General features: G+C 68.4%; 96 protein-coding genes (2 of these 96 running past the window's edge). 47 read left to right on the top strand and 49 right to left on the bottom strand.

All coding sequences use genetic code 11. The features are described from left to right. The 3 genes from NUG21_RS18745 to NUG21_RS18735 form a co-directional block, all read right to left on the bottom strand. On the bottom strand, positions 1-1,124 hold the 5' portion of the coding sequence (locus NUG21_RS18745) for a protein-disulfide reductase DsbD family protein (RefSeq protein WP_263391672.1). 1,171 nt of this gene lie to the left of the window's left edge; 1,124 of the gene's 2,295 nt are visible here — the first part of the coding sequence; the start codon lies at positions 1,122-1,124; the stop codon falls past the left edge of the window. Between the two features lie 4 nt (positions 1,125-1,128). Continuing rightward, on the bottom strand, positions 1,129-1,461 hold the full coding sequence (cutA, locus tag NUG21_RS18740; protein WP_263391671.1) for a divalent-cation tolerance protein CutA: 333 nt from the start codon (positions 1,459-1,461) through the stop codon (positions 1,129-1,131). A 160-nt stretch (positions 1,462-1,621) separates the two neighbouring features. Continuing rightward, positions 1,622-3,397, bottom strand: a complete 1,776-nt coding sequence (locus tag NUG21_RS18735; protein ID WP_263391670.1) for an endonuclease — start codon at positions 3,395-3,397, stop codon at positions 1,622-1,624. 279 nt (positions 3,398-3,676) lie between these two features. Between NUG21_RS18735 and NUG21_RS18730 the strand changes: the two genes are divergently transcribed. The 5 genes from NUG21_RS18730 to NUG21_RS18710 all read left to right on the top strand — a co-directional run bounded on the left by NUG21_RS18730 (position 3,677) and on the right by NUG21_RS18710 (position 11,966). Then, positions 3,677-3,964 carry a co-chaperone GroES gene (locus tag NUG21_RS18730; RefSeq protein ID WP_010340979.1) on the top strand — a complete coding sequence of 96 codons (288 nt, stop codon included), beginning with the start codon at positions 3,677-3,679 and terminating at the stop codon, positions 3,962-3,964. A 144-nt stretch (positions 3,965-4,108) separates the two neighbouring features. After that, the gene (gene groL / locus NUG21_RS18725; RefSeq protein WP_019796158.1) at positions 4,109-5,755 is read left to right on the top strand and encodes a chaperonin GroEL; all 1,647 of its coding nucleotides are present in this window, start codon (positions 4,109-4,111) and stop codon (positions 5,753-5,755) included. Between the two features lie 913 nt (positions 5,756-6,668). After that, complete coding sequence (locus NUG21_RS18720) at positions 6,669-9,557, top strand: TonB-dependent receptor plug domain-containing protein (protein ID WP_263391669.1); 2,889 nt, start codon at positions 6,669-6,671, stop codon at positions 9,555-9,557. 498 nt (positions 9,558-10,055) lie between these two features. Next, positions 10,056-11,129 carry a 3-deoxy-7-phosphoheptulonate synthase gene (locus NUG21_RS18715; protein WP_263391668.1) on the top strand — a complete coding sequence of 358 codons (1,074 nt, stop codon included), beginning with the start codon at positions 10,056-10,058 and terminating at the stop codon, positions 11,127-11,129. A gap of 525 nt (positions 11,130-11,654) precedes the next feature. After that, complete coding sequence (locus NUG21_RS18710; protein ID WP_263391667.1) at positions 11,655-11,966, top strand: GIY-YIG nuclease family protein; 312 nt, start codon at positions 11,655-11,657, stop codon at positions 11,964-11,966. A 1,121-nt stretch (positions 11,967-13,087) separates the two neighbouring features. Here the strand turns inward: NUG21_RS18710 and NUG21_RS18705 are convergent. Beyond that, the gene (locus tag NUG21_RS18705; protein ID WP_263391666.1) at positions 13,088-14,608 is read right to left on the bottom strand and encodes a succinyl-CoA:acetate CoA-transferase ScpC; all 1,521 of its coding nucleotides are present in this window, start codon (positions 14,606-14,608) and stop codon (positions 13,088-13,090) included. 324 nt (positions 14,609-14,932) lie between these two features. Here NUG21_RS18705 and NUG21_RS18700 point away from each other — a divergent pair, with 324 nt between their 5' ends. Next, positions 14,933-17,146, top strand: coding sequence for an AsmA-like C-terminal region-containing protein (locus NUG21_RS18700; RefSeq protein WP_263391665.1), 2,214 nt, complete (start codon positions 14,933-14,935; stop codon positions 17,144-17,146). A 401-nt stretch (positions 17,147-17,547) separates the two neighbouring features. Here NUG21_RS18700 and proP read toward each other — a convergent pair whose 3' ends face one another. Next, positions 17,548-19,029 carry a glycine betaine/L-proline transporter ProP gene (gene proP / locus NUG21_RS18695; RefSeq protein ID WP_263391664.1) on the bottom strand — a complete coding sequence of 494 codons (1,482 nt, stop codon included), beginning with the start codon at positions 19,027-19,029 and terminating at the stop codon, positions 17,548-17,550. A 632-nt stretch (positions 19,030-19,661) separates the two neighbouring features. On the opposite strand from proP, the gene glnE reads away from it, so the two are divergent. Beyond that, entirely contained in the window at positions 19,662-22,502 is a 2,841-nt protein-coding gene (glnE, locus tag NUG21_RS18690) for a bifunctional [glutamate--ammonia ligase]-adenylyl-L-tyrosine phosphorylase/[glutamate--ammonia-ligase] adenylyltransferase (protein WP_263391663.1), read from the top strand. Between the two features lie 541 nt (positions 22,503-23,043). On the opposite strand, the gene NUG21_RS18685 is transcribed toward glnE, so the two are convergent. The 3 genes from NUG21_RS18685 to NUG21_RS18675 all read right to left on the bottom strand — a co-directional run bounded on the left by NUG21_RS18685 (position 23,044) and on the right by NUG21_RS18675 (position 27,483). Continuing rightward, a complete protein-coding gene (locus NUG21_RS18685) occupies positions 23,044-23,601 on the bottom strand; it encodes a queuosine precursor transporter (RefSeq protein WP_263391662.1) in 558 nt (185 codons plus the stop codon). Positions 23,602-24,028: 427 nt separating this feature from the next. Next, on the bottom strand, positions 24,029-25,102 hold the full coding sequence (locus tag NUG21_RS18680; protein ID WP_263391661.1) for a glycerophosphodiester phosphodiesterase: 1,074 nt from the start codon (positions 25,100-25,102) through the stop codon (positions 24,029-24,031). A gap of 80 nt (positions 25,103-25,182) precedes the next feature. After that, positions 25,183-27,483, bottom strand: coding sequence for a TonB-dependent receptor (locus tag NUG21_RS18675; RefSeq protein ID WP_263391660.1), 2,301 nt, complete (start codon positions 27,481-27,483; stop codon positions 25,183-25,185). A 736-nt stretch (positions 27,484-28,219) separates the two neighbouring features. Here NUG21_RS18675 and NUG21_RS18670 point away from each other — a divergent pair. Then, entirely contained in the window at positions 28,220-30,094 is a 1,875-nt protein-coding gene (locus NUG21_RS18670) for a S53 family peptidase (protein WP_263391659.1), read from the top strand. A 73-nt stretch (positions 30,095-30,167) separates the two neighbouring features. On the opposite strand, the gene NUG21_RS18665 is transcribed toward NUG21_RS18670, so the two are convergent. Then, complete coding sequence (locus NUG21_RS18665) at positions 30,168-31,139, bottom strand: mitochondrial fission ELM1 family protein (RefSeq protein WP_263391658.1); 972 nt, start codon at positions 31,137-31,139, stop codon at positions 30,168-30,170. 127 nt (positions 31,140-31,266) lie between these two features. Here NUG21_RS18665 and NUG21_RS18660 point away from each other — a divergent pair, with 127 nt between their 5' ends. Next, positions 31,267-31,857 (top strand): malonic semialdehyde reductase, encoded by a 591-nt coding sequence (locus tag NUG21_RS18660; RefSeq protein ID WP_242160248.1) that lies wholly within the window; start codon positions 31,267-31,269, stop codon positions 31,855-31,857. Between the two features lie 83 nt (positions 31,858-31,940). Next, positions 31,941-32,579, top strand: coding sequence for a YceI family protein (locus NUG21_RS18655; protein ID WP_160946182.1), 639 nt, complete (start codon positions 31,941-31,943; stop codon positions 32,577-32,579). 257 nt (positions 32,580-32,836) lie between these two features. On the opposite strand, the gene NUG21_RS18650 is transcribed toward NUG21_RS18655, so the two are convergent. The 9 genes from NUG21_RS18650 to NUG21_RS18610 all read right to left on the bottom strand — a co-directional run bounded on the left by NUG21_RS18650 (position 32,837) and on the right by NUG21_RS18610 (position 39,625). After that, positions 32,837-33,283, bottom strand: a complete 447-nt coding sequence (locus NUG21_RS18650; RefSeq protein WP_263391657.1) for a hypothetical protein — start codon at positions 33,281-33,283, stop codon at positions 32,837-32,839. Positions 33,284-33,307: 24 nt separating this feature from the next. After that, on the bottom strand, positions 33,308-33,565 hold the full coding sequence (locus NUG21_RS18645) for a hypothetical protein (protein ID WP_263391656.1): 258 nt from the start codon (positions 33,563-33,565) through the stop codon (positions 33,308-33,310). An 11-nt stretch (positions 33,566-33,576) separates the two neighbouring features. After that, positions 33,577-34,560, bottom strand: coding sequence for a radical SAM protein (locus NUG21_RS18640; RefSeq protein WP_263391655.1), 984 nt, complete (start codon positions 34,558-34,560; stop codon positions 33,577-33,579). Between the two features lie 9 nt (positions 34,561-34,569). Continuing rightward, positions 34,570-34,839 (bottom strand): hypothetical protein, encoded by a 270-nt coding sequence (locus NUG21_RS18635; protein ID WP_160946186.1) that lies wholly within the window; start codon positions 34,837-34,839, stop codon positions 34,570-34,572. A 167-nt stretch (positions 34,840-35,006) separates the two neighbouring features. After that, positions 35,007-35,798, bottom strand: a complete 792-nt coding sequence (locus NUG21_RS18630) for a siderophore-interacting protein (protein WP_242160253.1) — start codon at positions 35,796-35,798, stop codon at positions 35,007-35,009. An 86-nt stretch (positions 35,799-35,884) separates the two neighbouring features. Then, positions 35,885-36,430 (bottom strand): PadR family transcriptional regulator, encoded by a 546-nt coding sequence (locus NUG21_RS18625; RefSeq protein WP_263391654.1) that lies wholly within the window; start codon positions 36,428-36,430, stop codon positions 35,885-35,887. Positions 36,431-36,828: 398 nt separating this feature from the next. After that, the gene (locus NUG21_RS18620) at positions 36,829-37,215 is read right to left on the bottom strand and encodes an STAS domain-containing protein (RefSeq protein ID WP_019797362.1); all 387 of its coding nucleotides are present in this window, start codon (positions 37,213-37,215) and stop codon (positions 36,829-36,831) included. Next, positions 37,212-37,652, bottom strand: coding sequence for an ATP-binding protein (locus tag NUG21_RS18615; protein WP_242159510.1), 441 nt, complete (start codon positions 37,650-37,652; stop codon positions 37,212-37,214). Before NUG21_RS18615 ends, NUG21_RS18620 begins: the two co-directional genes overlap by 4 nt. Next, complete coding sequence (locus tag NUG21_RS18610) at positions 37,649-39,625, bottom strand: SpoIIE family protein phosphatase (RefSeq protein ID WP_317852492.1); 1,977 nt, start codon at positions 39,623-39,625, stop codon at positions 37,649-37,651. The genes NUG21_RS18615 and NUG21_RS18610 overlap by 4 nt, the downstream gene beginning before the upstream one ends. 216 nt (positions 39,626-39,841) lie before the next feature. Here NUG21_RS18610 and aceE point away from each other — a divergent pair, with 216 nt between their 5' ends. The 11 genes from aceE (at position 39,842) to NUG21_RS18555 (ending at position 52,578) form a co-directional block, all read left to right on the top strand. Next, positions 39,842-42,532: a pyruvate dehydrogenase (acetyl-transferring), homodimeric type gene (gene aceE, locus NUG21_RS18605; protein ID WP_150409817.1), complete on the top strand. Its 2,691-nt coding sequence runs from the start codon at positions 39,842-39,844 to the stop codon at positions 42,530-42,532. A 93-nt stretch (positions 42,533-42,625) separates the two neighbouring features. After that, positions 42,626-43,618, top strand: coding sequence for a PD-(D/E)XK nuclease domain-containing protein (locus NUG21_RS18600; RefSeq protein WP_050946503.1), 993 nt, complete (start codon positions 42,626-42,628; stop codon positions 43,616-43,618). Further along, the gene (locus NUG21_RS18595) at positions 43,615-44,739 is read left to right on the top strand and encodes a hypothetical protein (RefSeq protein ID WP_263391652.1); all 1,125 of its coding nucleotides are present in this window, start codon (positions 43,615-43,617) and stop codon (positions 44,737-44,739) included. Before NUG21_RS18600 ends, NUG21_RS18595 begins: the two co-directional genes overlap by 4 nt. Then, positions 44,736-45,410 carry a hypothetical protein gene (locus NUG21_RS18590; protein WP_263391651.1) on the top strand — a complete coding sequence of 225 codons (675 nt, stop codon included), beginning with the start codon at positions 44,736-44,738 and terminating at the stop codon, positions 45,408-45,410. The genes NUG21_RS18595 and NUG21_RS18590 overlap by 4 nt, the downstream gene beginning before the upstream one ends. A 91-nt stretch (positions 45,411-45,501) precedes the next feature. Further along, positions 45,502-46,155, top strand: coding sequence for a hypothetical protein (locus NUG21_RS18585; protein WP_263391650.1), 654 nt, complete (start codon positions 45,502-45,504; stop codon positions 46,153-46,155). A 180-nt stretch (positions 46,156-46,335) separates the two neighbouring features. Beyond that, positions 46,336-47,307 (top strand): hypothetical protein, encoded by a 972-nt coding sequence (locus tag NUG21_RS18580; RefSeq protein ID WP_138985689.1) that lies wholly within the window; start codon positions 46,336-46,338, stop codon positions 47,305-47,307. A gap of 430 nt (positions 47,308-47,737) precedes the next feature. After that, on the top strand, positions 47,738-48,337 hold the full coding sequence (locus NUG21_RS18575; RefSeq protein WP_019795955.1) for an XAC0095 family protein: 600 nt from the start codon (positions 47,738-47,740) through the stop codon (positions 48,335-48,337). Between the two features lie 123 nt (positions 48,338-48,460). Then, positions 48,461-48,949: a hypothetical protein gene (locus NUG21_RS18570; protein ID WP_263393141.1), complete on the top strand. Its 489-nt coding sequence runs from the start codon at positions 48,461-48,463 to the stop codon at positions 48,947-48,949. Continuing rightward, a complete protein-coding gene (locus tag NUG21_RS18565) occupies positions 48,946-50,589 on the top strand; it encodes an XVIPCD domain-containing protein (RefSeq protein ID WP_263391649.1) in 1,644 nt (547 codons plus the stop codon). The genes NUG21_RS18570 and NUG21_RS18565 overlap by 4 nt, the downstream gene beginning before the upstream one ends. Positions 50,590-50,732: 143 nt before the next feature. After that, positions 50,733-51,512 carry an SPFH domain-containing protein gene (locus tag NUG21_RS18560; RefSeq protein WP_019797028.1) on the top strand — a complete coding sequence of 260 codons (780 nt, stop codon included), beginning with the start codon at positions 50,733-50,735 and terminating at the stop codon, positions 51,510-51,512. Positions 51,513-51,660: 148 nt separating this feature from the next. Further along, a complete protein-coding gene (locus tag NUG21_RS18555) occupies positions 51,661-52,578 on the top strand; it encodes a hypothetical protein (protein ID WP_263391648.1) in 918 nt (305 codons plus the stop codon). A gap of 181 nt (positions 52,579-52,759) precedes the next feature. Here the strand turns inward: NUG21_RS18555 and NUG21_RS18550 are convergent, their stop codons facing one another. Beyond that, complete coding sequence (locus tag NUG21_RS18550; RefSeq protein WP_263391647.1) at positions 52,760-53,728, bottom strand: alpha/beta hydrolase; 969 nt, start codon at positions 53,726-53,728, stop codon at positions 52,760-52,762. Positions 53,729-53,838: 110 nt separating this feature from the next. On the opposite strand from NUG21_RS18550, the gene NUG21_RS18545 reads away from it, so the two are divergent. Continuing rightward, positions 53,839-54,807 carry a polysaccharide deacetylase family protein gene (locus NUG21_RS18545; RefSeq protein ID WP_019797170.1) on the top strand — a complete coding sequence of 323 codons (969 nt, stop codon included), beginning with the start codon at positions 53,839-53,841 and terminating at the stop codon, positions 54,805-54,807. A 113-nt stretch (positions 54,808-54,920) separates the two neighbouring features. Here the strand turns inward: NUG21_RS18545 and NUG21_RS18540 are convergent, their stop codons facing one another. Next, a complete protein-coding gene (locus tag NUG21_RS18540) occupies positions 54,921-55,466 on the bottom strand; it encodes an RNA 2'-phosphotransferase (RefSeq protein ID WP_263391646.1) in 546 nt (181 codons plus the stop codon). A 344-nt stretch (positions 55,467-55,810) separates the two neighbouring features. Between NUG21_RS18540 and NUG21_RS18535 the strand changes: the two genes are divergently transcribed. The 4 genes from NUG21_RS18535 (at position 55,811) to NUG21_RS18520 (ending at position 59,378) form a co-directional block, all read left to right on the top strand. Continuing rightward, on the top strand, positions 55,811-56,014 hold the full coding sequence (locus NUG21_RS18535; protein ID WP_019798351.1) for a hypothetical protein: 204 nt from the start codon (positions 55,811-55,813) through the stop codon (positions 56,012-56,014). A 213-nt stretch (positions 56,015-56,227) separates the two neighbouring features. Further along, positions 56,228-56,863 (top strand): DUF2076 family protein, encoded by a 636-nt coding sequence (locus NUG21_RS18530; protein ID WP_263391645.1) that lies wholly within the window; start codon positions 56,228-56,230, stop codon positions 56,861-56,863. Between the two features lie 212 nt (positions 56,864-57,075). Then, positions 57,076-58,452, top strand: a complete 1,377-nt coding sequence (yjjJ, locus tag NUG21_RS18525; protein ID WP_019797510.1) for a type II toxin-antitoxin system HipA family toxin YjjJ — start codon at positions 57,076-57,078, stop codon at positions 58,450-58,452. Positions 58,453-58,553: 101 nt separating this feature from the next. Next, positions 58,554-59,378, top strand: a complete 825-nt coding sequence (locus NUG21_RS18520) for an alpha/beta fold hydrolase (RefSeq protein WP_263391644.1) — start codon at positions 58,554-58,556, stop codon at positions 59,376-59,378. Between the two features lie 147 nt (positions 59,379-59,525). Here the strand turns inward: NUG21_RS18520 and NUG21_RS18515 are convergent, their stop codons facing one another. Then, a complete protein-coding gene (locus NUG21_RS18515; RefSeq protein WP_263391643.1) occupies positions 59,526-60,743 on the bottom strand; it encodes a glycoside hydrolase family 30 beta sandwich domain-containing protein in 1,218 nt (405 codons plus the stop codon). A gap of 334 nt (positions 60,744-61,077) precedes the next feature. Here NUG21_RS18515 and NUG21_RS18510 point away from each other — a divergent pair, with 334 nt between their 5' ends. The 3 genes from NUG21_RS18510 (at position 61,078) to NUG21_RS18500 (ending at position 64,136) form a co-directional block, all read left to right on the top strand. Continuing rightward, the gene (locus NUG21_RS18510; protein ID WP_263391642.1) at positions 61,078-63,165 is read left to right on the top strand and encodes a beta-galactosidase; all 2,088 of its coding nucleotides are present in this window, start codon (positions 61,078-61,080) and stop codon (positions 63,163-63,165) included. A 206-nt stretch (positions 63,166-63,371) separates the two neighbouring features. Further along, a complete protein-coding gene (locus tag NUG21_RS18505; protein ID WP_019797727.1) occupies positions 63,372-63,692 on the top strand; it encodes a DUF3817 domain-containing protein in 321 nt (106 codons plus the stop codon). Between the two features lie 111 nt (positions 63,693-63,803). Beyond that, positions 63,804-64,136, top strand: a complete 333-nt coding sequence (locus NUG21_RS18500; RefSeq protein WP_263391641.1) for a hypothetical protein — start codon at positions 63,804-63,806, stop codon at positions 64,134-64,136. A 27-nt stretch (positions 64,137-64,163) separates the two neighbouring features. On the opposite strand, the gene NUG21_RS18495 is transcribed toward NUG21_RS18500, so the two are convergent. Together NUG21_RS18495 and NUG21_RS18490 are read right to left on the bottom strand one after the other, a co-directional pair. Further along, positions 64,164-65,255 carry a DUF1615 domain-containing protein gene (locus tag NUG21_RS18495; protein WP_263391640.1) on the bottom strand — a complete coding sequence of 364 codons (1,092 nt, stop codon included), beginning with the start codon at positions 65,253-65,255 and terminating at the stop codon, positions 64,164-64,166. Positions 65,256-65,319: 64 nt separating this feature from the next. Next, positions 65,320-66,147 (bottom strand): NAD(P)H-dependent oxidoreductase, encoded by an 828-nt coding sequence (locus tag NUG21_RS18490; protein ID WP_263391639.1) that lies wholly within the window; start codon positions 66,145-66,147, stop codon positions 65,320-65,322. A gap of 69 nt (positions 66,148-66,216) precedes the next feature. On the opposite strand from NUG21_RS18490, the gene NUG21_RS18485 reads away from it, so the two are divergent. Beyond that, entirely contained in the window at positions 66,217-67,125 is a 909-nt protein-coding gene (locus NUG21_RS18485; protein WP_263391638.1) for a LysR family transcriptional regulator, read from the top strand. A 23-nt stretch (positions 67,126-67,148) separates the two neighbouring features. On the opposite strand, the gene NUG21_RS18480 is transcribed toward NUG21_RS18485, so the two are convergent. After that, a complete protein-coding gene (locus tag NUG21_RS18480) occupies positions 67,149-67,985 on the bottom strand; it encodes a class I SAM-dependent methyltransferase (protein ID WP_263391637.1) in 837 nt (278 codons plus the stop codon). A gap of 61 nt (positions 67,986-68,046) precedes the next feature. On the opposite strand from NUG21_RS18480, the gene NUG21_RS18475 reads away from it, so the two are divergent. The 5 genes from NUG21_RS18475 to NUG21_RS18455 all read left to right on the top strand — a co-directional run bounded on the left by NUG21_RS18475 (position 68,047) and on the right by NUG21_RS18455 (position 72,242). Further along, entirely contained in the window at positions 68,047-68,265 is a 219-nt protein-coding gene (locus NUG21_RS18475) for a hypothetical protein (RefSeq protein ID WP_263391636.1), read from the top strand. 50 nt (positions 68,266-68,315) lie between these two features. Continuing rightward, the gene (locus NUG21_RS18470) at positions 68,316-69,191 is read left to right on the top strand and encodes a DMT family transporter (RefSeq protein WP_242084171.1); all 876 of its coding nucleotides are present in this window, start codon (positions 68,316-68,318) and stop codon (positions 69,189-69,191) included. Between the two features lie 185 nt (positions 69,192-69,376). Then, on the top strand, positions 69,377-69,733 hold the full coding sequence (locus NUG21_RS18465) for a hypothetical protein (RefSeq protein ID WP_242084170.1): 357 nt from the start codon (positions 69,377-69,379) through the stop codon (positions 69,731-69,733). Positions 69,734-69,872: 139 nt separating this feature from the next. Then, positions 69,873-71,243: a D-serine/D-alanine/glycine transporter gene (cycA, locus tag NUG21_RS18460; protein ID WP_242084168.1), complete on the top strand. Its 1,371-nt coding sequence runs from the start codon at positions 69,873-69,875 to the stop codon at positions 71,241-71,243. Positions 71,244-71,321: 78 nt separating this feature from the next. After that, positions 71,322-72,242: a CorA family divalent cation transporter gene (locus tag NUG21_RS18455; RefSeq protein ID WP_263391635.1), complete on the top strand. Its 921-nt coding sequence runs from the start codon at positions 71,322-71,324 to the stop codon at positions 72,240-72,242. A gap of 30 nt (positions 72,243-72,272) precedes the next feature. Here NUG21_RS18455 and NUG21_RS18450 read toward each other — a convergent pair whose 3' ends face one another. After that, positions 72,273-72,632: a hypothetical protein gene (locus NUG21_RS18450; RefSeq protein WP_242084164.1), complete on the bottom strand. Its 360-nt coding sequence runs from the start codon at positions 72,630-72,632 to the stop codon at positions 72,273-72,275. Positions 72,633-72,936: 304 nt separating this feature from the next. Between NUG21_RS18450 and NUG21_RS18445 the strand changes: the two genes are divergently transcribed. Continuing rightward, positions 72,937-73,836 (top strand): AraC family transcriptional regulator, encoded by a 900-nt coding sequence (locus NUG21_RS18445; RefSeq protein ID WP_019797847.1) that lies wholly within the window; start codon positions 72,937-72,939, stop codon positions 73,834-73,836. A gap of 287 nt (positions 73,837-74,123) precedes the next feature. Here the strand turns inward: NUG21_RS18445 and NUG21_RS18440 are convergent, their stop codons facing one another. Together NUG21_RS18440 and NUG21_RS18435 are read right to left on the bottom strand one after the other, a co-directional pair. After that, on the bottom strand, positions 74,124-74,597 hold the full coding sequence (locus NUG21_RS18440) for a DUF4410 domain-containing protein (RefSeq protein WP_019797506.1): 474 nt from the start codon (positions 74,595-74,597) through the stop codon (positions 74,124-74,126). A gap of 84 nt (positions 74,598-74,681) precedes the next feature. Next, a complete protein-coding gene (locus NUG21_RS18435) occupies positions 74,682-75,467 on the bottom strand; it encodes a transporter substrate-binding domain-containing protein (protein ID WP_263391634.1) in 786 nt (261 codons plus the stop codon). Positions 75,468-75,737: 270 nt separating this feature from the next. On the opposite strand from NUG21_RS18435, the gene NUG21_RS18430 reads away from it, so the two are divergent. Continuing rightward, positions 75,738-76,766 (top strand): hypothetical protein, encoded by a 1,029-nt coding sequence (locus tag NUG21_RS18430; RefSeq protein WP_263391633.1) that lies wholly within the window; start codon positions 75,738-75,740, stop codon positions 76,764-76,766. Positions 76,767-77,397: 631 nt separating this feature from the next. After that, the gene (locus tag NUG21_RS18425) at positions 77,398-78,171 is read left to right on the top strand and encodes a lytic transglycosylase domain-containing protein (RefSeq protein WP_263391632.1); all 774 of its coding nucleotides are present in this window, start codon (positions 77,398-77,400) and stop codon (positions 78,169-78,171) included. Positions 78,172-78,180: 9 nt separating this feature from the next. Here NUG21_RS18425 and NUG21_RS18420 read toward each other — a convergent pair whose 3' ends face one another. The 3 genes from NUG21_RS18420 to NUG21_RS18410 form a co-directional block, all read right to left on the bottom strand. Further along, positions 78,181-79,695: a hypothetical protein gene (locus NUG21_RS18420; RefSeq protein ID WP_263391631.1), complete on the bottom strand. Its 1,515-nt coding sequence runs from the start codon at positions 79,693-79,695 to the stop codon at positions 78,181-78,183. 100 nt (positions 79,696-79,795) lie between these two features. Beyond that, positions 79,796-81,487, bottom strand: coding sequence for an alpha,alpha-trehalase TreA (treA, locus tag NUG21_RS18415; RefSeq protein ID WP_263391630.1), 1,692 nt, complete (start codon positions 81,485-81,487; stop codon positions 79,796-79,798). Between the two features lie 357 nt (positions 81,488-81,844). Then, positions 81,845-82,771, bottom strand: a complete 927-nt coding sequence (locus NUG21_RS18410; protein ID WP_263391629.1) for a GAF domain-containing protein — start codon at positions 82,769-82,771, stop codon at positions 81,845-81,847. 324 nt (positions 82,772-83,095) lie between these two features. Here NUG21_RS18410 and NUG21_RS18405 point away from each other — a divergent pair, with 324 nt between their 5' ends. Further along, positions 83,096-83,452, top strand: coding sequence for a hypothetical protein (locus NUG21_RS18405; RefSeq protein ID WP_263391628.1), 357 nt, complete (start codon positions 83,096-83,098; stop codon positions 83,450-83,452). Between the two features lie 276 nt (positions 83,453-83,728). Here NUG21_RS18405 and NUG21_RS18400 read toward each other — a convergent pair whose 3' ends face one another. The 4 genes from NUG21_RS18400 to NUG21_RS18385 form a co-directional block, all read right to left on the bottom strand. Next, positions 83,729-84,517 carry a DUF72 domain-containing protein gene (locus NUG21_RS18400; protein ID WP_263391627.1) on the bottom strand — a complete coding sequence of 263 codons (789 nt, stop codon included), beginning with the start codon at positions 84,515-84,517 and terminating at the stop codon, positions 83,729-83,731. Positions 84,518-84,798: 281 nt separating this feature from the next. Further along, entirely contained in the window at positions 84,799-87,684 is a 2,886-nt protein-coding gene (locus NUG21_RS18395; RefSeq protein ID WP_263391626.1) for a M16 family metallopeptidase, read from the bottom strand. Positions 87,685-87,848: 164 nt separating this feature from the next. After that, positions 87,849-89,303: a cellulase family glycosylhydrolase gene (locus tag NUG21_RS18390; protein WP_263391625.1), complete on the bottom strand. Its 1,455-nt coding sequence runs from the start codon at positions 89,301-89,303 to the stop codon at positions 87,849-87,851. 258 nt (positions 89,304-89,561) lie between these two features. Continuing rightward, the gene (locus NUG21_RS18385; protein WP_263391624.1) at positions 89,562-91,001 is read right to left on the bottom strand and encodes a cellulase family glycosylhydrolase; all 1,440 of its coding nucleotides are present in this window, start codon (positions 90,999-91,001) and stop codon (positions 89,562-89,564) included. Positions 91,002-91,313: 312 nt separating this feature from the next. On the opposite strand from NUG21_RS18385, the gene NUG21_RS18380 reads away from it, so the two are divergent. Further along, positions 91,314-92,987: a M28 family metallopeptidase gene (locus NUG21_RS18380; RefSeq protein WP_263391623.1), complete on the top strand. Its 1,674-nt coding sequence runs from the start codon at positions 91,314-91,316 to the stop codon at positions 92,985-92,987. After that, entirely contained in the window at positions 92,984-93,514 is a 531-nt protein-coding gene (locus NUG21_RS18375) for a hypothetical protein (protein WP_263391622.1), read from the top strand. Before NUG21_RS18380 ends, NUG21_RS18375 begins: the two co-directional genes overlap by 4 nt. 13 nt (positions 93,515-93,527) lie before the next feature. On the opposite strand, the gene NUG21_RS18370 is transcribed toward NUG21_RS18375, so the two are convergent. Continuing rightward, a complete protein-coding gene (locus NUG21_RS18370) occupies positions 93,528-95,120 on the bottom strand; it encodes an APC family permease (RefSeq protein WP_263391621.1) in 1,593 nt (530 codons plus the stop codon). Positions 95,121-95,369: 249 nt separating this feature from the next. On the opposite strand from NUG21_RS18370, the gene NUG21_RS18365 reads away from it, so the two are divergent. From NUG21_RS18365 to NUG21_RS18350, 4 genes are all read left to right on the top strand, one after another. After that, entirely contained in the window at positions 95,370-95,792 is a 423-nt protein-coding gene (locus NUG21_RS18365; protein WP_160946232.1) for a hypothetical protein, read from the top strand. 10 nt (positions 95,793-95,802) lie between these two features. Continuing rightward, entirely contained in the window at positions 95,803-96,252 is a 450-nt protein-coding gene (locus tag NUG21_RS18360) for a type II 3-dehydroquinate dehydratase (protein WP_017908518.1), read from the top strand. Continuing rightward, positions 96,233-96,451 (top strand): hypothetical protein, encoded by a 219-nt coding sequence (locus tag NUG21_RS18355; RefSeq protein ID WP_152235729.1) that lies wholly within the window; start codon positions 96,233-96,235, stop codon positions 96,449-96,451. Before NUG21_RS18360 ends, NUG21_RS18355 begins: the two co-directional genes overlap by 20 nt. A gap of 306 nt (positions 96,452-96,757) precedes the next feature. After that, a complete protein-coding gene (locus NUG21_RS18350) occupies positions 96,758-97,060 on the top strand; it encodes a hypothetical protein (protein ID WP_263391620.1) in 303 nt (100 codons plus the stop codon). A gap of 537 nt (positions 97,061-97,597) precedes the next feature. On the opposite strand, the gene NUG21_RS18345 is transcribed toward NUG21_RS18350, so the two are convergent. Further along, positions 97,598-99,715 (bottom strand): TonB-dependent siderophore receptor, encoded by a 2,118-nt coding sequence (locus NUG21_RS18345; RefSeq protein WP_263391619.1) that lies wholly within the window; start codon positions 99,713-99,715, stop codon positions 97,598-97,600. Between the two features lie 351 nt (positions 99,716-100,066). Then, a complete protein-coding gene (locus tag NUG21_RS18340) occupies positions 100,067-100,684 on the bottom strand; it encodes a hypothetical protein (RefSeq protein WP_160946235.1) in 618 nt (205 codons plus the stop codon). Positions 100,685-100,858: 174 nt separating this feature from the next. On the opposite strand from NUG21_RS18340, the gene NUG21_RS18335 reads away from it, so the two are divergent. Both NUG21_RS18335 and NUG21_RS18330 read left to right on the top strand, forming a co-directional pair. Beyond that, entirely contained in the window at positions 100,859-101,785 is a 927-nt protein-coding gene (locus NUG21_RS18335; protein WP_263391618.1) for an oxygenase MpaB family protein, read from the top strand. A gap of 102 nt (positions 101,786-101,887) precedes the next feature. Further along, a complete protein-coding gene (locus NUG21_RS18330; RefSeq protein WP_263391617.1) occupies positions 101,888-104,863 on the top strand; it encodes a bifunctional diguanylate cyclase/phosphodiesterase in 2,976 nt (991 codons plus the stop codon). On the opposite strand, the gene NUG21_RS18325 is transcribed toward NUG21_RS18330, so the two are convergent. The 12 genes from NUG21_RS18325 to NUG21_RS18270 all read right to left on the bottom strand — a co-directional run. Next, entirely contained in the window at positions 104,853-105,866 is a 1,014-nt protein-coding gene (locus NUG21_RS18325) for a Rieske 2Fe-2S domain-containing protein (RefSeq protein ID WP_263391616.1), read from the bottom strand. The genes NUG21_RS18330 and NUG21_RS18325 overlap by 11 nt on opposite strands. A gap of 43 nt (positions 105,867-105,909) precedes the next feature. After that, entirely contained in the window at positions 105,910-107,097 is a 1,188-nt protein-coding gene (locus tag NUG21_RS18320; RefSeq protein ID WP_019797944.1) for a GGDEF domain-containing protein, read from the bottom strand. A gap of 141 nt (positions 107,098-107,238) precedes the next feature. Then, positions 107,239-108,354, bottom strand: coding sequence for a hypothetical protein (locus tag NUG21_RS18315; RefSeq protein ID WP_263391615.1), 1,116 nt, complete (start codon positions 108,352-108,354; stop codon positions 107,239-107,241). Then, entirely contained in the window at positions 108,351-109,532 is a 1,182-nt protein-coding gene (locus NUG21_RS18310; RefSeq protein ID WP_263391614.1) for an ATP-grasp domain-containing protein, read from the bottom strand. The genes NUG21_RS18315 and NUG21_RS18310 overlap by 4 nt, the downstream gene beginning before the upstream one ends. Next, positions 109,525-110,373, bottom strand: a complete 849-nt coding sequence (locus NUG21_RS18305) for an MBL fold metallo-hydrolase (RefSeq protein WP_263391613.1) — start codon at positions 110,371-110,373, stop codon at positions 109,525-109,527. Before NUG21_RS18305 ends, NUG21_RS18310 begins: the two co-directional genes overlap by 8 nt. Beyond that, positions 110,370-111,347, bottom strand: coding sequence for an NAD-dependent epimerase/dehydratase family protein (locus NUG21_RS18300; protein WP_263391612.1), 978 nt, complete (start codon positions 111,345-111,347; stop codon positions 110,370-110,372). Before NUG21_RS18300 ends, NUG21_RS18305 begins: the two co-directional genes overlap by 4 nt. Position 111,348: 1 nt before the next feature. Then, positions 111,349-112,365 carry a 3-oxoacyl-[acyl-carrier-protein] synthase III C-terminal domain-containing protein gene (locus tag NUG21_RS18295; protein WP_263391611.1) on the bottom strand — a complete coding sequence of 339 codons (1,017 nt, stop codon included), beginning with the start codon at positions 112,363-112,365 and terminating at the stop codon, positions 111,349-111,351. A gap of 112 nt (positions 112,366-112,477) precedes the next feature. After that, complete coding sequence (locus NUG21_RS18290) at positions 112,478-112,924, bottom strand: GNAT family N-acetyltransferase (RefSeq protein ID WP_263391610.1); 447 nt, start codon at positions 112,922-112,924, stop codon at positions 112,478-112,480. A gap of 81 nt (positions 112,925-113,005) precedes the next feature. Further along, positions 113,006-113,707 carry a glycosyltransferase gene (locus tag NUG21_RS18285; RefSeq protein ID WP_160946244.1) on the bottom strand — a complete coding sequence of 234 codons (702 nt, stop codon included), beginning with the start codon at positions 113,705-113,707 and terminating at the stop codon, positions 113,006-113,008. A 64-nt stretch (positions 113,708-113,771) separates the two neighbouring features. Then, positions 113,772-114,767 (bottom strand): aldo/keto reductase, encoded by a 996-nt coding sequence (locus NUG21_RS18280; protein ID WP_263391609.1) that lies wholly within the window; start codon positions 114,765-114,767, stop codon positions 113,772-113,774. Between the two features lie 53 nt (positions 114,768-114,820). Continuing rightward, the gene (locus tag NUG21_RS18275) at positions 114,821-115,240 is read right to left on the bottom strand and encodes a carboxymuconolactone decarboxylase family protein (RefSeq protein WP_263391608.1); all 420 of its coding nucleotides are present in this window, start codon (positions 115,238-115,240) and stop codon (positions 114,821-114,823) included. A 37-nt stretch (positions 115,241-115,277) separates the two neighbouring features. Then, positions 115,278-115,343, bottom strand: partial view of an aldo/keto reductase gene (locus tag NUG21_RS18270; protein WP_160946246.1) — the end only. 1,002 nt of this gene lie beyond the right edge of the window; the window shows 66 of its 1,068 coding nt (coding positions 1,003-1,068); the start codon falls outside the window, past its right edge; its stop codon occupies positions 115,278-115,280.

The following is a 115,343-nucleotide window of genomic DNA, read 5'->3' as shown; positions in this document are numbered from 1 at the left end:
CACAGCAGGTTCTGCGTGGCGGCCGGCGGTGCGGCGCTGCGCGCGGCGTTGTGCGCCGAGGCGTCCGGCGTCGCCGGCAGGGCGTCGGCGGCCGTGGCGGCGGCCGCGTCGTTGGCATCGGCCTGGCGGCTGTCCAGCGGGGTCACCAGCAGCGGACTCACCTCGGCCTGGTCGGCCGGGGTGACGGTGCCCTTGGGCAGCGCCAGCTTCACCCGCCGGGTCATCGGCGGGTAGCAGATGCCGTCGGTCTGGCAGCCCTGGAAGGTCGCCACCAGGGTCGCGGCGGCGGCGTCGGCGCGCTGGCGCTGCAGTGGCACGGTGACCTCGGTCTGGTCGAAGTACACCACCACCTTGCCGAAGTGTTCGTCCTGGTGCGAACTGCCCTTGGGCCAGCGCGGCATGCCGGTGCGGATGCCGGGCGCGCCTTCCAGCGCCAGCGCGGTGCGGTCGCGGTACAGGTAGTAGCCGGGCGCCGGGGTGAAGCGCAGCAGCAGGGTATTGCCGTCGCCGACGATGGCTTCGAAGTGGAAGGCCTGGTCCGAGGGCAGGGGCAGGCCCTGCACCGCGCCGGCGCCGGCGCCGAACAGCGGCTTGGCGCCAGTGCTCGCGCCCAGGCCACTGCCCGGCAGCCCGCCGATCGCGGCCGGCGCCGGCGTGGGATCGGCAGCGGCGGTGGCGGTGGCGGTGGCGGCCGGCAGGGTCACCTCGAGCAGGCGCTTCTGCGGCGGGTAGCACACGCCGGCATCGGCGCAGCCCTGGTAGCGCACCTCGACCTGTACGCGGTCGGTGCCGGGGTCGGCGATGCCGCTCTGCACCGCGTTCAGCGCGTCGCGGTAGGTCTCCACCTCGCCGAAGTACGGGTCGGTCTTCTTGTGGCCGGCCGGCAGCTGCAGGGTCGGGTTGGGCCTGAAGCCGCCGATCACCTTGACCGCGATGCGGTGCCGGTACAGGTAATAGCCCTTGGCGATGTCCCAGTGCAGCGCGATGCGGCCGCGTTCGGGCGCCTGCGCGCTGAGCGCGAAGGCCTGGTCCACCGGCAGCAAGTCCTTTTCGCTGATCGCCAGGGCGGGGAAGGCGGCCACGGCCAGCAGGCACAGGGCGGCGAGGCGGTGCAGCAGGGTCATCGGCTTACGGTTCCTCACGGGTTTCGGCATGCACCCACTGCAGGTAGGCCGGCAGGCCGCCGGCGACCTCGAGTTCGACCAGTTCGGGGACTTCGTAGGGATGCAACGCGCACAGCCGCTGCTGCAGGGCAGGCAGGCGGTCGGCGGCGGTCTTGATCAGCAGCAGCACTTCCTCGCCCTGTTCCACCGCGCCTTGCCAGCGGTAGGTGGACTGCACGCCGGGCAGGCGGCTGACGCAGGCGGCCAGGCGCTCGTCGACCAGCGCCTGGGCGACCCGCGCGGCGCTGGCCGCATCGGGGCAGGTGCTGAGCAGCAAGCGGAGGGCGGGCGCGGACATGCGGCCGACAGTATAGGGATGCCGGCCGCGCTTTGGCGGCGCCGGTCCATGGCCGGCCGCCGCGCATCCCCAATCCCAACTCGCACATCCCCGGCTTTTCAGTAGCCGAATGGCTGATCATCCCCGCCCGCTGCAGCCGCAGCGGGCGAGGCAACACGGCTCAGTTGAGCAACTGGCAACTGGCCGGCTTGGCCGAGGTGAACAGCGACGAGGTCGCCCACTCGGGGTGGTCGATGAACGGGTTGCGGTTGCCCTGGAAGCTGTAGATCACCTCGTTGCGGGCGCGCTCGGCGTCGTCCGGCGGATCCTGCTGGCTCCATGCGATCAGGGTCGACAGCAGGCCCATGTAGGCCGGCGAGGACGAGGTCTTGACGATCTTGCTGCGGTCGTCGGTCAGCTCCAGGTCCGGCTCGGACTGCCCGGTCTTGGCGTCGACCCCGCCTTCATAGCGGATCGCCATGTACATCACCGCACGCGCCATGTCGCCCTTGCGGTGGTCCCACACCTCGAAGGTGCCGCTGTTGCCGTCCGGGGTGCGCACCCAGTTGGAATTGCCCGGGTAGCGGCCGCTGCCGCCGCCGAAGCCGGCGTTGGCCTCGGTGGCGCGCTCGCCGCAGTTGCTGTCGCACTTGGCGTAGGGCTTGTTGCCGCGGTCGGCGTTCCAGGTGGCGTCGGTCAGGTACAGCATGTGGGTGTCGGTGTACGGCGCGTAGGGCAGGCCCTTGTTGCCGGTGGAGGTGCCGAAGCCCAGCGAGTTCGGCCAGCTGTGCTCGCGGTTGTACTTCAGGCCGCTGCCGCTGCCGGCACGGTCGGTGCCCTTGGCGTAGCTGCGGTTGCGGTAGGCGTCGAGGACGCGCTGGCTGTTGTTCGGATCCTCGTCGGCGATCTCCAGGATGGCCCAGGTATCGGTGCCGGAGCTGCTGCTGTACGGGTAGACGGTATGGCCCTTGATCGTCTCGTGCAGCGAGCAGCGCAGCTGGCTCGGGCTGGAGGTGTTGACGTGCGAATAATAGGTGCCGGCGCCGCTGCCGCCGCCGCCGGAACCGTTGGCGACGTTGAAGGCGACGCTGCGGTCCTGCGCCGGATGCGCGCCGTCGGCATCGCTCACACGTGCGGCGACGATGCTCAGGGTGCAGCTCTCGCCGGCCTTCAGCGCGGTGTTGGTGGACAGCGCGAACTGGGTGCCGCTGCTGGGATAGGTCAGCGCCACGCTGCCGGACTGCTGGCAACTCAGGCCGAACGCGCCGCTGGCCAGGCTCACCGCCTCGCTGAAGGTCACCGCCAGGTCGCCGGCGGCGGGGAAGTCGGTGGCGCCCTCGGTCGGGGTGGTGGCGGTCACCGTCGGCGCGGCATTGCTGCTGCCGCCGGCGAAGGTCTGGCCGTTGTTGCAGGCGCCGAAGGTGCTGGTGGCGCTGTCGCTCCAGCTGAAATCGGTCGCGGCGCTGCCGTTGCCGCGCAGCTGCAGCGAGGTGCCGGCCGGGGTTCTGTTGCTTTCGCTGACCGGCAGGTTCTGGCTGGTCATGCCCGCGGCGGGGCCGCCGCCGCCGGTGATGCTGCCTTCGTAGCTGAGGAACTGCACCACCTTGCCGTTGCCGTCGACCAGTGCCAGGCCGTCGTTGGGCCCGTTCTGGATGCCGTTGCTGGCATAGCTGACCGTGGCGATGCGCACCTGCCCGCCGCAGCTGACCAGGTTGCCGGCCGGTACCGCGCTGTTGGCGTAGGCGGTGGCCGAACTCGGGTTGCTGCCGTTGTACAGATAGACGCGGTAGCCGCTCAGGCTCTCCCCGGCGGTGGCGACGATCTCCACGCCTTCGCCGGTGTCGCCGGCGGCGGTGGCATCGTCATAATGCAATTCATTGATGAATACGGCGGCCTGGGCCGGCCCGGCAAGGGCGAGCAGGCAGGCCAGCGGCAGCGCAACGGCGGATGGCTTCATCGACAACTCCTTTTGGTGACGGATCCCCCCCGGGTCCGGGCCCAGCCTAGCCTGCCTCTGTGACACTGTGACGGGATTCGGTCACTGCTTGGCACGCGACGCACGTCTTCGGCAAAAATTTTTTGCCCGCAGCCCTTGAAAGCGCCGGCCACGGCACTACATCAGGCGCATCCCGGCGCTACCGGGTTTTTTCGCGAGCGTTGCTGGCAGTCGTCATGGGCGAGTGCTAACATCGCCGGCCTTTCCTAGACCAATCAATCACTTAAGAGGTCTCTCTCAATGAGCATCAAGCCGCTTCACGACCGCGTCGTAGTCAAGCCGATCGAAGCCGACGAAATCTCCGCCGGCGGCATCGTGATCCCGGATTCGGCCAAGGAAAAGTCCACCAAGGGCGAAGTCGTGGCCGTCGGCGCCGGCAAGCCGCTGGACAACGGCAGCGTGCGCGCCCCGGCGCTCAAGGTCGGCGACAAGGTCATCTACGGCCAGTACGCCGGTTCCAGCTACAAGGCCGAAGGCGTCGAGTACAAGGTGCTGCGCGAAGACGACGTGCTGGCGATCGTCGGCTGAAGCCGCCGATCGCGGGATTCGGGAATGGTGAATCGGGAATCGGTCAGGCGCCTTCTTCGCCCGCGATTTCCCTCTCGTCCCGACCGCCCGCTCTTGATCTGCCTATTCCCTGTTCTCCATTCCCTATTCCCGAGGTAACTCAACATGGCTGCCAAAGATATCCGTTTCGGTGAAGACGCCCGTTCGCGCATGGTGCGCGGCGTCAACATCCTCGCCAATGCCGTCAAGGCGACCCTGGGCCCGAAGGGCCGCAACGTCGTGCTCGAGAAGAGCTTCGGCGCCCCGACCATCACCAAGGACGGCGTCTCCGTCGCCAAGGAAATCGAACTGGCCGACAAGTTCGAGAACATGGGCGCGCAGATGGTGAAGGAAGTCGCCTCCAAGACCTCCGATAACGCCGGCGACGGCACCACCACCGCCACCGTGCTGGCGCAGGCGCTGATCCGCGAAGGTTCCAAGGCGGTCGCCGCCGGCATGAACCCGATGGACCTCAAGCGCGGCATCGACAAGGCCGTCGTGGCCGCCGTGGCCGAGCTGAAGAAGATCAGCAAGCCCACCGCCGACGACAAGGCCATCGCCCAGGTCGGCACCATCTCCGCCAACTCCGACGAGTCGATCGGCAACATCATCGCCGACGCGATGAAGAAGGTCGGCAAGGAAGGCGTGATCACGGTCGAGGAAGGCTCGGGCCTGGAGAACGAGCTGGACGTGGTCGAGGGCATGCAGTTCGACCGCGGCTACCTGTCGCCGTACTTCATCAACAACCAGCAGAGCCAGCAGGCCGACCTGGACGACCCGTTCGTGCTGCTGCACGACAAGAAGATCTCCAACGTGCGTGACCTGCTGCCGGTGCTGGAAGGCGTGGCCAAGGCCGGCAAGCCGCTGCTGATCGTCGCCGAGGAAGTGGAAGGCGAGGCGCTGGCGACCCTGGTGGTCAACACCATCCGCGGCATCGTCAAGGTCGTGGCGGTCAAGGCCCCGGGCTTCGGCGACCGTCGCAAGGCGATGCTGGAAGACATGGCCGTGCTGACCGGCGGCACCGTGATCTCCGAGGAAGTGGGCCTGGCGCTGGAAAAGGCGACCATCAAGGACCTGGGCCGCGCCAAGAAGGTGCAGGTCTCCAAGGAAAACACCACCATCATCGACGGCGCCGGCGACACCTCGGCGATCGAGTCGCGCATCAAGCAGATCAAGGCGCAGATCGAAGAGACCTCTTCGGACTACGACCGCGAGAAGCTGCAGGAGCGCGTGGCCAAGCTGGCCGGCGGCGTGGCGGTGATCAAGGTCGGTGCCTCGACCGAGATCGAGATGAAGGAAAAGAAGGCGCGCGTCGAAGACGCCCTGCACGCGACCCGTGCGGCGGTGGAAGAAGGCGTGGTCCCGGGCGGCGGCGTGGCGCTGGTGCGCGCGCTGAGCGCGATCGGTTCGCTGAAGGGCGCCAATGAAGATCAGACCCACGGCATCCAGATCGCGCTGCGCGCGATGGAAGCGCCGCTGCGCGAGATCGTCACCAACGCCGGCGAAGAGCCGTCCGTGATCCTCAACAAGGTCAAGGAAGGCAGCGGCAACTTCGGCTACAACGCCGCCAACGGCGAGTTCGGCGACATGGTCGAGTTCGGCATCCTGGATCCGACCAAGGTGACCCGTTCGGCGCTGCAGAACGCCGCCTCGATCGCCGGCCTGATGATCACCACCGAAGCGATGGTGGCCGAGGCCCCGAAGAAGGAAGAGCCGGCCGCGCCGGGCGGCATGGGTGGCGGCATGGGCGGCATGGGCGGCATGGATTTCTGATCCAGCCGGCTTCGGCCGACCTGTTCCACGCAATCGAAAGGAGCCCCGCAGCGATGCGGGGCTCTTTTTTTTGTGCGCGCCGGTGGCGGCCGTACCGCGTGACGGTCATCGCGGTGGCATGCCGATGCGCTCGTCCGCGCGTTCGCGCGCTTGGGTCAACGCCGCGGCGCATCCGCTTGCCGTGACGCCGCAGAACCTGCTTGGCGAGTGTCTGTAGGGCACTTCGGCAAAGACGAGGGAACCATGCTGTAGGAGCGGCTTCAGCCGCGATGAAGCGTTACCGGTAATGCCCGTCGCGGCTGAAGCCGCTCCTGCGAGGGCAACGGCGTGTCTCGCCGAGCCGCAGCAAGCAGCGAAGTGCATTCTGGAAGCTGCCTGCGCCGGGCTTATGCGATCTCCCCAACCGAGGCGCGGCACAGGCGCGCCAGGCGGCAATGCCCTACAGGCGGGATGAGAAATCTAGGCGTCCCGCCATGCGCCAAACAACGCGAGACGCCGCGCCGGACCCTCACCCCAACCCCTCCCCCAACGGGAGAGGGGCACGCGATCGCAATGCGCGTCAGCCCATCGTTGCCAGCAGCGTCTCCGCCAGCGTTGCGGCTGGCACTGCCCGCGACCGCAATGCGGCGGGAATCGGCGCGCTGCGCGGCGAATCGCGCACAACACGCAATCGTCTACACGCGTGATGCGGCCGCGTGTTGACAGCGTTTTCAGCGCCATGCAGGTTAGGGCGCACGGGCGTCCAGGGGGATCTGCACGCCCGCATGTTCGTCTTCTTCTGTGCGCCGTGGCCGGCGCAGGGTGGCGCGTGCCCGCGGCATGTGCGGCTCGGCCATGGGCGCGGCGCAGCGAAGAGGACGCCGCAGGTCGTGTTCGCACGGCGCTGCTTCCATCCGCCGCCGGGGGACATCGCATGCCACTTCGCTCATCCACCACGCTTGCGTTCGGCATCGTGCTGGCGCTGTACGGCGCCGTCGAGGCGCGCGCGCAGGACGCCGACACCGCCGCGCCCAAGGCCGCCGCCACCGACCTGGGCCAGGTCGTGGTGACCGGTTCGCGGATCAAGCGCTCGGAGGTGGAGGGCGCCGAGCCGGTGCTGACGATCAGCGCGCAGCAGATCCAGCAGGAAGGCTTCCTCACCGTCTACGACGTGCTCAGCACGCTCAACCAGCAGGGCAGCGTCGAGGCCGACACCAAGTACGGCTCGCACACGCCCAATGCCTCGCCGGTGAGCCTGCGTGACCTCGGCCCCGGGCGCACGCTGCTGCTGGTCAACGGCCATCGCGTCGCCGACTACCCGCAGCCCTACGCCGGCGAGAGCAACTTCGCCAACTACGCCAACATTCCCTCCGCCGCGGTGGAGCGTATCGAGATCCTTACCGGCGGCGCCTCGGCGATCTACGGCTCGGATGCGGTCGCCGGCGTCATCAACGTGATCCTCAAGCAGGGCTACGAAGGCAACCAGGTGCGCCTGCGCGGCGGCACCGCCACCGCCGGCGGGCGCGACGTGGTCGACCTGTCCTGGGTCGGCGGCCGCAGCGGCGACAAGTGGAACCTGACCTACGCACTGCAGTGGACCCGGCGCGATCCGCTCTCGGTCGGCGAGCGGCCGAAGATGGACGATCAGGACGACGAGTCCTACAGCAACTGGACCGCGCAGGCGCGCAAGTACGGCTTCAATCCGTTCACCGGCCTGAGCCTGGTCGATGCCGGCGACAACACGCGCCTGGCGCCGCCCAGCGGCACCTGCGCCCGCTTCGGCGGCCAGTTCATCGACGCGCAGCGGCTGAGCTACGACTACAACAGCGACACCGTGCGCAACCTCGGCGGCTACTGCGGCATGGCCCACGACTACGCCGACTGGCTGGCCGCCAGCGGCGGCGACAGCGGCTCGGCCTATCTGTACGGCACTTTCGATTTCGACAACGGCGTGCAGGCCTGGAGCACGCTGTCCACGACCAAGAGCCTCGGCTACTGGACCTACGACCCGCCCTACGTCTACCTCGGCCCGTTCCACGACACCGGCAGCGACCGCGACCTGTACGCGATCCGCCAGCTGACCCGCTTCGAGGCCGGTGGCTGGAAGAACCTGGCCAACATCACCAAGGAACTGTCCTGGGACCTGAGCGCCGGCCTCAAGGGCCGCCTTGCCGATCGCTTCGACTGGGAAGTGGCGGTGGGCCGCGCACGCTACACCGTCGACGAATACGTGCGCACCGTGGACACGCAGAAGGCCACGGCCTACTTCCTCGGCCCGCAGCTGGGCAGCACTGCCGACGGCACGCCGATCTACGATCTCGACGAGTCGCGCTGGTACCGGCCGCTGACCGGCGCGCAATACAACGAACTGGCGGTGAAGGCGCACAACCGCGCCGATTCCTGGGTCAACCAGGCCAGCGCCAACATCACCGGCGAACTGCTGCAGGGCTGGGCCGGGCCGATCAAGTTCGCCGCGGTTGGCGAGGTGGCCAAGCAGGGCTACCGGCTGGCGCCGGACCCGTGCGCCAACACCTGCTATCCGCTGGACGTGGTCGACTACGGCGGCGGCGAGCGCCTGCGCTATTCCGGCGGCATCGAGTTCGACGTGCCGCTGCTGTCCTCGCTCAACGCCAGCCTGGCCGCGCGCCACGACCGCTACGGCGACTACCGCGCCTACGGCAGCGACCTGGGCGCGGCGATCGGCACCCAGCGCGACACCACCTGGAGCGCCGGCCTGGAGTGGCGGCCGCTGAGCACGCTGCTGTTGCGCGGCAGCGTCGCCACCAGTTTCCGTGCCCCGGACATGCACTACGTGCTCGGCGAGCCCAGTTCCACCCAGCAGACCGTGATCGACCAGTACCGCTGCATCCAGAAGGGCTACTACCTCACCGGCGGCTGCAGTGCCGAGAACAGCGACGTGTTCTACCTGATGCAGGTCAACCGCCGCGGCACCCCCGACCTGGAATCGGAGCACGGCCGCTCGGTCACCGCCGGCTTCGTCTGGGACATCGCCGAAGGCCTGTCGTTGACCGCGGATTACTACCGGATCCGGCTGCAGGACGTGATCAAGGACCTCAACCGCGACGAGGTGCTCAGCGCCGAAGCCGGCTGCCGCACCGGCGTGACCACTGCCGGCGGCGTGTGGGTCAATCCCGGTGGTGCCGAATACTGCGCGCGCATCCTCTCGCGCGTGTCACGCGATGCCGCCGGCCGCGTCACCGGCATCGAGCAGGGGCCGATCAACATCGCGCAGATGCATGTGTCCGGCGTCGACGCCTCGCTGAAGTACCGCCTCAACACCGCGCGCTGGGGCAATTTCAGTTTCGCCCTGGATTACAACAACCTGATCGGCTACCACGAGCAGACCTACCGCACCGACGACGACAAGAACCTGCGCGACCAGAAGATCCGCAGCAAGCTGCGCGGCAGCGTGCACTGGGAGAACGGCGGCCCGCTGGACCTGACCGTGTACGCCAAGCGCTTCGGCTCCACCCAGGCGGTGAACTGGGGCACCTGCACCCGCTTCGACGACGGCTACCAGCCCAGTCCCTCCGACGCCTGCCGCGTCACCGACAGCGGCAACCGCCACTTCGGCGAGAGCACCACCCGCTATTTCGGCCGCGTCGGCCCGGCGCTGTACTGGAACCTCACCGCCGGCTACCGCATCGCCCCGAAGATGAAGGTCAACCTGTACATCAACAATGTGCTCAACACCGTCGGCTACGACAACAAGGAGCGCTACTACGGCTACCAGTTCTACAACACCACCCTGTACGACGCGATCGGACGCGAGGTGGCGGCGGAATATGTGCTGGATTTCTGAGGGGCCGGGATCGGGGAGTGGGGATTCGGGATTGGTTTGGTCGGCGCTGAAGTCGACGCGGCGCTACGCAACATGCGGCAACGCGCTTTAGCCCCTCTCCCACCGGGAGAGGGTTGCGGCGAGGGTCCGGAGCGCGCAGCGCCACGCAAGAACCCACGCGTCAAACGCTCCTACGCGATGACGGCGACCTCACGGCCCTGCCGCCGCATTGAACCGCTTTTCCGAATCCCCATTCCCGGTTCCCCTTTCCCGGCTCCACAAGTTGCTGATGCAACTGTGGCGCTGCCGCAAACCCTGTGTTATCACTACGTCCCATGAACGCTTCCTGCCGCAGCTTTTACTTTTGGTACTACGGTTTTCCGATGCCGCTGGCGGAGGAAGGATCGCGTTCACCCTGAAGGAAACTTCAGCCGCAATCCCGAAAGCCGCCAGCGAACCTGGCGGCTTTTTTCATGCCGCCGGATCTGGCCCCCACCCAGCCCCCGACGAGACACGCACATGGCCCCCCACACCGACGATCTGCGCATCCGCAAGATCGAACCGTTGACCCCGCCCTCCCAACTGCAGGCGCTGCTGCCCTGCGACGAAGAAGCCTCGCAGACCGTCACCGCCGCGCGCGCGGCGCTGCACGAGATCCTGCACGGCCGCGACGACCGCCTGGCGGTGGTGATCGGCCCCTGCTCGATCCACGACCCGGTCGCGGCGATGGAATACGCGCAGCGCTTGCGCCCGCTGCGCGAGACCTACGGCGACGCGCTGGAGATCGTGATGCGGGTGTACTTCGAGAAGCCGCGCACCACGGTGGGCTGGAAGGGCCTGATCAACGACCCCAACCTCGACGGCAGCTTCGACATCAACAAGGGTCTGCGCCTGGCCCGCGGCCTGCTGCGCGACATCAACCGCCTCGGTCTGCCGGCCGGCGTGGAGTTCCTCGACATCATCTCGCCGCAGTACATCGCCGACTTGGTGGCCTGGGGCGCGATCGGCGCGCGCACCACCGAGAGCCAGGTGCACCGCGAGATGGCCTCGGGCCTGTCGTGCCCGGTGGGCTTCAAGAACGGCACCAGCGGCGACGTCAAGATCGCGGTCGACGCGGTCGGTGCGGCCTCGCATCCGCACCATTTCCTGGCGGTGACCAAGGACGGGCAGACCGCAGTCGCAGCGACTGCCGGCAATCCCGACTGCCACGTGATCCTGCGCGGCGGCACCCAGCCCAACTACGACGCCGACAGCGTGGCCGCGGCGGCGCAGGTGCTGGAGAAGGCCGGCCTGCCGGCGCGGCTGATGGTCGACGCCAGCCACGCCAACAGCGGCAAGAACCCGGACAACCAACCCAAGGTGATCGAGGACATCGCCCGCCAGCTCGAGGCCGGGCAGACCCGCATCGTCGGCGCGATGGTCGAGAGCCACCTGCGCGGTGGCCGCCAGGACTTGGTCGCCGGCCAGCCGCTGGTCTACGGCCAGAGCATCACCGATGGCTGCATCGACTGGGACAACTCGGTGCAGGTGCTGGAGCGGCTGGCGCAGGCGGTGCGCGCGCGGCGCCAGGCGCGCGTGGCGCAGGCGGCCTGAGGGCGGTGGTTGGGGAAGCGCACGCAGCCTGACCGGCTGCGTGCGTGGAGGGCGATGGCGCTCCGAAGAGGGGCCGGACGCGCCGCCGAATGCGAAGGGAGAGAGCTTCGGTGTCGACGGCTGCGTGCCGGTGATGACGTTATCCGCCCATCCGGTGGCGGCGGTATGCCGGTGTGTGGCAGAAGCTGGCAAGGTGTTCGCAGCGCGTTAAAGCCGGTTGTCGCCGGTTCAGCGCGACGGCGCGGAATTGGCGCGTTGGGTTACGCGCTGCGAATTGATGGGCTTGGGGATAGCGGCGATCGCCTGCCGGACGCGCCAGGCCCTGCGCGGCGCCACGCGGTTCCAGCGCCAGCGCGTGGGGTCAAGCTGACCGCCGAAGGCCGGCACCTGACCGATGCCGCCAGCGCAGCGCTGGCCGACGCCGGGGGTCTGACCAACAGGTGATGCCGTAAGTCGCATGCGCGCATGTGCGCATGTGCGGACGCCGCTGCTGGCGAAACCGGCCACCGTGTCGATAATGCCTGCATGGCCGCCGACTCGCCCTGGTTCCTGTACCTGCTCGAATGCCGCAACGGCAGCTACTACGCGGGCATCACCCCGGACCTGCAGGCACGCTTCCAGGCGCACCTGCGCGGCACGGGCGCCAAGTACACCCGCGCCAACCCGCCGGTGCGCCTGCTGGCCAGCCGTGCCTACCCGGACCGCGCCGCCGCCTCGCGCGCCGAGTACGCGCTCAAACAGTTGCCACGCGGCCGCAAGCTGGCGTTCCTGTCCACGGCAGAACCCGCGCCAGCGCCCGACAGTCTGGAATCGGCCGCCGAACCCGCAATGCCGTAGGAGCGGCTTCAGCCGCGAGAGGCGTTACCGGGAAAGCCTGTCGCGGCTGAAGCCGCTCCTACGACGGCGCCGACATCGGTGCAGATGTCGGATGAAAGAGGACCGCCCTGTGGGAGGGACGTCAGTCCCGACGCGCGGTCCTGCAGTTGGTCGGTGAGCCTCCAACAGAACCACCGCCAACAGTTGTAGGAGCGCTTTCAAGCGCGACCCCGGGAAAGCCTGTCGCGGCTGAAGCCGCTCCTACGACGGCGCTCGATATCCGCGCAGATATCGGATGAAGAGGGCTGCACTGTGGAAGGGACTTCAGTCCCGACGCGCGGTCCTGCAGTTGGTCGATGAGCCTCCAACAGAACCACCGCCAACAGTTGTAGGAGCGCTTTCAAGCGCGACCCCGGGGCAGACGTGTCGCGGCTGAAGCCGCTCCTACGACGGCGCCGACATCGGTGCAGATGTCGGATGAAAGAGGGCCGCCCTGTGGGAGGGACTTCAGTCCCGACGCGCTGCCTGCAGTGGTCGGTGAGCCTCCAACAGAACCACCGCCAACAATTGTAGGAGCGCTTTCAAGCGCGACCTCGGGAAAGCCTGTCGCGGCTGAAGCCGCTCCTACAACGGCGCTCGATATCCACGCAGATATCGGATGAAAGAGGGCTGCACTGTGGGAGGGACTTCAGTCCCGACGCGCGGTCCTGCAGTTGGTCGGTGAGCCTCCAACAAAACCACCGCCAACAGTTGTGGAGCGCTTTCAAGCGCGACCTCGGAAAGCCTGTCGCGGCTGAAGCCGCTCCTACGAAGGCGCCGACATCGGTGCAGATATCGGATGAAAGAGGGCTGCACTGTGGGAGGGACTTCAGTCCCGACGCGCGGTCCTGCAGTTGGTCGATGAGCCTGCAACAGAACCATCGCCAACAATTGTAGGAGCGCTTTCAAGCGCGACCTCGGGAAAGCCTGTCGCGGCTGAAGCCGCTCCTACGACGGCGCCGACATCGGTGCAGATGTTGGATGAAAGAGAGCCGCACTGTGGGAGGGACTTCAGTCCCGACGCGCGGTCCTGCAGTTACGCACTGAGCCTCCACCGGAACCATCGCCAACCGTCGTAGGAGCGCTTTTCGCCGACGCGCCGCTCAGCCGCTGGCGTGCATCGTGCCGGTGTCCAGCCAGCGCTGGTGCCAGGACAGTGCCTCGGGCAGCAAGTGCGGGGTGTGCTTGCCGTAGCTGGCGTGCAGGGCGCGGTCGAAATAGTCCTGCAGCTGCGCGCGGTAGCTCGGGTCCACGCAGTGCGCGAGCAGCTGCTGCGCGCGCTGCCGCGGCGGCAGGCCGCGCAGGTCGGCCAGGCCGTGCTCGGTGACGATGATGGACACGTCGTGCTCGGTGTGGTCGACGTGGCTGACCATCGGCACGATCGAGGAGATGCTGCCGTTCTTCGCCGTGCTCGGGCTGAGGAAGATCGACAGGAAGCCGTTGCGCGCGAAGTCGCCGGAGCCGCCGATGCCGTTCATGATGCGGCTGCCCATCACGTGGGTGGAGTTGACGTTGCCGTACAGGTCGGCCTCGATCATGCCGTTCATGCCGATGCAGCCCAGCCGCCGCACCAGCTCAGGATGGTTGGAGATCTCCTGCGTGCGCAGGATGATGCGCTCGCGATAGAAGTCGATGTTGCGCTTGAACTCCTCGTTGGCCTCCGGGCTCAGTGCGAAGCCGGTGCACGAGGCGACCTTGAGCACGCCGCTGCGCAACAGGTCGAGCATGCCGTCCTGGATCACCTCGGTGAACGCGCTGAGATCGCGGAAGCCGCTGCTGGCCAGTCCGGCCAGCACGGCGTTGGGGATGTTGCCCACGCCGGACTGCAGCGGCAACAGGTTGGGCGGCAGCCGGCCCTTGCCGACCTCGTGCTGGAAGAACGCGATCAGGTGTTCGGCGATGCGCTGGCTGGTGGCGTCGGCCGGGGTGAACGGGCTGTTGCGGTCGGGGCCGTGGGTGCGCACCACCGCCACGATCTTGTCCGGGTCGCAGCGCAGCGACGGCTCGCCGATGCGGTCGTCGGCATGCACCAGCGGGATCGGCTTGCGGTGTGGTGGCAGCGCGGTGCCGTAGTACACGTCGTGCATGCCGTCGATGCCGGCCGGCTGCCAGTCGTTGACCTCGACGATCACCTTCTTCGCCAGGTCCAGCCAGGTCTTGTTGTTGCCGACCGAGGTCGACGGGATCAGGCTGCCGTCTTCGCGGATGCCGGCCACTTCCACCACCGCGGTGTCGATCTCGCCGTAGAAGCCGAACCACACGTGCTGGGCGACGTGGCTGAGGTGGATGTCGATGTAGTCCAGGCTGCCGGCGTTGATGCGCTGGCGCGCGTCCGGATCGGACTGGAACGGCATGCGCAGGGCGATGCCATCGGCCTTGGCCAGCGCGCCGTCCAGCTCCGGTGCGGTGGAGGCGCCGGTCATCAGCTGGATCTTGAAGGACTGGCCCTGCAGGTGCGCCGCCTCGATGCGCTGCGCCAGCGCCATCGGCACCGCCTTGGGATAGCCCGAGCCGGTGAAGCCGCTCATCGCCACCGTCTCGCCGGGCTGGATCAACGCCGCCGCGGCCTCGGCGCTGACGATGCGTTCGCGCAGGCGGGGATGGAGGATGCGTTCGGCGGACATGCGGCGACCATGGCGTGGGAAGGGGACGGCAATTATCGCGGATCGGGCCGGGGTCCGCGCTGGAGTGCGTCCCCACTTTCTGCGCCTGCCGCGCGGCCATGCACGTGGGCGCCGCGCAACGCACGCATGCCACGGTCTGCGCGATGTTTACGGCGCTTCGCGCGCCAGGCCCTCACCCCAACCCCTCTCCCGGCGGGGTGCAGCGCGCATGCAGTCGGCGCAACGGCGGCGATATGGCGGCCAGTGTGCATTGCCACACAACGCTGGGTGCGTGCCACGGCGGCTTTCACGCCTTCCACGCCACGCCGCGGCGATAGTGCGGCGGTGCCGCTCCTCGCCCGCCCCCTGACGGCTGTCAACGCACGCTACCGGCGTCTGCCGCGCGGCTGGCGCCTGCTCCTGCGCGGCCTGCTGATCGCCTACCTGCTGTACCTGCTGGCCGGCAACGTATTCCTCAATACGCCGCTGTTCGACCTGGCCACCAACCGCAAGCCGGAGAAGTTCCGCATGCACACCGGGCCGGCAGTCACCGTGCTGCCCGGCTTCATCACCGCCTGGAACGTGCGCATGCGCGGCCACGTGCAGCGCAACGTCTGGCAGGTGCGTGCCGACCGTGCCAGCGCGCGCATCGCGCTGCTGCCGCTGCTGCATCGCGAGGTACGCCTGCCGTGGATGGAGGCGGTGAACGTGGTCGGCGAGATGGACCGCGTCGACGAGATGATCCCGCCGCCGCCCCCCAGCGACCAGGGCTGGACCCTGCGCTTCGATGCGATCCACAGCGGCACGCTGCGCCGCGCCCGCTTCGGCGAACTGGCGATCGAGGGCAAGGGCCACGGCACCGTCGGCTTCCTCAAGCAGTTGCGCGGCGGCCCGTCGGAACTGTTCCGCTCGCAGATCGTGTTCGAGGACGCCAGCGTGCGCTACGGCAAACGCCAGATCGCCGACCAGGCCACGCTGGATGCGCGCTTCTCGTTCCCGCGCCACTACCGCGCGCAGGCGCCGGGGTTGCGCAAGCTGGACATCACCGACCTGGCGCTGCGCGTGCACGGGCGCAGTGTGGCCCTGCGCATCGACACCGCCGGCGACACCACCAAGCTGAGCACCGAACCTGGGCTCGGTCACATCCAGGCCGACCTGCACCTGCTGCGCGGCGCGCTGCAGCCCGGCAGCACGCTCAATTGGCGGGTACCGCTGCATGCGGGTGTCGGTGCCACCGATCGGGGCGTGCTGGCGCTGCTGCTGGGCGTAGAGGGCGACACCCTCCGCGCCCGCGCGCGCCTGCCCGGCCAGGTCGATCCACGCAGCATGCTCGATGCCGACCTGCGCATCGCCGGGCGCCAGATACCGTTCGCCGACCTGGCGGCGCTGCTGCCGCGTACCTCCGGCCGCGTGCAGGGGCGCTGGCATTTCGAATCGTTGAACTGGATCAGCGACCTGCTGGTGCGCAAGCCCTGGTTCCAGCTCGACGGCGGCGGCGACGTCGCCGCCGATCTGCAACTGCGGCAGGGCGCGCTGCAGCCGGGCAGCCGCCTCGACGTGCCCGACGCACGGGCGGTGGCGGAGATCATGCGCGTGCGCCTGAGCGGCAAGGCGCAGGCGGTCGGCCGCATCGTCGGCACTGCCGAACAGCCACGCACGCAACTGGACGTGCGCATGCGCCGCTTCGCGCTGGCGCCGCTGGACGATCCCAAGGCCAGCTTCGTCGAAGGCGAGAACCTGCAACTGGACTTGCAGGGCGATGGCGCGCTGGCCACCCTGCGCGATTCGTTGCAGGCGCGGTTGCGCTTCGCCGACGCGCGCGTGCCGGATCTGCGCGCCTACAACCGCTACCTGCCGGCGGCGCAGGTGCGCGTGCTCGGCGGCGATGGCCGGCTCAGCGGCGACCTGCAGCTGGATGCGTCCGGCCAGGTCGGCCAGGGCACAGTGCGCGTGCTCGGCCGTCAGGCGCGGCTGCAGACCGCAGGCCTGGAACTGGCCGGCAATCTCGACCTGGACGCGCGGCTGCGCCGCGCCGAGCTGCAAGACAAGCGCTTCGACCTGAGCGGCAGCACCCTACGCCTGCAGGGCGTGCGCTACGGCACCCAGCCTAAGCAGGGCGACTGGTGGGCGACGCTGCGCATTCCGCAGGGCCGCATCGCCGCCGCGGCGCCGGTGCAGGCAGACGCGCAGGTGCAGATGCAGATGCGCGACGCCGGCCCGGTACTGGCGGTGTTCGCGCAGCACAGCGATGCGCCGGCGTGGTTGCTGAAGCTGGCCGACGCCGGGCAACTGCAGGCCAGCGGACAGCTGCGCTGGCGCAAGGACGCACTGTGGCTGGATCGGGTCGCCGCCGAGAACGAACGGGTGGCGTTGCGCGCGCGCCTACGCGTCGGCGACGCCGGCACCCAGGGCGATCTGTACGCGCGCTGGGGCGTGCTCGGCGTGGGCGTGGCCTTGCGCGGCGAGCAACGGCAATGGCATCTGCTTGGCGCGCGCGAATGGTACGACCGGCAACCGGCGTGGCTGCCGGAGGCACCGGCGCCGGCGGCATCGCCCTGACGCCAGCGAACACGTCGCGCCATGCGCCGTGTTCGTGCGTAGGCGTAACGCGCACATCCGTCCGCTTTTCCCATTCCCGATTCCCATTTCCCCATTCCCGCCCACGCAGAATGTACTGCCCAGTATCGTTTTGCACTGCAGCGTGCAATGTCTCAAAAAAGCGCCCAAGATCGCCCTGCATCCCGACGTGGGGGAGGGAGCAAAGCCCGCTGGCAGTTCGCTGCAAGCGGGCTTTTTTATTGCCTGTTTCCCGGTCCTGGGAGAGCGTGGGACGCGGTGCGAGGGTGACTATGGGATGTCGATCCCACCATCCGGCGCAGTGGCGCCGAGGCGCCATGTTCAGGGGGTATCGGCGCTGGCCGTACCGTGGGGACGGCCAGCGTGCAGCTCTCGCGCTCGCGTCAGGTCGGCATGGCCTGCGACGGCGGTTCCGGCGACGGCGGCAGTTCCGGTCGGGTCGGATCCACGGTCAACGGCTCGTCGCTGCGCAGCAGCGCATGCGCCTCGGCTTCGCTGGCCACCGCCGGCGGCGAGCCGCGCAGCGGCAGGCCGGCGGTTTCGCGCACGAAGACCATGGTCGCGATGCCCACCACCGCCGCACCCATCAGGTAGTACGCCGGCACCAGCGGATCGCCGGTGCGTTCGACCAGCCACGCGGTGACCAGGGGCGTGGTGCCGCCGAACAGCGACACCGAGACGTTGAAGGCGATCGACAGCGCGCTGTAGCGCACCGGGGTGTAGAACAGCGCCGGCAAGGTCGACGGCATCGAGCTGGTGAAGCACACCAGGGCCACGCCCAGCAGCATCAGGCCGAGGAAGATCAGCCAGTCGTTGCCGGTGCCGACCAGCAGCAGGCACGGTACCGCCAGCACCAGCAGCGCGATGCACGCGCCGATCACCATCGGCCGGCGGCCCAGGCGATCGCTGAACAATCCGCCGAGCACGTTGAGCGGCATCATCACCAGCATCACGATGATGATCAGCAGCAGGCCCTTGCTCTCGGCATAGCCCATGGTGACGCTGAGGTAGCTGGGCATGTAGGTCAGCAGCATGTAGTCGGTGACGTTGAACACCAGCACCAGGCCCACGCACTTGAGCAGCTGCGGCCAGTGGACGCGGAACAGCGCGCCCAGGCCCGGCGCGTCGTGCTCGCGCTTCTCCGCTTCTTCGGCATAGGCCTGGAACGCTGGGGTTTCCTCGAGCTTCATGCGCATGTACAGGCCGAGCAGGCCCAGCGGGCCGGCGACCAGGAACGGCACGCGCCAGCCCCAGTCGAGCATCTGCGCGTCGCTCAACGCGAAGTGCAGCGCGGTCACCGTGGCCGCGCCGGCGATGTAGCCGCCCAGCGTGCCGAACTCCAGCCAGCTGCTCATGAAGCCGCGGTTGCGGTCGGTGGAGTACTCGGCGATGAAGGTGGCCGCGCCGCCGTATTCACCGCCGGTGGAAAAGCCCTGCACCAGTCGCGCCACCAGCAGCAGGATCGGTGCCCAGATGCCGATGCGCTCGTAGGAGGGAATCAGGCCGATCGAGAACGTACCCAGCGCCATCAGGATCATGGTCGCGGCCAGCACTTTCTGCCGGCCGTAGCGGTCGCCCAGCGGGCCGAACACCAGCCCGCCCAGCGGGCGCACCAGGAAGGCCACGGTGAAGGTCGCGAACGAGGCGATCAGCTGCGCGGTCGGGTTGGTGCTGGGGAAGAACACGTGGCCCAGGGTCACGGCGAGGTAGCCGTACACGCCGAAGTCGAACCATTCCATCGCGTTGCCCAGCGCCGCCGCGCCGACCGCCCGCTTGAGCATCGGTTTGTCGACGACGGTGACTTCTTCCACCCGCAGTTGGCGGCGGCGCTTGAACCATCCGAAATGGGCGTGGAACTCCGACATGTTTTCTCCTGTCCTGGAACGGTGAGGTCATGACCCCCGGCCCGCACAGCGCAGGGCAAAGCAAGACGGAATGGCGCGCAGGCGCCGCACTGGTCTGCGGGGGCACGATCCCGGATGGCCGCGTCAACACCACGACGCCGCGGGATCGAAGAGACGGAGCGGGCGGCGCGTCATGGCGCGGGGCTCCGTCGAGGGGCACATGATACACCATCGCCCGATTCGGCCGGCCGGCAGCTTCCACGAAACCCGGCGAACGTGATGTGAAACGCTGCGTATTGCGGCGATGTGCAGCGATGCGTAGCGCATGCGGCGTGGTGTTTGCGATGTCTCAACTGCGCGCGGCCCGCACGCGGCGGACATTGCCCGCAGACGCGCCTGGCGCGTGGGTCTGCGTGCGCGCAGATGGCGATGTGTGGCTTTTGCCGGATCGCAGCTGCAATGGGGAGCGAGGCCGAGCGTTTGCATGGCGAAAGGCAGGAGCTCCCCGTAGGAGCGGCTTCAGCCGCGACGGGCGTTCCCGGGAATGCCGTCGCGGCTGAAGCCGCTCCTACAACGCAACGGCGCTTCTGACGAGCCGCGAAAAGCATGCGCTATTGCATGTGCCTGAACGCCCGGGATGCCAGAATCGCCCGATGTCCAACGCTACCGCCGCCGTTCCCGATGCCCTGCAGCCCACGCTCGAGCGCAGCCTGACGCGTTTGCGCCAGGCCGTGGCCGCGCAGCCATGGCCGTCTTCCCCTGGTTTCGAGCCCGCGCTGGCGCACGCGTTGCTGGCCAGCGATTTCCTGCTCGACACGCTGTGCCGGCAGCCGGCCTTGCTCGCGCACCTGGCGCAGCCGGACCCGCCACCCCTGCCGCTGCCGCAACTGGATCCGGCGCAACCGGCGGCGTGGCCGGCGCAGTTGCGCCGCTACCGCGCCGCCGCCTCGGCGCGCCTGGTGTGGCGCGACGTGCTGGGCCTGGACGAGGTCGATGCGACTCTGGCCGGCAGCACCCAGTTGGCCGAGGACTGCCTGGCCCTGGCGCTGCAGGCGCTGGAAGTCGAGTTCGCTGCGCGCCATGGCGTGGTGCGTGCCGCCGACGGCAGCGTGCAGCGGCTGGTGGTGTTCGGCCTGGGCAAGCTCGGCGGCGGCGAACTGAATTTCTCCTCCGACGTGGACCTGGTCTACGCCTATCCGCAGGGCGGCGAGTCCGACGGCGCGCGGGCGCTGGCCGCCGAGGAATACTTCGCGCGGCTCGGCCAGCGCCTGGCGCGGCTGCTCGACGAAACCACCGCCGATGGCTTCGTGCACCGCGTGGATCTGCGCCTGCGCCCGTTCGGCACCGCCGGCCGGGTGGCGCTGTCGTTCGCCGGCATGGACCAGTACTTCCAGCGCGAAGGCCGCGACTGGGAACGCTACGCCTGGCTCAAGGCGCGCGCGGTGGCCGGCGACATCGCCGCTGGCGAGGCGTGGCTGCAGGCGCTGCGCCCGTTCGTGTACCGGCGCTATCTCGACTACACCGCGCTGGACGGCCTGCGCGAGATGAAGGCGGCGATCACCGCCGAAGTCGCGCGCCACGACCGCCTGGACGACATCAAGCGTGGCGCCGGCGGCATCCGCGAGATCGAGTTCCTGGTGCAGTCGCTGCAATTGATTCGTGGTGGCCGCGAAGCCGCCCTGCGCGAGCGCCGCCTGTTGCCGGCGCTGCGCGCGCTGGTCGCTGCCGGCCAGGTTGCCGCCGAGGACGGCGCGGCGCTGGCGCAGGCCTATCGCTTCCTGCGCCAGGTGGAGAATCGCCTGCAGATGCTGCGCGATGCGCAGACCCATGCGTTGCCGCAGGATCCGCTGGACCGCGCGCGCATCGCCTTCGGCCTCGGCTATGCCGACTGGGCCGCGCTGTACGCAGCGCTGCAGGTGCAGCGCGATCGCGTCGCCGTCGAGTTCGCCGAACTGCTGGCGCCGCGCGAGCGCGCGCTGGCGCCCGATGCGCTGGCCGACTACTGGCGCGGCCTGCCCGACGCCGGCCAGGCGCAGGTGCTGCGCGCCGCCGGCTTCGCCGACGCCGAGGGCGCCGACCAGGCCTTGCGCGGCTTCGTGCAGTCGCTGGGCGTGCGCAGCCTGTCCGATGCCGCGCGCGCGCGCCTGGACCGGGTGCTGCCGGCGCTCCTGCATGCCGCGGCGCGCTCGGCGCAGGCCGATGCCGCCTTGCACCGCGTGCTCGGCCTGCTGCAGGCGATCCTGCGCCGGGCCAGCTATCTGGCCCTGCTCGACGAACAGCCCAGCGCGCTGGCGCGGCTGGTCGACGTGCTGGCGCGCAGCGCGTTCCTGTCCGAGCGGCTGGCCGCGCACCCGCTGCTGCTGGACGAACTGCTCGACAGCCGCGTCGACGGCCCGATGCCGGACCAGGCGGCGATGCAGCGGCTGTGCGAGGCCGCGGTCGCCGCCGCTGGCGACGATCCGGAAGCGGCCTTGCGCGGCCTCAACGAAGCGCGCCAGGCGCTGAGTTTCCGTATCGCCCTGGCGACGCTGGACCGCCGCCAGCCCGCGCTCGACAGCGCCCGCCAACTCGCGCAATTGGCCGAGGCGGTGGTCGTGACGGTGCTGCGCCTGGCGCGTGCCGATCTGGTTGCCGCGCACGGCGAAGTGCCCGGCGGCAGTTTCGCCATCATCGGCTACGGCAGCCTCGGCGGCATGGAACTGGGCATCGGCTCGGACCTGGACCTGGTGTTCCTGTACGACCATCCGCCCGGCGTGGAGGCCTCGGCCGGGCCGCGGCCGCTGGAGAGTGGGCGCTGGTTCGCGCGGCTGGCGCAGAAGGTGATCGCCCTGCTCGGCGCGATCACCGGCGGCGGCCGCCTGTACGACATCGACGTGCGTCTGCGCCCGGACGGCGGCAAGGGCGCGCTGGTGTCCTCGCTGGCCAGCTACCGCGAGTACCAGCGCGAGCGCGCCTGGACCTGGGAGCACCAGGCCCTGGTGCGCGCGCGCGGCGTGGCCGGCGATGCGCCGCTGCTGCAGCAGTTCGAGCAGGTGCGTGCGCAGACCCTGGCGCGTCCGCGCGAGGCCGCGTCCCTGCGTGAGGAAGTGCGCAAGATGCGCGCGCGCATGCGTGCCGAACTGGACCGTAGCGATGCCGCGCGCTTCGACCTCAAGCAGGGCGCCGGCGGCTTGGTCGACCTGGAATTCCTGGTGCAGGCCGGCGTCCTGCTCGGCGCCGCGCAGCAGCCGGCGCTGCTGGTGCCGCGCGACACTGCGGCGCTGCTCGATGCGCTGGCGCACAGCGGCTGGCTGGCGCCCTCCATCGCGGCGGGCCTGCATGCCGCCCATGCCACGCTGGTGGAGGCCGGCCTGGCCTGCACGCTGGACCGGCGTCCGCGCCTGACCGCGCCCACGGCCGAGATCGCCGCGGCGCGTGCGGCGATTCGTGCCGCCGCGGCCGCGCTGGGCCTGGTGTTCGTGGAAGGGCGTGCAGGCGATGAGGCGGTGCACTGACGCGCGGCGGGAGCACTGGGTCGGGAGCGTGCTGTCGATGCTGTGCGGTGCATGGCATGTCCGGGGAGCCATGGCCGGGATCGCGACAGGAAGTGGAGACGCCGCCCTGCACTGCACGGGGCATGCGTTGCGACCGGCGCCGCGCACGGGATCGCGTTCGACATCGCGCGTCGGGACTGAAGTCCCTCCCATATTGCAGTGCCCGGCATTGCCGACGCTGCCACTGTAGGAGCGGCTTCAGCCGCGACGCGCAGAGGTCGGGGGCACGCCGTGCGAAGCGGATGCATCGTCGGGTCGGGACTGAAGTCCCTCCCACAACGCAGTGCCCGGCAGTGCCGACGCTGCTGTTGTAGGAGCGGCTTCAGCCGCGACGCGCGGAGGTCGGGGACACGCCGTGCGAAGCGGATGCATCGTCGGGTCGGGACTGAAGTCCCTCCCACACTGCAGTGCCCGACAGTGCCGACGCTGCTGTTGTAGGAGCGGCTTCAGCCGCGACGCGATGGAGCAGGAGAGTGCTGCATGTGGCGATGAGGCGACCCAGCTACCGTGTCGGCGCCATCCGCCACAGCAGTGCGCGGAACGGCGCCAGCAGGCACACGCCGATGCCCAGCTTCACCGCCAGGTCGCCGGCGGCCCAGCTCAGCCAGGGTAGCGTCGAGCCGGCGAAGGCGATCGACCAGAAGATCGTGGTGTCCAGGGTCGCGCTGCAGGCGGTGGCGACGATCGGCGCGCGCCACCAGCGCCCGCGGCGCAGCCGGTCGAACACGGTGATGTCCAGCAGCTGCGCAGCGATGAAGGCCAGGCACGAGGCCGCGGCGATGCGCGGGGTGGCGATCCAGATCGACAGCAGCACCGCCAGCGCGAAGCCGCACCAAGCCACCCGCCGCGCCGCGCGCGGGCCGAAGCGGCGATTGATCAGGTTGCTGACCAAGAACGCGACCGGGTAGCTGAAGGCGCCCCAGGTCAGCCAGTCGTTGATCGGGAACTGCACCAGCACGTTCGACAGCAGCACCACCGCGCCCATCGCCAGCACGGACAGCAGCAGCGCGCGCGGGGTCAGCGCGGCAAAGGTGGGTGAGGGGGCGACGACGGAAGGCACGGCGATTATGGGCAGGGGCGGTGGGCGCGCATTATCGCGGCCCGGTCGCGCCATGGCCAATGCCGGGGCGTGGCTGCCAGTTCGTAGGAGCGGCTTCAGCCGCGACGCGGCGTTCCCGGCAAAAGCGTCGCGGCTGAAGCCGCTCCTACAAGAGGAATCCCGCGATGGGAGCCGCTGTTGCGAATCCCGATTCCCTAATCCCCAATCCCGGCTTCCTTGCGGCTGAAGCCGCTCCCACTCTTGCGGCAGCGGCCCTGTCGGAAGCTGCACTGTGGGAGGGGCTTCAGTCCCGACCCGACGATGCCTCCGCTTCGCACGGCGTGTCCCCGACCTCCGCGCGTCGCGGCTGAAAGCCGCTCCTACAAGAGGAATCCCGCGATGGGAACCGCTGTTGCGCTTCCCCAATCCCTAATCCCCACTCGCGGCCTCATCGCACCGGCGGCGGTGTCCCATCCACCGCGGCACGGCCCACCGCCGGGTCGTCGGTGAAGAAGCCATCGATGCCGGCATCGAGCAGCGCGCGCATTTCCTTCATGCTGCCGGCGGCGTTCACCGCGGCCGGGCCGCGCGCGTCCTGCAGCTGCTTGGGCAGGAAATAGTTCTCGGGCCGGAACGTGTACGGAATCACCTGCAGGCCTGCCGCATGCGCGTCGGCCACGAAGGAGGTGGGCGCGGCCAGGGCGCCGTCGGCGCTCACCGGCACGATCGCGCGCAGGTTCGGGCTGACCAGCTGCGCGTATTTGGCGATCGCGCGCAGGCCCTGCGCGCTGCCCATCTGCGCGTAGGTCGGGCCGTCGCGCAACTGGTCGCCCGGGCGCTCCTTGGGATCGCCCAGCAACTGCACCAGGCGCACGTTCGGATGGGTGGCGCCAAGCTTGCCGTGCAGATATTCCAGTTTGCCGATCTCGAACGACTGGATCACCACCGGCGCCTTGCGCGTGTAGGCGTGCGCATCGAGGCTGGCGACCAGCTTGTCTTCCATCGCCAGGCCGAGTCCGCGGAAGTAGGTGCCGTGCTTGATCTCGGGAATCAACCCGATCGGGCGCCCGCGCGTGGCCGACTCGGCCGCGGTGAAGTCGATGATCTCGTCCAGGGTCGGCACCTGGAACTGCCCGTCGAAGGCAGTGCCGCGCAGTTGCGGCAGGCGTTCGCGCGCGCGCAGGGTCTTCAGCTCGGCCAGGGTGAAGTCTTCGGTGAACCAGCCTTCCACGCGCTGCCCGTCGATCTGCTTGACGGTCTTGCGCGCGGCGAACTCCGGGTGCGCGGCCACGTCGGTGGTGCCGCCGATCTCGTTCTCGTGGCGCGCCACCAGTACGCCATCCTTGGTCGAGACCAGGTCCGGCTCGATGAAGTCGGCACCGTCGGCGATGGCCTTGGCGTAGGAGGCCAGGGTGTGCTCGGGGCGCAGCGCACTGGCGCCGCGGTGGCCGATCACCAGCGGCTTGCTTTCGCCCGGTGCGGCGGCCGGTGCGGCCGCCGCGGTGGTCGCCAACACGGCCATCGCGCATCCCAACAACCAAGAGGTGGATCGGATCATCGCATGCGTTCCGGTTCGGGGGCGGGCGGACAGGATGGACGCGCTCAGAAGCGCGCGTCCAGGGTCAGGAACGCCTGCCGCGGTGCGCTGGCGTGGAAGGCCAGCGAGCGGCCGTTCGGGTCGCTGTTGCTGAAGGCGGTGAGGTTGGAGGCGTAGCGCTTGTCGGTGAGGTTGGTGACGTTCAACGACAGCTTCAGGTCCTGCAGGAACGACACCGCACCGAAGTCGTAGCCGGCGCCGGCATCGAAGGAGGTGTAGCCGCCGAAACCCTGGTCGTTGGTGTAGGTGTAGTAGCGCTGGCCGGTGTACTTGCCGCGCAGGTTGGCGTTCCAGCCGTTCCAGGTCCAGCTGAGTTCGCTGGCGAACATGCGCTTGGGCGTGTCCACGGTGTACTTGCCGGCGGTGGGGATGACCACGCCGTTCTGCACGTAGTTGTCGTCGTAGGTGGAGCGGTTGATCGAGGCCGAGTTGTACCACTGCAGGTGCGCGTTCGGCTTCCAGATGAAGGTCAGCTCGCCGCCGCGGCTGCTCACCGAGCCGACGTTGAAGAAGCGCGTCGTACACGCCGGGCTGGTCCCCTGCTGGATGCTCGGGCACGGATTGAGCGAGAGCAGGCGGTTGTCGAAGGTGACGTCGTAGCCGACCAGCGAGGCCTCGAACTGGTCGCGCACCAGGCGGTAGCCGGCTTCGAAGGTCTTGGACTTCTCCGGCTGCAGCGCGCCGACGCTGGCGTCGAACGAGGCCTGGGTCACCAGCAGCGGGCCGCCGGCGCCGCCGCCCTGGAACGCGGCGATGTTCTCGGCGTAGGAGGCGAACACTTCCTGGCCCTCGGCCAGGCGGTAGCGCACGCCGGCCTGCGGCAGCAGCGCCTTGCTGGCCTTGAGTTCGCCATTGGCCACCGGCGCTTCCACCGGGATCCCCGGGGTCTCGCGCGCGGTCATCGTGGTGTGCGGGCTCTTGGCGCCGATGTCCAGGGTCAGGCGATCGTCGAGCAGCTTGAACGTGCCCTGCACGTAAGCCTGCTTGGTGGTGATGACGTAGTCCTGCGAGAACAGCCGGCGGTTCGGGTTGCTCAGGAAGAGGTCGTCGTCGATCGGGCCGTCGATCCAGTAGAAGTTGCGCTCCACGTGATGCTTGTTGCGCTCGTACCACACGCCGGCTTCGAGGTGGTGCGGGCCGATGTCCCAACCCAGCGAGGCAATGCCGCCGGTGCGGTTGATGGTGTAGTTGGTGCTACGGATCGAGATCGGCAGCGCCTGCGGCGTGCCCGGGTAGGACGGCTGGCCCGGCGACCACCAGTGGCCCTGGCCTTCGTTCTCGTGGTGGTAGACCTGGGTGTGCACGCTCACCGTATCAGACGGCTGGAAGTCGCCGGCCAGGTAATACAGGTCGTCGTTGCGCAACGCGCGGCTCTGGTAGTACGCGTCGTCGATGTTGTCCACGCCGCCGCTGTAGCCGCAACGGCTGGGGTCGCGCGTGGCCGGCGCGCAGTAGGCCGCGGCCAGCGCGCGCTGCCAGTCCGGCGCATACAGGTTCCAGTCCCAGCCCAGGCCGCGGTGCAGGCCGTTCTTGGACAGGTAGGCGTAGTCGGCCTGCGAGGTGCGCGAGGTGTCGACGAAGGCGGTGATCTTGCCGCCCTCGAACTGGTAGACGCCCTTGCCGTTGAACTGCGCGGTGTGGGTCGGCGATTCCGGCTTGGCCCACATGTCGGCGTCGGCGTAGATGCCGGACAGGTAGGCGGAGAAGCCGTTGTGCTCGCCGGTGTCCAGGCGCAGATAGGTGCGGCGGTTGTTGTCCGAACCGACGGTCTGCGCCAGGCGCACGCCGACCTCGGTGGACGGATCGTCCGAGTAGTACTGCACCGTGCCGCCGAGGTTACTGGTGGAGGCGGTGCCCAGGCTGCCGATGCCCGAGGCCAGCTCCACGCCGCCGAAGTTCTCGGCGATCAGCGCGCGGCTGATGTTCAGGCCGTTGTAGTTGCCGTAGGCGTTGTCGCCAAGCGGCAGGCCGTCGAGGGTGTAGCCCAGGCGCACGCCGTTGAAGCCGCGCAGGCTGATGGTCTGCGATTCCTCGTTGGCGCCGAAGGCGTCGTTGGACTGCACGTTGACGCCGGGGATGCGGTTGAGCAGCTTCTGGATGCTGGTGCCCGGCGGCAGCACCGCCACGTCCTGGGGGGTGATGCGCTGCACCTGGCGGGTCTCGCCCTGGCCGATCACCGACACCGCATCGAGTTGCTGCACGTCGGACGCGGTGGCCTCGGCGGCGGCAGGCTCCGCGGCGGTGGCGGCGAAGGGCGACAACAGGGCGGCGAGGATGGCCGTGCTCAGCAGGGAATGGAGAGGCATGCGTAAGGGGATTCGTAAAGGAAGTGCGCACACGATGCGACAGCGACGTTGCAGGTTGGCGTCACCCGCGTTGCGATTGTCATGCAGCGGTCCTGCGGCGTGGCGTACGTGTCGCGGTCGCAGGGCGTGGCGTGGCGCCACGCAGGCCATCGGATGCCATGAAGAAAGACGTGGCGCGGCACCGCATGCATCGACATCAAGTCGATACAGAGTGTCGTCATTTGCCACGCATGGCGGGCGCTGAACACATGTAAGCGGATGTGTCGAAAACCCCGCGAAAACCGCTGTTTCCAAAGTCGAAAACGGAGTCGGCCGTCAAAGTTTTGTGGTGCATTCCTCTTCAATCATCACCGCTCGCCCAAGCCACGACGACGTGCCGATGCGTGTAGACATGAGCAGGAAGCGCAGCGCATTCGCGTCGATCGGAGCGTCGTTTGCGTGCTGTGTCGGGCCCTTGCAGTTGCATGTCGACGAACGTGTTGCGCACTCCCGCACCCTCACCCCAACCCCTCTCCCGGCGGGAGAGGGGCCAAGCGCTTCCCTTCTCCCCCCGGGAGAAGGTGCCCCGAAGGGGCGGATGAGGGTACGAGCGCAGCCTCGCGGCAACGAACCACGCGCGCGCTTCGCGCGCCACACCCTCATCCCAATCCCTCTCCCGAGGGGAGAGGGGCAACCGATTTCCCACCGCGAGGTCACCACGGCCTCGTCCACTCGCTCTACCCCCGGAGAGACGCCCATGCTTGATCGCATCCGCCGTCGGCCCTTGCTGGCTGCCGTGTTGTCCGCTTCCCTGCTGTGCGCGCTCGGCACCGCCAGCGCCGCGCCCGACGCCTCCATCGCGGCGATGACCGCCACGCTGCGCGCCGCGCCGGTCACCTTCGACGTGCACCTGCCGGTGCGCGATCAGGCCGGGCTGGATGCGCTGCTGGCCGACATCCAGGATCCGCTCTCGCCGAAGTACCACCACTGGCTGACCCCGGCCGAATGCCAGAGCCGCTTCGCGCCGACACCGGCGCAGATCGCGCAGGTGCGCGCCGCGTTGCAGGCCGCGCACATGAACGTCGTCGAGCAGGGCGCCACCTTGCATGTCAGCGCGAGCGCGGACAACGTCGAGCGGCTGTTCGCGGTGCCGCTGACCGCCGAGGTGCAACAGGGCAGCCAGGCCCGCCTCGCCGCGGCCGCGCCGTTGCAGCTGCCGGCCGCGCTGCGCGACACCGGGGCGACGGTCACCGGCCTGACCCGCGGCGCGCCGGCGATGCACGTCAACTGGCAGCGCTCGGCCGTCAAGAATCCCGCCAACCGCTACGGCGCCGGCGGCACCACGTATTGGTACAACGACCTCAAGCAGGCCTACGGCTATCCGTCCTACCAGGCCACGACCGGTGCGGCCGGGCAGCAGCGCCGCCTCGACGGTACCGGCAGCACCATCGCCATCCTGATCAGCAGCGACGTGCTGGATTCGGACATCAAGGCGATGTTCGACCACGAAAACTTCAGCCGCTACGCCGCCAACCACGCCACTCCGGCCCTGTACGCGCGCCATTACGTGGCCGGCGCCAAACCGGGCCTGCAGGACGGCAACGACGCCGCGGCAGGCGAGGCCGCACTCGACGTGGAGATGGCGCTCGGCGGCGCGCCCGGCGCGCACGTGCTGCTGTACGTGATCCCGGACCTGAGCGACGCCTCCGTGCTGGCCGGCTACCGGCAGATCGTGCAGGACAACCAGGCCGACGTGGTCAGCTCCTCGTTCGGCGTCTGCGAGCTGTACTACACCGCGGCCTACAACGGCGGCAAGGATTTCACTTCGCTGCTGCGTCCCTACGATGCGGTGTTCAAGCAGGGCAACGCGCAAGGCATCACCTTCGTCGCCTCCAGCGGCGACAACGCCGGCCTGGACTGCGCCGACACGCAGTACGCGGTCGATCACAAGGACGGCCGCTTCGTCGCCGGCGTGGAGCATCCGGCGGCCAGCCCGCACGTGACCGCGGTCGGCGGCGGCAACCTGCTCACCGCCTACAAGAAGGGCAGCCTGGAGTCGGGCTACAAGAGCGAAAGCGCCTACGGCGATCCGCTGCAGACCGCCGACTACTACGGCTTCGGCGCCAACCTGGCCGGCGGCTACTGGGGCGCCGGCGGCGGCGTCAGCACCCTGTTCCAGCGCCCGGCCTATCAGTTGCGTGCGCTCGGCGGGACGCGCACGTCCATGCGTACGCTGCCGGACATCGGCATGCTGGTCGGCGGCTGCCCGACGACCGCCACGCAGCCGTGCCGGGAGGGCGATAGCTCGGTGGCCACCTACTTCAAGGGCGGTATCGAGGCGGTGATCGGCACCAGCGTCGCCGCGCCGGAGTTCGCCAGCGCGGTCGCGCTGCTGGTGGAGAAGCAGGGCCGCCAGGGCAATCTCAACGACTACCTGTACCGCCTGGCCGCCAATGGCCCGGAGGCGCTGCATCGCGGCATCCCCGGCTACAACGGCGTGGTCGACAACAACCAGCCGATCAAGGGCAAGTACAACTACACCGTCGGCCTGGGGACGCCGGTGGTGCGGCTGCTGATCGGTGCGCTGGATGCGGCGCCGGCGGGCGTGCCGCGCTCGCCGAGCAACCCCTGACGCAGCGTGATGTAACGCGTTGGGCCCGGTTGCCGTGCCGGTGTCGTGGCAGCGACGCCGGTGCGGCAGCCGATCAGGCCAGTGCCAGGCGGTCGCGGATCAGCGCGGCCACCCGCGCGGTTTCGCGCAGCGGTGCGATGTCGGCGGCGTGCGCGTCGCCGGCATCCTCCGCCGGGAGCAGCCGGCCGCGTGCCTGCAGGGCGCGGTGGAAATCCAGGGCGCGGCCACGCGCCGTCTCCGGCAGCAGCACCTGCACCGGCACGCGCGTAGCGCAGGCTTCCGACAGCAGGTTCACCGAATCCGGCGTACACACCAGACGCTCGGCCCAGCCGAGCAGGCCGGCATAGGGATTGGCGCCATCGTCCGCGCCGCACCACACGATGCCCGGCACCTCGGCGAACGTGCGATGCAGGGCTGCGGCCACCGCGGGCGGCGTGCGCCGCGATGCGCTGGCGAGGAGGCTGCCGCCGTGCGCGCGCAACTGCGCGGCGATGTCGGCAAAGGCCGTGTGTGCCTGTGCTTCACTCCACGGCGCGAGTCCGGATGGGCCGCCCACCAACAGACCGACGCGCGGCGACGGCAGCGCGCCCAGTGCAGGAAACGCCGCGCGCCCGGCGGCCAGCCAGGCATCGTCGATCGGATGCAGGCTGCCGAGCAGGGTCAGCACGTTGGCGCCGCGCAGGCGGTCGTGTTCCGGCACCACCACCATGTCCCAGTGCCGCGGATCCAGCCGCGGGTCCAGGATCTGCACCACCTGGCTGCCGCGCGCGCGCAGCAGCCGCGTCGCCAGTGCCGCCTGGCGGCCGCAGCCCACGGCAAATCGTGGCGGCTGCCGGAGCGAATCGGCGAAGGCGGCGCCGTAGGCATGCTGCGCGCCGGGCAGCCAGCGCGGCGCCAGCCAGCGCCAGGGCATGTGCGGCTGCAGCAACTGCGGCTGGATCGGTGTTGTTGTCGGAAGCGCCAACGCGGCGGCCAGCGCCTCGGCCTGGCGGGCATTGCCGGCGCGGCCATCGCTAATCGCCCAGGTCGCGTTCGATCGTTTCACGTTTGGTAGTAATCCGTTGCATCGCGGCCGGGTGTTGCGGCAATCGTGCCACTCTACACTGGCCGCCTCGCATCGGGACGGCCCCACCGGCATCCTGGCGCTTCCCTCGATCAAGGAACTTCCCCGCATGTCCGACGCCTTGCACGACGCCGCCCTCGACCAATTGTTCCGCACCGCCCGCACCCAGAACGCGTTCCTGGACAAGCCGGTCGGCGAAGACACCCTGCGCGCGCTGTACGACCTGGTGAAGTGGGGCCCGACCGCGGCCAACGGCAGCCCGGCGCGCTTCGTCTTCGTGACCTCGCCCGAGGCCAAGGAAAAGCTCAAGCCAGCGCTGTCCGAGGGCAACCTGGCCAAGACCCTGGCCGCACCGGTCACGGTGATCGTCGCCCACGACGAGGACTTCCACGAGAAGCTGCCGTATCTGTTCCCGCACACCGATGCCAAGAGCTGGTTCGACGGCCCGCGCGAAGGCCGCAGCGAAGGCGCGTTCCGCAACGGCTCGCTGCAGGGCGCCTACCTGATCCTGGCCGCGCGTGCGCTGGGCCTGGATGCCGGTCCCATGTCCGGCTTCGACAACGCCAAGGTCGATGCCGCGTTCTTCGCAGGCACTGCGATCAAATCCAACTTCCTGGTCAACCTCGGCTACGGCGACCCCAGCGGCCTGTTCCCGCGCCTGCCGCGGCTGAGTTTCGACGAGGCCGCGCGCATCGAGTGAGCGCGCGCGTTTCGCTTCCCTGTCCCACCGCAGGCCCGCGCCTGCCGCAGTTTCGTCCCATCACCCCTCCAAGGAGTTCCACCATGACCAAGACCCGCAAACTGCTGCTCCCGCTCGCCATGGCCCTGGCCGTCGTCGTCGCCCAGCCCGCCACCAGCGCCTTCGCCGCGCCGGCCGCCGCCGCTGCCCCCGCCAAGGGCGTGTCCGGCACCTACACCCTCGACCCGGCCCACACCGACGTGCTGGTGCAGTGGAGCCACTTCGGCTTCTCCAACCCGTCCGCGCACTTCGGCGACGTCGACGGCACCCTGGTCTACAACGCCCAGGACGTGAGCAAGTCCAGCGTCAACGTGACCCTGCCGCTGTCCGGCCTCAACAGCTTCACCGCCAAGTTCGACGAGCACCTGAAGAGCGCCGACTTCTTCGACGCCGCCAAGTTCCCGACTGCCACCTTCAAGAGCACCAAGGTGACCTCGGCCGGCGCCAACAAGCTGACCGTCGCCGGCGACCTGACCATCAAGGGCACGACCAAGCCGGTGGTGCTGGCGGTGACCCTCAACGGTGCCGGTCCGCACCCGATGAAGAAGGTGCCGGCGCTGGGCTTCGACGCCACCACCACGATCAAGCGCAGCGACTTCGGCCTGGGCGCCTACGTGCCCAACGTCAGCGACGAGGTGAAGATCCGCATCACCACCGAAGCGACCTTGAACGCGGCCAAGTAAGCCGGCCTGCGCGTGCGGCGGTGGCGCTTCGCGCGCTACCGCCCGCTGCAATGCAAACGCCCGCCATTCGGCGGGCGTTTGTGTTTTCGGGGTCGCGCGGTGTGTCGCGAGCTTCAATCGCGACGAAACGCGCACGGTAGGAGCGGCTTCAGCCGCGACGCGTGGGGCCTACGTGCCTGTCGCGGCTGAAGCCGCTCCTACGACAGCACAACGGCAGGTCGCGCTGAGCCCCGGCAAAGCACGTATCTGACATGCTCCTACATCGCCTGTTCGATCGACAGCGCGTAGACCTGCACGCCATAACGGCTGAAGGTGGCGGTGGTGTCGCTGCCGATGTTCATTTCCTCCAGGGGCGTTCCCTGCGCATCGGCCAGGGTCAGCCGGTAGATCGGCCCGAAACGCGTGGTGATGTCGGTGGGGCTGATCTTCACCCGGTAGGTGCCGTTGCCCTTGAGCGCCAGCGGTTCGGAGAGCTGACCCGGGATCAGTTGCAGGTCGGTCGATGGCTGGCGCAGGTCGCCCAGGACTTGCACCGCGAAGGTCTGCGTCTCGGGGAAGGCGCGGCCGACGGGGGGCGCGGTCTGTGGAGCGCTGGCACCGGTTGCCGCGGCAGATGCCGCGGCGGCGGGAATCATCGCGGCAATTGCAGTCGCAGCGGTACCGAAGAGGAAGTTGCGGCGGCTATCGTTCGTATGCGTTGTCATGGCGATCCACCTGGTGGTTGCACGTCAGCCCTGGCCTGGGCCCGGGGTGGGGGTGATGCAGGAACCTTTGTTGGTGCAGTTGGTGTTGCTCCCTAACGAGCAGTCTTTCGTATTCGTGCACGCCGGGTTGGTGCCATTGCAGACTTCGTTGGTGGCGCGTGTGCCGAAGCGCCGCGTTGCCAATGCTTCCACTGCAGCAGCGGTGGAAGCTTCCGAGCCGTCGAACAGCACTTCGGCATTCTTGCCTAGGGATATCTTGTCTGGGTCTATGCGGATGGGCATCGGGATGCATCTCAGGTGCTTGCCAAGGTGGAAAGCGGGCAACCAAGCGTTTGCTCGGAGAGATCGGAGAATCCGCTCATCCAACGACGCAGCTTGTCGTTTTCGATGTCGATGGTGCCGTCAGCGTGGAGGCGCCCGAGATCGTTGCGATCATCGTTGAGCGCGACCGTGCATTTGCCGATTTTCCCGTTGGCGCGAATCATCAGCGAGTTCGGTTTTGCCGCGTAGCAGATATATCCATCCAGATGCTCTTCCGAAATCGGGCGTGCGTCCTTGGAGGGAAGGTCGGTAGCGGCGGTGATATGGGCAATGGCGTCCGGGTAGCGGTCTCGCGGCAGCACCTTTTCCCCTATCGTGCTGCCGGCGCTCAAGTTCGAGACTTTGTGGAAGTACACCGAGAACCGTGGGTCGTCGAGCAGCTCGCGACGCAGGCTTGCGTAGAGGCGCCGCACCGATTCAATGTTGTCCTGGTGCAGATGCAGCCGCAGCGAGATGGAAAAGCGCGCCGCGAGTGCGCGATAGGCGATGAGGTTGGACCAGATTTTCTCGAACGTCGCGCCTTTGCTGGCGGTGATGCGTGTTCTGTCGTGCCATTCTGCGTCGCCGTCCAGCGTGATCTGGAACTCGCGGTGCTGGAGTTCCGTAAAGCGCTGGAGCAGGGCGGGCTCCAGCAGATAGCCGTTGGTGGTAAAGCCGGCGCTGAAGGCGACGTCGTGTTGCGCGCAGACCGCATTGGCGTGTTGGCCGATCTCCAGGACGACATCGCGCGCCAGGAGGGGTTCCCCGCCGAACCAGGAGATATTCAGTCGATCCAGGTGGGGCGCGCGATTGGCGATCAATGCCTTGATGCCGCTGACCACGCTCGGGTGCATGCGTCCTATCGCAAAGTCTTCATAGCAATAGGTGCAGCGGAAATTACATTTTTCGGTCGGCAAAAGGATGAGAGACAGGATGCGCGGAGAAAGCGCCTCGGCGATGGTGGCTTCGCTCAGCATCGGCGTGCCTCAACCGTTTGGCGAGGGCTGGCCGCCGGCTCGACAAGAGCCCACATTGGACGCTTTGGAACAGTCACCTGTGTTGTTGCAGGTGTAATTCGTGGAGGAGCAGGTGCCGGAGTTGGTACACGTTCCGGCATTTTCGCTCATGGGGCGAATCGCTCCTGCCGTCGCTGAAGCGATCGCCGCGGCGCGCAATCGATGGTTGGCGAAGTTGATCGATCCGTCCGGGTTCAGCGTGATGCCGCGGGGATCGATCGCGTGAAATGCCTTGTCCATGTGCAAGCCGCCTCTCGAGATCCGTCGATGGGTAGGCGGCTTTGTAAAATGCAGGTCTCTGAAATATTGTGATTTATTTCGCAATTTCTTGGTGTGTCTACAGTGCGGATGAGTGCTGCCCGCCCCACCTGCAATTGCACTTCGCCGGCTGGCGGCATGCCGGCGTGCTACTCGTCCTGGTCCCCGCCCGCCTTCCAATACCCGGTCGCGCGAATCCACTCCTTGGGCACGCCCAAGTGGCCTTCGACGAACTTGCGCATCATCCGCGCGCGGGCCGATTCGCAGGCGATCCAGTAGAACGCATCGCCATCCGGCGGATCGAAGTCGCGCAGCGCGCCTTCCAGCAACTGGCTGCTGCGCGGGTCCACGCCGTTGCGCTCCAGCCAAGTGACGCGCAACTCGGCGTCGCAATCCAGCGTCTGCCGGTCGGCGTAGCCGGGGATCTCGATCAGTGCGTCCACTTCCGCGTCGGCCGGCAGGGTTTCCAGCCAGCGGCCGATCGCCGGCAGTGCGGTCTCGTCGCCGATCAGCACGTAGGCGTCGAAATCGTCGGCGGCCACGAACGAGCCGCGCGGTCCGCCGACCACCAGCGCATCGCCGGGGTCGGCCTGCGCCGCCCAGCGGCAGGCCGGACCGTCGCCGTGCAGCACGAAGTCCAGGGTCAGTTCCTGCGCGTCGGCATCGTAGTGGCGTGGGGTGTAGTCGCGGGCGGGCGAGGGCAGCGCGTCGGCCGGATACACCGGGCCGTGCTCGGTCATCGTCGGCAGCACGAACGCGCCTTCGGGATTGGGGAAGAACAGCTTGACGTGGTCGTCCGGCCCGGCGCTGACGAAGCCATCCAGCTCGGGGCCGCCGACGACGATGCGGCGCATGTGCGGGGTCAGCGGTTGCGTGCGCAGCACCTGGAGATGGCGCAGGCGCAGCGGGTGGCGCAGCAGGCGGTGTTCGTGAGTCGCCATGGGAATCCTCGAAAAGTGGGGGAGAGGGTTGGCGGGCGACGCGGACGCCGAAAGCGCTGATGTCCGCGTGCTGGCTGGAAGGGGAATCAGGGGGGCGTGCCATCCATGCCGTCGGCAGCGGAATTCAACAACGCGGCGACGCGCTCGATCTCGTCCGGGTCCCAGCGCCCGTGCCGCGCCAACAGGCCATGCTTGATGCGGCGCATCGCCTCGCGCACCGGCGCCGGCACGTTGGCGCGCACCAGCGCACGCGCGCTGTGCTGGGTGCGCTGCAGCGCCGCGTCCACCTGCGTGCGCTCGGCCCGCACAAAGGCCTGGCCGGCCTCGGTGATCGCATAGCGCTTGCGCGTGGCGTCGGCATCGGCCTGCACCAGGCCCTGCGCCTCCAACTGCGCCAGGGTCGGGTAAACCGTGCCGGCGCTGGGCGTGTACAGGCCATGGAACAGTTCGGCGACCGCGCGGATCAGCTCGTAGCCGTGGCGCGGCTGGGTCTCGATCATCGCCAGCAACAACAGGCGTAGGTCGCCGTGGCCGAGCGGGCGGGGGCCGCGTGCGCCACGGCTGCGGCCGGCCCGGTCGTCTTCGAACAGGCGGTGCGCGGGGTGCGGGCCGGGGGCGTGGGGTCGTGGCATTTCGATATGTCGAATTCGGTGCGGAAAAGATATATCGAAGTGGGGTGGCCGGCAAGCGCCTGGGAGGGCGGGCGTTGGCGCGCTGGGGGATTGGTTCAGTCAAGACGGCAGCGTGCGCGTGTGATCTCTGCAGGTGGGGATCGCCAGGTTGCCCCGGCCAGCGGTGGCCCTTGTGGGGAGTCACCTGTCATGCAGCCGGGACAAGCGAAGCCGAAAGTCGACGGACACCCTCCGCCGTCGGGACTGAAGTCCCTCCCACAAGGATGCCCAGCGCATCCCTGTAGGAGCGGCTTCAGCCGCGACGGGCGTTACCGGTGACGCCTGTCGCGGCTGAAGCCGCTCCTACGAGGAGCAACAAGGCAGCGGTTGCGGGCGTACCGCACAGGCGCCGCCTGGCCTCACCCCCCGCGCTCCTGCTCCAGCACCCGCCGCTGCATCTCGTCCAGGTAGTCGTCCAACTCCTGCACCGAGGTAAAGATCTCGTTCAACGGCACCGCCTTGACCACGTCGAACACCTTGCGGATCTGCGGCTGCGGGTTGACCACCAGCACCCGGCCCTCGCGCGCGGCCAGCACCTTGCGCGCCTTGAAGATCGAGCGGATGCCGGCGCTGCTGATGTAGTCCAGGTGCGACAGGTCCAGCACCAGGGTGGTGATCGGCGTGGCCAGCAGCGGCGCCAGTGCCTCGTCCAGCGCCTGGTAGGTGTGCGTGTCCAGCCGCCCGCTGAGGGTGAGGCGTTGGCGCTTGTCCTGCGCCGGGTCGATCTGCAGGCTCAACGTGGTCATGCGGGTGACTCCTGAAGGGAGGGATCGGCGGGCTGCAGCAGGACGATGCGCACGACGTTGCGGCCGCCGTCGTGGCGGTATTCCAGGCGATCGGCGAGTTGCTGCACCAGGTGCAGGCCGAGGCCGCCGATCGGGCGCTCGGCGATGTCCGCGTCCAGGTCCGGCACCGGCGCACTGCGCGGGTCGAAGGCCGGGCCGCTGTCGTGGAACTCCAGCACCAGCGCGTCGGGCTGCAGGTGCACGATCACGTCCACCGGCCGCGGGGCACGGCGCAGGTGGCCGTGCTCCAGGGTGTTGCAGGCCAGCTCCTCGACGATCAGCCGGGTGCGACTGACCTGCTCGCCGCTCACGCCATGGCGCAGCAGCGCCGCTTCCACGCTGTCGCTCAGTTGCGCCAGTGCGTCCAGTGCCGGTTCCATCTGCCATCGCAGCATCATCGTGTCGCCTCCCTTGCCGAATCCTGGCGTAGCCGGATCGCCAGCAGGGTAATGTCGTCGGACTGCGGTGCCGGCGCGGTGAACGCCTGCACGTCGGCCAGCACGGCGGCGCATTGCGCCTGCGCATCGGCGCCGGGCTGCAGCGCCGCCAGCAGGCGCGCCTCGCCGTAGGCCTGCTCCTGCGCGTCCATCGCCTCGGTGATGCCGTCGGTGTAGCTGAGCAAGGTGGCGCCGGCGGCCAGGCGCCCATGCACCACCGGGTAGCGCGACTGCGGCTCCAGCCCCAGCGGTGGACCCGATTCCAGCGGCAGCAGCGCGGCGTGGCCATCGGCGCCGAGCAGCAACGGCGGCTCGTGGCCGGCGCTGGACAGCCAGTAGTCGCCGCTGTGCACGTCGATCAGCCCGCACAGCACGGTGGCGAACATGCACGGCTCGTTGCCTTCCACCAGCCGCTGCGAGGCCGCGATCAGGATCGCGTCCGGGCGCGTGTGCCGGCGCGCGGCGATCTCCAGCACGGTCATCGCCCGCGCCATGAACAGCGCCGCCGGCACGCCCTTGTCGGACACGTCGCCCACCACGAACCACAGCAGCCCCGGCTCGGTCTCGAAGAACTGGTAGAAATCGCCGCCCACCATCTCCGCCGGTTCCAGCAGCGCATACGTCTCCAGATGCTTGTGGGCGCTGTCGAAGGTGCGCCCGCCCGGCAGCATCGCCTGCTGGATGTCGCGCGCGATCGACAATTCGCTCTGCATGCGCTGCCGCGCCTGCGCCAGCGTGGCGATCTCGTCCAGCTGCCGCTTGATCGAGCCGCGCGCGCTGTCGAAGGCACGCGCCATTACCCCCACCTCGTCCGCGCGTTCGACATGGCGCAGCGGGTAGTCGAACGCGCCTTGGCTGAAGTGCAGCGCCGAGTCGGTCAGGTCCTCGATCGGCCGTACCAGCCGCACCGTGTAGCGATGCAGCAGCCACAACCAAACCGCCAGCGCGGCGGCACCGGCCAGCGCGCCCCACAGCACGATGCGGTCCAGCCCGGCCAGGATGTAGTCCTCCGACACGCTCAGCGCGAAGGTCCAGCCGGTGTCGCCCACCGCCGCGCTCTGCGTGAGGTAGCGGGTGCCGTCCGGCGCGGTGTGCTCGAAGCGCACCGCGGTGTGGGTGTCGGCCGCCTGCGCCAGCGGCGACAGGTCCGGCCGCGCCCGCGCCACGTGTGCCTCCAGCGTGCGGCGGAAGCGCAGCGCCGGGTCCGGATGCAGCACGAACAGCCCGTCCGGCGACAGCAGCATCGGCTGCAGCCCGCTGTTGGCCGGCAGTTCGGCGACGATGGCCTGCAGGCGCTGCAGCGGCACGTCCACGCTCACCATGCCGATCGCCGGCGCCTGCGGGCCGTCGCCAGGCAGGCGCAGCGGCAGGTTGTAGGTGGTCAGGTAGGTGCCGCCACTGCTGGCGTCGCTGTATGGCTCGGACCACCAAGGCGCCGGCGCGGCCAGGGTGCGCCGGTACCACGGCATGCTGTGCAGGTCGAAGCCCATCGCCTCCGCCGATTGCTCCTGCACGCCGCCGGCGGTGCGCCGCAGGTGCCAGGCGAAGCCGCGGCCATCGTCCTTCAGCGCGCCGGGCTCGATCACCAGCAAGGCGCCGGCGATGTCCGGGTCGCCCTGCAGGGTGGCCTGCAGCAGGGTGCGCAGGTTGAACGGTTGCCGGCCCAAGCCCGCCGCGGTGGCGGCCAGGGTGCGCCCGCTCACCTGCACCGAGCCCAGCGTGGCATCCAGGCTGCGCGCGGTCTGCTGGGTCAGCCCGGCCACCTCCTCGCGGGCGTTGCGCACCATCACCTCGCGCGCGCCCAGGTAGAACAGCAGGGCCAGGCCCAGCAGCAGCGCCACCTGCAGCAGGCTGCCCCACAGCAGCAGCCGCGTGCGCAGGCTGTGCCGCCAGGCGACCGCGGAGGCGTCCTGCGCTGACGAGGCAAGGGCGATGGCGGCGCTCCACGGGGGCCTGGAGCCCGATCATAAGCGCAGCCGCGGCCGCCCGGCACAGCGGGCGCGGCGGCTGTCCCGCGGGGTGTCCCGGGCCAATGTGACAGTCCGTTCCATACGCTGGCGTACGAGGTCCTGCGGGGCGGTTGCGCTACACTTGCAGGCTTCGAGAAAACACATGCCATCGCGCGCGTGCGTGCGACCTACGGGAGCGTTATGAACTGGTTGAACGAGGTGCTGCAGAACGATCCGAACCCCACTGAGACCCAGGAGTGGATCGAATCGCTCAAGGCCGTCATCGATGTCGCAGGCCCCGAGCGCGCGCATCAGCTGCTGGAGGACATGGTCGAGCTGACCCGTCGTTCCGGCGCCTACCTGCCGTTCTCGCCGACCACCGAGTACGTCAACACCATCGCCCCCGCCAACGAGGCCAAGAGCCCGGGCGATGCGGCCATCGAGTGGAAGATCCGCTCGATCATCCGCTGGAACGCCATGGCCACCGTGGTCCGCGCCAACCGCAAGCCGGGCGACCTGGGCGGCCACATCGCCTCCTTCGCCTCCAGCGCCACCCTGTACGACGTGGGCTTCAACCACTTCTGGCGCGCGCCCTCGGACAAGCACCCCGGCGATCTGCTGTATATCCAGGGCCACAGCTCCCCCGGCATCTACGCCCGCGCCTTCCTGGAAGGCCGCATCAGCGAAGACCAGCTCAACAACTTCCGCATGGAAGTGGACGGGCAGGGCATCTCCTCCTATCCGCACCCGTGGCTGATGCCGGACTTCTGGCAGACCCCCACCGTGTCGATGGGCCTGGGCCCGCTCAGCGCCATCTACCAGGCGCAGTTCATGAAGTACCTCGAGCACCGCGGCCTGATCGAGAAGTCCGACCGCAAGGTGTGGTGCTTCATCGGCGACGGCGAGAGCGACGAGCCCGAGACCCTGGGCGCCATCGCGCTGGCCGGCCGCGAAGGCCTGGACAACCTCATCTTCGTGGTCAACTGCAACCTGCAGCGCCTGGACGGCCCGGTGCGCGGCAACGGCAAGATCATCCAGGAGCTGGAAGGCGTGTTCCGCGGCGGCGGCTGGAACGTCATCAAGCTGCTGTGGGGCGGCTACTGGGACGCCCTGCTGGCCAAGGACACCAACGGCGTCCTCAAGAAGCTGATGATGGAAACCGTCGACGGCGAGTACCAGAACTGCAAGGCCTTCGGCGGCGCCTATACCCGCGCCAACTTCTTCGGCAAGTACCCGGAGACCGCGGCCATGGTCGCCGGCCTGTCCGACGACGACATCTGGCGCCTGAACCGCGGCGGCCACGATCCGCACAAGGTCTACGCCGCCTACCACCAGGCGGTGAACACCAAGGGCATGCCCACCGTGATCCTGGCCAAGACCGTCAAGGGCTACGGCATGGGCTCGGCCGGCGAGGCGCTGAACCCCACCCACCAGACCAAGAAGCTGGACGACGACGCTGTGCGCGCGTTCCGCGACCGCTTCAACATCCCGCTCAGCGACAAGCAGTTGGCCGACGCCGAGCAGGTGCCGTTCTACCACCCCGGCCCGGATTCGCCGGAAGTGCAGTACCTGCAGGAGCGCCGCGCCTCCCTCGGCGGCTACCTGCCGCAGCGCCGCCGCAAGGCCGACCTGTCCATCCCGGCCCCGGGCCTGGACAAGTTCGAGCGCCTGCTCAAGGACAGCGGCGAGCGCACCTACTCCACCACCATGGCCTTCGTGCAGAGCCTCAACATCGCCCTGCGCGACAAGGAACTGGGCCCGCGCATCGTGCCGATCGTGGCCGACGAAGCCCGCACCTTCGGCATGGAAGGCATGTTCCGGCAGATCGGCATCTACGCTCCGTTCGGCCAGAAGTACAAGCCGGTGGACGCCGACCAGCTGATGTTCTACCGCGAGGACCAGTCCGGCCAGGTGCTGCAGCAGGGCATCAGCGAGCCGGGCGCCATCTCCTCGTGGCTGGCCGCCGGCACCAGCTACTCGGTCAGCAACGTGCCGATGCTGCCGTTCTACATCTACTACTCCATGTTCGGCTTCCAGCGCGTGGGCGACATCGCCTGGCAGGCGGCGGACATGCGCACCCGCGGCTTCCTGCTCGGCGGCACCGCCGGCCGCACCACCCTCAACGGTGAAGGCCTGCAGCACGAAGACGGCTTCAGCCAGGTCATCGCCGGCTCCATCCCCAACGTGCGCAGCTACGACCCCACCTTCGGCTACGAAGTCACCGTGGTCATGCAGTACGGCATCCAGCGGATGATGCAGGAGCAGGTGGACGAGTACTACTACATCACCCTGATGAACGAGAACTACGCCCACCCGGAAATGCCGGCGGGCGCGGAAGACGGCATCATCAAGGGCATGTACCTGCTCAAGGACGCCGGCAAGCCCAAGAAGGGCGAACTGCGCGTGCAGCTGCTGGGCTCGGGCACCATCCTGCGCGAAGCCATCGCCGCCGCCGAGCTGCTGGACAAGGACTTCGGCGTCACCGCCGACATCTGGTCCTGCCCCAGCTTCAACGAACTGCGCCGCGACGGCTTCGACGCCGAGCGCTGGAACCGTCTGCACCCGGAAGGCGAACAGCGCAAGCCGTTCGTCACCCAGCTGCTGGAAGGCCGCCAGGGCCCGGCCATCGCCGCCACCGACTACGTGCGCGCCTTCGCCGACCAGATCCGTGCCTTCGTGCCGATGCACTACACCGTGCTGGGCACCGACGGCTTCGGCCGCTCGGATACGCGCGCTAACCTGCGCCGGTTCTTCGAGGTCGATCGGTACTACATCGCGCATGCCGCGATTGCGGCGTTGGCGAAGGATGGGAAGATGACCGGCAAGGATGTGGCTCGGGCGATCAAGCAGTACAAGATTGATCCGGAGAAGGCTAATCCGGTTGGGGTTTGACACTGCTTATCTAAGTCTACAAAAAGCGGCCTTCGGGCCGCTTTTATTTTGTAGGATAGTATTCAAGGCAGGAAGCTATATCAGGGAGGGGACATGGCTGAGACCATAAATATTGCTGAGGTTGCATCAAAAATAGCTAAGGATATTTTCAAGGCGTTTGGGTGGCATCTTCATCCAAGGAAAGACGATAACTTCAAATGTTTAGATGAAACGCATACGACTCGTGGTGGTAAAGAGAAGAACAGCCATCCAACAGACGTCGTTTTCAGCTATCAGGATCCCTATACGGGGCGCAGAGTGCACCTTTTGACTGATCTCAAAAGCTATCAAAAGGATTCAATAAGCAATACAAAAGTTAGGTCAGCGCTTCAGTCGCTAGCCATGTCTGTTGAATGTGCGCAAGAGTCGGATGAGTGGCGGCAGAAGTTTGCTGTAGTCGTCGATGAGCCGCACGAGATTCGTGGGCTGCTCTTTGTGCACAATCACGACGGGGGTTATGAAAAGAATTTTGTTGAGGAACTCAGAAAAGTCAATTTGCGGACGCTAGAGCTCAGGGAATCAGTGGTGCTGCATTTCCTGGGGCCGGGCGATATATCAAGGTTGTTCATCGTGGCTAACGATATTCTTAGATTAATAGCTCAGGATGAGCTGCCAAGGGAATATACCTTTTATTATCCTGATCTTGTAATGACAAGAAGGGTGGGCTCGGTTTGGGGGCAGCAGGCAACGGTTGAGACTATTGCTGGCCCATTTTTTATTATCAAGCATGCGAAAGCCGAGCAGCACGATGCAGGTTATCTGGTGTACTACAATAGATCAGGGGGGACATACGAAGAATTCGAGTATTTGATTGATTGCTTTTCTCGGCACCAAATTCTGGACGCGGAGCTTCCAGTTAGAATTCGAGTTGGCGCGCGTGATGTTGATGAAAATTATCAATCAAACTTTGACATTGCTGTGAATAGATACCTAAGGTCTTGGGGGTTTGATGAGACAAGGTCAAAAAATCTAAAGAAGATCAATATTAGCCGAGTTCAAGCGGTGGTCTCCGCTTACAATCCGGGTGATTGCGGGTGGCGGACATGAGTGAGCAAAAATTCGGTCCTTCTATATATTTCGCCACGGACAAAAATATATTCGATGCACTCAACGAACACAAGGTTGATTCAGTAACAGTGATCGAGCTTTTTCTCGATCGAAATACAATTGTAAGTTCGGAAAGTAATCGTAGCGACCTTTCCAAGCGATTTTCACGTTTGCAGCACGACTATTATGACCACAAGAAAATTTCTTCGCGCTTAGGAGTCGTGCCTAGACGTGAAAGAGTAACCGCAACGCAACTTCTTGGAAAAATCGCCATTGATGAAGTTAGGAGGGCGGTGGAGGCAATTAAAGAGAGCTTCGAGGACGCAGGGGATTCCATCTCTGTTAGCAAAATTGCTGACGGCATGCTTGTGGCCATCCAATACTCTAAAATTGATTACAGGCGGAGCGAATTCAATCAGATTCAAGTTCGAGATGGTTTCCTTGAAATTAGAATGTCTGACGGAACCGCTACGATTCGCAGCACTCAAAATTCCTATATTGATAGTGTTCGCGACACATTTATAGGGGCTTTGAAAAAAGAAGTCAGTACTGACCTCGCCCGCGTTGATGTGTCTCTTTATGATTATCCTGAGCCAAAGATAAGATCTCGCTTCTTCTATGATCTTTTCTCAGGCCTGCCCGGATATTCGTTCCGTGATGTTACCGATGTCTATGTATATAAACCAAAATCTGGTTTTCTAAGTGAGGAGGTGGATGTCGATTCCCCTCAGGTCGAACGTGTTGCACTGCGTGGAAGCGGAGTCAGTAAAACAAAATTGTTTAATGACCTCGCAGCAGAGGGTTATTATACTGTTCGAGTGGGCTGGCAAGCAGTTGGGATGTTTGATCGCGGCCATCTATACTCAATTGAGGTTGTTTTCGCCGATCCTGTCGGTTGCACCGGTCTTTCGTATGTAGTGCTTGGAGTAAATGAGCGCGATGAGAAGAGCGGCTTCCGCAGAGCTAGAAGATCACCTACCAAAGGAGAAACTGAGCAGCTATCGAAGGCGATCGAGGCGCGAGCCAGGGAATTGTTAGCGGCTTTAAAGGTGGCAAAGGGTGTCGCGCCTCAAGGCGCTGCTAAATCCACCGAAGCTGCGGAGGAAGGAGATGCGGTATGAAATCGTACCGGTGGTATGCACTAGCATTAAATGGTCGCGCGCTCGCAACAGCTGATATTGCAGCTTTGCCGGCCTCGGAAAGTGAAGCAAACTTTTGGTTCTCATTTGAGCAAGTTCATGGCGCGGCTGCGCTTGGCAGGTTTAACTTTCGACACTCGTTTCTTGTCGAGCAAGTGCATGGTGGTATAAACGATGAAGTCATCGAGCTCGTATCCTCTGTAGATGTCGCCATTACCAGCGGCGTTTTTGCATCGGTCGTTCGCATCAGTGATAGCGGGCGGGGAGCGAAGCGCCTCATTGAGGCGCTAACCGAAATCTTTGGGTTTGGTTTTTCCGTAAGTCCGATGAAAACCTTGGACGGAGAGCAAATCGTGGGATTTAATTCTAGTGATTTTGATGACTGCAAAATGGTCAGTCTTAAAGTAACCAATGTGCGTGTTGCAGATGGTGTCATCGCCAGAATGGAGTTCGCATCTAGGCAGGGGATGTCGCTAGAGGAGCTTGATGACTTAAAATCAAGAAATTTTAGTGTTGACAGCGTCAAATACGAAGTTTTGAAGGCTGGTGTTCGAGGCTCGATAGCAGCTACATCTTCCGGTCGTGCAATAGTTTCAGGATCCCTGGCGCCTTTTCTTTCCCACATCCTTGATAAAGCAATGCGCCCGTCCTAAGGGCTTTAAAGTCGGCAGGACATATGATTGGACCGGACAGGTGCAATTTTTATCCCAGCAACGCCGTTTACGATAACGCAGATAGGAAACTATGAGTATCAAGTTTAATCTTACTGGGCTATCTGAGATTTATAATGAGTCCCTGCGGCGAGCCGAACCCATGCTTGCCTTCGAAGTAGTGCATGGTAATGGACGATTCGTTTTCATGATGTTCTTTTCGAAAGAGGACGAGGAGTCAAAAGATAGACTTTTCGTTCAGCTGAGGAATACTAGGGTTTTTCTAAAGCTCAAGGTCTATGGGAGTCATAGAAATGGAGATTTCCTAATATATTTTGAAGCCGCTGATAAAAGGGCGATCATTGATGAGCTTATGTTGAATGGAGATGGAGAGACCTTTATCTTTGAGCGATTCTTGGAGCAGATGAACCGGCAAATACCTAGTCAACTGCCTCTCCAAAGTAAAATAGATAAAATCCGGGAGGTGTGGCCTAACGTTCGCTCTAAGCTTGTGGATATTGTTGATGAGGCGGATAAGACAAATCTGTTAGGGATAAAAAAATTACCACTTGGAAGTAAACCGAAAGATAAGACGCTTAGGAAGTTGTATATTTATGCAAATGGAGATGCCGCCGTTATATCAAAATTAATAGATTCGTTGAAAACGGCTAACTGTACGCTTGCATGGACCAACAGAGACGTCGATCAGGTATCGTTGGAAGAGCTTATGTATAGAATAAATTCGTAAGACGGCGGCAGAATTGGGGTGAGGTAAACCCAATCACTTAGAGTAATACGCCTAAAGGGCAGTGTGCAGGAGATGGTTTGTAAAACCCAGTAGGCTTGATGTGCGCATGCTGGGGAGTGTTGCTTCAATGGATATCACCGTAGTGCCGCGTTCTCATCAAAAGATAAGGATTGGTTAGATATGGAGGGCCTAGAAGGAAACTACAAGCGCGCGGCGCAGTATTTAGGGGATGCTGTCCTTGGAGACGGCAGCCGGCGGCACTTCTTAGACTTTCATGTAGCTAATTGCACGCCGCCTTGGCGGCGAATAATTACCGCCTCTGCTAAGCTCGACATTGTAGTGCCGGGATTTATTGAATTAATTGCAAAGCGACTCGGGGCATTAATGGGTGAAAATGAGAATTTTTACGAGCAATTGCTGCAGGCGCTATGCGAAATTGTTATCGCAGAGAAGTTTGTCGATGTCTATAAAAAGGAAGAGGGCTTCAGTTTTACTTGGGAGCCTACTGAGAATGGATTAAAAAATCCTGAATTTATGGTTGAATGCGAAGACTGGAGACTGTTGGTCGAGGTAAAGGCTCCGTCGCTTCTGGCCCATAAAAGATCTGCGACAGGCTCGTCTATGCAGATTCCATATAGAGGATGGGATCGCGAGCTTTTGGCTCAGTTCTCCAATAGGATAGTTTATCCATTGGATAATAAAATAAAGGATTTTATCAATAGTGCTCAAGGAAAATTTTCGCAATTTAACAGCGATAAGAAACTAACTTATGGGCTGTTGGTGATTTGCTGGAGTGAGCGCTTATATGAAGCGGTTGGGCCTTTAAGCAATCTTGCGACTGGCTTGCTCACCGAGGAAAGCTATTTTCGAGATGCCGATAATAAGGTCGTAACATTCCCGCATGTGGGAGGTGTGTTGGTCACTGATCATCTTGGCCGGATATCCCAAGCTTTAAGTCATCCTTTCGGCCTTGGTGAACTAATGTCTTACGGATCCTATTGGTCTAGCGTGGCTGCAAATCCTGTTTTTTGCAAAAATCCCGAGGCGCTTTCTTGTGTCCCAGGACATGTCCTTGAAAAGCTTGAGGCGATACCTGAGGGTGAACATCTTGATCCGCTCGCAAACACGATGGATTTTATATATTGGTTTTAATGACGGGGATTTTGGGGTCAGAGCGCAGTTTCTTGTCTTGCAGTTTGAGTTTAGGGAACTTAACTGCGTAGTGAGCTCGACGCGATAGCCAATCTGGCCATCAATGGGTAGCCACGCGCGGCGCTAGAGCGAGTCAGCTTCCTGATGAGAGATTCTAAAAATCGCTGTTGACAGGCCACGCATCGTGTAGCACTCTTTTTATGAAGGAGCGTCGAAACTCCCCTCATAGCGGTACCCACCTCCGACAAACCGGTGGGTTTTTTGTGCCCGAGGCTCGGGCGCAAGCCGACGCGATGCCTGCGTCGGGAGGGCGGCTAATACAACACCCTTCGGGGAAATACGCCCGCCGTCTATGAGCGGTTTCGAACCTCCCGACTTCCCGTCCGCCATGCGTGGCGGCCGGACCCCTTCATGGAACGAGGAGGCAACGATGGCGCACGACCGTTTGGACGACGACGACATGCCCGGCTATTTCCTGCCGGAGGACAGCCAATTCCGCCTGGCGAAGCTGCGCGATCACGTGCGCTTCCTGGTCCGGCTGGCGCAGCCACGCACGCAGGCCGAGGAGCGCGCCGCCGAACCCAAGGTGCGCATGGGCGAACTGGCGCTCTGCCTGGAACTGTTGGCCGAGCAAGTGGATCTGGTGCTGGACGCGCTGTCCTATCCCGCCCAGCGGACCGACACCACGCGCGGCGCCCGGCCCGATGCCACTTACCAGGCAGCAACGGACGCCGGCAGCGGCACGTTCCGCGTGACGCAGCAGCAGATCGACAGGCTTACTCAACTGGCCGAGACCGTCTCCGCCAATGCCCGGATAGTGGCGGCCGGCGATGCGGCCGAGCGTGCCGGCCAGACGCTGCCGCAAGTGGGCAGCACGCTCTGTGCCGTGGCGAACGACGTGCATGAACTGCTGCTGCAGATCGCACACCAGCCGCTGCGCGAACCATCGTCGAACCGCGTTCGCGAAGAGCGGGCGCTCTATGCGCTGGAATCCGAGGCGCTGCCTGCGGAAGGCGGGTGGCTGCATTGATCCTGGTTTGGTTGAGGCACGAACATTCAGCAAATTAGGGCGCTTGGTGACCTGTGGAACGTCCCGGGACTAGTTGCTATCTTCCGCATATACGAGCCGCAGACCATGTCCAAGGAGTGACCGATGGCTGAGCAAGAGCGATCAAGCCCGCGTTTTCCAGTGGCCGCGCTATTGATGGTGATGGCGTTGATCACCTCGTGTGCTACCACCGCTTCCGCGAGCAAATCTCCGTCGTTCTCTGGGGAGTGGGCGTATGCCAAGAAATGCGACTTGGGCCACTATCTGAGCCTGCATCTGCAGCAACGTGGCGATCGCGTGACGGGGGATTGGAGCGAGGGGACCAACGTACGCGGCAATGATGGGCAGTTGCAGGGAGAGGTGCGCGGAGACACGCTGTATATCCGCTACTGTAGCGATGACGGAGGAAATAGCCACTCCGCATGCCCGGCGTTCTCCGAGAGAGAGGATCAGTTCAAGCTGGAAAATGGACAGCTCATTCGATATGAGAAGTACGGTTCCAGCTATCGCCGCACTGTCGCGCTTTATCCGGATATCGCAGGTAAGGACGTGCCTTATGACAAGGATTGTTCGGATCCGGAGGACGCACAATGAGTACGCTCACCGATAAGGAGCTGCGTGCAACCCTGTACTTCGCTATGGGTGTCACTTCCGAGAGTCGCTACAATGCATATCGACTGGTTGTCGCAGGCGACAAGGCTTCAACTCCGACGCTCGAACCAGCGGACAATAGTGGTTACTCGATCGGTACCATCCAGACGGACCTGGGGCAGCACTACCAGCCCAATGACCCTAACGGCGAGAACGTTCCGAGGGATCTGATCAATGCATACCAGGATTGGGCGAGAGCGCATCAGCCGCAGTCGGTGTTGACCGACGATCAGGCGACAAGAGCGATCGCGGATCTTGGCCGTGATGGAGATGCGATCAAAAACGATGACGGTCGCCCGCTGGATGCGGATGTCAAATCGCGGTTGGATGCGTTCTTGGCCTCGGACGCCGGTATCACGTGGGTGCACGACCGCGATGTCGCCCAGATCGACAAATTGATGGATCGCGCCATCGCGCCGCTGCAGCGAAGCAACCTGTATCAGAACGCGTCGCTCGACGACCAAGTAAAGCTGGCGGCCATCGTTGGCAAGGCATACAACCAGAACGAAGCACGCGCTGCGCCAATGATTCGCAAGCTTGAGGCGAATCAGTATGAATCCGTAGCAGACGTCAGTGCTGCCATTGACGGGTTTCTTCCTAAGCGCTCTGGTCAGAAAGACTACTTTGAGCTGGGCCGTGACGACGCGTTGAGGGGCGCGGCGGTCGTCAACTCGCTGCGCAACGCGAATCGAGAAAGCCCTCTCTCGACTGCGTGGGCAAGTGTCCTGGCGGATCCGCTCGTCAATCCAACCGCCCTCAATGCAGATAGGGCGCATCAGAACTTGCCGCACGAGTACCCCGTCATCAAGAACTTGTTCATCCATGACGATCGCGCAGGGCAATTCATCGGTGCCTTGGATAGAGGCGGGGCGCATCAGTACGGCCCTACGGACCGCGCGCATCCGGAGCGCTTCAATGGGCCGGGTTTCTATGCCGCAGGCAATGATCTGGTCAACTGGAACAAGTATGGGCAGGGCCATGCCTTCTTGAACGGCGAATGGAGTTCTGTCTCACGCGAAGACCTGACGCGCACGCGAAACCAAGATGGCACTACTGATCTCAATAAGCAGCAAGGAGGCCAAACGCAGCGGCTGCTGCATGTGGACCCTCATGCGCCGGAACTTCGGCCCGCCCCGCAGCAGCACGGTGGCCGGGCCGGCCCCGATAATCCTGCGCACCCCGATCATGCAATGCTCCTGCAAATCAGAGATGGAGTGCAGCGGCTCGGGAATCAGGCTGGCGTGCCATTCGATGAGAACAGTGAGCGTGTGTGCAGGAGCCTTCTCGCCGCATGCAAGGACAACGGAGACCAGTATCCGAATGCTTCCAGTGCATCGCTCTCCAGCAATGCATTAACAAGAGTGGATCATGTTGTCGCCGGCCCTGAACGCCTTATCGCAGTTCAAGGAGAATTGAACGACCCCGCGCACCTGCGCGCGCATGTGCCAGTGCAGCAGGCGATGCAGACTCCGGTCGAGCAGTCAGATGCCAAGCTGATGGCGGCGAACCAGACCATCGCTCAGGAGCAGGCGATGACACAGCAGCGCGAGGTGTCCAGAAATCAGGGCCAAATCCTCGATTGATCTGATGAAGGAGGCGTCGCTCGTAACGGATAGTGCGCAGGCCTGCTCCTCCAGGGTCGAACAGTCCATCGCGATGCGCTAGCATCCCGCGCACACGACGGCGCGCGGCGCCGTCCTTCAGGGGGACATCGATGAAACATTCCATGCTGGCCGCCGCCGTGGCGGCCTTGCTGTGCGGCTGTACCGTGGTCTCGCCCGATCCGGGGCAGCAGGCGGTGCTGGTGGACAAGCCGCTGCTGTTCGGCAAGGGCGGCATCCGCCTGGACGATGTGCGCGATCCCGGCCGCACCTACACGTGGATGACGACCTCGGCGGTGTACGTGGACACCACGCCGCAGACGGTGCAGGTGGCGTTCGACGACTTCTCGTCCAGCGACAACATCCTGTTGGACTTTTCCACGCAGATCCAATACCGGATCACCGCGCCGGCGCGGCTGCTGTCCGGCTTCGGCCAGGACTGGTTCAAGAACAACGTCGCCAGCCAGTACGCGGCGATCGTGCGCGACCAGGTCAAGCGCTATGACATGACGCGGATGATGAGCGACCCGGACACGGCGCGGAAGATCGACGATTCGGTCACCGAGAACGTGCGTGCCCTGGTCAAGGAGCAGGGCCTGCCGATCCAGATCCAGAACATCACCCTCGGCCGCGCCCGCCCCAATCCCGACGTGCTGCAGCAAATGAACCTGACCGCCGCGCAGCAGCAGCGGGTCAAGACCCTGGTGGAAGCCACCACCGCCGAGCGTCAGCGCGAGCAGGAGCAGGTGGCCAAGGCCGACGCGGACAACGCCTACCGCAACCGCATGGGCCTGACCCCGGAGCAGTACTTGGCCAGCCAGATCGCCGAGATCAACGCCGAAGCCTGTGCCAAGGCGCAGGCCTGCTACATGGTGCCGTCGGGGACTTCGGTGATTGCCAAGTAGCGCGCTGCGGTAGAGGCGGGCTTGAGATGGCCCGCCGCATGCCGTTCGGTCGCACGCTGCACGTTGTCGCTACGGCGCGCCGGCAGCGGTTGTCGCCGTGCCGCGTGTCTGCCACTGTGATGGCTGTGTCCTGCGAGGAGATCCGCAGATGGAGCCCGCCCCGTTCCCAGTGTCGCAGCGCCCGCCGGCAACGCGCCTGTTCGCCCTGTTGGCACGCGACGCCCGTACCGGCGTGATCTTCCGCCGCGGGCCGAGCAAGCAGGTGCAGTTGATCCACTGGGATCTGCGCGACGACAGCTTCGTGCACGGGCAGTGGTTCAAGGGCCGCATCTACGAACGGCGCTGCGATCTGTCGCCGTCGGGGCGGCTGCTGGTGTATTTCGCCTCCAAGCAACGCGGCGCTTTCGGCACCTGGACGGCCTTGTCGCGGCCGCCGTTCTTCACCGCGCTGGCGCTGTGGCCGAAGGGCGACAGCTGGGGCGGTGGCGGGATGTTCGAGGACGAGCGAACCTTGTTGTTGAACCATCAGCCGCGCGACGGACACGATCCTTTCCCGATGCCAACCGGCTTCCAGTTGCCGCACGATCTGCAGGTGCGCCCGTTCGGTGCGGATTCGGGGAGCGGCGAGGACGAGCCGATCGACGGCGTGTTGCGCGAGCGCGATGGCTGGCAGCTACGCGATGCTGGTGAGGGCGAACGTGGCGGGCTGCGCGGCGACGCGCTGTTCCGCTTCAGCCGCCCGCGCGTGCGCGAGAAGCTCGGCGCCAATGGCCGCCGCCTGCAGTCGCTGCTGCATGCGGTCGGCCAGGATAATCATGCGTGGTACGGCCTGGATCACCGGGTGCTGGACCGCGACGGCACGGTGCTGGTCGATCTGCCGGGCAGCGACTGGGCCGACTGGGATGGCGGCGACCTGGTGTTCGCGCGTGAGGGCGGGCTGTATCGCCTTCGCAAGAGCGACTTCCGCGAAGTGGCGCAGCGGGGCGCGCAGGCCTTCCAGTTGCTGCACGACTTCAGCGGCGCGCGCTTCGCGCCACTGGCGCCGACGGCGGACGCGCTGAAGTAATGAGCGACCGTTGCGCGGCGCCTTCAGTAAACCTCTACGACCAACGCGTCGCTAGATGCAGGCGTGCCTTCAGGAAACCTGTAACGGCGGCCGGCGCGCACCTGTAGGAGCGGCTTCAGCCGCGACAACACCATCCGTGGAGATGCGGCACCCGCCCGGCCAGCGGCGTGCGCGCCACATCTCACTGCGGCGGAACACCCAGCAGAAACTTCAAGCCGTGGGTGAGCCCACGCGGCGCCACGCTCAGGTGATCCTCATCGGCCAGCACGTCCAATTGCAGGCGCAGTGACGGATAGTGCCGCCCGCGCAAGGTCTGCACTATCTGCTGCGCGTCGGTCACCATGTCGTAGTGCTTGCCGTAGCGGCGCTGTTCGTACTCGCCGACGTACAGGTAGACCTGTGCCAGCAGGTCGCGGTGGCTGGAGGCGAAGCGCGCTTCCTCGGCGCGCATGGCATGCTCGCCGAACCAGTACGACGGACTGCCCAGGATGTAGCCGGAAAACAGCTCCGGCGTGCTCAGCAGGATCTGCGTACCGAGCAGGCCGCCGTAGGAGTGGCCAAGGAACAGGCGCCGCGCTTCATCGGTGCGATAGCGCTGGCCGACGAAGGGGAGCACTTGGTCGCGCAAGTACGCAATGTAGGTGCTGGAACCCCCGTGAGTGGCACCGGAGGCCGCAACATCGCCGGTCTCGGTAGTGGGCGTATAGTCGCGGCGCCGGCTCGGCATCGGCGCATCGCCGAGCGCATACGACAAGCCGACCAGGATAAAGTCGTCGATGGCCGGCCCTTCGCCGTTCAAGCGCCGCGCGATCTGCCGCGCCACCGGAAACGCATAGTCGGCATCGGTGGCATACAGCACCGGGTAGCGCCGCTCGGGATGGTCCGCATAGCCGGCAGGCAGCGCCACGAAGACCTGGTACGTGCGGCCGGACACGGGATCGGGGACATCCCACACCTCGGTCCCGGCCAGTTCGTAAGGCGCACCGCTGCCACGCTGTCCGCCGAGCTGGGTTGCTACTGTGCGCGGGGCAGGCGCCGCTGGCCGTGCGGCGGCTTCTTTCGTTGCTGCTACCGCCGCGGGTGCTTGTGCCACGTTCGTGCACCCTGCCAGCAGCAGTGACGTCCAGACCAGCCACAGCGCCTTCCTCATTCCTTCGTCTCCTGATGTCGTGCTACTGCGGGGTTCGTATCCGGCACATGGTGCCATGTTGGCGGCAGCGACCATCCGGATAGACTGGTGCTTCACTCCGGGAGCATCCGATGAGACTACTTCGCTGCCTGCTGCTGCCGGCCCTGCTGTGCGTCGCCGCACTCGCCCAGGCCCAGGACGATACCCGCCGCATTGCGGTGACCATCGACGACCTGCCGTGGCAGCGCATCGAGCAGACGCCGCCAGCGCAATTGCCGGCACTGCATGCGCAATTGATGGCCTCGCTGCGGCAGGCGCAGGTGCCCATCGTCGGCTTCGTCAACGAGGACAAGCTGGAGCAGGATGGACAGGTGCAGCCGCAACGCGTGGCGATGCTGCGCGACTGGCTGGACGCCGGCTATGCGCTGGGCAACCACACCTACGGCCACGTGAACCTGCACCAGGTCGGCGTGCCGGCGTACGAAGACGCGATCGTCCGTGGCGAGCGCACCTTGCGGGCGTTGCTGACCGAACGCGCTCAGCCGCTGCAGTGGTTCCGTCATCCGTATCTGGCCACCGGCCGCAGCGTCGCCGACTGCGAGGCGGTCAACGCCTTCCTGGCAGCGCACGGCTACCGCGTGGCGCCAGTCACGGTGGACAGCGGCGAATGGGTGTGGGCATTTGCCTACGCGCATGTGCTGGACGAGCCGCCCGGCCCGGCGCGCGATGCCATGCTGCTGCGGCTGCGCAAAGGCTACGTGCCGTACATGCTCAACAAGCTGGATTTCTTCGAGCGCGAATCGCAGGCCCTGTTCGGCCGCCGCATCCCGCAGGTGTGGCTGATGCACGCCAACGCGCTCAACGCCGCTGCTTTCCCCGAACTGGTCGCGGCCACGCGTCGCCGCGGCTACGCCTTCATTTCCCTGGAGGAGGCATTGCGCGATCCCGCCTACACCCACGCGGAGGGCTACACCGGCCCTGGCGGGATCAGCTGGCTGCACCGCTGGGCGATGGCCGAGGACAAGCCGAAGGACTTCTATGCCGGCGAACCCGTGGTGCCGCGCTGGGTGTTCGCGCTGGCTGGGGTGGATGCGGAGTAGGCAGGGATCGTCTCGCAACGCCTGCCAAATCGGAGCAAAGGATTATGGGAGCCTGGATGTTCCTGGTCAGTCGCACTCGCGGTATGGGCGCGCAAGCGGGATAGCCACAGGAACTAGATTTCCGAGAAAAAGCTGCTGGGAACTGTCTGGGTGAGCCAGACGCCATTGTCCGCCTGAAAGAAGGCAACGCCCTGCTGGTGCATCCGCAGGGCTTCGACTTTCAGGACAACCGGCGTGCCATGACGTTGCCCGACCATGGTCGCGGTGGCGATGTCCTGCGACAGGTGCACATGATGCCGTTGGCCGGCGCGCAAGCCTTCGGCCAGGATCGCGTCCAGAAACCGTGTGGCGGTGCCGTGGTAGAGGAACTCCGGCGGCACCTTGGCTTCGTACTGAATGGCGACGCTCTCGGTCGAATGGCCCTGGACAGCCCGGATGCGCCGGCCATCGTCCGAGAGTGCGAAGCGTTTTTTGTCGCTGCTGTCCACCACTGCGCGAATGAGGTCTGCATCGAGCGTCCTGCCGCTTTGGACAGCACCCACGATCAACGCATCGACCTCCGCCCAGCCTTCGCTGTCGAGGGTGATGCCAGCGGCTTGCGGTTCGTGGCGAAGCACAAAACTGAGGAACTTGCTGATTTCTGTGTGTTGCTTGTTCATATGAATGCTTGGTTGCTAACAATTCCAACCATCGTTCGGCGATGTTGATATCGACGTCACCGGTCAGTTGGCTGGCAACATTGGCGTTGAGGCAGTGTAGGCCCGAGTCGGCGCGATGCAATCGTCAGCGTCGTGGAGGCGAAGACCGCCAATCAAGCGGTGCCTGGCGAGTTCAGTGTTTCGGTCAAGCAAGTTCGATGTAATGCCGCGGATTGGAGCGTCCTCACCTCCGTCGGCAAGACGTTGAACGGCCGTGTGTCGGCGGGACAGGCCGCTGGGCACCTTCACCATCCACGCACGCGTGGCCGGATCACGATGGCACCTCTCTACTCGCCGTGACGCCCATGTCCTCGTCCAAGACGCCTCCGTGGAAGAAGCCGAATCCGCGCGGTCAGCGCAGCCAGCCGTTGTCGCCTTCGCAGAAGGCGGCCGCGCGACAGCGGGCCGATGAGAACGGCCGCCCGTATCCGAACCTGATCGACAACATGTGGGCGGCGCGGCTGCCGCATGCGACGTCCTCCTCCCGTTCGGACATCGACGCGGAATAATCAGGGCGTCTGCGCTTGGATTGGGGCGTACCTGGCGCGCGTTGTCGGAAGAATGTCGGAGTTCGCCATTGCAGTAACCGGTCTGCTTTTCCTGGCGCGCGCGATTGATGAATGCCGATACACCGGAGCTCGGACGTACCCTTGGCCTGCGCCGGGCGATGCCCATACCGTGCCGTGCCGGCACTGGGCCGGTCATCGCATCCAGGTACGGGTATGACTCCGCAAGAACAGCAGCTTCTCGAAGACTTCCTGGCGCGCCTGCGCAGCGCCGGCGGGGTGGCCAAAGATCCGCAGGCCGACGCGCTGATCCACGCGCGCCTGGCCGATCAACCCGATGCCATGTATCTGCTGGTCCAGCGCACCTTGCTGCTGGAGCACGCGCTGGAGGCCGCCAAGGCGCAGATCGCGCAGCTGCAGCAGGCCGCCGCGCCACCACCGCCGCCTGCCAGCTTCCTGGGCCAGGGTTTCAATGCAGCGCCGCCACCGTTGCCGCCGGCGCCCGCCGCCGCAGGCGTCGCAGGCGCCGGCGCGCCCGGCTGGCGCGAGCGCTGGTTTGGTGGCGGTGCCGCGGCCGCGGAGCCGACGCCGGCCCCGGCCGCCGCGCGTGGCCCCAGCTTCCTCAGCAGCGCGGCCACCACCGCGGCCGGCGTGGCCGGTGGCATGTTCCTGTTCGAGGGCGTGGAGAGCCTGCTGGGCGGCCACCACGGCGGCGGCCTGTTCGGTGGCAGCGCGCCGCAGGAGACGGTAGTCGAGAACATCACCAACAACTACTACGACGACACGCCGCAGCAGGACATGGGCCAGGACTTCCAGGACGACGGCGACTTCGGCAACGACAACTGGACGTAGCCTTGTCGCTTGCACTTCTGCCGGATCGGCCAGGCGAGCGCCTGCAGGGCGCTCGTCTTAGGTTCGGAGGAAGGCCGACCATCCATCGCTTCAGGTATCTATTCAAAAAAGCAGTCGCCAGCAGACCTGTGTCGAGGTAATGGTCAAGTAATACAGCTGCTTACAAGTCTAGTTCTCTTGACTATCTATTCATAAATCTATTCAATCCGGGAATGAGCGAGGCCCGGCTACGCGATCTGATTGCCCTTCTGCGCCATGAGGGAGCGGCGACGGCGCCTCGTATTGCAGCGGCGCTCGGCGTCAGCCAGCCGACGGTCTCGCGTCTGCTGACCGCCGCCGGCGATCAGGTGCTGCGGATCGGCAAGGCGCGCGCCACGCGCTATGCGCTCAGCCGTGCGCTGGGCCGGGCAGGTCGGCACTGGCCCCTGTTCCGCCTGCGTCCTGACGGGCGCGCCGAGACGCTTGGCGATCTCCACGCCATGCACGGCGATGGATTCCTGTTCGTTCCGCAGAACGCGCGACCGGTCCTGGTGCATGGTGAATTCGCCGATGGCGTGTTCCCGGGGCTGCCGTGGTTCCTGGACGATCAGCGTCCGCAAGGCTTCCTCGGCCGTGCCTTCGCACGGCGCGTCGCTGAAGACATCGGCGCGCCGCAGGATCTGCAGCGCTGGCGCCCTGACGATGTCGTCCTGTCGTTGCTGCGGCATGGCGACGATCAGCCCGGCGATCTGGTCCTGGGCGAGTTCGCTTTGCAGCGTGCGCAACAGGCCGCCCTGCAGCCGGCTGATGCGCTGGAGAAGGCGCAGCGATCCCAGCATTATCCGCAGCGCGCCGACGCCGTCTTGCGTGGCGAGGCGGTGGGCTCGTCGGCAGGAGGCGAACAACCGAAGTTCACCGCAATACTGCACACGGAAGGCGGCTACACGCCGGTGATCGTCAAGTTCAGCGAGCGTGCCGGCACGCCGGCCGCGCAGCGTTGGAGCGACCTGCTGCGGTGTGAGCACCTGGCCAGCGACATCCTGCGTGCGCACGGCATCGCCGCCGCCGAGAGCGAACTGCTCGAGAGCGACGGTCGCGTGTTCCTGCAGTCCACGCGGTTCGACCGCACGCCTGTGCTGGGACGACGCGGCTTCGTCTCGCTGGCCGCGGTGGATGCGGCCTACTTCGGCCATGGGCGGATCGACTGGTGGTCGTTCGCACCGCAACTGCAGCGCGACGGCTGGCTGAGCGACGCAGATGCGCAGCGCCTGCGCGTGTGCGGTTGGTTCGGCGCCTTGATCGGCAACAACGACATGCATCTGGGCAACGCTGGCCTGATGCTGGACGATGCCTTGCCGCTGGCCTTGGCACCGATCTACGAGATGTTGCCGATGGCGTTCCGGCCTGCGGCGAGCGGCGAGGTGGTGGAGCGCGCCTATGTGGTGCCGTTGCCGACCCCAGACCAGCGCGACGACTGGCGTGCAGCGGCGGGCATGGCGGTGCAGTTCTGGGAGCGTGTCATCGAGGACGTGCACGTGTCCGCGGCCTTCCACAGCATTGCGCGGGACGCGCTGGCGCAGGTGACGCGCGCCCTGCCGCGGATCGGTTGAGCGCTTTCGCACCGCGTTAAACGACCCGACACACGGCGCTCACGCGGGCAGGACATGGGGCGGGAGAAGCTGCCGCGACTCCCCACCACGAGGTCTTGCCCATGGCTGCAACCAACGCGCGCGTCCGTCTGCATGTCGAAGATACCGGCGGTGCCGGCCGGCCGGTGATCCTGATCCATGGCTGGCCGCTGTCGGCCGAGGCGTGGAAGGACCAGGTCGGGCCGCTGCAGCAGGCGGGCTACCGGGTCATCGCCTACGACCGTCGCGGCTTCGGCCGTTCGGAGAAGCCGGCGGACGGCTACGAATACGACACCCTGGCCGACGACCTGGCGGGCATCATCGAAGACAAGCAACTGCGTGACGCGGTGCTGGTCGGCTTCTCGATGGGCGGTGGCGAAGTGGCGCGCTACGTGGCGCGCCACGGCACCGACAAGCTGGCCGGCGTGGTGTTCGCTTCCGCGGTGCCGCCGTACATGCTCAAGACCGAGGACAACCCGGAAGGGCCGCTGAGCAAGGAGCAGGCGCAGGAGATGGAGCAGGGGCTGAAGGCCTCGCGCGAGACCTTCTTCGACGACTTCACCCGCGGCTTCTTCAGCGCGCACGGCACGCTGAAGGTCAGCGAGGCGCAGCGCCAGGAAGCGATCGCGCTGTGCCTGCAGAGCGACCAGACCGCGGCGCTGGGCTGCATGCAGGCGTTCGGCACCACCGATTTCCGCGAGGATCTCAAGAAGGTCGACGTGCCGACCCTGGTGTTGCACGGCGACTCCGACGCGACCGTGCCGTACGAGGGTTCGGGCCAGCGTACCCACCGCGTCATCGCCGGCAGCGACGTGGTGCTGCTGAAGGATGCGCCGCACGGCTGCAACACCAGCCATGCCGAAGAGTTCAATCAGGCCTTGCTGGCGTTCCTGGCCAAGCTCGGGTGATCGCCAGCTTTCGCATCCGTGGCGTGTCGCCGTGCTGCCGCAAGGCGCGGCACAGCGACGATGTAACTCAAAAGTAGCTGGAAAATCCACCCGCGGCAGCGCTCAGCTGCCGCGGGTCGATCCAACCCACTCAGGCCATCGTGCCGGTCACTCGCCGACCAGCGTCGCCACGCTCTGCGGGTCGACGTAGACCACGGTCTGGCCCGAGGCCACGCTGTACTTGCCGCCGTAGCCGACGTTGAGGGTGGACGAGGTGCTGTACTTGGTGAACGCGGAGGCGCTGCCGGCGGGAACGCGCACGGTGATCTGCCGATGCTGGGTGCCGGTGTTGACCACGACCAGGGACAGCTTGCCGTTCGGGGTCTTGTAGGCGCTGACGGCGACATCGTTGTACGGCGCGGCAGTGGCGCCGATGCGCACCGAACCGGGACGCACGAAGCGCGCGTATTGCGACATCACGTAGCCGCGCTTGCTCACCGTGCCGTTCTCGGCGATCAGTCCGTAGCTGCGGCGGATGTACCACCAGATGTAGCCGCTGTAGTTGGCAAGCATGCTGTTGTGCAGTTCGCTTGCCACGCCGAGCGCCGACGGCCAGGCGTTACCGTCGGTGTTGTCGGTGTAGTGCTCGGTCATCCACAGTTGCTTGCCCTTGCTGCGCGCCAGCGGGTAGTCCTTGGGCTGGACGCCATACAGGTGCCCGCCGATGATCGACAGGTATTGGGCGGCGCTGCTGTTGAGCACCGGGTCGGTCAATGCCGGGTTGAAGCCCAGCGACTCGGCCGCGAGCAGCTTGAACTTGCCGAACTTCGCGCCCTGTGCGCTGATGAAGTTGAGGAAGTCGGTGCCGTTCCAGTCGCCCGACTCGTAGTCTGGGTGCCAGTCCGGCTCGTTCTGCAGCGACAGGGCGTAGATCGGCGCGCCCTTGCTGTCCATGTAGGCGGTGAAGTCCAGTAGGTGCTTGGCGTAGGCATCGTAGTACTGCGACAACAGCTTGCCGCCGTTGTTGAGGCTGTTGTTGGACTTCATGTAGGCCGGTGCCGACCACGGCGTGGCCAGCAGCACCGCGCCGTGCGCGCGTGCCCGCACCGCCGAGGGCACCTGTTGGCTCCAGCCGGAGCTGGACGGATCGATGCGCATGCGCATGATCGACAGGCCGATCTGCCCCGTGTCGCTGCCGAACGCCAGATCGACCTGGGCCGGGGTGAGGTCGGCGATCCAGCCGGCGCCGTTCATGCCGCCGAAGCCCTGGATGGTCTGGTGGACTTCGGACGGATTGACGGTGACGGTCTGCGCCGAGGCGCCACCGGCCGAGAACAGCGTGGCGGCCGCGGCGAGCAAGGTGCCGAGCAAACGAGGGGTCTTCATGATGGTTCCAGGGGTTGGGGGAGGCGTGACGCTAGCCAGCGCAGATGACCATTTCAATGTCGCGATCGTCCAAAGCGTTCAAGTGAGACCGGTGGCGCAACGCGAGCGCAACGGCGTCCTCAGTCACACGGGGGCGCGGGTCGCCCGGGATGGCGCGGTGCAGCGTTGGCGCACCCTCCATTACGCGGTGAGGTGCGAGGTGGGCATTGTGCGCAGTTGCGCGCGCAAACGCCGCAAGATGCACAAGTGCGCACAGGACAAAGCTGCGCACAATGCACACGCCGTCAGCACGCAGGGGGGGTGCCGGCGTTTCCTGTTGCGAAGGATGTTGCGCATGCCACTGTTCCGTTTTCCGCAACGCTGCGGCGTTGCGCTGTTCGCCGTGCTGTTGTCGATCGCGCTCTGCGTGCCGCCGTTGGCGCGGGCGCAGGCCACCCGCTATCGCGACGCTGCGCCGCTCTTGCTCGGCGTGGCCTGGTATCCGGAGCAGTGGCCGGAAGCGCAATGGGAGCACGATCTGGCCCTGATGCAGGCGGCGCACGTGCGCGTGGTGCGGATCGGCGAATTCGCCTGGAGCCGGATGGAGCCGCGCGAGGGGCAGTACGACTTCGCCTGGATGGACCGCGCCATCGCCGCTGCCGCGCGCCACGGCATGGTGGTGGTGCTGGGCACGCCGACCGCGGCGCCGCCGGCCTGGTTGACCCAGGCCTATCCGGACACCTTGCGGGTCAGCCAGGACGGGGTGCGCGACGAGCATGGCAACCGCCAGCAGTTCTCCTTCGCCAGTACCCGCTACCGCCGCTTCGCGCACGCCATCGCTGAGCAGATGGCGCAACACTACGGTCACAACCCGCACGTGGTCGGCTGGCAACTGGACAACGAGTACGCGCAGTCTTCGTTCGATCCCGAGGCCAAGGCGCAGTTCCACGCCTGGCTGCAGCGCAAGTACGGCAGCATCGAGGCGCTCAACCAGCGCTGGGCCACCGCCTACTGGAGCCAGACCTATAACGACTTCGCGCAGATCCCGGTGCGCGAGGACGAGGAGAATCCGGCGCTGCTGCTGGAGTGGAAGCGCTTCGTCAGCGATACCTGGACCGACTACTCGCGCAACCAGATCGACGCGATCCGCCCGCATGCCGATCCGCGCCAGTTCATCACCACCAACACCATGGGCTGGTTCGCCGGCTTCGACGCCTACACCGTGCACGGCGTGCTCGACATCGCCGCCTGGGACGACTACGTCGCCGGCGAGCGCTACGACTGGGTCGACAACGCCGCCCGCCACGATCTCACCCGCGGCTACAAGCAGCGCAACTATTGGGTGATGGAGACCCAGCCGGGCTTCGTCAACTGGCGTGCGACCAACGTGGCGCTGCGCAAGGGCCAGGTGCGGGCGATGGCCTGGCAGGCGGTGGCGCATGGCGCCGATGCGGTGTCGTACTGGCAGTGGCGCGCCGCGCCCAACGGACAGGAGGAATACCACGGCACCCTGGTCGGTGCCGATGGCACGCCGGTGCCGGTGTATGCGGAGATCCAGCAGGTCGGCGCGGAGTTCGCCAAGGCCGGGCCGGCGCTGGCCGGCACCACGCCGCAGGCGCAGGTGGCGCTGATCAACGACTTCGACAGCCGCTGGGCGATCGGCTTCCAGAAGCACGCGTCCGACTTCGATCCGGTCGTGCAGATGAAGAGCTTCTACCGTCCGCTGCGGCAGCAGGCGCAGGTGGTCGACGTGGTCTCGGCGATGGCGCCGCTGGAGCGCTACAAGCTGGTAGTGGCGCCGGCGCTGAACGTGCTGACCGAGGCGCAGGCGCAGCGGTTGAAGGCCTACGTCGAACACGGTGGGCATCTGGTGCTGGGGCCGCGCAGCGGCATGAAGAACATCGACAACGGCCTGCATCCGCAGCGCCAGCCCGGCCCGCTGGCGGCCTTGCTTGGTGGGCGCGTGGAGCAGTTCTACGCGCTGGACAAGCCGATCCCGCTGGCTGGCGCCGGCGCCGACGGCAGCGCCAGGATCTGGGCCGAACAGTTGCAGGCCACTGCCGCCGATACCACCGCGCCGCTGCACTACGGCACGGCCAATGGCTGGCTGGACGGTGCGCCGGCGTTGCTGACCCGGCGCGTCGGCAAGGGCCGCATCAGCTATGTCGGTGGCTGGTTCGACGACGCCACGCTGGATCGCCTCACCGACGACTGGCTGCGCGACGCCGGGGTGCAGGCGCCGCTGGCCGACATGCCGGAGGATGTGGAAGTGGGCGTGCGCAGCGACGGCACGCGCCGCATCGTGGTGCTGATCAACCACGGCACCGCCGCGCACGCCGTGCGGCTGCCGGCAGCGATGCGGTCGCTGCTGGGGCCGGCGCCGAGTGGCGATACGGTGCAACTGGCGCCCGACGACGTGGCGGTGCTGGAACAGCGTCGCTGAGCGCTGCCGCGGTGCGCTGCGGCGCACTGCCGGCTAACAGGTGACGGATCGGTGCAACTTGGTGCGCCCGGTCCGCACCGATGCGCCAAGCACGACGGCACGCTCTACAATGCCACTGCCAGCGGGCGTCGCCGCCGCCATCGCGTCGCGGCCTCGTTCCCTCACTGGAGTCGCGTGTGTCCTTGTCTTCTTCTGCTTCTGCTCCGTTGTCGCCGGTGGGCCGGCTGTTCGCCGCTACCGCCGTGTTCGAAGGCCTGACCTGGGCCGGCCTGTTGCTCGGTATGTTGCTCAAGTACGGCACCCAGACCACCGAATTGGGCGTGTGGCTGTTCGGCCGCCTGCATGGCGTGGCGTTCCTGCTGTACGTGGTCGCCAGTCTGGTCGCGGCGCTGCGCTTGCGCTGGCCGTGGTGGGCGTGGGTGCTGAGCCTGTTGGCGGCGTTGCCGCCGCTGGTCACGGTGCCGCTGGAACTGTGGTTCCGCCGGATCGGCCTGCTCGGCGCGCCCCGCCAGCGCGCGGCGGGCTAATGCTGGCGCTTCGGCGCAGGCGAGGCGCGTCGCGGTATGCGCTGCGGCGCGTTGTGCCGACGTTCTCCAGCATCGCTCTAGACTGCAGTGCCTAGCGCAGGCGAGGAGGCCATGGGCAAACGCAAACGACGACCGCCCCCACCAATGCCGACACCCACGCGCCTGCAACGGCTGGTCACGCGTCTGGAACGGCCGGTGTTGATGTTGATGGCGGCGGTCATGGTGGCGGTCGCCGCGATGAAGCTGTACCTGCTGGCGAAAGCGCTGCAGAGCGGCGTGTATATCAGCGTACCGAGAGCCGGGCCGAAACGGATCTATCTGTTGGCGACCGATCCAGGCCACTATTGGTTCTCGATCGCCTGGGACAGCGTCCTCTGCCTCGTGTTGCTGGCACTGGCCATCGCCACGGGCTGGGCGCTGATGGCGTTGCGCAAGCCGAAGTAGCATCGGGCCGGTGGATCGCCGCGACCATCACTTGGCCAGGCAGCGCTGCCAGCGCTCGGCCACGCGCTGCGCGAACCAGGCGGTGGTGAGCTTGCGGGTGATCTTCGGGCTTTCCAGGGCGATGCCCGGCAGCACCGCGCGTGGCAGCGGCTTGCCGGCATCGCGGTCGGCCAGCGCGAACACCTGGCGATACAGCGCGCTGTCGGCGAAATCCGCCTCGCCGCCGCGCTGCAGCTCGCGGCGGATCGTGCGCGCGTCCATGCCCAATTGGGTGCCCAGGCTGCGTGCGGCGCGCTCGGTGGCGCCGGGGGCGTCGAGGTCGGCGCCGGGCGTCAGCAGATCGCCATCGAGGGCGAGCGAGATGCCGCTGGCGCGCGCCAGTGCAGCCTGGAAGGCGGCATTGCGGCTGGCGTACCAGCCGGCGTTGAAGTCGGCGAAGCGGTACAGCATCGCCGCCTCGTTGGGGTAACCGAGCAGGTGGCGGGTGCCGAACCAGATGCCGCCGCGGCGGCTGAACACCGCGTGGCGCACGCTGTCGTTCAGCGGGTACGGGTAGCCGTCGGTCTGCGCTTGCGCAAAGGCAATGCTCACCTGCATCGGCCCGGCGGTGTGGACTGGGTTGAGATCGCCGAACAGACGTTGGCCCAGCGGCACGCTGCCGGCGATGTCCTCGAAGAGGGCGCTCAGATCCTGCTCGGTGCGCGCGGCGGACAGACGCTCGGCATAGCTGCGGCCGTCCGGCCCGCGTAGCTGCAGTGCCGCATCCAGTGCGAACGCCGGCACATGCAGTGCGGTCGCGCGCTTTTGCAGTTCCGCCCGTGCGATCTTGCCCAGCCCCGGCACCGAGGGATTGGTCTGGTAGGTCGATTCCTGTTCGATCACCGCCAGGACCGCACAGATATTCTCGGCGCTGGTGCCCAGGTTCTGCGAGGCCAGGGCCACGTAGACGTCGTCGGCCCAGCCGTGGCGGTCGGGCACCGTGGCCGGGATACGCCGGGCGATATCGGCCTTGACCTCGCTGGGCGTGCGCTCGGGCACGCGCGGCGCCTGCGTGGCGCAGGCGCCGAGCAGAGCGGCGCTGCACACGGCGAGCAGGCGGGCGAAGACGGCGGTGGGCATCGGCGGGGCGGTTCCTGCGGGATGGCGATCGTCTGCATCCTACAGGCGCGGCGTCGGTACCGCGCTAGGGTGCCGGCGTCGCCGCGGTGCGCTCGGAAGTCGCTGCCGCGTGCGCGTCCGCCACATGGATGCCGACGCCACTGCGGCCGGGTGCAAGATCGTCCCGCAGCGTCAGTGCCGGAATCGTGTAGTCGCCGCCATTCTGCTTGCGAAAGGCGATCGGTGCGGCGCTGAACAGCGTATCCAGGCGCTCGCCCAGCGCCGCGCTGGTCTGCGCGAAACGCGCCGCCTCCATGCGTCCGCTGCGGTACACCACGAACGGCGGCAGCACATCGAACCCGGGGTAATGCAGGATGCCGTGCTGGATCGGGAACAGCAGGTCGTCGATGGGGCCGTTGATGCCGCGCGGCGCGTAGTGCGATTCCCAGCCGCCGGCGGTGACGATCAGCATCGCGCGCTTGCCGGCCAGCGCGCCTTCGCCATAGCGATCGCCCCAGTGCGTGTCGGAATGTTCGCCGACCCCGTAGGCGAAGCCGCAGGCATACACGCGATCCACCCAGCCCTTGAGGATGGCTGGCATCGAGAACCACCACAGCGGGAACTGCAGCAGCAGCGCATCGGCCCAGCGCAGCTTGTCCTGCTCAGCGGCGATGTCCGCGCGCTGGCGGCCGCTGGCGAAGGCGCGCTGCGAGTCGCGCGAGGGATCGAAGCGCGCGTCCGCGGCGCCGTCCAGGCCGTCCTGCGCGTCGACCGTGGTCTTCCAGTCCATGGCGTACAGATCCGAGACCTGGACATGGTGGCCGGCGTCCTGCAGGCGCTGCACGGCCACCTGCTTGAGGGCGCCATTGAGCGAGGCGGGTTCGGGGTGGGCGTAGACCAGCAACACGTTCATGCGGGTGCTCCATGAGGGAATGCCGCCACGCTAGTCCGCCGTTCGCTATAGTGGAAATGAATTGCCTTAATGCCCGTTATTACGATGGTTGATCTGCGGCGCCTGGATCTCAACTTGCTGCTGACGCTGGACACGTTGCTCGACACGCACAACGTGACCCGCGCGGCGGCGCGCCTGCATCTGTCGCAGCCGTCGGTCAGCGTGCACCTGGCCAGGCTGCGCGAGGCGCTGGGCGATCCGCTGCTGCTGCCCGGACCACGTGGCATGCGCCCCACCGCCCGCGCCGAGGCGCTGCGTGCCCCACTGCGCGAGGCCTTGCAGGCGCTGCGGCAGGCGGTGGCGCCGGAAGCGCCGTTCGATCCGGCGCGGGCGCAGACGCTGTGGCAGGTGGCGGCTACCGACTACGGCGCTTCCACCGTGCTGCTGCCGGCGATCGCCGGCTTGCGGCGGGTGGCGCCGGGTACCCGACTGGCGGTACTGCAACTGGCGCCGCCGGCGATCACGCAGCAGGCCGAACAGAGCCAGATCGACCTGGCCCTGCATACCGTCGCCGACGCGCCGCCCGGCCTGCACCGCCGCACGCTGTTCGCCGAGCGCTATGTGTTGGTGGGCCGTGCCGGCCATCCGCGGTTACGCCGGCGGCCGAGCCTGGCGCAGTTCTGCACGCTCGAACACGTCATCGTGTCGCCCGACGGCGGCGGCTTCAGCGGCGTGACCGATGCGGCACTGCGCGCGCACGGCCTGCAGCGCCGCGTGGTGCTGTCGGTGCCGCACTTCCTGTTCGTCGTCGCGGCGCTCCAGCGCAGCGACCTGGTGGCGATGCTCCCCGAGCGCCTGGTGCGTGGGCAGTCCGGCCTGCAGGTGTGCGCACCGCCGATGGAACTGCCGGGCTACGAAATGGCCATGCTCTGGCATGAGCGCGTACACCGCGATCCGGCGCATCGCTGGTTGCGCGAGCACCTCCTCGCGTCGATCTGACGCCGCGTTGGTGCGCGACCGCTTCATCGGCGCGTGGCCAGCACGCCGTCCAGCGCCAGCTGCGCGGCGAAGCCGGCCTTCTCCAGGCGCTTGGCCACCTCGCGCGGCACGTCGCGGCCGCTGGTGAGCTTGTTCGGGCTGCCGGTGTAGTGGAACAGCCGGCCGCCGCGGCGTAGCACCCGCGCGAGTTGGTCGTAGAAGGTTTGCGCATAGAGCTCGCCGGCGATGCCGAAGCGCGGCGGGTCGTGCAGGATCGCATCCATCGACGCATCGGCGATGCCGCCGATAGCGGCGCCGACATCGCCCTGGGTCAGCTGCAGGCGACCGTCGCTGGCGGCCGGATCCGGCGACCAGGGGTTGAGCGTGCGCAGCCACAGCACGTCGGCGTTCTTCTCGAACGAGTGCAGTCGCGCCACGCCGGCCTCCAGTGCGCAGGCAGCGAAATAGCCGAGGCCGCCGCAGGTATCCAGCACCTGCTTGCCGCGCGGTTCAACCAGCGCCACCTTGCGCCGCGCGTCCTCGAACGGCGACAGCTGCGCGCTGGGCAGCATCTTGATGCCGTCGATTTCGAAGGTGGGCGCGCCCCACTCGGTCGGCACCAGCTTGATCAGCGCGCCGCCGAAGCGCGACACCGCTTCGAAATCCTCGCCATCCCAGTAGTAGAGCGTGCGGTCCTTGAGCTTGCCCGGATAGGGGTAGTCGCGCTCCTGCCACTGCCAGCTTTCAGCGCCGAGCAGTGCCTGACCCTGGCTGCGTTCCAGGTCGAGCGAGCCGGACCAGGTGGTGGCGCCGGCATCGCGCGCGGCGAGCAGCGCGGCGGCGAGCGGACGGGTGAGCAGGGGGCCGGAATAACGGGTCACGTGGGATCTGCCGGCGCCAGGGCGCGGCACTGGGCTCGGATGCGGGAACGCATCGTAACCGATGCCTCTGTCCACCCGCATCGCCGGCGCACGTCGCCACGCGCGTATTTCCGAAGCAATCGGAAGCACCGATGGCGGCAAGCCGCAGCGCGACGACCACTGCGCGCGACGATGTCGGCCAACAGAGCGGCTGGTGCAGCGAACGCGGCTCAGCGATCGGAATGCCCGTTCTTTTCATTGCCAGCGCGGCGGCAGCGCCACGACAAAAGAGGGATACTGACCATCCCCCCACGTACGCCGTCGCAGCGCCGCTGCCGGTCAGGATCGTCCATGCTCAAGGGTGTGCTGCTCGGTTTCGCCTGTTATGCCGCCTACTCGATCAGCGATGCCTTCGTGAAGGGGCTGGAGGGGTCGTTGCCGGCCTACGAGGTGGTGTTCTTCGGTGCGCTGCTGATGCTGTCGGCGCTGCCGTTCCTGAAGAAGCCGGGCGATCGCTGGCGCGAGGTGGTGGTGGCGCAGCGGCCCAGCATCTGGCTGCTGCGCGCGTTCACCGGTGCGGCTGGCAATCTGTCCGCGGTCACCGCGTTCACCCTGCTGCCAATGGCCGAGGCGTTCGCGCTGATCTTCCTGATGCCGATCTTCGTCACCGTGCTGTCGGTGCTGCTGCTCAAGGAAGAGGTGCGCTGGCGGCGCTGGCTGGCGGTGATCGTCGGCTTCATCGGGGTGCTGGTGGTGCTGCGGCCGGGCTTCCGCCATCTGGGCCAGGGCCATGTCGCGGCGATCGTCTGCGGCCTGGTGGGGGCGGTGTCGGTGATCAGCCTGCGCATGGCCGGGCCTGGCGAGAAGCGCCTGACCCTGTACGGCGCCGGCGTGATCGGCCCGCTGCTGATGGGCGGGCTGTTGATGCTGCCGACCTTCGTCTGGCCGACCTGGCAGCAGTGGATCCTGCTGGCCGGCTACGGCCTGCTTGCCGGCCTGGCCGCGATCTTCATGATGTACGCCTCGCGGGCGGCGCCGATCAGTGCGGTGGCGCCGACCCAGTACAGCCAGATGCTATGGGCCATCGGCTTCGGCTACTGGCTGTTCCACGACCACCTGGACTGGCCGATGGCGGTGGGCATCGCGCTGATCCTGGGCGCCGGCCTGTTCACCCTGGTGCGCGAGGAGAAGGTCACGCGGTGGTGGCGGCGCACCAAATTGGTGTGAGTGTCGCCGCCTGAGCCGATCTCGGTCGCCACACCGGCGCCGATCAGGAAATCGCCGATACGGCCGCGCGCGCAGCGCGGCGATGCTGCCGACTCACGGACGAGGCAGGGCAGCGGCGCGTGGCTGCGAGGGATCGCTGCGGTCGCCGCGTCATCGGACTTTCCTTATCAAGATCGGAGAACGGCATGACGAACAATGCGATGGGGCAGTTGCTCGACGCCGCGGCCCATGCGGGCGCGGCCGGCGTGCGGGTGGTGGCAGGCGTGGTCGGCGCGGACGGTGCGGTCCGCAACGGCGCGGGGTACACGGTGGCGCATGTCAGCACCGGGCATTACCTGGTGCGTTTCCAGCCGCCGTTCCAGGCGCTGGACGGGGTGTCGGTGACCCAGATCTATCCCGGCGACGGCAACACCTGCGACAACGCGGTGATCATCCGCCTGGATGCGGGCCAGGTCCTGCTGAAGACCGGCGATGGCGGCGGCAACCAGTCCGACCGCGATTTCAGCTTCGTGGCGATCGGGCAGGGCGGCGCGCTGGCCTGAGCGACGGCCCCCGCGGCGGCGCGGGCGGCATGCGGCGCCGCCCGCGCCGCTGCGGGGGCCACCCGGCGCACGCGCGGCTGGCGCGCGCTGCCGCCATCTTCTATGTTTGCAGGCTAATCCCTCGCGATGGCCTGCGCTCATGACCGATCCGTCCGCCCAGCCCGACCACCTGCAGCGCAGCCTGTCCAACCGCCACCTGCAGTTGATCGCGATCGGCGGGGCGATCGGCACCGGTCTGTTCATGGGCTCGGGCAAGACCATCAGCCTGGCCGGGCCGTCGATCCTGTTCGTGTACCTGATCATCGGCGTGATGCTGTTCTTCGTGATGCGCGCGATGGGCGAGCTGCTGCTGTCGAACCTGGAGTACAAGTCGTTCATCGACTTCTCCACCGACCTGCTGGGGCCCTGGGCCGGGTTCTTCTGCGGCTGGACCTACTGGTTTTGCTGGATCATCACCGCCATCGCCGACGTGATCGCGATCGCCGCCTACGCGCAGTTCTGGTTCCCGACGCTGGCGCCGTGGATCCCGGCGATGCTGTGCGTGCTGTTGCTGCTGGGGCTGAACCTGGTGACGGTGAAGCTGTTCGGCGAGATGGAATTCTGGTTCGCGCTCATCAAGATCATCGCGATCTGCGCGCTGATCCTCACCGGCGCGGGCCTGGTCGCGTGGGGCTTCCAGTCGCCGTCCGGGCACGTGGCCTCGCTGGCCAATCTGTGGAACGACGGTGGCATGTTCCCGATGGGGCTGGGCGGGTTCTTCGCCGGGTTCCAGATCGCGGTGTTCGCCTTCGTCGGCATCGAACTGGTCGGCACCACTGCCGCCGAGACCGCCGACCCGCGCCGCAACCTGCCCAAGGCGATCAACTCGATCCCGGTGCGCATCCTGGTGTTCTACGTGCTGGCGCTGGTCGCGATCATGGCGGTGACGCCATGGCGCGAAGTGGTGCCGGGCAAGAGTCCGTTCGTGGAGCTGTTCGTGCTGGCCGGCGTGCCGGCCGCGGCCAGCCTGATCAACTTCGTGGTGCTGACCTCGGCCACGTCCTCGGCCAACAGCGGCATCTTCTCCACCAGCCGCATGCTCTACGGCCTGGCCGAGGAGCGCCACGCGCCGCGCGGCTTTGCGCGGCTCTCGCGTGCGGCGGTGCCGGCGCGCGGTCTGTTGTTTTCCTGCGCCTGCCTGCTCGGCGGCACCGTGCTGATGTACCTGATCCCGAACCTGGTCACCGCCTTCACCCTGGTCACCACGCTGGCCGCGGTGCTGTTCATGTTCGTCTGGTCGCTGATCCTGTGCGCCTACATCGCCTACCGGCGCAAGCGCCCGCAGTTGCATGCGGCCTCCGCGTTCAAGATGCCAGGCGGCGTGGCCATGTGCTACGTGTGCCTGGCGTTCTTCGCCTTCGTGCTGGCGCTGCTGACCCTGCAGGCCGATACCCGCCAGGCATTGTTCGCCAGCCCGGTGTGGTTCCTGCTGCTGGGCGTGGGCTACGCGTTGAAGCGCCGCAGCGCCTGAACCGGTGCGCGCAGCGGTCGTTGACGCTCCGCGCGCGCTGGCGGATGCTCGCGGCCTTTCCTGCGCGAGCCCGTCCCGATGATCACTCTCCATCGCCTTGGCGGCACCTCCGACACACCGGTGTGCTGGGTGGACCTGTGCCAGCCGAGCGAGGCGGACCTGGCCGAGGTCGACCGCAAGGTCGGCTTCGCCGTGCCGACGCGCGCGGCCATCGGCGAGATCGAGTTCAGCAGCCGGGTGCGGGTGGAAGGCGAGGTGCTGTTCCTCAACGTGCCGCGCTTCCAGGACGAGGACGGCCCGACCGCGCCGCTCGGTTTCGCGGTGTCGCCGCGGGTGCTGGTGACCCAGCGCGAGCAGCCGATGGCCTCGCTGGACGCGGTGGCCGCGCAGTTGCAGCACAGCCCCTGCCGCAGCACCGACGACCTGCTGCTGCGCCTGCTCGACGAACTGGTCGGGCGCCTGGCCGACCGCCTGGAAGCGCTGGAGGCGCAGATCACCGAGGCCACGCGCGCCGCGTTCGCCAAGCCGCATGCGCGGCACAAGTCGCGGCACCTGGAGCGGATGCTGCACGACGTCGGCGACATGGGCCGGCGCCTGGGCGGCATGCACAACGCCGGCCACGGCCTGCTGCGCCTGGCCACCTACCTGGACGACGCCGCGCCGGACTGGTTCGGCGAGGACGCGGCCAAGCGCATCGGCCTGTTGCACAAGGATCTGTCCACGCTCATCGAATTCGAACAGCACCTGGACGATCGCATCGAGTTCCTGCTCGACAGCGTGCTGGGCATGATCAACGTCGACCAGAACAACGTGATGAAGGTGATGGCGGTGGCCTCGGTGGTGGGCATCCCGCCGACGGTGCTGGTCGGCATCTGGGGCATGAACTTCGCGCACATGCCCGAGCTGAAATGGCACGACGCCTACTACTGGGCGCTGGGCGTGATCGCGCTGAGCATGCTGTTGCCGCTGGCCTGGTTCCGCCGGCGCGGCTGGGTCTGAGCCACTGCGCGCGGCGCCGGCCGCGCAGGATCACGCCGCGAGGCTGTCGGCCTGTGCTGCGGCGTCCGCCGCGTCGTGCTCTTCGCCGCTGACGTGCTGCACCGGGGCGATGTCCCACGACACCGTGTCCGGATCGATCAGGGCGTGGATCGCCGCACCCTGCAGTTCGCGCATCAGCCGCCGCGCCGAGGCGGTGCCGTGCGCCACGCTGTCCCACAGCACCATGTCGACCACGCTGCCGTCGCGGCGGCGGGCGATGCGCCGCGAGCGGAAGCCGGGCTGGCGCTGCAGCCACGCATCGACCTCGGCGTTGGCGCGCAGGAAGGTGCGCCAGGTGCAGTCCAGCAGGCGGAAGGTGGCGATTTCCAGGGCTTCGGTATGGGGATGCATCGGTCTCTCCTGCGGTCTGCATCGCCCGCACGGCGCGCTGGCGGCGACGCGGCAGCGCGACGGCGGGGCATGGGGGAAGGGACAGGGCCGTACGGCCGGAACAGGCGGGCGGGGGGCGGGCGTTCCGGGACGGCGCCGGTAGGGGAACCGGCCGACACAGGATGCTTGCCCGCGCCGCCGGCGCGTTAGCGCGATCCAACGGAATTCTTGTACGATCCTGCAAGCCGCGTCGCGCCGTGGTCCGTGCCGGCGCAGCATCGTGCAAGCTTGCCTTCCTCCTCCGCACGCTACGGCGCCCTTGCCGATGACCGCGCTCGCCCACCGCTACCAGGAAATGGCCGCCCTGGTTGCCCGATTGGCCACGCCCGATGGCGACCACGACACCGCCATCGAGGGCTTCTTCTGTTCCTACCGCTCCGCGCCGTCGCCGAAGACGCACACCGCGCAGTGGCCGGTCTTCGCGCTGGTGCTGCAGGGCGAGAAATGCCTCACCCTGGGCAACGAGGAGTATCGCTACGGGGTCGGCACCTTTCTGCTGGTGACGCTGGATCTGCCGGTGGTCTCGCGCATCACCCAGGCCAGCCCGGAACAGCCGCTGCTGGGCGTGGGCATGTCGATCCGGCCGGACCGGCTGCGCGAACTGCTCGAGCGCATTCCCTTGCCGCCGCAGGTCGGCGCCGAGCGCCCGCGCGGGGTCTCGGTCAACACCGCCTGCCCGGACCTGCTGGATGCCACGCTGCGCATGCTGCGGCTGCTGGAACGCCCGGCCGACATCGCCGCGATGGCGCCGCTGATCGAGCAGGAGATCCTGTACCGCCTGCTGGTCGGGCCGTGCGGGCCGAACCTGCTGCGCATCGCCCAGGAGGACAGCCCCAGCAACCGCATCGCCAAGGCCATCGCCTGGTTGCGCCAACACTACGCCGAGCCGCTGCGGATCGAGGATCTGGCGCGCCAGGTCAACATGAGCGTGTCCTCGCTGCATCACCATTTCAGCGCGGTGGCGGCGATGACGCCGCTGCAGTACCAGAAGCAATTGCGCCTGCGCGAGGCGCGGCGGCTGATGGTGGTCGAACGCATGGACGTGGGCGCGGCCGGCTACCGCGTCGGCTACCAGAGCCCGTCGCAGTTCAGTCGCGAGTACAGCCGGCTGTACGGGCGTTCGCCGCGCAGCGACCTGGCCGAACAGCTCGGCCTGGCGGGTTGAGCCGTGCTGGTACTGCGCGGCACGCCGTGCGCAGCTGACGTGCTGCTGCTTGATCGACGACAGCACATCCCTCCCATCACGTCGAGGCGCGTCCCGTAGGAGCGGCTTCAGCCGCGGCGGGCGTTCCCGCTAAAGCCGGTCGCGGCTGAAGCCGCTCCTACAAGACGAGGAGCCGCCTCCGGCTTGAGTGTCGTGGGATCAGATGATGCGAGGTGCGCTTGCAGACAGCGCGGCATCTTGCATCTGCGCCGTGCAGGACCGGTGCAGTCCTGCACGGGCGCCACGGGTTACTGCAGTTGCTTGAGCCGCGCGACGATCTCTTCGGCGTGGCGCTCGATCAGGCCTTCGGAGGTGCCCCAGGCGGTGCTGTTGGTCGACTCCACATCGAACTGCGCGGCGGTCTTGCCGTTGGCATCGGCGACGCTGACGCGGCTCTTGATCTTGTCGCGCCCGGCCATGATGCCGGCCCAGAAGCGCGCGCCATTGCTGCGCATGTAGTAGTGGTCGATGACGATGGTCATCTTGCGCGCATTGGCCTGGCCCTGCGTGCCGTGGAGGTGCGCCGCGTCCAGTTGCGCGTCGAGCTGGCGGCGGAACATGGCCAGGCTCTCGGCATCGGTGTCGTCGTTGCCGGTGAGCTGGTACCAGTAGGTTTCCGCGGTGGTCGCCTTGTAGCTCTGGTGCACCACGCTGTTGGTCGCGCAGCCGGTGGCCAGCAACATCACGCCCAGCAGCGCGAGCGTCTTCCATTGCAGTTTCATGCTCTCTCCTTGTTGGGTCCCCATGCCGAGGCGAACGCCGCCGGGCGCGGCAGCATAGCGGCTGCGCGCGGACAGGCGGGAGGCCTAGCGCGTTGTCTCCGGATCGCCCAGCCACGCCGCCACGATCCGCGCATAGGCGCCGCTGGCCTTGCTCAGGTGCAGCCACTGGTCGACGTACGCCTTCCAGGCGATGTCGTCGCGCGGCAGCAGGAAGGCCTTTTCGCTGTACTGCAGCGGCTGCTGCGGCGCCACCGCGCACAGGCCCGGCACCTGGCGCTGCTGGAAGCGTGCTTCGGAGGCGTCGGTGATCATGACGTCGGCGCGGCCCTCGCGCAGGTCGCGGAAGATGGCGGGGTTGTCGTCGGACAGGATCAATTGCGCATGCGGCAGTTCGCGACGGGCGAAGGCCTCGTTGGTGCCGCCGCGCGGTTCGATGACCCGCACCTCGGGGCGGTCGATCCGGGCGATGTCGCGGTAGCGCGCGCGGTCGGCGCAGCGCACCAGCGGGATCTTGCCGTCGACCTCCAGCACCGCACTGAACCAGGCCTGGCGTTGCCGCGGCAGCGACACCGAGATGCCGCCGACGGCGATGTCGCAGCGGTCGGCGAGCAGGTCCGGCAGCAGTGTCGGCCAGCGCGTGGGCACCCATTGCAGCTTGACCTCCAGGCTGTCGGCCAGCGACTGCGCCAGGGCGATGTCGATGCCTTCGTAGCCGCCGTCGGCGCGCAGGCGGCTGTAGGGCGCGTAGTCGCCGGTGGTGCACACGCGCAGCACGCCGCGTTGCAGGACGCTGTCCAGATGCGACGGGGCGGCGTGCGCCGGCAGCGTGAGTGTGGCGCCGAGCAGGGCGGCGGCGAGGCGTCGGGTCATGCGGTTCTCCTGCGGCAGGGCGGGCGTCGGCGCCCGCTGGCTGTACGCCGGCTGTCGCAGCGCCGGCGCGCGCCACCTTAGCCGGTTTCCACACAGGTCGGCGCAATCCCTGGCAGGACAAGGCTTTGCGTTCCCACAAGGGCTGAAGGTGGCGCCGTGTCGTCGCCCGCCGCGCGCGGCGGCACGCACCGGCAACGGAACTCGCGGCACGCTGTACCGGTCCGTCCCCCCACATCCGCTCTTGCGCCTGCCCATGGATCCTCGACCGTCGTGACCGCCCTCCCTGCGCAAGACCGTTGGCAGCAGCTGTGGGCGGCACTGGCGACCGCGATGATCCTGGCCTTGCTGGGGCGCCTGCTGTGGGGCGCGCCGTCGGTGTTGCCGCGCGCGGCGACCGAGGATGCGTTGCGCCTGGTGTTCCTGCCGCGGCAGTCCGCACAGCGCGCTGCGGACCCGCCGCAGGCCGCCACGCAGGCGCCGTCGGCGGCCGCGCGCACGTCGGCGGCCATGCGGCAGCCACGCGGCGCCGAAGCGCCGCCGTCCCCGTCCACGTCCTCGCCGACAGCGACGCCGGCGCCGGCGCCGACGCCGACGCCGACGCCGACCACCGCGGCCGGCACGCGGATGGCGGCGACGCTCTATACCGGCGATGGCCGTCCACGCCTGCCGGACGGGGTGGCGGTGGATCCGTTCGCGCAGGCGCAGGGCACGCCGCCGGGGACGCTCAATCCGCGCGACGTCGCCAAGTCCAAGCGCCTGCTCGAACGGCCCAACCCGATCGATTACCGGTCCACCCGCTTCGACAAGGACTGGGCCAGCGACGGCACCCTCGGCGACGTCGCCGTGCAGGGCATCGACCGGGCGATCAAGCAGCTATTGCCCAAGAACACCCATCAGTCGGCGGTGGCGCGGCCGCCGCCGGACGTGCGGTTCAACCCGGCGCTGCACGAGCGCGCCAGCGACCTCGGCAGCGAGGCCACCGGCGATGCCTACAAGGCCGCGCCGATCGCCTTCGAAAAGGCACCCGGGTTGGACGGCGAAGCCAGCCGGCGGATTCGCCAGGCCCTGGCCGACCTGCAGCAACGCCGTGGCGCCTGTCCGGCGGCGCAGCGCGCGCGCCTGCTGGCGCCGGTGCAGCAGCACCTGGACGCGCTGCTGCAGGTGGAAACCGCCATGGCCAAGGGCGCCGACCCGATCCGCGCGCAGCAACTGCTGCCGCGCGAGGCCGACAGCGCCTACGACCTGGCGCGGCGCGCGCTGTGGTACGCCGACCAGAAGCTGGCGGCGTGTGCGCCGTAGGCGGTGATTCGACCTTGGTAGCGTCGGGACTGAAGTCCCTCCCACAGTGCGCCCGCCAGCTTGCTGCGGATTCCTGTAGGAGCGGCTTCAGCCGCGATGGCTTTCCAGGGAAGGCCTCGTCGCGGCTGAAGCCGCTCCTACGGGTGTGCTCCCCTCGGGTGTCGGAGGTGCCCTTCAGTCGCGCAGGCGGAGGATGCGCTGTATTCGACTTGGAAGCGTCGGGACGGAAGTCCCTCCCACAGTGCACCCGCCAGCTTGCTGCGGATTCCTGTAAGAGCGGCTTCAGCCGCGATGGCTTTCCAGGGAAGGCCTCGTCGCGGCTGAAGCCGCCCCTACGGGTGTGCTCCCCTCGGGTGTCGGAGGCGTCCTTCAGCCGCGCAGGCGGAGGATGCGGTGTATTCGACTTGGAAGCGTCGGGACGGAAGTCCCTCCCACAGTGCACCCGCCAGCTTGCTGCGGATTCCTGTAGGAGCGGCTTCAGCCGCGATGGCATTGCAGGGAAGCCGTGGTCGCGGCTGAAGCCGCTCCTACGAGGGAGGCGCTGTCGGGCAGCGTACCGAACCCCGCCATCACTCGCCTCGACGCGCGCTGCGCGATGATGCGCGCCCGTCCCGTCCGATCAGTTGCCCCGATGCTGCTTGCCCGTGCCGCGCTGTGCCTGTTGCTGTGCTGCGGCGTCGTCGCCGGCGCTTCTGCGCGCACCGTGTACCGCTGCGTGCGCGACGGCACGGTCAGCCTGGCCACGGCACCGGAACCCGGCTCGCGCTGCACGCCGAAGGAACTGGACGATGCCGCGATCGCCACGCCCAACCTGTGGGGCAACCTGGGCGTGTTCAGCGGCACCCTGTACGAGCGCGAGCAGGATGGGCGGTTGGTCTACTCCACGCGCAACCTGCCGGGCTCGCGGCCCTACCTGCGCTTCACCGCGGTGACCCCGCCCGGCGAGAGCGCGCATCCCGGCCTGGGCAAGCTCGGGGCGCCGCAACTGCAGGTGCATGCCCGGCCGTTCCGTGCCGCGGCCCGTGCCACCGGGGTGGACGAGCCGTGGCTGCGCGCGATCGCGCATGCCGAGAGCGGCTTCGACGCCGCCGCGGTCTCGCCCAAGGGCGCGCAGGGGGTCATGCAGCTGTTGCCGGAGGTGGCGAAGGAATATGGCGTGCGCGACCCGTTCGCGGCCGACCAGTCGATCGCCGGCGGTGCCCGCTACATGCGCGCGCTGTTGCGCCGCTACGCCGGCGACCGGGTGCTGGCCGCGGCAGCCTACAACGCCGGCATCGGCACGGTGGCGCGCTACGGTGGCGTGCCGCCGTACGCGGAGACCCGCGAGTACATCGACAAGGTGATGGCGCTGTACCAGCGCTATCGCACCGCGATGGGCATCGCGGTGGAGACGCCGGCGCAGTAGCGTGGCGGCTCAGCGCAGGCGTTCGATCAGGCGGGACAGCAGCCTGCCCGGCGTGAAGGGAATGCGTCCGATCTGCGCGGCATCGAGATGGTCGAGTTGCGCCAGCAGCCGCGCGAAGGTCTCCACCTGTTGCTGCGCATACCCAGGGTCCAGGCGCGCGATGCCGCCGTCCGGCAATACCTGGCAGAGATAGTCGGGGATCGGGCAGTTGGCCACGACCGGGATGCCGGCCTGGTACAGCGGCTGGCCCTCGCCGAGCATCGCCACGTCCAGGCGCGGCGACAGGGTCAGCGCACGCAGTTTGCTGCGCCCGGCGCACGCCTGCCGATACAGCGCATCCAGCGCCGGCGTGGCGGTGTACACCAGGTCCCGTTCCAGCTTGCCGGTCGGTGCCGGCGTGCCGGCCGCCAGGTCGTCGCGCCATTCGGTGCAGCCGAGGTGTTCGATGGTGATGCCGGCCACCGCGCGCGCGTGGCTGCCATGGCCGTCCCACAGCTGCGGATGCCGTTGCAGCCAGGCCGAGGTCGCCTGGCGCCCGCGCACGCCGATCTGCGGCAACTGGAAATGGCCGGTGACCAGCACGAACACCAGGGTGCGGCGACGCGCCGCGCGCGGCAGCGCGGCGAAGGCGTGGGCCAGTGCCAACACGCCGGCCGCGCCGTTCTCCTCGCAGGCATTCGGTCCGTCGGTATGGGTGTTGACGATGATCGTCTCGTCTTGCGCACGGCCCGGGAGCACGGCATACAGCGTGTCGGTGGTGGTGTCCTGCAGCGTGGCGTGCAGGGTCAGCCGCGCCTGCCTGCGCTGCGCGGCCGCGGCACGCAGCGCCTCGGCGTGACGCGCACTCACCCATACCGCGGGAAGGTCGCGGTACGGCGTGGTGAACGGGAGGATCTGGCCCTGCAGTTGCGCCTCGGAAACGCCCTCGAACACGCAGATCACCGCGCGCACGCCCTGCCGTCGCGCCTTGTCCAGCGCCACCGCCTGCAGGCCGGTCAGCAGCGGGGTGGTGATGGGCGACTCCGCGAAGTCCGCGTCGCCGTCGGGCAGCCGCGCCTTGCGCTTGAACGCCAGCGTCAGCAGGGTCCGGTCGAGGTCGCGGCGGCGCAAGACCACCACCGCGATCTTGCCGCGTGCCTTGCGGAACGAGCGCGGGCGGCCGCCGAACCAGACCAGCTCGCCAGCGAGGCCGTCGGGTGCGGTGGTGCCGGAATAGGGCAAGGGCGCGGCGACCGCGATCGCGCTGCCGTCGTCCAGGGTCAGGTGCGTGGCATGCGCCGTCCAGCGGCGTAGCGGCAGGTGGTCGCGCTGCACCTGCAGGCCCAACGCCTGCAGGTCGGTGGCCAGGAAGTCGATCGCCGCAGCGTGCGCCGGGCTGCCGGTCAGGCGCGGACCGAACCCGTTCAGGCGTTCGATCCAGTGCCACAGCTGCGCCTGCGACGGCAGGCCGCGCATCACCTCGGCCTGTGCGGCCATGTCCCGGTCGGCCACGTCACCGACCGCGGAGGCGCCGGTCGCGGTCATCGCTCACGCTCCTGCCGGCCCTGCGCAGGCCGACACACCCCACGGCGCGTTCGGCGCCAGGCGCGTACCGCGGCGGGGCGACGTCTGGACAGCTGGCGACTCAGGGCAACGCCGGCTCCGGCTCCGGCTGCGCACGCGCCTGCGGCGCGGTGGGTGCCGCCGCGGCGGGGGCGCTGTACAGATCCAGCAGCAACAGGGTCACGCCGTTGGTCCAGCCGAAGCCGTCCTGCAGCGCGTACTCGCCGCCGCCACCGCCCTCGGCCTGCGCGTCCACGCCGTATTTCTCCACCAGCTTGTGCTGTTGCGCGAACAGCGCCTGCACCCGCGCCAGGAAACGGCTGCCGATGCGCTGGGCCAGCGCGTCCTGGCCGTAGCGGCGCAGGCCGTCCACGGCGATCCATTGCAGCGGCGCCCAGCCGTTGGGCTCGTCCCACTGCTGGCCGGTGTGCAGGCGCGTGGTCGCCACGCCGCCCGGGCGCAGCAACTGCGCCTGCACGGTGTCGGCGCTGCGCTTGGCCCGCGCCGGCGAGGCGACCCCGACGAACAGCGGGTACAGCGCCGCGGCGGTGACCTGCTCGCGCAGCCGGCGCTGCTGCCAGTCGTAGTCGGTGTAGTAGCCGGCGTCGCTCCACAGGTGCTTGTCGATCGCGGTCTTGCGCGCGCTGGCCAGGGCCGCGTAGTCGGTGTCGCAGCCGGCCGCGCCGGGGTTCTTGGCGCAGGCCAGGGCCAGGGTGCTCTCCAGGTGGTAGAGCAGGCTGTTGAGGTCGACCGGGACGATGGCGGTGGTGCGGATGCTGGCCAGGGTCTTGCGGTCCCCCAGCCAGCGGCTGGAATAGTCCCAGCCGCTCTCGGCACCGGCGCGCAGGTCGCGGTAGACCTCGGCCGCCGAACGGTCCTTGGCCTCGGCCGCGGTGCGCACGTCGTGCAGCCAGGCTTCCGGGCGCGGCGTGTCGCGGGCGTCCCAGTAACGGTTGAGCAGGCTGCCGTCGGCCAGCCGCACCACGTGCGCATGCGCGCTGCCCGGGGCCAGGCTCTGCGCGCCTTCCATCCAGTACGCGTACTCCTTCTGCAACTGCGGCAGGTAGCGCGCGTAGGCGGCATCGCCTTCCACCTTGGCCTGCAACTGCACCATGTGCGAGAAGAACGGCGGCTGCGAACGGCTCAGGTAGTAGGTGCGGTTGCCGTTGGGGATGTGCCCGTAGGTGTCGATCAGGTAGGCGAAGTTGTCCAGCATCTGCCGGCTGCGTTCGTGCTCGCCGCTCTCCACCAGGCCGAGCATGGTGAAGTAGGAATCCCAGTAGTAGACCTCGCGGAAGCGCCCGCCCGGCACCACGTAGGGGTGCGGCAGCGACAGCAGGCTGCTGTAGGGCGGCACGTCGACCTGGCGGCGCACCAGCAGCGGCCACAGTGCGTCGATGTGCTCGCGCAGGCCGGTGTCCTGGCGGATCGCCTCGGTCTGCACCGGGCCGGATTCCTCGAAGTTGGCGGCGACGAAGCGGCGCAGATCGAAGCCGGGTTGCTGGCGCTGCGCCAGATAGTCGGCGTTGATCAGCGCCGGGTCGCGCAGCGGCAGCGCATCGACGAAGTGCTTCTGGTCGTCGAACAGCTCCTGCTGCTGCACCGCCTGGAACAGTTCCGGGTAGGCCAGGTCGGGCGTCTGCGGCGGCGGTGCCGGGGCGGTCAGTGTGGTCGCGGGCGCGGCCTCGGCCATGGCGGTGTCGGCGGTGCCCAGCAACAGGCCGAGCGACAGGCTCAGCAGCGGGGTGCAGCAGGGAGGAGCGGCATGGCTCATGTCGGGTCCAGAGCAGGATGCGTGCGGCATGGTAAACGACCGAAGCGGAGACGGGGCGTGCGGCCGGCTCCGCAGGCGCGGCTGCCGATCCTGCCCTGGCGGCCGCGCGCCGCCCGGCTCGCACCGGCGAGGGACCGCAACGTCCCGGGAGATGCAAGAACGGGGCCGCTCGTGGCTGCCCGTCGCCGGCTCAGCCGGGGCACGTCATCTGCAGAATGGGTTGGCGCCGCTCGCCCAGAGCGGGGCGGCTGGGCGTTCAGCGCGCCGCCAAGGCCGGTGCGCGTAGGCGCTCGCCCCCGCTGCGCGGATCAGGGAGGTGGCGCTCAGCGCCACGCGCGCCGGTCGGCGATCCGCCGGTCAGGCCGACTGCTGCGGCCGCTGGCGGTCCTTCTCGGCGCTGAGCGCGGCCTCGGCGCGCAGGAACACCTGCCCGATCGGCTCGTCCGCCCGCGTGGCCTGGGCGTCGCCGACCAGCACGGTCAGCCCGAGCGCCTGCTGCCGCGCGGCGATCTCGCGCAGGCCGCGCAGCTTCTGCTCGGCATCGGCGCCATGCAGCATGACGATGAACTCGGCGCTGTCGGTCGCCCGGTCCACACTGTCGGCGGCGGCGTCGTCCTGCACGTAGCTGGCCAGGGTGCGGTCGAGTTGCTGCAGGCTGCTGCCCAGCAGGCGTTCGCTCTGCCGCTCGGCCAGCGCGGCCAGTTCCTGCACTTCCAGGATCACCACCCGGTAGCGGCCGTCGCTGCCAGCGTCCGTGTTGTCGCCAACCGGGTGCGCTTGCAGGAGCGCCTCGCGTTGGCGCTGCAGCGCATCCCGGCGCGCGTCGAGCAGGCGCATGGCGGTGCGCGCCAGCGCGCGCAGGCCGTCGCGCTGGGCGTCCTTGAGTTCGCGCGGCGTGGTGTCCAGCACGCACACCGTGCCCAGCGCGACGCCCTCCTCGGTCACCAGCGGCATGCCGGCATAGAAGCGCGCGCCGATGTCGCCGCGGACCACGGAGATGTCGGCGAACCGCGGGTCGTCGGCGAGGTCGGGCACTTCCAGCAGTTGCTCGGGCTCACGGATCGCGTGGTCGCACACCGCCTGGCTGCGTTCGGTCTGCGGCACCTCCAGGCCCATCCGCGCCTTGAACCATTGCCGGTCGCGATCCACCAGCGACAGCAGCGCGATCGGCGTGTCGCACAGGGCGGCGGCGATCTGCACGATGTCCTGGTAGGCGTCCTCGGGCAGGCTGTCGACGATGTGGTAGCTGTCGAGGACACGCTGGCGCTGGGCTTCATCGGTCATGGGCGGCGTCGGATAGGGCGCGGATCGCGAGGCGCAGCACGATACCGCAGGGCGCTGAGACGGCGCGTGGACAAGCGCGCAAGCGTGACCAACTGCACGCGAGACCTGCGCGTACGCGGCATGGCGTCGCGGATGATGACGACCTGGGCGATGCGCCAAATTTGTGAATAGACCGTGATAGCATCCGCATTTACCGGGCTGTTCAGTACGCCGGAGTGGCGCGCTGGCAACGGCATCTGCGATGACCGTGCCGCCACCTCCGGATGGCGCTGGATGCATTTCTTCGGCGCCAGCATGCGCCGTCACGTCGCAAGGACGATCACCATGACCCTGCTGCCTCCTCGCCGTTCCCGCGCGCTTTCCGCTGTTGTGCTGGCGCTCTCGCTGTCGAGCGGCCTGGCGTCCGCCAGCAGCGTGACCGGCACGATCAAAGACCTGTCGGTCCGCGCGACCGATGGCGTGCACTACGTCGTGCTCAATGGCACGCCGACGCAGCGCCCGGCGTGCGCCGCGAACACCGCGTACTACATGATCAAGGACGAAACGTCCGATACCGGCAAGGCGCAGTTGGCGATGCTGCTGTCCGCCTACATGGCGGGGAAGCCGGTCTGGATCGAGGGAAGCGACGCCTGTACCCGCTGGGGCGACGGCGAAGACGTGCGCACGGTGAGCTTCCACTGAGCGATGCGCGCCACGCGGCTGCGCTGATGCGGTCCTGCGACGACTGCGCTGCGATCGGTTCCTTGCGCGGCATGCGCGGTGGCCGAGCAGCGCCAGACCGGCGGCCCGTCGGTCCGGCACCTGCATCTGGCCCGGCTTCAGCGCGCGCATCGTCGCTTCGATCGGCTTGAGGTCGCCGCTGGGCCCGAGCTTACAGGGGCGGCGAACGAGGGGTTGGTTGCAGCCGTACGGGCGCGGATGTCCGCGCACATCGCGCGCGCCGGCGGGGTGTGCTGGTCAGCCGGCGGCACCGACGCCGAGCGCGCGCAACTGCGTTTGCAGCGTGGCGGCGTTGTCGAGGGCGTGGCCGAGCGCGGTGTTGTCGAAGATCACCCAGGCTTCGCCCGGGTCCGGGTGCGGCGTCGCGGCGACGACGCGCTCGGCCAGGCCGCGCAGCGTGTCGTCGGCGTAGTCGCTGTAGTAGATGCGCGGCGCGCCGTGCCAGCGCCAGTATGCCGGCGCCGCCGCCCCTCCCGGCTGCGCGGCGGTGGCGTGCAGGGCTGGGTCGGCGGCCACGCGCGCGATGCGGTGGCGCTGCCACAGCGCCTCGGCGCGCGCGCTGAACCAGCTGGCATGGCGCGGTTCGCAGGCGATGCCGCCGTGCCAGCGGCGCCGCAGCATCGCGAAGAAGGTGGCGGCGGTGCGCGCATCGAAGGCCAGGCTGGGCGGCAGTTGCACCAGCAGGCAGCCGAGCTTGTCGCCGAGATGGCCGACCTCGCCGAGGAAGGTCTGCAGCAGCGGCCCGACGCGGTACAGGCGCGCGTCGTGGGTAATCGTGCGTGGCAGCTTGGCCGAGAAGCGGAACGCCGCCGGCACGCTGTCGGCCCAGCGCTGGTAGGTGCTCGCGCGGTGGGCGCGGTAGAACGTGGAATTGATCTCGACCGCGTCGAAGCGGGTGGCATAGCGCGCCAGCTGGCTGGCGCCGTCGCCGACCAAGGCGCGCTGCGTGCTGGCGATCGACCAGCCGGCGCAGCCGACGCGGATGTTCGGCGCGGCGTCGGCGCGGCGGGGAGAAGCGGTCGGCATCGGCGGCAGCGGGCGAGAACAGGCCTTCCGGATACCAAGCGCTGCGGCCAGGAGCCGTGAAGGGCAGGCGCTGCGCGCCGCCTTGGCGACCCATCCGCGACCCACGCAAGCCAGGGCGGCCGGTGCTTGCAGGCTGCGCCGGAGCGCAGCCTGCACGTTCCCTGTCGTCGCGTGTCGCATGTCGCATCGCGCGATGGCGCTGCGTTGCGATGGCGCCGATGCCCGATGCTGGCGTCGGCGCGTGGCGCATGGCGGGGCAACGCCGCCATGCGTGTGCGGCGTTACGGCTTGGCCTTCGCCTTGACCGGCTGGCCGTCGCTGTCCAGCACCTGCACCTCGCCCAGCTTCAGCGCGCGCACCGGCGCTTCGATCTGCTTGAGGTCGCCGACGATGACCCAGGTCATCGCCTGCGGCGCCACGATCTCCTTGATCGCCGTTTCCGCCGCCGACTGGTCGACCGCTTCCAGGCGCGTCTTCAGCGTCTGCACATAGTCGTCTGGACGGCCATACTGGACGATGCCTTCCATCGCGCTGAGCACCGCACCGGTGGTCTCGAAGCTGCCCGGCAGGGCGCGCACGCGCTGTTCCTTGATCTTGGCGATCTCGGCGGCGGTCAGCGGCTTGTCGCCGACCACGGCCTTGGCTTCCTTGAGGATCTCGGCGGCCGATTCGGCGGTCTTGTCGGTCTGCACCGGGGCGAAGAACAGGAACGGGCGCTGGCCGATCGCGTCGATCATGAAGCTGTTGGCGCCGTAGGCCCAGCGCTTGTCCTCGCGCAGGTTCATGTTCAGGCGCGAGGTGAAGGTGCCGCCGAAGGCGCCGTTGGCCACGCCGATCGCCAGGTTGTTCGGCGCCTTGGTCGAGGGCGCCAGCAGGCCGGCCAGGATCAGCGACTGCGGGGCGTCGTCGCGGTTGATCAGGAACACGCGCGGCTTGGGCTGCGCGGCCACCTGCGGCAGGTTCTTGGTCGGGCGCTTGCCGGACGGGGCCTGCCAGTCGCCGAACGCGGCATCCAGCTGCGGGATGATCTTGTCCAGGGTGGTGTCGCCGGCGACCAGGATGCGCACGTTGTCCGGACGCAGCCAGTTGTTCTGGAACGCGCTCAGGTCGCCCGCGGTCAGGCTCTTGATCGCCGCCTCGGTGCCGGTGCCGGTGAGCGGCACGCCGTACGGATGGGTCGGGCCGTACAGCAGCGGCGGCAGGGTGCGCAGCGCCAGGCCCTGCGGCTGGGTCTTCTCCTGCGCGATCGAGGCCAGCCACTGGCCGCGGATGCGCTCGATGTCGTCGGCCTTGAACGCCGGGTTGCGCACGATGTCGGCGAACAGTTCCAGCGACGGCGCCAACTGGTCGTTGAGCGCGTTGAGCGAGGCGTCGCAGCTGTCCAGCTCGCAGGACACGCTGGTCATCGCGCCCAGGCGCTGGCGGCGCTGCGCCACGTCCACCGAATCCAGGTTGCGGGTGCTCTCGTTCATCAGCGCCGCGGTGAAGTTGGCGGTGCCGAGTTTGCCGCCGCGATCGGTCGCGTAGCCGGCATCGAACAGCAGCTGGATCTGCGTGACCGGGATGGTGTGGCGCTCGGCCAGCACCACCTCGATGCCGTTCTTGAGCTTGCCGCGCTGCAGCTGCGGGAAGCTCAGGCTCGGGAACTGGGTGGTGTCCGGCACGCCGGCGGCGCGGTCGACCTGGGTCTTGCCGACGCTGTAGTTGCCCTTGGCCGGCACCTTCGGCGCGGGCTTGCCCGGGGCCGCCGGCAGCGGCTTGACCGCCTTGTCCTCGGCCGCCGGGTCGAAGCCCTCCGGCGCCGGCAGCACGGTCAGCAGGTAGTCGCCCTTGCCGAACCAGGTGTCGGCGGCCTTGCGCACGCTGGCGACGGTGGCGTCCTGCGCGCGCTGCAGGTCCTTCTTGTAGGCGCCCGGATCGTTGCGGTAGACCTGGCCCTCGGCCAGCACGGTGGCCTTGCCGCCGAAGCCGCCGACCTTCTCCAGGCCGCGCACGAAGCCGGCGCGGTAGCCGACCTGGGCGCGCTGCAGTTCGTCGGCGGTGGGGCCTTCGGCCAGGAACTTCTGCAGTTCGTCGGCGATGGCGGCCTCGACCTTGGCCGGGTCCACGCCTTCCTTCACGTCGGCGGTGATCTGCAACTGGCTGGCCAGCGCGAACGACTGCAGGCCGGCGGAGACGTCGTCGGCCAGCTTGTCGCGGTAGACCAGGCGCTGGTACAGGCGGCTGGTCTTGCCGCCGCCGAGCACGGTGGTGGCCAGGTCCAGCAGCACCGCGTCGTCGGTGCCCAGCTGCGGCGCCACCCAGGTGCGGTAGATGCGCGGCTGCGCGACGTGGTCGTGCTGCACGCCGCGGGTCTGCTTGGCCAGCGGGGTGATCCACGGCTGTTGACGCGGCACCGGGCGGCCGGCGGGGATGTCGCCGAAGTACTGCTCGGCCTTGGCCTTGGCCTGCGCCACGGTGATGTCGCCGGCCAGCACCAGGGTGGTGTTGGCAGCGCCGTAGTTGTCGTGGAACCACTGTTTGACGTCGTCCAGCGAGGCCGCGTCGAGGTCGGCCATCGAGCCGATGGTGTCGTGCTGGTACGGATGGTTGGCCGGGAAGATGTTGGCGAGGATGTTCTCGTCGACGCGGCCGTAGGGGCGGTTCTGGCCCTGGCGCTTCTCGTTCTGGACCACGCCGCGCTGGGTGTCCAGTTCCTTCTGGCCGATCGCGCCGAGCAGGTGGCCCATGCGGTCCGATTCCATCCACAGCGCGGTATCGAGCGCGGTGGTCGGCACGGTCTCGAAGTAGTTGGTGCGGTCGAACCAGGTGGTGCCGTTCATGTCGGTGGCGCCGACCTTCTCGAACGGCTGGAAGTAGGTGCCCTTGTGGTTCTCCGAGCCGGAGAACATCAGGTGCTCGAACAGGTGCGCGAAGCCGGTCTTGCCGGCCGGCTCGTCGCCCGAGCCGATGTGGTACCAGATGCTCACCGCCACCACCGGCGCCTTGTGGTCCTCGTGCACCACCACGGTCAGGCCGTTGGGCAGGGTGAAGCGGGTGTAGGCGATCTCCGGCGCGGTCGCCTGGCCCGGCGTGGCCGCGGCCAGGGCCGACGGCGCGGCCACCAGGGCGGCGCCGGTGCCGAGGGTGAGGATGCTGGAGATCAACAGCGACAAGGGTCGGAGCATGGGCCGGGCCTGAGTGTGGACAATGCGCCAGCATAGAGGGGTGGCGGCGGCCGCGGGAACGTGACTGATGGCACACCGCGGCATGCCGGGCGGCGCGCCGGCATGGCGCGCGGCCATCTCCGCAGAGGGGCCGCGCGCGTGGCGTCAGGGGCGCAGCGCCGCGCTCAGCGCGCGGCACAGAAGCCGAACTCGGCGGTCGCGCCCGGGGCCAGGGTCTTGTTCCAGTCCACGCCGCTGGCGCTGAGCGTGGTGCCGGACTGCGTCCAGGTGGCGTTCCACAGGTTGCTGATGGTGCCGCTGATCGACAGGGTGGCGGTCCAGTCGCCGCTGCTGCCGCCGGTGTTGGTCACCTGCACGCGGTTGCAGTAGCCGGCGTTCCAGTCGCTGTCCACCAGCACCTTGGTGCTGAAGCTGCTGCCGGACGGCGGCGGCGTGGGCGTTCCGCCGCCGCCGGTGCCACCACCCCCACCACCGTTGCCGCCACCACCGCTGCTGCCGCCGTCGCGGTCCCACAGCTTCTTCAGCAGGGTCACCTTGTCGGTGCGCACCGTGCTCCAGTCGTCGTTGAGGATGCCGCCGGTGTCGCCGCTGTTCGGGTTCCACGACCAGTAGAAGCCGCTGTGGATGCCCTTGCCGATCAGGTAGTCGACCAGCGCGTTCTGCCACTGCACGTCCAGCGGGTTGCCCTGGCCGTACTTGCCGCCGAACTCGCCCAGCAGCAGCGCGTGGCCGGCCTGGACGAACCGGCCGAAATGCTGCTCCCAGATCGCCGGCATGTTGGCCGGGAAATTGGAGGCGTTGAAGTAGGACTGCATGGACACGTCCGGCCCGTACACGTGCGGGGCGAGCAGCAGGCGGTTGGCCGGAATGGACAGCGGCGTGCAGGCCAGCGGTTCCAGGTTCTCGCCCCAGAAGTGCGCGGTGCTGCTCGAACAGGTCGGCGTGTCGGCGATGCCCTCGACCACGATCAGCCAGTTCGGCGCCGCCTTCAGCACCGCTGCCGCCGCGCGCTCGGCCGCCTTGTTCCAGTCGGTGGCGGCATTGCCGCTGCCCCAGGTGGCGGCGCCGTGCGGCTCGTTCTTCAGGTCCAGGCCGATCACGCCCGGGACCGACGCGTAGCGCTTGGCGACGAAGCTCAGGTCGTCCAGCCATTGCTGCTCGCTGTAGCTGCCGGTGTACCAGAGTTCGGAGATGGCGTTGCAGTCCGGCGTGTGGTGGTCGAGCAGCACGTACATGCCGCGGCTGCTGAGTTCGTTGATCACCTTGTCCAGGATCTGCAGCGAGTTCAGGCCCTGCAGGTCCGCATTGCGGCTGTAGTCGATGCTGCCGGGCGACACCGCCTGCAGCGTCTGCGGGCAGAACGGCAGGCGCACGGCGTTGAAGCCCAGGCCCTGCATCTGCGTGATCATGTCCTTCCAGTTGCGCGCCCACAGGCCGTGCACCGTGTGCTGCGCGGTCTCGAAACCGAACCAGTTGACGCCGCGCAACTGCACGGCGTTGCCGGCGTCGTCCACCACCTTGCCTTGCTGGATGGCGTAGCTCCAGGCCGAGCCGCTGGCCGCCACGAGCGCCGCGGCGAGCAGGCAGCGGGTGATACGGGAGTGCAGGGACCGATTCATCGCGATGGCTCCGATGGCGGCCGGTGCGGAGTGCGCCAGCCAAAAGGGGGGCGGATGCTTGGCGGCGATGATCGGCAGTGTCCGCCGCGACGGCCGTGACTGCCGTTGCAGAAGACGGGCTTGTCCACCGATTGCGCGCAGGTGCTGTGGTGGTGTCCACGGGCGCGCAGTCGCCCGCTGCAAACGTCAACGGCAGCGTCGAGGGACGCTGCCGTTGGCGTGTTACCCCACGTGGGGCGCGAGGCGATGGCGCTGCCTTCAGCGGGCGGCGCAGAACCCGAACTCGGCGGTGGCGCCGGGGGCCAGGGTCTTGTTCCAGTCCACGCCGCTGGCGCTGAGCGTGGTGCCCGATTGCGTCCAGGTGGCGTTCCACAGGTTGTTGATGGTGCCGCTGATGGACAGGCTGACCGCCCAGTTGCCGGTGGCGCTGCCGCTGTTGGTCACCTGCACGCGTTCGCAGTAGCCGGCGTTCCAGTCGCTGTCGACGATGATCTTGGTACTGAAGCTGGCGCTGCCCGGTGCCGGTGCCGGGGTCGGCGTGGGCGTCGGGGGCGGCTCGGGGGTGGGCGTCGGCGTGGTGCCGCTGGTGTCGCCCCACAGCCGCTTGAGCCCGGCCATCTTCTCGGTGCGCACGGTAGTCCAGTCGTCGTCGAGCACGCCGCCGGTGTCGCGGCTGTTGGGGTTCCAGGCCCAGTAGAAGCCGCTGCGGATGTTCTTCTTGATCAGGTAGTCGATCAGCGCCTTCTGCAGGATCGGATCCTGCGCTTGGTTGCGGCCTTCGTTGCCGCCGAACTCGCCGATCATCATGGCGTAGCCGCGCTGGGTCAGCTGGCCGAACTGGCGCTCCCAGATCGCCGGCATGTTGGCCGGGAAGTTGCCGTCGCCGAAGTAGGGCTGCCAGTTCACGTCCGGGCCGTACACGTGCGGCGACAGCAGCAGGCGGTTGGCCGGCACGTTGAGCTTGGTGCAGGTCAGCGGTTCCAGGTTGCCGCCCCACCAGTAGCCGTCGCTGCTGGAACAGGTCGGGTTGTCGGTGATGCCCTCGACCACGATCAGCCACTTCGGCGCCACCTTCAGCACCGCCGCCGAGGCGCGCTCGACCGCCTTGTTCCAGTCGGTCTTGAGGTTGCCGGTGCCCCAGGTGTTGCGGCCGTTCGGCTCGTTCTTCAGGTCGATGCCGATCACGCCCGGTACCGACGCGTAGCGCTTGGCCACGAAGCTCAGGTCGCTGAGCCACTGCTGCTCGCTGTAGGAGTCGGTGTACCAGAGCTCGGAGATGCCCTGGCAATCGGGCGAGTGGTGGTCCAGCAGCACGTACATGCCGCGGCTGCTGAATTCGTTGATCACCTTGTCCAGCACCTGCAACGAGTTCAGGCCCTGCAGGTCCGGGTTGCGGCCGTAGTCGATGCTGGTCGGCGCGACGCCGCGCAGGGTCTGCGGGCAGAACGGCAGGCGCACGGCGTTGAAGCCCAGGCCCTGCATCTGCGTGATCATGTCCTTCCAGTTGCGCGCCCACAGGCCGTGCACGGTGTGCGCGCTGCCTTCGAAGCCGAACCAGTTGACGCCGCGCAGCTGCACCGCGTTGCCGCGGTCGTCCACCACCGTGCCTTTGCTGATCGCGTAGCTCCAGGCCGACCCGCTGGCGGCCAGCAGCGCGGCGGCCAGCACGCAGCGGGTGATGCGGGGGAGGGGGGACATCGACATCTCGGCAGGTCTCCGGAAGCGAGCCGGCCCCGCAGTCGGAGCGGCCCAGGCGAGGGTGGGGAGTGATGGGCTCCACGCCGGGCTTGGGTGGAAGCCAGGGCGGGCGCGCGGATCGGCATGGGCCACCGGATCGGCGCGGCCCCGCGGTGCGCGAGCGCGGCATTAGAGCATGTTCAGCTTCGTATTTGAGCGGTTAATCACAATAAATTTTTGCGACAGCGCACGTATGGTGGTCGTTCGACCCATCACGACCCGGTAGGGGCGCCGCTACACTCGACCTTCTTTGTCTCTGCCGAGGGGAACCGAGTGAAACGACCGATCGTGAGCGCGTTGGCTCTTGCGCTGTCTGGCGCCTGCCTGGCGGCACCGCCGCCCGCACCGACCTTCGACACCAAGCGCTTGTCCGCCGACGTCAAGACCCTGGCCTCCGACGCCTACGAGGGCCGCGCCCCGGGTTCGGCGGGCGAGGAGAAGACCGTGGCCTATCTGAGTGCGCAGTTCCAGGCGGCCGGCCTGCAGCCCGGCGGCGACCTGCGCGACGGCAAGCGCCTGTGGACCCAGGCGGTGCCGCTGCGCCGCGCCGACATCGTCGGCACCCCGCGCCTGGCGATCGCCAGCGGCGACCAGCGCCAAACCCTGACCCAGGGCCAGCAGATCGCCGTGCGCGCGGCGCTCGACGGCAGCAGCCAGGTGACCCTGGACGGGGCGCCGCTGGTGTTCGTCGGCTATGGGGTCAAGGCGCCCGAGCGCGGCTGGGACGACTTCAAGGGCGTGGACCTGAAGGGCAAGATCGCGGTGGTGCTGATCAACGACCCCGACTTCGAGACCGGCAAGGGTGCGTTCGACGGCAAGGGCATGACCTACTACGGCCGCTGGACCTACAAGTTCGAGGAAGGCGCACGGCAGGGCGCGGCCGGCGTGCTGATCGTGCACGAGACCGCGCCGGCCTCCTACGGCTGGGCCACCGTCGCCAACTCCAACACCAACAGCATGTTCGACGTGGTCCGCGACGATCCCAAGGCGGTGCACCCGGAACTGGAGGGCTGGATCCAGCGCGATCTGGCGGTGGAGCTGTTCAAGCGCGCCGGGCTGGATTTCGATGCGCTGAAGAAGCAGGCGCAATCGCGCGACTTCAAGCCGGTGCCGCTGAAGGGCGAGCGCCTGTACGCCGACTACGCGGTGAAGTCGGAGGTGATCACCTCGCACAACGTGGTCGCGCGGCTGCCCGGCAAGACCCAGCCGGACGACACCCTCATCTACACCGCGCACTGGGATCACCTGGGCGTGGGCGCGCCCGACGCCAAGGGCGACCGCATCTTCAACGGCGCGTTGGACAACGCCAGCGGCGTCGCCGCGCTGCTGGAACTGGCCCGCGCCTTCGCCAAGGGCCCGGCGCCACAGCGCTCGGTGGTGTTCATGGCGGTCACCGCCGAGGAGAAGGGCCTGCTCGGCTCGGAGTACTACGCCTCCAAGCCGCTGTATCCGCTGGCGCGCACGGTGGCGGTGATCAACATGGACGGCATGAGCCCGTTCGGGCCCTCGCGCGATTTCGGCATCTACGGCACCGCCAAGCTGGAACTGCTCGACGACCTCAAGCGCGTGGCCAAGGGCTGGGACCTGCGCTACACGCCCGATCCCAAGCCCGAAGCCGGTTACTTCTTCCGCTCCGATCACTTCTCCTTCGCCAAGCGCGGCGTGCCGGCGCTGTCCTTCGCCGCCGGCCAGGACTGGGTGGATGGCGGCGTGGCGGCCGGCAAGGCCGCCTCGGACGACTACACCGCCAAGCGCTACCACCAGCCCGGCGACGAATGGCAGCCGAACTGGACCTTCGCCGGCGCCGCGCGCGACATGCAGGTGCTGTACACCCTGGGCGAGGAACTGGCCAATTCGCCGCAGTGGCCGAACTGGAGCCGCGACTCCGAGTTCCGCGCCGCCCGCGACGCCAGCGCCGCGCAGCGCCCAGCCGCGCCTGCCAAGTGAGCCACGACCCGTTGCCGCCTGCCTCGCAGGCGGCCCCGGACGCACGCGCGGATGAGGTCGACCCGCTCGACGCGGAGGCGGGCAACGACCCGCTGCCGCGCTGGCTGGTCGGCGTTGGCGTGGTGACGACCTTCCTGTTCGTCGGCCCGCCGCTGGGCACCGTGGTGGTCGGGCTGCCGGTGGCGATCGCGATGACCCGGGGGGAGAGCAGCGGCGTCACTGCCCCGCTGCTGCTGCTCCTGCTGATGGCGCTGTTTTCCTATGTCTTCGGCGCCTTGCCGGCGCTGTTGACCGGTCTGTTCGCCGCCCGCGCCTGGCCGCGCCTGCGTGGCTGGCGCGCGCATCTGCGCATCGGCCTGATCGGCGCCGGCACCTCGGCGGTCTGCGTCGCCGCGGCGATGGCCGTATTCATCAGACGCGACGCCCCGTTCTACGAGAGCGTCATCGCGGTGGGCCTGTGCGCCCTGGCCGGCTTCGTCGGTGCCACGCTGCTGTCGCGCGCGCTGCAATGCCTGCGCGGCGGCTGAGCGCCGCCGCGGCTCAGCCGGCGCTGGCCTGTTGCAGCGACGGGGTGCGCCAGCCGGCGCGCACGCCCCAGAAGTAGAAGCCCAGCGCGACCACGCCGACCACCACCAGGTCCGGCCCGTAGGACAGGTAGCCGTGGCCGCCGAAGGTGGTGCTGCCGGCCCACGACAGCAGGGCGATGGTCGGCAGGTAGGCGATCAGCCAGCTGGCGCCGCGCAGGTGCCGGCGGAAATCCTTCCAGCCGTCGCGCTGCTGGTAGTAGGCGTACACCGGCAGGGCCACCAGCATCAACAGGATGATCTCGCCGGTCAGCGGCCAGCGTGCCCAGTACAGCAGTTCGGTGGCCAGCACGAAGGCGGCGGCGGCCAGCACCGGCAGGCCGGCGATGCGCAGCGGGCGGTGCATCTCCGGCGCATGCTTGCGCAGCGCCATGGCGCTGATCGGGCCGGTCAGGTAGGAAATGATGGTGGCCACCGAGATCACCGCTGCCAGCGTGCCCCAGCCGCGGAAGAAGAACAGGAACAGGTAGGACACCAGCAGGTTGAAGAACATCGCCGGGCGCGGCACGCCCCAGGTCGGGTGGATCCGGCCCAGCACCTTGGGCATGGTGCCGTTGCGCTCCATGCCGTAGATCATCCGCGCGGTGGTGGCGGTGTAGGTGATGCCGGTGCCGCTGGGGCTGACGAAGGCGTCCACGTACAGCAGCATCGCCAGCCAGTGCAGGTTGACGATGATCGCCAACTGCGCGAACGGCGAGCGGAAGTCGATGCCGTGCCAGCCGGCCTCGGCCAGCAGGTCCGGCGGCACCGCGCCCAGGTAGGCGACCTGCAGCAGCACGTAGACCACCGTGGCCAGCGCGATCGAGCCAAGCACCGCGAACGGGATGCTGCGCCCCGGGTTGCGCGCCTCGCCGGCCAGGTTCACCGGGCTCTGGAAGCCGTTGAAGCTGAACACGATGCCGGCGGTGGCCACCGCGGTGAGCACCGCGGCGAAGTCGATGGTGTGGCTGCCGCCGTGCAGGCCGACGCTGAAGTTCTCGCTGTGGAAGCCGCTGGCGATCAGCGCCACGCCGGTCAGCGCCGGCACCACCAGCTTGAACACGGTGATCAGGCTGTTGGAGCGCGCGAACAGCTTCACGCTCCAGAAGTTCAGCAGGAAGTACACCAGCACCAGCACCGCGGCGATGATCAGCCCGGGTACCGACAGTTCGCCGGCGCCGCCGGGCTGCTGCATGTACAGGTCCTGCGCCCACTGCCACGGCCAGGACGCCATGTACTGCACCGAGGCCTCGGCCTCCACCGGGATCACCGACACGATCGCGATCCAGTTGGCCCAGCCGGCGATGAAGCCGACCAGCGAGCCGTGCGAATAGTGGCTGTAGCGGACCATGCCGCCGGACTCGGGGAACATCGCGCCCAACTCGGCATAGGCCAGGGCGATGGTGGTGACGATGGCCGCGCCCAGCACCCAGGCCCAGATCGCGCCGGGGCCGGCCAGCCCGGCGGCGCGCCAGGCGCCGAACAGCCAGCCGGAGCCGATGATCGAGCCCAGGCCGGTCAGCATCAGGGCGAACGGGCCGACATCGCGGCGCAGGGCGGAGTGGGTCATGGCGAGTCCGGGCGGCGGCGGGAAGCCGGGGATGATCGCATAAAGCCGGGAATCGGGATTGGGGAATGGGGAATCGGAAAAGCGGCGTGTCGTTGGCTGAACGTTCGCGGCTTGTGCTCATCGATTCCCCATTCTCCATTCCCGATTCCCGCCTTACGCAAGCTTTACGCCCCAGGCCCACTTCCGCCATGGAACGCTTACGCGGCGCGCGCGCAGACTGCGCCACGTCCTTTCCGTTGGATGTGTTCCATGTCGATTCTGCTGATCCAGGGCCCGCATCGCGATGCGTCGGCCATTGCCGCGGCGCAGTGTCTGGCCGCTTCCCATGCCGCGCAGGTGGTGCCGGTGGCCTGCGCCGATGCCGCGCAGATCGTGGCGCGGCTGCGGCAAGGCGCGTGCGACGACACCGAGCTGGTGCTGCTGGATTCCGGCGAATTGCCGGCGTCGGAGCTGGCCGACCACGGCGCGCAGCTGTGCGCGGCGCTGGAGGCGCTGGGCCACCCGTACATCGAGGTGCACGACGCCAGCGCGCAGGCGCTGGAACCGCTGCTGCATCCGCGGCACGCGCCGTTGCTGACGGTGATCGCCAACGGTGCGCTCGCCGACAGCTACGCCATCGCCCTCGGCGTGGCGCAGCGCCGGCTCGGCGCGCGCGCGGCGCTGGCCAACTGAGGGCGCCGCCATGTCGATCCTGTTGCTCCGTGGCCCGGACTGCGTGGCCGGCCATCGCGGCCGCCCGGCGCGCATCGCCCCGCCGGTGATGCGGCAATTGCTCGCCCATGCCGGGCGCGCCGGCAAGACCCTGGCCGTGCGCGGCTGCGCCAGCGAGCGCGAACTGCTGCAGGCGCTGGCCCAGGCCGACCAGGCCGGCGTGGAGATGCTGCTGCTGGATCCGGGCGCGTGTTCGGACAGCGCCGTCACCGCCGACGCGGTGGCGCACCTGCGCCGGCCCTACGTGGAAGTGCACGACGACGCCAGCGACCGCCGCGAAGCCTGCCTGTGCGCGGCCTCGGGGCAGCGCCTGGGCCAGGTCGGCGGCTACTGCGCGCAGGGCTACGCGCTGGCGCTGTCGATCGCGCTCGAACACCTGGGCTGCAACGGCTACGAAGGCGATGTCCACGTCGGCACCTGAGCGCGCGCGCCACTACCTGGCCGACTACGAGGCCTACAGCTTCGGCCAGCGCGTGGCCTGGGGCACCCTGGCGCACACCTGGGCCGAGCCGGCGCCGCTGGATCCGGAGCGGCTGCTGTGCCGCCTGCGCGCGCAGGCGGCGCAACGCCACGGCGTGGACAGCAGCGAGATCCGCATCCGCAGCGTGAGCCGGCTGTAGGGCCCATGTGCTGTCGCCCGGGATGCTGCAGTCGCGCACTGCGTGCGGCGGCGCCGCGGTTGCGTCCTGTCGAGACCGTGTCCCGTCCGCCTCAGTGGCGGTCGCGTCGCACGCCGCTAGGGGGGCGCGACGCCACGGCTCTCCTCGCCGGAACCCACAGTTGCTGGCCGCCATGCTCGCCCGCCTGTTCTTCCTCGTTCGCCTGTCGTGCGGCTGGGCAGGGGCGGTGGTCGCGCCGCCTTCGTCCGGGCCGGGTTGTTCTACGGCATGGAGTCCCCGCCGGGCTGTCCGTTCGGCCTGCCGGCGATGCTGTCGGCGCTGATCGCCGGCATCACCCACCTGCGCAAGATCTGGCGGATCGCCGGGCGCCTGCAGTGCCTGCGCATCCATATGGGCGTGCGCCTGCAACTGCGGGCGCAGGACACGATGTCATCCCGACCGTGGCCGACGTGGCTGGGCTTCGACACCCGGTCGGGCGGCACCGGCATCGGCCTGAAGAACCTTCGTGCGCAGGAGGCATTCCCGCGGAGCTGCCGGATGACGTCATGCGTCGCGGCTGAAGCCGCTCCTACAGGATGCTTTTCTGCGGTTCGGCACGCGGCGTCGTAGAGCGGCTTCAGCCGCGACCCTTGATCCGATGTCAACCGATGTGCCGCATCGCGTTGCCGAATCAGTCCTTGCATCATGGATGCAGTGATCCGATCGCCGCTGTTGTGGGAGGGACTTCAGTCCCGACGCCTCCGCAACGGGGCTGCCGGATGGCGTCTCGCGTCGCGGCTGAAGTCGCTCCCACAAGAAGCGTTCCCGCAGGGCTGTCGGATGACGTCATGCGTCGCGGCTGCAGCCGCTCCTACAGAACGGCTCGCTGCGATCCGGCACTGGACATCGTAGGAGCGGCTTCAGCCGCGACCTGGCTGCGAGGGCGACGATGCGCCACATCGCATCGCCGCATTCGCCCGCGCATGCGACTGTCGCCATCCGATCGCCGCTGTTGTGGGAGGGACTTCAGTCCCGACACCTCTGCAACGGAGCTGCTGGATGGCGTCTCGCGTCGCGACTGAGGTCGCTCCCACAGGAGGCTGTCCCGCGATCCGGCACCACATTGGTACGACCGGTGTCGCGTCGCGCGCAACGACGCGCGTCCACTCAGTAATCCACGCCCACCGAGAACAGCAGCGTGCGCGGGTCGCCCAGGGCCACGGCGCGTTGCAGGCCGCCGGTGTAGTAGTCGCGGTCGAAGGCGTTCTTCAGGTTCAGCGCGTAGCGCCAATGGCCCTGGCGGTAGCCGAGGCCGGCATCGACCACCAGATAACCCGGGATGCGGTGGCCGTAGGCGGTCTTCTCGCCTTCGGCGCGCACGCCGCCGCTGACGCTCCAGCCGTCGGCCGCGCCGTGGGCGGCGTACTGCAGCCAGAGCGAACCGCTGTGCCGCGGCACGTTGTTCAGGCGGCTGCCGACGCTGCTCACGCGTTGGCCGCCGTCGTCGGTGACGACCGCATCGGTGTAGGCGTAGCCGCCGAACAGGCTCAGCCCGTTGCCCAGGTCGGCGGCGGCGTTGAGCTCCAGCCCGCGGCTGCGTTGCTCGCCCACGGCGATGCTGTAGCCGTCGTTGAACGGATCGGTCTGCAGCACGTTGCGCCGGCGCAGGTCGTACAGCGCCATGCTCAGGCTGGTGCTGCTGCTCACTTCCATCTTGACGCCCAGTTCCACCTGGCGCCCGCGTTCGGGGTCGAACTGCGCGCCCTGCGCGTCGGTGCCGACGTTGGGATAGAACGAGGTGGCCACGCTGACATACGGGCGCAGGCCGCCACCGGCGTCGAACATCAGCGCTGCAGAGCCCGTGGTCGCACTGTTGTCGTTGCGCGTGTCGGTGCCGGCCAGGTGGTCCTCGCTGCGGTTGCGGCTGCGGTCGTGGCGCAGGCCCAGCAGCAATTGCCAATCGGGCGCGAACTGGATGCGGTCGCGCAGGTACAGGCCGCCCGAGGTCACCACGCTGAGGTTGTCGCGGTTGGGCCGGGCCGGGCAGACCACGGCGCTGCCGTAGACGGGTGCATACACGTCGAGCGTGCCGACGCGGCAGGTCGACTGCACGTTCCATTCCCAGGTCTTGAACGCGTCCAGGCCGGCGGTGACCGTGTGCTGCCAGGTGCCGGTGGCGAAGCCGCCCTGCAGGTAGGTGTCCTGCACCCAGGTGCGACCGTCGAACTGTTGCTGGGTGGCGGTGCGGCGCAGGGTGCGCAGATCGGCGGCCAGGCCGTTGTTGGCGATCAGGAACCCATTCAAGCCGAAACTCTGCCAGCGTGCGGCGTGGTGCAGGGTCCAGCCGTTGTCGAAGCGGTGATCGAGCACGTAGCCGATCCGGCTCTGGTGGCTGTGGTACGGCCGCTGCCCGGGTTCGCCGGTGAACAGCGCGCGGTCGATCCGGCCATTGCGGTTGGGCTCGGCGCTGCCTTCCCAGGGCAGGCCCTGTTGGCGGATGTAGTCGCGTTCCTGGTAGCTGGTCAGCAGCACGAAGTCGGTGCGCGGGCCCAGGTCCAGCGACAGCGACGGGGCGATCCAGCGGCTGCGGAAATACACGTGGTCGGTGGGATCGTCGCTGTTCATCGCCAGCCCGTTGAGGCGCAGCGCCACCTTGCCGTCGGCCGACAGCGGCTGGTTGAGATCCACGCTGCCCTGGCGCAGGCCGTCGCTGCCTACGCTCAGGTCCACCCGCCGCATCGGCTCGGCGCCGGGGCGCTTGCTGATCAGGTTGACCAGGCCGCCCGGCAGCACCTGCCCGTACAGCAGCGAGGCCGGGCCCTTCAGCACCTCCACCTGCTGCACGCCGAACAGTTGCTCGGCCACGCGGTTGCTGTCGGCCGTGCGCAGGCCGTCGACGAACAACGCGTCGGAGGCGGTCTGGCCACGGATGATCAGGTCGTCCCAGCCGCGCCGGCCGTAGGTGTTGGCGACCACCCCGGAGACGTTGTGCAAGGCATCGGACAGGCTCAGCGCCTGCTGGCTGTCCAGCAGCGCGCGCGGCACCACGGTGATCGAGAACGGCGTCTGCGCCAGCGGCGCATCGGACTTGTCGGCCTGCACCGGCCCGGTGGCGCGGAAACCGCTCTGCGCGTCGGCGCGCACCTGCACCGTGGGCAGGGCGGTCGCCTGCGCGGCATCGGCGCCGCTGTCGGCGTCCGTGGCGGTATCGGCGGTGGTTGCGTGCGCAGGCAGGGACAGCGCCATGCCCAGCAGGCAGGCACAGGAGAGGGGGTGCAGTGTCATCGAGACCGGGGGGGGAAAGTTCTAATCGAGAATGATTATATTTCGCGAAGCGATCGTTGGGAATGCCCGTGGCCGCGAACTCGGGCCTTCGCCGGCTGCATCGAGCGTGTCGCGGTGACCCGGTGTCGATGGTCAGGGATGGAGACGCGGCAGGCGGCCGGCATCGCGGCGATGCTGCACGCCGGGACAGCGCTGGCGCTCATGGGCGCCAGCGGGATGCGCGGCAGCGTGCGCCGCAGATGCTTGGCCACTCGTGTGCGCGACGGCGACCACGTGGCGCGGTCGCGTTGGTCGCAGATCTTCGCCGCGCCATCGTGCAGATGGCGCGCGTGGCATGCGTGCGGCGCGGGCTCAGCCGGCGACGCGGAACACGCCGGGCTGGCCGCCGGGCGGGGTGCCTTCGAACTGGATCAGCGAGGCGACCAGTTCGGCATGCAGGCGGATGCGGCCCATCTCGCGCATGATCCGGATGTCCTCGTGGCGCAGTTCGCGGTTGGCCACCACCTCGCGCTTGTAGGCAAGGATCTCCGGGTACTTGCGTGCCATGTTCAACGCGTCGGCCACGCATTCCACGGTGTCGGCATCGGCGGAGAGCGGCTCGCGGCTGTTGAACGCGGTGAGCCAGCGCTCGAAGCCGGCGGTGCGGTCGAACATGTTGGCGATGAACCAGATCACGAACAGGATTGCCACCCACGAGGTGACCACGATGACGATGCGCGAGAAGGTCAGGTGGTAGTCGTGCTGCCACAGCTGCGCGGTGATCACGCCGAGCAGGATCAGCGAGATCGCCTGCCAGCCGATGATCGAGGCCACCAGCCACTGCTGCTTGGCCTTGGCCAGCAATGCCACCTCGTCGCGGATCTGCGCCTCGCTCTTGTGCTGCCAGTGCGCGACCTGTTCGGGAAACGAGCGCTGGTGCAGCGCGTTGTCCTCGAGCAGCAATCCCAAGCCTTTGAACAATGCGAACATGACGGGCTCCTTGCAGATGCGGTGACGGACGCGGAACGTCGGCGGGCGATCTTGAGGCAGCTTCTTTCTAGCACAGCGGCCGCAAAGTGCATGCTGCGGTCGCACATGCGGCGCGGCCGGTGTGCGCCATACGCCATCGCACGGCGCTCGCGCCGTCTCCGCTAGCATCGGCGCATGCCTTCGTTGCTGCGTACCCTCTCCGCTCCGGCCACCACCCAGATCCGTCGCTGGGTGCTGGGCGCGTTCCCGCGCGAGCGCGATGCCATCGATTACGACCAGCCGCTCGGCGACATCGGGCTGTTCGGCCCGGACAGCGTCACCTGGCGCATCCATGCCGAGTTTCCCGGGATGCTGGCCGGCGGGCTGTGCGCGTTGTTGCTGCAGACCCTGCACCCGTTGGCGCTGGCCGGGGTCTACGACCATTCCAACTTCCGCGAGGACCTGGTCGGGCGCCTGCGCCGCACCACCCAGTTCGTCGCCGCCACCAGCTACGCGCCCACGGACGCGGCGCAGCGCCAGATCGCCCGGGTCCGCGCGATCCATGCCCGCGTGCGCGGCCACACGCCGGATGGGCGCGCCTATGCCGCCGACGATCCGGCGCTGCTGACCTGGGTGCACGTGACCGAGGCCTACGGCTTCCTGCAGGGCTATCGCCGCTACTGCCGCGCGGTCCCCGGCGCGATCGCCGACCGCTACTACGACGAAGGGCGGCGCGTCGCCGAGGCGCTGGGCGCACGCGAGGTCCCGGCCAGCGAGGCGGCGGTGCTGGAATATTTCGACCGGCAGCGGCCGCAGTTGCGGGTGGATGCGCGCTCGCGCGAGGTGCTGGCGGTGCTGGCCGGCCTGCGCCTGCCGGTCCCCGCCCCCGGACTGTCGCGCGAACTGTTCCTGGGCGCCGGTGCGGCGTTGTTGCCGCCGTGGGCCAGCGCCATGCTGCGGCAGGCGCGGCTGCAGCGCACCGGCCCGGCGGTCCCGGCCTGGTTGCTGCAGCAGGTGGCGCCGCTGTTCCGCGTCGCGCTGCACGACGGCATCGCCGCGCGTGCCTGCCGCCGCGTCGGCCTGCCGACGCAGCAGCTGGCGCAGTGGCCCGTAGTGGACTGAATGGTTTATCCGCATCGCTGAACCCAGCATCGCGTCACACGTGGTCAAGATCGCCGGTCCCAGGCCGCTGTAACCAGCATCTTCCGCCCGTTCCCACTCCCGATGCTGCAGAAGCCGCTCGCCGACAGGAAGCGCGACCGTCGCTTTCGGCACAGCCTGCGGCGCGTCACGCGCGCGCCACTGCGGGCGATCGCGACCTGGGGCCTGGCGCTGGCGGTGCTGCTGGCCGTTGGGCTGGTGCTGGTGCTGGCGCAGGACCGCCACAACCGCCTGGCCGCGGCGCAGCGCCAGAGCCTGGCGCTGGCCACCGGCACCGACCGCCTGCTGCAGTTGCAACTGGACAATCTCGGCCAGGCCCTGCATGGCGAAGGCTTGAGCGCGCAGGCGCTGCTGACGGAGGCGCCGGTGCGCGCGCCAGAACTGATTGCCGCGTCGCTGCACGGCCTGCTGGCACGGCACCCGGAACTGCGCGACGTGGCCTTGCTGGATGCGACTGGCCAACGCCGCTTCGGTGGCGCCGGCGATGCGCAACTGCGCGCCTGGCGGCAACGTGGGCGCTGCGGCGATCGGATCTGCGTGAGCCCGCCGCTGCGCCTGGCCGACGGCACGGCAGTGGTGCGGGTGGCCGTGCCCTGGGGAACGGACGGCTGGGTGGAGGCGCAATGGCGGGTGGCCGCGCTGCAGCGCATCGTGCAAGGCACCGACAGCGGGCGCGACGGCATCGTCGCCCTGACCGACGCGCAGGGCAGGCTGCTGGCCGCCAGCCGCCCGCTTGCGGCCAGCCAGCCGCGGCTGCCGCCGGCACTCGCGCAGCCGATGCCGCACGGCGGCGCGCTGGGTCTGCACCGCGATGTCTTCGACCGCACGCCGCGGATTCTGGCGCTGACTGGTGGCGGCGCGCATCCCTTGCTGGCGGTGGCCGGCGTGGGGCTGCGCGAAACGCTGTCCGGCTGGTGGTGGTTCGCCGCGGCGGCGGCGCTGGTGTACGTGCTGTACCTGCTCGGCCTGGCCTATCTGCTCGGCAGCCTGCGCCGTGCCGAGCGGCGCCAGCGCCATCTGCTGCAGCGCCTGCGCCGCGGCGACGAGGATCTGCGCCTGGCCCACGGCATGGGCGGCATCGGGACCTGGCGCGTGGACATCGCCGAGCGCGTGCTGCGCCTGTCCGAGCCGACCGGCGCGATGTTCGGCCTGCAGCGCATGCAGTTGCCGATCGAGGCGTTCCTGGAGCGGATCCACGACGCCGATCGCGCGCGGGTGACGCAGCTGTTCGAGGACGCCGCGCAGGGCCGCGCGGACTACAACACCGTCTACCGCATGCATCTGCCCGATGGGCGCCTGCGCTGGTTGGCCGCGCGTGGCGCGCTGGTGCGTACCCGCACAGGAATGTGCATGACCGGTGCGGTACAGGATGTCAGCGACCGGCTGCATGCGCAGGCGCGCCTGCTCGATGCCGAGCGCCAGTTCCGGCTGGTGTTCGATCGCAATCCGCTGCCGTATTGGGTGTTCGCGGTGGATAGCCTGCGCTTCCTGGAAGTAAACCAGGCCGCGGTGCGCCAGTACGGCTACAGCCGCGAGGAATTCCTGGCGATGGATCTGCGCGATCTGCGTCCGGCGGAGGATGCAGAACGCTTGCTGCAGGACGTGCGCAAGCCGCGCGAGGGCTTCGACGCGCCGAGCGTGTGGACCCATCGGCGCAAGGACGGCAGCCTGCTGTCGGTGTGCGTCCACAGTGCCGACTTGGAGTTCGGCGGCGTGCCGGCGCGGCTGATCTTGGCCGAGGACGTCACCGAGCGCGTGGCCCACGAACGCGAACTGGCCTACCTGGCGCGCCACGACTTCAGCACCGGCCTGCTCAAGCCGAACGCGCTGGCCGACGCCTTGCGCGCGCAGCGGGCGGGCTATGCCATCGCCTACGTGCAGGTGCGTGGCCTGGCCCTGATCGGCGACACCCTGGGGCGCGCCGCGGGCGATGCGGTGCGCAACGCGGTGGCCGCGCGCATTCGCGCGCTTGGCGAGTGCTTCGGCCTGAGTGCGCATCAGCCGGCGCAGGACTTCGTGCTGGCGATCCTGGACCCGCAGGCCCTGCCGCAGGCCTTGCAGGCGCTGCAGGAGGCGCTGTATGCGCCGGTGCAGGGCGGCGAGTTCGCCCAGCAACTGCAGGCGCACATCGGCGTGGCGCTGTGTCCGGACGATGCCGCCGACGCCGACGAGGCCATCGGCAGCGCCGCGCAGGCTGCGCACGCGGCACAGGCCGAGGCCCGCAGCCTGGTGCGCTTCGACCGCGCCATGGCGGCGCGGACCGGCGAACGCCTGCGCCTGGCCGGACGCATCCAGCAGGCGCTCGAGCGCCAGGAATTCGAGCTGCACTTCCAGCCGATCATGGACGCCGGCAGCGGCGCGCCGCGCGAACTCGAGGCCCTGGTCCGCTGGCCGCAGGCCGACGGCAGCTTCATTGCGCCGGATGCGTTCATCCAGTTGTGCGAGGACACCGGGCTGATCCTGCCGCTGGGGCGGTGGGTGCTGCGCGCGGCGGCGCGCGCGCGCCGCGCACTGGCCGATCACGGATGGCCGGACCTGCCGGTGGCGGTGAACGTGTCGGCGCTGCAGTTCTTCGATGGCGATCTGGTCGCCGACCTGGTGCAGGCCTGCACCGCGGCCGGGCTGGCCGCCGACGGCCTGCAGCTGGAGCTGACCGAGAGCAGCCTGATGCGGCAGCCGCAGCAGGCCGGCGACGTGTTGCGGCAACTGCGCGCGCTGGGCGTGCGCGTGGCCCTGGACGACGTCGGCACCGGTTTCTCCAGCATGGCGTATCTGCGCGACCTGCCGCTGGACACGCTGAAGATCGACCGCAGCTTCGTCGCCGAGGTGGACCGCGATCCGCGCAACGCCTCGATCTGCCAGGCGCTGCTGACCCTGGGGCATTGCCTGGGCTTGGACGTGGTCGCCGAGGGCGTGGAAACCGACAGCCAGTTGCGTTGGCTGCGCGCGCACGGCTGCGGCGGCGTGCAGGGTTATCTGCTGGGGCGCCCGGCACCGCTGCCGCAGGTGCTGCAGTGGCTCGGTGCGGTCACAGCATGATCTCCACGTCGTGGCCGCTGCCCGGCGCCGGCAGCGCCTCGCCTGCCCAGTAGCGACGCAGCGGTTCGCGCACCAGGTCCAGCGCGGTGGAGGCGCCGCGCGCGCCCGGGTAGCGCTGCAGGTTGCGCGACTGCAGCGCGAGCATGCGCCGGTCCTGCTCGCCGACCCGGCGCAGCAGCGGCCACACCAGCAACCGCACCGCCCACGCCGGCGCCCAGCGGCCCTCAACGTGCAGGCTGGCGAAGACCTCGGTGCTGCGCACGCCGAGCGGGGTGAAATGCAGGCTGATCCGCACGCGGCCGCCGCGCGCGTAGCGATATTCGATCTGCGCGCTGCCGGGGGCGGCGAAATGCGCGCGTTCCAGGATGCGCGGCGACTCGAACAGCCGGTACAGCCAGCCGCTCTGCGCCGCGGCGCCGCGGTAGTCCACGTGGAAGCCTTCGTCGGTGTGGCGCAGTTCGGCGCGCATGGCGGTGCGCGCGCCGCCGCGTCGCACCAGCCCCGGATGCAGCAGATGCGTATGCAGCGGATCCAGGAAGTTCTCCAGCGCATCGACCACGTGCGCGTCCCAGCGCGTGCGCCACAGGAAGCGACGCGCCGACGGCTGCAGTGCCTGCACCAGCTGCGACGGCGCGTCCGCGCCCTCGGGATCGGGGCGCAGCCAGATCAGCCCGTCGTGCTCGCGCGCGGCGAAGGCGCGCACCCGCACCGCCGGCGGCGTCTGCCCGGGCGGCAGGCCGGGGATCTCGCGCAGGGCGCCGGTATGGTCGAAGCGCCAGCCGTGATACGGGCAGGACAGGCCGTCGCCGGTGACGCAGCCGGCCGACAGCGGCGCGTGCCGGTGCGGGCAGCGGTCTTCCAGCGCCAGCAGGCGGCCGTCGGCGCAGCGTGCGATCGCCGCATGCCGGTCCATCACCGACACCGCCAGCGGCCGCCGTCGCAACGCCGTGGCGGGCGCGACGGCGAACCACTGCCGATACAGGGACGGATGCCAGGCGCTCATGCCGCGCGCAGCGCCGCGATCGTGTGTGGTCCGCGGCAGGCGATCATGCGAGGGCGGTGCCGGCGATCCGGTTGCGGCCGGCGCGCTTGGCCGCGTACAGCGCCTGGTCCGCCGCCAGCACCAGGGCCTGCCAGGACGCTTGCGCGCCTGGCGACAGGCAATAGCCGATGCTCACCGTGCACACCAGCGGCGCCTCCTGCGCGGCGCCGATCTGTTGCTGTTCGATGCGTCGCCGTAGGCGTTCGGCGAGATCGCGCACGCCCGCCTCGTCGGCCTGCGGAACCAGCACCATGAACTCCTCGCCGCCGATGCGCGCCAGCAGGTCGGGCACGCGGATCTGCTGCGCCAGTGTCTGCGCGATGGCGATCAATACCTGGTCGCCGACGGCGTGACCGAAGCGATCGTTGATCGACTTGAAATGGTCCACGTCGATCATCAGCACCGCGATCGACGCCTGCCGGCGTGCGGCATCGAGGGTCGCCGCCTCGCCGCGCTCCCACATCACCCGGCGGTTGGTGACCCCGGTCAGCGGATCCTGCGAGGCGTGCCGGGTCAGTTCCGCGTTCATTTCGCGGGTCAGCATCCACAGAAAGCCGGGCGTGATGCTGGCGGTCAGCACGATGCGCGAGAGCAGGCCGAAGTTGGTGGTCGGGTCGAAGCTGGTGTCGACGTCGGGATGGAAGGCCCACCAGGCCACCCGCAGTCCCACCATGCCAGCCCACAGGAAATGGAAGACGGCGGTGAAGCGCGCCGCCGCGCGCACCGTGCTGTCGGCATGGCGCCACAGCACCACCGCCGTGGCCACGGTCAGCATGCCGCGCAACAGGCCGCCGAAGATCACCATGATCCGGTGATCGAGGCCGGCGTAGTGCAGGCTGTAGAGTTCCAGTGCGCACAGCAGTGCGACCGGTATCAGCAACGTCCATTGCAGCAGCGGGCGCTGCAGGTAGACGTTCACCGCGACCAGCGTCAGTACGGTGGCCACGTCCAGGGTGACGTTGCCGGCGGGCGCGACCCAGTCCGCCATGTAGTGCCAGGCCGGCGCCAGCAGGGTGCCGAAGCCCAGGGCGAACACGCCGTAGCTCAGCGCCAGCAGCAACAGGCTGCGCGCGTGACGTTCCTTGCGGCCGGTGACGTACAGCGCCAGGAACATCGCCGAGGACACTGCCGCGAGCAATGCGTTGACGATCAACAGGGTGCCGGCATGGGCCAGATGCGCAATCCATTCCACAGATGTCCCGGGCCACAGCGGCGATGGGGTGTTGCAGGTGCAGCAAAGTATAAGGCAGCGGGTGCGCCCGGCATTCGGCAAAACACGCGGGTTTTGCGCTGAAAACGGTTACGGAATACAAAACGCGCGGCGCGGCGCCGCTCACAGCCGATACCGGCGCATCAGCGGCACGCCGATGCGCCGGGTCAGCGCGCCGAGCGCGGCGATCGGCTGGCGTCGCCGCAACGGCAAATGGCGCGCATCGACCGCGCTGTATTCGATGACCGGCACGCCGCCGCGCTGGCGTTTGAAGCTGGCGGCGCCGGCGCTCTGGTTGAGGCGCTGGCCGTACCGTCGCGCATGGTCGATGCCGCAGGCGGTGAGGGTGCGGTACAGCGCCAGCCGCTGCGGCAGGCGCAGGTCGTAGCCGACGATCGGCGCGGTGACGGTGCCGCCGATGCCGAACAGGCCGGTGATGCACACCAGGTGCCCGGTGGTGTCGCGGAAGCCATCGAAGCGCAGCAGCCCGGCGCGGTGCCAGGCGCGCAGGAAGCCGGCGTGGTAGGCCGGATTGCAATGCGAATATTTTTCCAGATACAGCTGCGCATACAGCGCGGCGATGCGCGGGTAATCGGCCTCGCCGATGGCGTCGTTGCCGCAGCGCTGCAGGTCGCGGCGGTCGACCAGCTTGAGGTCGCGGGCCAGGTCGCGGTGGCGCAGCAGCTGCGGCCAGTCCTCGTACAGGTACACCTGGCGGCTGGCGATCAGGGTGAAGCCCTCGGCCTGCAGCGCGTGCAGCCACTGCGGCGTGTCCACCGCGTTGAGCGAGCGGAACCACAGCGCGTGGTCGGGCCAGCGCGCGCGTGCGGCGTCCAGCAGCGTGCGCAGGCCGCTCGGCGGCAGCGGCGGATACAGGTTGGTGGACAGCAGCCAGTTGTTGAGGGTGACCGCGCGGTCGATGCGCGCCCAGTCCAGCCACGCGCCGATGCCGCCGCACAGCCCGCGCACCGGTGCGGACAGCGCGCCCGGCAGCAGCCGCGCCGCTTCCTCGGCGGCATAGTCGGCATACGTGGTGCGCGGAGAGCAGACCCAGGCATTGCCCGGGTGGCGCTCGCCGACCGTCACCGGCAGCGCCAGTGCGCCGGCGCGCAGCACCTCGATGCGTGCATGCGCATTGTCGGCCAGCCGCTGCGCGTCGCCGCCAGCATGCAGCGCGGCGAAGCGTTGCAGCTGCGCGAGGTAATCGGCGGCCGCGGCGTCGGTGGTGCCGGCGCTCATGGCGGCGGCAGCGCCTCGCCGTCCCACTCGGTATCGCGGGTGGCGGCCTCGCGCACGCTGCAGCGCTGCGCCAGCGCCAGCCGCGCATGGCTGCCCAAGTCGCACAGCGTGCCGGCCAATGGCCAGCGGTCGCCGCGCGGCGCCAGCACGTCCTCGGCGCGTGCGTAGTCCTGGCGCCACTGCCGCAGGCGGCCGTGGCCCAGTGCCGCCGGCAAGGCCGCGCCGAGCATCAGCACGCCCAGCATCGCTGCGCGATCGTTGGCCGGGCGCAACGGTGCCGGCGCCGCGCCCGCGTCGCCGCACAGCACGCCCACCAGCGGATCGGCTGCGGCGAACAGGTGCAGGCCGCTGGTCGCGCGCGGATTGCATTCGATCACGCTGCAGCGCCCTTCCGAAGACACCATCCAGTCGAAGGAGATCTGCCCGGTGAAGCGCAGCGCCTGCACCAGCTGCGCGGTGAAGCGCTCGATCTGCGGATCCGGCGCCGCGTCGAAGTAATAGCTGGAACTGCGCCGCAGGCGGTAGCGCGGGCGGTACACCGCATGCGCCAGCAACACACCGTCGCGCGCCAGCGCGTACGAGCAGCGCTCCTCGCCCGCACAGTAGCGCTGCGCGACCCAGTCGCCCTGCGCGGGAAGCGGCGCGGCGTCGGCGGGTACACCGTCCGGGTACAGACGCACATGCACGCCGAAGCGCGAGAATTCCGGCTTGAGCACCAGCGGGGCGCTGCCGGCCCATTCGCGCGCCTGCGCCAGGTTGCGCACGCGCACGCCGGCGGGCACCTCCACGTCGCTACCCAGCCCGCGCGCCAGTTCCATGAAGTGGTACTTGCTGTGCAGCGTACGCAACGTGTCGAAGTCGTGCAGCGGCAGGTGCAACTGCGCCGGCAGCGCGCTGCGGTAGCGGGCCAGGTAGAACACCTCCTCGCAGGTCGGTACCAGCACGTCGATGCGCTCGCGCGCGAGCAGGGCATTGAGGTCGGCCAGCCAGGCGCGCGGCGCATCGCGAGCCGGCGCCACGCGGTGATGCGCGGCCACTGCGCGCGACCAGCCGGAAATGCGGCTGGCGACGCTGTCGGCCAGATGCACCCGCCAGCCCTGCGCGGCGAAACGGCGCGCCAGGTCCAGCGCGACCGGCGCGCGCGCGCCGGTGATCAGGACGCCGGGCGCCTCAGCCATCGGCGTGCGCCTGCGGCGCCGGCCGCCACTGCCGGCAATGCGAGGGCACCAGCCGCAAGCTCGGCTCGGCCTGGCGCAGCGCATGCAGCCGCGCCAGCGTGTCGCGGTACACGCGATGCTCGCCGAGCAGGCGGGTGACCAGCGCCGGCGGTGGCGTGCCGTCGGCGAGCGCGGCGCTGGACCAGGCCGCATCGGCGATCAGGAACACCGGGCCATGCGCGTCCTCGAACCACAGGCCGTAGTGGCCCGGCGCATGCCCGGGCAGCGGCACCAGCAGCACGCTGGCGTCGCCGAACAGATCGCGCGGCGTGCCGAAGTCGCGCAGCGCGGCGGGCGTTGCGGCCGCGGGCAGCGCCTCGATCCAGTGCATGCGCGGGCGCGCGCCATGCAGCAGCGCCGGCAGGAAGCCTTCGCGCAACGCGGTCAGGCGACCGCGGCGCTGCAGGTCGTCCCAGGCCTGTTGCGCGCAGGCCAGGCGCGCCTGCGGGAAGTCGGCGACGCCGCCGACGTGGTCGCCGTGGAAGTGCGACAGCACGATCCAGCCGATGCGGTCCGGCTCCACGCCGTCGCGAGCGAGTTGTTCGCGCAGCGATTGCCCTGGCGTCAGCTGCACCGGGGTCAGCCAGCGATACAGGCGCTCGGGAAAGCGCGCGGTGGCGTCGAAGAAGTGGCGCGCGTAGCCGGTATCGAACAGCAGGTCGCCGTGCTGCGGATGCTGCAGCAGGGCCGCCAGCGCCGGGAACGGACACGGCGCCAGCGGCGCGCCGCGGCGCGTGGCGCGTTCGGGATGCGTGCAGTGGCCGGCTTCGTACAGCCGCCAGCGCAGCCGGGGCGCGCTCATGGCTGCCCCAGTGCGGCCAGCCCGGCCTCGGTCGACAGCACCGGCGCATAGCCGAGTTCGCGGCGCGCGCGGCCGATGTCCAGCGTCTGCGAATAGCCGAGCACGCCGATGCCGTAGCGGCTGAGCCGCGGCTCGGGTTGGCCGTGTCGGCGCAGCGCGATCTGTTCGCCGAGCGTGGCCAGGGCCAGCGCCGGCCCGCGCGGCACCGGCAGCAGCCGCACGCGCAGGCGCAGCACCGCGAACAACTCGGTCAGCAGGTCGCGTACCGCGATCGGGGTGCCGTTGCTGATGTTGTAGGCGCGGCCGTCGCCGATGTGCTCGGCACGCAGCGCGGCCAGCGCCGCGGCCACGGCATTCTCCACGCAGCACACGTCGATCATCGCGCGTCCGCCGTGGACCAGCGGGAACCAGCCGCGCTGCGCCACCGCCAGCAGCCGCGGCACGATCGCGTTGTCGCCATGGCCGAACACCGCGCGCGGGCGCAGCACCACCGCCGGCAGCCCGGCCGCCGCCGCCGCGCGCACCTTCTCCTCGGCTTCCCACTTGGTCTGCGGGTAGCCGCCGATCCAGCGCGCCGGCGGGGTGAAGTCTTCGGTGATCTGGTATTGATCGGCGAAGCGGAAGTAGATGCTCGGCGAACTGAAGTGCACGAAGCGGCGCACGCGCGCGGCCAGCGCGGCGGCGAGCAGGCGTTCGGTGGCGACCACGTTGGCCAGGCGGAAGGTCTCGGCGCTGGCCCACGGCGCCGATAGCGCGGCGCAGTGGATCACCGCATCGCAGCCCTGCAGCAGCGGCGCCAACGCGTCGTGGCAGAGGTCGGCGCGCTGCACCTCGATGCGCGGATCGTTGGCGAAGGCCGCCAGCTTGGCGGCGTCGCGGCCGCTGGCACGCACCGGTACGCCGGCCTCGGCCAGGGCGCGCACGATGTAGGCGCCGATGAACCCGGACGCGCCGGTGACCAGGACGCGGGCCATGTCAGTAGCGCAACACCGCGCCGCCGAACGCCAGCCCGGCGCCGGAGCCGACCAGGCCGATCAGGTCGCCGCGGACGATGCGGCCGCTGGCGATCGCCTGGTGCAGCGCGCCGGGAATCGACGCGGCCATCTGGTTGCCGCGGTGGCCGATCACCTCGATCAGCGCATCCGGCGCCAGCCCCAGCGCCACGCGCAGGTGGCGCAGCGCCTTGGCGCTGGCCTGGTGCGGCACGATCCGCCGCAGCTGCGCCAGCTCGACCCCGGCCTGCGCCAGCAGCCGCTGCAGGAAGCCGGGCAGCTTCGCTGCGGCCAGGCGGTAGGTGGCGCGGCCGTTCATTTCGAACTGCGAGCCGGCGCGCAGCGCGTCGACACCGTGATCCAGGCGCAGGCGGGTGCCGCCGGCGCGCACGCGGCAGTGGTCGATGCCTTCGGAATAGGTTTCCAGGCGCGCGGTCAGCAATTGCGAACCGCTGTCGCCTGCGTCGGCGCCGAGCACCACCGCCGCGGCGCCATCGCCGAACAGCGGCGCGGTGTCCGCATCGTCCGGGTTGAGGCCGACGCTGGCGATCTCGCTGGAGACGATCAGCACGCGGCGATAGCGGCCGGCGGCGATCGCGGCCGCGGCCAGGTCGAGCGCGGCGATGAAGCTCAGGCAGGTGGCGTTGATGTCGAAGGCCGGGATGCCGCTGCCCTGCAGGCCCAGCCGCGCGTGCAGCAGCGCGGCGCTGCACGGGATCGCCTGTTCCATCAGGCTGCAGGCGCTGATCACGCAATCGACCTCGTGTGCCTGCAACTGCGCCGCCTCCAGCGCCGCGCGCGCGGCGCGCTCGCCCATCAAGGTGGCCGGCTCGTCGGCGCCCGCATAGTGCCGCGTGGCCACCCCGGTATGCCGCAGGGTCCAGCCGGTGGGCTTGCCCCAGCGCCGGTCGAAGGTCTCCGCCGGCACTTGCTGCGCGGGCAGATACTCGCCCGTGCCGAGGAGACGCAGCGCAATGGGCCTGCTGGTGTGGACGCTCATCCGTAAAGCTCGCACAAGGGGCGCGCAGCGTACTGCCAGCACGTCGGCGCCGGCAACCGCGCTTGGGACGATCGCGCCGCCGCTGTCTGCGGCTGGCGACCTCAGACAGTCCTCAATCGCGCAGCGACTTGGCGAAATACTTGGGCGCTTCGACAAAGCCTTCCCGCCGATAGAAGGCGTGCGCGCGTTCGCGCCGGCTGTGGCAGTGCACCTCCAGGCGGTCGCAGCCGCGCTGCCGCGCCAGCGCCTCGCCCTCCGCCAGCAAACGCTGTCCCACCCCGGCGCCGCGCGCGCGATCGTCGACGCAGAAATAGCTGATGCGGCAGATGTCGCCGGCCAATGCCAACTGCGGCAGAAAGTGCAGCGACAACACACCCAAAACGTCGTCACCTGCGGCGGCCACCAGCAAGGCCGCGTCCGGGTGCGCCAGGAGCTGCGCCAGGCGGGCCTCGATGAAGTCCTCGGTTCCGGCATAGTCCAGCGCCGCCATCAGCGCCACGATCGCCTGCCGGTCCGCCATCGCCGCGTTCCTGATTTCCAGGGTGCCGTTCTCGCTCATTTGCGGAGCGTAGGAAGCCGCCCGCTTGGGCGCAACCGCTTTGCCGACCCGACGCCGCCTGTGCGGAATTGACGACACGCCCTAGCGCCCGCGGCGCTGCCCGTACCAGAAGCCCAGGCCGTCGCGCGAGCGCAGCAGGCCGCGGCCGCGGCGCAGCAACTGCAGCAACAGCCCTAGGTGCTCGCGCTTGCTGAAGCTGCGCAGCTTGCGGTCGGAGGTGTGCACCGGCTCGCGCAGGATCACGAAGCGTCCCTGCCGCGCCAGCGCGCGGCTCAGGGCGACGTCCTCGCCGGCGTAGTAGCGCTCGTCGAAGCCGCCGGCGGCGAGGAAGGCGCTGCGCGTGCAGAACAGGAAGCAGCCGGGGGCGATGCCGGTGCAGCGGAACAGCCAGCCGAACAGCGCCTGGGCCAGGCGTTCGTGCCAGGCGATGTCGCCGAGCAGGCGCACCTGCGCCCCGCCGCCGACCGCGCCGGTGCCCAGCGCGCGCAGCGCCGCGGCCAGCAGCGGCGTATTGACCCGGGTGTCGGCATCGACGAACAGCAGGTGGCGGCCGCTGGTGGCGGCGGCGCCGGCATTGCGCACGGCGGCGATGTGCCGCAGTTCCACCTCCAGCACCTGCGCGCCATGCCGGCGCGCGATCTCGGCGGTGGCGTCGCTGCAGGCGTCGGCCACCACCAGCGTCTCGCAGTCCAGCCGCAGCGCCTGGGCGGCGACGTGCAGCGAGGCCAGCGTGTCGCCGATCAGGGCGGCTTCGTCGTGCGCGGGGACGATGAAGGAGATCACCCGCGCATCATGCGGGGCCGGCGCGGCGCGGGCAATCGACCCGCGCCGCGGCCGGGGACGCGGTTCAGCCCTGCAGCGCGCCGCGCGAGGCGGCGGGGTAGCGATGGCCGGCGGCGGCACCGGCGGGGAAGATCGCCTCGATCTGCGCCAGCTCCTCGGCGCTCAGCTTCACCTGCAGCGCGCCCAGGTTCTCCTCCAGGTAGGCCAGGCGCTTGGTGCCGGGGATCGGCACCAGGTCCTCGCCCTGCGCCAGCACCCAGGCCAGCGCCAGTTGGCCCGGGGTCACGCCCTTGGCCTGGGCCAGTTCGCGCACCCGCTCCACCAGTTGCAGGTTGCGGGCGAAGTTCTCGCCCTGGAAGCGCGGCGAATGGCGCCGGTAGTCGTCGGCCTCGAAGTCCTCCGGCGAGCGGATCGCGCCGGTCAGGAAGCCGCGGCCCAGCGGCGAGTAGGGCACGAAGCCGATGCCCAGCTCGCGCACCGTCTCCAGCACGCCGTCGTGTTCCGGGTCGCGCGACCACAGCGAGTACTCGCTCTGCAGCGCGGTGATCGGATGCACCGCGTGGGCGCGGCGGATGGTGCCGGCAGCGGCTTCGGACAGGCCCAGGAAGCGCACCTTGCCCTGTTCCACCAGCCGCGCCATCGCCCCGACGGTGTCCTCGATCGGCACGTTCGGGTCCACGCGGTGCTGGTAGTACAGGTCGATATGGTCCACGCCGAGCCGGCGCAGACTGGCCTCGCAGGCGGACTGCACGTACTCCGGGCGGCCGTCGATGCCGCGCGCGGCCGGGTCGTTGGGGTCGAGCTTGATGCCGAACTTGGTCGCCAGCACGACCTGGTCGCGGCGCCCTGCCAGCGCCTTGCCGACCAGCACTTCGTTGGTATGCGGGCCGTACATGTCGGCGGTGTCGATGAGGCTGACGCCGTGCTCGATCGCGGCATGGATGACCGCGATCGCGGCGGCGTCGTCGCTGCGGCCGCCGTAGAACGCGCTCATGCCCATGCAGCCGAGGCCGAGGGCGGAGACGCGGGGGCCGTTGCGGCCGAGGGTGCGGGTTTGCATGGAACTGCTCCTGAGGGGGAGGGGAGGGAAAGCGTGGCCGGTGTCCGGTTCGCTCAGGGTGAGGGCGCGTCCAGCACCTCGCGGGCGATGGCGAGCGCGTTGAGCGCGGTGGGGAAGCCGACGTAGGCGTACAGCTGGTCGAGCACGGCGAAGATCTCTGCACGGCTGGCGCCTGCCGCCTGCGCGGCGCGCAGATGCAGGCGCAACTGCGGTGCGGCGTGGCCGAGGCTGGCCAGCACCGCCACCGTGACCAGTTCGCGGGTCCGCAGGTCCAGTGGGCCGTCGGCGCGATAGATCTCGCCGAAGGCGATGGCGGCGCCGCGGCCGCTCAGTGCGGTGTCCGCGTCGTCGGCCAGGGCGCGGATCGCCGCACCCTGCTGCGGACCCATCAGCGCGGTGATCTGCGCGATGCCGGCCGCTTCGGCCTCGGCCAGGGTCATGCTGCTCGGCAGTGTGGTCGTGGTGGATGCCATGCAACGCTCCTCGTGTGCGAAGGGACGGTCGCCGCGCTCAGCGCGGCTGGATGCGGGTGCCGCCGCTCAGCAGCGCCTGCGGATTCGGCGAGGCCAGGAAGTC

The organism is Xanthomonas sp. CFBP 8445 (genome assembly GCF_025666235.1).
Classification (GTDB): Bacteria; Pseudomonadota; Gammaproteobacteria; order Xanthomonadales; family Xanthomonadaceae; genus Xanthomonas_A; species Xanthomonas_A indica.
Note: the sequence above shows the minus strand (reverse complement) of the source record. Positions and strands in the feature narration are given on the sequence as shown.

Coding starts and splice junctions, on each gene's coding strand:
- NUG21_RS18405 (WP_263391628.1), top strand. CDS start 83,096: ATGACCCTGCTGCCTCCTCGCCGTTCCCGCGCGCTTTCCGCTGTTGTG.
- NUG21_RS18400 (WP_263391627.1), bottom strand. CDS start 84,517: ATGCCGACCGCTTCTCCCCGCCGCGCCGACGCCGCGCCGAACATCCGC.
- NUG21_RS18570 (WP_263393141.1), top strand. CDS start 48,461: ATGGCTGAGCAAGAGCGATCAAGCCCGCGTTTTCCAGTGGCCGCGCTA.
- NUG21_RS18305 (WP_263391613.1), bottom strand. CDS start 110,373: ATGAGCGCGCCCCGGCTGCGCTGGCGGCTGTACGAAGCCGGCCACTGC.
- cycA (WP_242084168.1), top strand. CDS start 69,873: ATGACCGATCCGTCCGCCCAGCCCGACCACCTGCAGCGCAGCCTGTCC.
- NUG21_RS18515 (WP_263391643.1), bottom strand. CDS start 60,743: ATGAAGACCCCTCGTTTGCTCGGCACCTTGCTCGCCGCGGCCGCCACG.
- NUG21_RS18600 (WP_050946503.1), top strand. CDS start 42,626: ATGGCTGAGACCATAAATATTGCTGAGGTTGCATCAAAAATAGCTAAG.
- NUG21_RS18510 (WP_263391642.1), top strand. CDS start 61,078: ATGCCACTGTTCCGTTTTCCGCAACGCTGCGGCGTTGCGCTGTTCGCC.
- NUG21_RS18450 (WP_242084164.1), bottom strand. CDS start 72,632: ATGCATCCCCATACCGAAGCCCTGGAAATCGCCACCTTCCGCCTGCTG.
- NUG21_RS18735 (WP_263391670.1), bottom strand. CDS start 3,397: ATGAAGCCATCCGCCGTTGCGCTGCCGCTGGCCTGCCTGCTCGCCCTT.
- NUG21_RS18655 (WP_160946182.1), top strand. CDS start 31,941: ATGACCAAGACCCGCAAACTGCTGCTCCCGCTCGCCATGGCCCTGGCC.
- NUG21_RS18730 (WP_010340979.1), top strand. CDS start 3,677: ATGAGCATCAAGCCGCTTCACGACCGCGTCGTAGTCAAGCCGATCGAA.
- NUG21_RS18420 (WP_263391631.1), bottom strand. CDS start 79,695: ATGACCGCGACCGGCGCCTCCGCGGTCGGTGACGTGGCCGACCGGGAC.
- NUG21_RS18435 (WP_263391634.1), bottom strand. CDS start 75,467: ATGACCCGACGCCTCGCCGCCGCCCTGCTCGGCGCCACACTCACGCTG.
- groL (WP_019796158.1), top strand. CDS start 4,109: ATGGCTGCCAAAGATATCCGTTTCGGTGAAGACGCCCGTTCGCGCATG.
- NUG21_RS18620 (WP_019797362.1), bottom strand. CDS start 37,215: ATGACCACGTTGAGCCTGCAGATCGACCCGGCGCAGGACAAGCGCCAA.
- NUG21_RS18645 (WP_263391656.1), bottom strand. CDS start 33,565: ATGCCCATCCGCATAGACCCAGACAAGATATCCCTAGGCAAGAATGCC.
- NUG21_RS18410 (WP_263391629.1), bottom strand. CDS start 82,771: ATGACCGATGAAGCCCAGCGCCAGCGTGTCCTCGACAGCTACCACATC.
- NUG21_RS18675 (WP_263391660.1), bottom strand. CDS start 27,483: ATGCCTCTCCATTCCCTGCTGAGCACGGCCATCCTCGCCGCCCTGTTG.
- NUG21_RS18555 (WP_263391648.1), top strand. CDS start 51,661: ATGGAGCCCGCCCCGTTCCCAGTGTCGCAGCGCCCGCCGGCAACGCGC.
- NUG21_RS18540 (WP_263391646.1), bottom strand. CDS start 55,466: ATGAACAAGCAACACACAGAAATCAGCAAGTTCCTCAGTTTTGTGCTT.
- NUG21_RS18630 (WP_242160253.1), bottom strand. CDS start 35,798: ATGGCGACTCACGAACACCGCCTGCTGCGCCACCCGCTGCGCCTGCGC.
- NUG21_RS18535 (WP_019798351.1), top strand. CDS start 55,811: ATGTCCTCGTCCAAGACGCCTCCGTGGAAGAAGCCGAATCCGCGCGGT.
- aceE (WP_150409817.1), top strand. CDS start 39,842: ATGAACTGGTTGAACGAGGTGCTGCAGAACGATCCGAACCCCACTGAG.
- NUG21_RS18445 (WP_019797847.1), top strand. CDS start 72,937: ATGACCGCGCTCGCCCACCGCTACCAGGAAATGGCCGCCCTGGTTGCC.
- NUG21_RS18650 (WP_263391657.1), bottom strand. CDS start 33,283: ATGACAACGCATACGAACGATAGCCGCCGCAACTTCCTCTTCGGTACC.
- NUG21_RS18635 (WP_160946186.1), bottom strand. CDS start 34,839: ATGGACAAGGCATTTCACGCGATCGATCCCCGCGGCATCACGCTGAAC.
- glnE (WP_263391663.1), top strand. CDS start 19,662: ATGTCCAACGCTACCGCCGCCGTTCCCGATGCCCTGCAGCCCACGCTC.
- NUG21_RS18485 (WP_263391638.1), top strand. CDS start 66,217: ATGCCCGTTATTACGATGGTTGATCTGCGGCGCCTGGATCTCAACTTG.
- yjjJ (WP_019797510.1), top strand. CDS start 57,076: ATGAGCGAGGCCCGGCTACGCGATCTGATTGCCCTTCTGCGCCATGAG.
- NUG21_RS18715 (WP_263391668.1), top strand. CDS start 10,056: ATGGCCCCCCACACCGACGATCTGCGCATCCGCAAGATCGAACCGTTG.
- NUG21_RS18580 (WP_138985689.1), top strand. CDS start 46,336: ATGGAGGGCCTAGAAGGAAACTACAAGCGCGCGGCGCAGTATTTAGGG.
- NUG21_RS18710 (WP_263391667.1), top strand. CDS start 11,655: ATGGCCGCCGACTCGCCCTGGTTCCTGTACCTGCTCGAATGCCGCAAC.
- NUG21_RS18310 (WP_263391614.1), bottom strand. CDS start 109,532: ATGGCTGAGGCGCCCGGCGTCCTGATCACCGGCGCGCGCGCGCCGGTC.
- NUG21_RS18660 (WP_242160248.1), top strand. CDS start 31,267: ATGTCCGACGCCTTGCACGACGCCGCCCTCGACCAATTGTTCCGCACC.
- NUG21_RS18440 (WP_019797506.1), bottom strand. CDS start 74,597: ATGAAACTGCAATGGAAGACGCTCGCGCTGCTGGGCGTGATGTTGCTG.
- NUG21_RS18565 (WP_263391649.1), top strand. CDS start 48,946: ATGAGTACGCTCACCGATAAGGAGCTGCGTGCAACCCTGTACTTCGCT.
- NUG21_RS18295 (WP_263391611.1), bottom strand. CDS start 112,365: ATGAGCGTCCACACCAGCAGGCCCATTGCGCTGCGTCTCCTCGGCACG.
- NUG21_RS18370 (WP_263391621.1), bottom strand. CDS start 95,120: ATGACCCACTCCGCCCTGCGCCGCGATGTCGGCCCGTTCGCCCTGATG.
- NUG21_RS18390 (WP_263391625.1), bottom strand. CDS start 89,303: ATGAATCGGTCCCTGCACTCCCGTATCACCCGCTGCCTGCTCGCCGCG.
- NUG21_RS18615 (WP_242159510.1), bottom strand. CDS start 37,652: ATGATGCTGCGATGGCAGATGGAACCGGCACTGGACGCACTGGCGCAA.
- NUG21_RS18360 (WP_017908518.1), top strand. CDS start 95,803: ATGTCGATCCTGTTGCTCCGTGGCCCGGACTGCGTGGCCGGCCATCGC.
- NUG21_RS18585 (WP_263391650.1), top strand. CDS start 45,502: ATGAGTATCAAGTTTAATCTTACTGGGCTATCTGAGATTTATAATGAG.
- NUG21_RS18325 (WP_263391616.1), bottom strand. CDS start 105,866: ATGAGCGCCTGGCATCCGTCCCTGTATCGGCAGTGGTTCGCCGTCGCG.
- NUG21_RS18500 (WP_263391641.1), top strand. CDS start 63,804: ATGGGCAAACGCAAACGACGACCGCCCCCACCAATGCCGACACCCACG.
- NUG21_RS18595 (WP_263391652.1), top strand. CDS start 43,615: ATGAGTGAGCAAAAATTCGGTCCTTCTATATATTTCGCCACGGACAAA.
- NUG21_RS18625 (WP_263391654.1), bottom strand. CDS start 36,430: ATGCCACGACCCCACGCCCCCGGCCCGCACCCCGCGCACCGCCTGTTC.
- NUG21_RS18575 (WP_019795955.1), top strand. CDS start 47,738: ATGGCGCACGACCGTTTGGACGACGACGACATGCCCGGCTATTTCCTG.
- NUG21_RS18545 (WP_019797170.1), top strand. CDS start 53,839: ATGAGACTACTTCGCTGCCTGCTGCTGCCGGCCCTGCTGTGCGTCGCC.
- NUG21_RS18425 (WP_263391632.1), top strand. CDS start 77,398: ATGCTGCTTGCCCGTGCCGCGCTGTGCCTGTTGCTGTGCTGCGGCGTC.
- NUG21_RS18290 (WP_263391610.1), bottom strand. CDS start 112,924: ATGAGCGAGAACGGCACCCTGGAAATCAGGAACGCGGCGATGGCGGAC.
- NUG21_RS18680 (WP_263391661.1), bottom strand. CDS start 25,102: ATGGCCGTGTTGGCGACCACCGCGGCGGCCGCACCGGCCGCCGCACCG.
- NUG21_RS18550 (WP_263391647.1), bottom strand. CDS start 53,728: ATGAGGAAGGCGCTGTGGCTGGTCTGGACGTCACTGCTGCTGGCAGGG.
- NUG21_RS18455 (WP_263391635.1), top strand. CDS start 71,322: ATGATCACTCTCCATCGCCTTGGCGGCACCTCCGACACACCGGTGTGC.
- NUG21_RS18720 (WP_263391669.1), top strand. CDS start 6,669: ATGCCACTTCGCTCATCCACCACGCTTGCGTTCGGCATCGTGCTGGCG.
- NUG21_RS18340 (WP_160946235.1), bottom strand. CDS start 100,684: ATGTTCGCATTGTTCAAAGGCTTGGGATTGCTGCTCGAGGACAACGCG.
- NUG21_RS18470 (WP_242084171.1), top strand. CDS start 68,316: ATGCTCAAGGGTGTGCTGCTCGGTTTCGCCTGTTATGCCGCCTACTCG.
- NUG21_RS18590 (WP_263391651.1), top strand. CDS start 44,736: ATGAAATCGTACCGGTGGTATGCACTAGCATTAAATGGTCGCGCGCTC.
- cutA (WP_263391671.1), bottom strand. CDS start 1,461: ATGTCCGCGCCCGCCCTCCGCTTGCTGCTCAGCACCTGCCCCGATGCG.
- NUG21_RS18275 (WP_263391608.1), bottom strand. CDS start 115,240: ATGGCATCCACCACGACCACACTGCCGAGCAGCATGACCCTGGCCGAG.
- NUG21_RS18385 (WP_263391624.1), bottom strand. CDS start 91,001: ATGTCCCCCCTCCCCCGCATCACCCGCTGCGTGCTGGCCGCCGCGCTG.
- NUG21_RS18280 (WP_263391609.1), bottom strand. CDS start 114,767: ATGCAAACCCGCACCCTCGGCCGCAACGGCCCCCGCGTCTCCGCCCTC.
- NUG21_RS18705 (WP_263391666.1), bottom strand. CDS start 14,608: ATGTCCGCCGAACGCATCCTCCATCCCCGCCTGCGCGAACGCATCGTC.
- NUG21_RS18345 (WP_263391619.1), bottom strand. CDS start 99,715: ATGACACTGCACCCCCTCTCCTGTGCCTGCCTGCTGGGCATGGCGCTG.
- NUG21_RS18365 (WP_160946232.1), top strand. CDS start 95,370: ATGTCGATTCTGCTGATCCAGGGCCCGCATCGCGATGCGTCGGCCATT.
- NUG21_RS18355 (WP_152235729.1), top strand. CDS start 96,233: ATGTCCACGTCGGCACCTGAGCGCGCGCGCCACTACCTGGCCGACTAC.
- NUG21_RS18475 (WP_263391636.1), top strand. CDS start 68,047: ATGCCTCTGTCCACCCGCATCGCCGGCGCACGTCGCCACGCGCGTATT.
- NUG21_RS18300 (WP_263391612.1), bottom strand. CDS start 111,347: ATGGCCCGCGTCCTGGTCACCGGCGCGTCCGGGTTCATCGGCGCCTAC.
- NUG21_RS18490 (WP_263391639.1), bottom strand. CDS start 66,147: ATGAACGTGTTGCTGGTCTACGCCCACCCCGAACCCGCCTCGCTCAAT.
- treA (WP_263391630.1), bottom strand. CDS start 81,487: ATGAGCCATGCCGCTCCTCCCTGCTGCACCCCGCTGCTGAGCCTGTCG.
- NUG21_RS18350 (WP_263391620.1), top strand. CDS start 96,758: ATGCTGTCGGCGCTGATCGCCGGCATCACCCACCTGCGCAAGATCTGG.
- NUG21_RS18315 (WP_263391615.1), bottom strand. CDS start 108,354: ATGAGCGCCGGCACCACCGACGCCGCGGCCGCCGATTACCTCGCGCAG.
- NUG21_RS18520 (WP_263391644.1), top strand. CDS start 58,554: ATGGCTGCAACCAACGCGCGCGTCCGTCTGCATGTCGAAGATACCGGC.
- NUG21_RS18330 (WP_263391617.1), top strand. CDS start 101,888: ATGCTGCAGAAGCCGCTCGCCGACAGGAAGCGCGACCGTCGCTTTCGG.
- NUG21_RS18465 (WP_242084170.1), top strand. CDS start 69,377: ATGACGAACAATGCGATGGGGCAGTTGCTCGACGCCGCGGCCCATGCG.
- proP (WP_263391664.1), bottom strand. CDS start 19,029: ATGTCGGAGTTCCACGCCCATTTCGGATGGTTCAAGCGCCGCCGCCAA.
- NUG21_RS18495 (WP_263391640.1), bottom strand. CDS start 65,255: ATGCCCACCGCCGTCTTCGCCCGCCTGCTCGCCGTGTGCAGCGCCGCT.
- NUG21_RS18395 (WP_263391626.1), bottom strand. CDS start 87,684: ATGCTCCGACCCTTGTCGCTGTTGATCTCCAGCATCCTCACCCTCGGC.
- NUG21_RS18530 (WP_263391645.1), top strand. CDS start 56,228: ATGACTCCGCAAGAACAGCAGCTTCTCGAAGACTTCCTGGCGCGCCTG.
- NUG21_RS18670 (WP_263391659.1), top strand. CDS start 28,220: ATGCTTGATCGCATCCGCCGTCGGCCCTTGCTGGCTGCCGTGTTGTCC.
- NUG21_RS18560 (WP_019797028.1), top strand. CDS start 50,733: ATGCTGGCCGCCGCCGTGGCGGCCTTGCTGTGCGGCTGTACCGTGGTC.
- NUG21_RS18335 (WP_263391618.1), top strand. CDS start 100,859: ATGCCTTCGTTGCTGCGTACCCTCTCCGCTCCGGCCACCACCCAGATC.
- NUG21_RS18640 (WP_263391655.1), bottom strand. CDS start 34,560: ATGCTGAGCGAAGCCACCATCGCCGAGGCGCTTTCTCCGCGCATCCTG.